Below are 92,286 nucleotides of genomic sequence, written 5' to 3'. Positions count from 1 at the left end.
CGGCACCAGCCCACACCCCCACCCGGCCAACCCCTGGGATTATCCTGTCGGGTTGGCCGGGTGGGGGTGTGGGCTGGTGCCGCGCGAGCCGACAGCTTAGCTGTCGGCGGATAACGCACTAATGTCTCTCGCCCCACGCCTAGACCTGCGCCAGTCGCAATCGCTGGTGATGACGCCGCAGCTGCAGCAGGCGATCAAGCTGCTGACGCTGTCCAACCTCGAGATCGAGGCGTTCATCGGCGATGCACTGGAATCCAACCCGCTGCTCGAACTGGGGGAGGGTGCGCGCACCGAAGCGCGCGACGATGGCGATGCGCCCGATACCCCGCGCGAGGAACGCGATACCGATGCGCTGATCGCCGAGGGCGGGGCGGAAAGCGACGCGCCGACCGACCTTGCCAATGCCGAGTTGGAGATCGACCGCGATACGGGCGATGGCAGCTGGGGTGCCGCCGAAAGCTTTGGCGACCCGGACAGCGACATGTTTGGGATCGAACAGCGCGAGGCAGGCTCCGTCTCTCTGTCCGACCACCTACACGCGCAGGTCGGGGCGGCGGCGCGCGACGAGCGCGAAGCCTTCATCGCCCGTGCGCTGATCGACCGGCTGGACGACGCGGGCTACCTCGCCGAACCGCTGCTCGAAGTTGCAGACGCGCTGGGCATCCCGCTGGCAGAGGCGGAGCGTGGGCTCGTGCTGGTCCAGTCGCTCGATCCTGCCGGTGTGGGTGCCCGCGATCTGGCCGAATGCCTTGCAATCCAGGCACGCGAAGCGGACCGCTACGATCCGTGCATGGCGCGGCTGATCGACAATCTGGAGCTGGTTGCGCGCGGCGAAGTCGCCCGGTTGCAAAAGCTGTGCGATGTCGATGCAGAGGACCTGGCGGACATGCTGGGTGAGTTGCGCGCCTATAATCCACGCCCGGGGCTGGCCTTCGGCACGCGGGACGACGGCGCAATCGCGCCAGACATCCTGATCGATCGCGGCTCCGACAATAGCTGGCGGATTTCCCTCAACGAAGCCACTCTGCCCCGGCTGGTGGTAAACCGGCCCTACCTCTTGGAATTGCGCGATGGCTGCCGCGACCAGACCAGCCGCGCATGGCTGAAGGACAAGCTGGAGGATGCGCGCTGGCTGATCCGCGCGCTCGACCAGCGGCAGAAGACGATCCTGGCAGTGGCAAGCGAAATCCTGACCCAGCAGGAAGGTTTCTTCCTGCACGGGGTCAGCCACCTGCGCCCGCTGACGCTGAAGCAGGTGGCGGAGAAGATCGAGATGCACGAGAGCACGGTCAGCCGCGTGACCAGCAACAAGTTCCTCCACTGTCCGCGCGGCACCTTCGACCTCAAGTACTTCTTCACCAGCGGGGTGGGCGGCGGCGAAGAGGGCGAAGGCGCGAGCGCGGAATCGGTCAAGGCGCGGATCAAGGCGCTGACCGACGCGGAGGAGCCCAAGGCGATCCTCTCCGACGACAAGCTGGTCGAACTGCTGAAGGCCGAAGGATTCGACATCGCGCGGCGCACCGTTGCCAAATACCGCGAGGCCATGGGGATCGGTTCCAGCGTGCAGCGCCGCCGGGCCAAGAAGCTCGCCGCAATCGGCTAAGGCTCAGTCGCGCCGGAGCACCGCGAACAGCGTGTGGTTGTCGGCGGTGTCCTGCACGTCGGCTTCGAGCACTTCGAGGCCGTAGAGTTCTGCTGCACGTGTCGATGCCAGCGCAGCACGTGTACGCAAGCCTGCCTCGGCCACCTCGCTTGCTGCACCGGCTGTATCGCCAGCCTCTTCGACTTGTGCCCCGATCCGGGCGAGGAAATGGCGGCATTCGGCAATCGCCATGGGATGGCTCGCGACCGTTTCGATCTCATGCAGTTGCACGCCGGGCAGGCCGAGGCAGTGAAACACCACCGGCTGTGCGTGCACATCCACCCTGGTAACGGGCAGCGATCCGATCATGTCGAGCACACCGGGCACCTTGCCTGCGACCGAATTTTCGAACGGGATCATGGCAAGGTCGCAATCGGCGCGTAGCAGCGCCGCACATGCCGTTTCGAAATCGGGGTGACCGATGGCGGCCGCACCCGGAAAGCGGGCGAGGCATGCAAGCTCACCGAAGGCACCGGGGTGCCCCCCGTAGGCAATCCGCATTTCTGGTTATCCTGCTTGGGCGTTGCGGTCAGGCGGCGCGGCGCGCCAGCGGGGCCACGCGTTCGATCACGCACAGGTTGAGCGCACCCGAAACCGCAATCGGCAACACGGCTTCGCCCCGGCCAAGCCGCGCGGCCAGCTCGCCCTGTTCGAGCACGGCAAAGCTCCGTTCCTCGCCCAATCGGTCCGCGGAAAGACGACCGATCGCCAGCGCGGACCCGCGCCCGCCTTCGGCCAGCAGTCCGTCGACGATCACCAGTTCGGGATCCTCGGCCAGCGCGGTCCACCAGTCGCCCTCCCCGATCTCGATCAGGGCAATCGCCTTGCCCGCGCGGGCCTTGTCGAGCGCGGCCTGCGGGCTGGCGGTTTCGCGGATCGGGATGATCGTGCCGAAGCGCGCGCGCGCCATCAGCTGCATGCGCGCCGGGTGGCGCGTAGCGCTCAGCGCGATCTCGATCGGGCGCTGTGCCTGCAGGTTGATTGCCATCAGCTCGCGCCAGATCGCGGCGATGCTGGCCGCAGGGATCCGGCGGGTCAGGCTGGCAAGCCGCGCGATCACGCTGGCTTCGCGCGCGGGGCGCAGCAGCAGCTCGTTCGGATCCTCATGCTCGAGATCTTCCGACTTGGCAGCGGCGATGGCGGCCGCGAGGTCGAGCCGCTTCTCCATCAGGGACAGCATTTGTTCGTCGAGCGCGTCGATTTCTTCGCGCAGGGTGTCGATGGTTCGCGGATTGGAATTGGCAGTGGTCATGGCACGATTTCGCTTTCGGTTCGCAGCCGGCACGCATGTCTTCCTGCGGCCTGGCTCAGTCGTTTCGAGGTCTGGATGGTGGCCGCTTGTCTGCGCGCGACCTCGCGCTGGTCCCGATACGCCGTCAGGCGTACCGGCCGCTAAACGAACCGAAATAATAGAAATAATAGCCGAAGCGCGCGCTGTTCAGCGCGGAAATCGAAGCTGGGGCCGAAGCGGGGATAGGATTATCCCGAAGCCTGGTCATGATGATTCGCTCCTGAGGCACACAGAGTAACGAAAGCGTTGCCTCGACCGCTCTCTAAGCAATGAAATATCTTGTGCGGCGCAATACCGCAAGCGGTGCGATTCACGATGTGCCATCCTGTGGCATGATGGTGACAGGGCGCGCATCGCAACAGCTCGACTCAAATAGGCACCGCTTCGTCGCGCAGGCTGCGGCCGGCGAGCGTTTTACACGATGTTAACCTTTTCCGTTCAGACCTTGTGTGGTTAATGAAACGCAACGCCTCGCACATGGGGCGTGGCAGCACATCCACTGGGGCAAAGGGGGCGACCCATGCGCGTATTGCTGATCGAGGACGAGCCGACCACGGCGAAAGCCATCGAGCTCATGCTCACGACCGAAGGGTTCAATGTCTACAGTACCGATCTGGGCGAAGAAGGCCTCGATCTGGGCAAGCTGTACGATTACGATATCATCCTGCTCGATCTCAACCTGCCGGACATGCACGGTTACGACGTGCTCAAGAAGCTGCGCGTCGCCAAGGTGCAGACGCCGGTCCTGATCCTGTCGGGCATTTCCGAGATGGACAGCAAGATCCGCAGCTTCGGCTTCGGCGCAGACGATTACGTGACCAAGCCGTTCCATCGCGAGGAGCTGGTCGCGCGCATCCATGCCGTGGTGCGCCGTTCGAAGGGCCACAGCCAGTCGATCATCCGTACCGGCAAGCTGGCGGTGAACCTCGATGCCAAGACTGTCGAGGTCGACAATGCCCGCGTCCACCTGACCGGCAAGGAATACGCGATGCTCGAGCTGCTTTCACTACGCAAGGGCACCACGCTGACCAAGGAAATGTTCCTCAACCACCTCTATGGCGGGATGGACGAACCCGAGCTCAAGATCATCGACGTATTCATCTGCAAGCTGCGCAAGAAACTGAGCCATGCCTGCGATGGAGAGAACTACATCGAAACCGTGTGGGGCCGCGGTTACGTGCTGCGCGACCCGAGCGAGGAAAGCGCTGCCGCCTGACATTTTCGGGCAATTGGCAAGCTGGCGAATTATTGGGGGTGTCGAAGTTTTTCTTCGGCACCCTTTTTGCTGTTTCGTGCGTAAAGGTGGGCGATCAACCTTCTAAGGTCACCCGTACGTGTACATATTCGGCTTCGATCTTGCGCAGATCCTCCCTTTCATCCTCGTCGGGTTCTTCGCCCAGCTGATCGACGGCGCTTTGGGCATGGCCTTCGGCGTCATCACCAACACCCTGCTCGTCGGCCTGCTGGGCGTGCCCCCGGCGCTCGCTTCGCAGCGAGTGCACATCGTCGAGTGTTTCACCACCGCGAGTTCCGCGATCAGCCACCTGATAAACCGCAATATCGACAAGCGCCTGTTCCTGCGCCTGCTGGTACCCGGCGTGATCGGCGGGGTCGCGGGGGCCACCCTGCTTGCTTCGGTCGATGGCGAGGTCATCAAGCCCTTCGTGCTCGTCTACCTGTCGGGTATCGGCATCTACCTGCTGGTGCGCGGCGTACTCTATCCGCCGACCCTGCGCGAAGCGAAGCATGTGACGCCGCTGGGCCTGATCGGCGGGTTCCTGGATGCCTCGGGCGGCGGTGGCTGGGGGCCGATGGTCACATCCAACCTGCTGATCCAGGGCGCCGAGCCGCGCAAGGTGATCGGCACGGTCAACTCGGTCGAGTTCTTCCTCACCGTGAGCATCTCGATCGCCTTCATCTTCCACCTCGGGATCGACGATTTCGCGATCGCAACCGTCGGCCTGATCCTGGGCGGGGTCGCCGCCGCACCTTTCGGCGCGCTCGCAGCACGGCACTTCTCGCCCAAGTTCATGCTGATCCTCGTCGGAATCGTCCTGACGGCGACCAGCGCTTACGGCATCTGGACCGCACTGACCTGAACCGGCTAGGGCGCGCGCCTATGACGGCACATAAGGAAGGCGACCCCACCACGCTCAGCAGGCTGTATGGTCGCAGTATCGGCAAGCCCCTGCGCGCGCGGCAACAGGCACTGGTGGACGAGTTCCTGCCGAAAATCGCCGTGCCCGCAGAAGGTCCGGTCACCGCAAAAGACCTGTTCGGCGAAGATTGCCCGCTCCATTTCGAAATCGGCTTCGGCGGCGGCGAACATCTCGCCTATCGTGCTGACCTGCTGCCCAATCACGGTTTTATCGGTGCCGAACCATTCCTCAATGGCGTGGCACAAGCGCTGGTCCACGTGGAAGAACAGCGCCTCGCCAATATCCGGTTGTACAATGGCGACGCGCTGGAAGTGCTGTCGCGCATCCCGGACGGATCGCTGACGATGGTCTACCTGCTCCATCCCGACCCGTGGCCCAAGAACAAGCATGCCAAGCGCCGGATGATGAACGACGGACCGGTGCGGATGATTGCGGACAAGCTGAAGCCGGGCGGCGAATTCCGCTTCGGTACGGATCACCCGGTCTACCTGCGCCACGCGCTGATGGTAATGCAGCGCTTTACCGACGAATTCGAATGGCAGGTCAAAGGCCCCGCCAGCTTCCAGCAGCGCCCGTCGGGCTGGTGCGAGACTCGCTACGAGAAAAAGGCGCGCGAGCAGATGGGCCACGAAGTCTTGTACTTCCGCTATCGCCGCACATAGCAAGAAGGCCGCCCGGTCACCCGGACGGCCTCCTGCAACGCGGGCCAGACCCGGCTTACGTCAGAAGCGCACGCCGATCCCGGCGATAACTTGGTCCGTGGTCGCATCGTCAACATCGGTACCGACATTGCTGTAGCGCGAGCGGCGATATTCGATCCGCCCTTCGAGCGGCCCGGGCAGTTGCACCTGCAATCCGCCGCCGAAGCGGAAACCGCTGGCGTTCTCTTCCACGTCGGACAGGGTACCGGCGCTGGTGAAAGTCTTGGTGTCGAGCGCGGTGTAGCCCGCCTTGCCATAGGCCGCGATGCCGGGGGTCAGCGCGAAACCGGCGCGGGCACCGACATAATACTGGCCATTCGCTTCCAGCCCGTCGCGCGCACCCGCAAACGTGGACGGGAACTGGGTCGATCCGTCGCTGGCGGAATATTCGCCCTCGACGCCGACGAAGGCACCGCCCAGCGAGAGGTCGTAGCCCGCGCTGATGCCGTAAACCGCCGCATCGGCATCGGCGGAAACCGTACCGTCCGCCGAGTCGACCGAAATACCCTCGTAGCCGCCAATGGCGCCAATATGCAGGCCGCCGGGTGCCCTGTTCTGGTCCTGCGCCATTGCCGGCGCCGCAGCGGTGGCCACAGCAATCGCAGGGAGTGCGAAAATGCGTTTCATCGGGGGGTCCTTTCGTTGGGGAAACCAAGCGAAAGTTCCATCGGCGCAGCCCGCTTGCCCTGCGATGAATCAACCACGCGGGCGAATAGGGTTTACGACCGGCTGCAGCCTTGCAGCGGTTATTCCACCACCCCCGCGGCAGCGAGCACGGCCAGCGTCAGCACGTCGGGTACGTTGGCGGTGACAGGCACGATCTGCACCGGCTTTTCCATCCCCACCATCATCGGGCCGATCGTGGCGTCGCCGCCCAGCTCGCGCAGCAGCTTGGCCGAAAGGTTGGCCGATTGCAGGCCCGGCATGATCAGCACGTTGGCCGGACCCGACAGGCGGCTGAACGGATAGAGCGCCATCACCTTCGGGTTGAGCGCGGCATCGGGCGCCATCTCGCCCTCGTATTCGAAGCCGGGCTGCTTATCGTCGAGGATGTGTACCGCGTCGCGGATGTTCTCCAGCCACTTGCCCGGCGGGTTGCCGAAGGTGGAGTAAGAAAGGAAGGCGACGCGCGGCTCGTGCCCCATGCGGCGAGCGACTTCCGCCGTTTCGCAGGCAATATGCGCGAGGTCGGCCGAAGTCGGACGTTCATTAATCGTGGTATCGGCGAGGAACGTGGTGTGGTTCTTGCCGATCATCATATGAATGCCGAAAGACAGGCCGCCCGGCTTGGGATCGAGCACGCGGCCGATCTCGCGCGCGGTCTGCGCGTAGGTTCGGGTGAGTCCTGAAATAAGCGCATCGCCGTGCCCCAGCGCGACCAACAGCGAGGCGAACACGTTGCGATCCTGGTTGACCATCCGGCGCACGTCGCGCTCGGTATACCCGCGCCGCTGGAGGCGCTCGTACAGGAATTCGACCATCTCGGGCACGTAATGGCTGTCCGCCGAGTTCTGGATCTCGAAGCTGTCGATATCGTCGACCTGCAGCTCCTCCAGCTTCTGGCGCACACCTGCGGTCCGCCCGACGAGGATCGGCGTGCCATAGCCGAAATCGCGGAACTGGATTGCGGCGCGCAGCGCGACATCCTCTTCCGCCTCGGCGAAGACCACCCGCTTGGGGTTGGCCTTGGCATCCTCGTACACGCGGGTGAGGACCGAGGTCGTCGGGTTAAGGCGCGATTTGAGCGCCAGCCGGTAGGCATCGAGATCGTCGATATTCGCCTGGGCCACGCCCGATTTCATCGCCGCTTCGGCCACTGCGGAGGACACCACCTCCATCAGGCGCGGATCGAACGGCGCGGGGATGATGTAATCCTCGCCGAACTGGTGCGCCACGCCATAGGCGGCCTGCACCTCTTCGGGCACACGTTCGCGTGCGAGTGCCGCGATGGCCTCTGCCGCGGCGATCTTCATCTCTTCGTTGATCGCGGTCGCCCGCACGTCCAGTGCCCCGCGGAAAATAAACGGGAAGCCCAGCACGTTGTTGCCCTGGTTGGGATAATCGCTGCGCCCGGTCGCGATGATCGCGTCGGGGCGCACCGCCTTCGCCTCTTCGGGCATGATTTCGGGCACCGGGTTCGCCATCGCGAAGATGATCGGCTTGTCGGCCATCTTCTTCACCCATTCGGGCTTGAGCGCACCGGCGGCGGACAGCCCAAGGAAGATATCCGCGCCTTCCAGCGCCTCTTCCAGGCTGCGCGCCTCGGTCTCTACCGCGTGCGCACTCTTCCACTGGTCGACATCGTCGCGCCCCTTGTGGATCGGGCCGGACCGGTCGCACACGATCACCGACCCATGCGGAATGCCCAGCGCCTTGATCAGCGCGGTACAGGCCAGCGCGGAGGCGCCCGCCCCGTTCACGACCATCTTGCAATCCTTCAGGTCGCGTCCGGTCAGGTGGCACGCGTTGATCAGCCCCGCCGCCGCGATGATCGCGGTGCCGTGCTGGTCGTCGTGCATTACCGGGATGTTCATGCGTTCACGCAGCGCCTGCTCGATGATGAAGCATTCCGGGGCGGCAATGTCTTCCAGGTTGATCCCGCCGAAGCTGGGTTCGAGCAGCGCGACCGCTTCGATGAACTTCTCCGGGTCTTCGGTATCGACTTCGAGGTCGATCGAATCGACATCGGCGAAGCGCTTGAACAGCACCGCCTTGCCTTCCATCACCGGCTTTGAGGCAAGCGCACCCAGGTTGCCCATGCCGAGGATCGCGGTGCCGTTGGAAATGACCGCGACGATGTTGGAGCGCGCGGTATACTTGGCGGCATTGGCGGGATCGTCGGCAATCGCCTGCACCGGCACTGCGACACCCGGCGAATAGGCAAGGCTGAGGTCGCGCTGGGTCGCCATCGGCTTGGAGGCGATGATCTCGATTTTCCCGGGCCGCCCGGTCTCATGGTAAAGCAGCGCTTCGCGTGCCTCGAAACCGGTATTGGGGCCAGTGGTCGTGTCGTCAGCCATGCGTGCCTCAGGGGGTCGGAGGAAAAAGTCGTATCGGGGTGCTGGCCCGCCCTAACGGGGGCGCGCCCGATGGCAAAGGGCCAAAAGGAGAGCGCATGCAAACTTCTTGACGTAACGTCATCGGCGAATAGCACTCAACGAAGATGACCAGCCCGCCACCCGAATCGTCCGGTTCCGAAAGCCGCCTTGCGGCACTGGAGCGGCGTATGGAGGCGTTGGAGGACGCGGGACCACGCGGCGGGTCATTCCTGGATCGCGTATTGCGATACCTCCCCTACATGGCGCTGGGAAACCTGTTCGTGGCTGCACCGGCAATGATCATCTCCATTGTCGTGGCCTATTTCGCGTTCGAGCAGGCCGATGCGACGAAGAAAATGCAGGTCAGCAGCGTCTGGCCGATCCTCAGCTACGATACCGGCAACCTGTCCGAGGATGGCGAGCCCGAGATTACCTTCAACCTGTCCAACCGGGGGGTCGGTCCTGCGAGGGTCGGCGGCATGCAGGTCAGTTACGACGGCACGGCCTACCGATCGATCCAGGACCTGATGCGCGATTGCTGCGCACCTCGCGGCGAGCGGGTCGGCGCCATCGTGTCGGCAGTCAACGGAGAGGTCATCCCGGCAGGTGCCCGGCTCGCGTTTGCGCGCATCGATCCGGTCGACCTGTCACCGCGTTCATACGCGCGGATGGAAGCTGCACGCCTGAAAGTCAGGACGCAGATCTGCTACTGTTCCGTGTTCGACGATTGCTGGATCGAGGATTCCCAGATGACCGGTACGGAACCGGTGAACCAGTGCCCGGCTGACTGGGTGCAGTTCGGCTTCCCCATCGGCGTCAAACCTGGCGGGTGACGCGCGACCCGGTGGCCGCTAGCACACCAGCAATGACCGCCAGGCTCACCCCGATGATGGAACAGTACCACGCGCTCAAGCGTGAAGCGGGCGAATGCCTGCTGTTCTACCGCATGGGCGATTTCTTCGAGCTGTTCTTCGACGATGCGAAGGTGGCGGCGGGCGTGCTCGATATCGCGCTGACCAGCAGGGGCGAGAGTGGCGGCGAAGCCGTGCCTATGTGCGGCGTGCCGGTGCATTCCGCCGACGGGTACCTCGCTCGCCTGATTCGTGCGGGGCACCGGGTAGCCATCGCCGAGCAGGTCGAAACGCCCGACGAGGCCAAGGCGCGCGCCAAGGCGGAGGGCAAGCCTTCCTCCAAGGTGCTCGTCGCGCGACAGATCATCCGTTTCGTCACCGCCGGTACGCTGACCGAAGACGCGCTGCTCGAACCGCGCAGCGCCAATCGGCTCGCGGCAGTATGCGAGGTGCGCGGGACCGTCGGGATCGCGGCCTGCGATATCTCGACCGGGCGGATGGAGCTGGAGGAATGCGCGCCCGACGGCATGGCTGCGGCGCTTTCACGGATCGGTGCGCGAGAGATCGTGGTGCCCGAAGGATGGGAGCAGGCTCCCGCCGATGCGACAGAGCGTCCGGCCAGCGACTTCGCGAGCGAACGCGGGCGACAGCGTTTGCAGGAGCTGCACGGGGTCGCGACGCTCGACGCTTTCGGCAATTTCGAGCGCGCGATGCTGTCTGCTGCCGGGGGACTGCTCGCCTATATCGACCATGCGGGGCGCGGCACGATGCCGTTTCTCCTGCCACCCACGGTCACCGCCAGCGATGCGGTGATGGCGATCGACGAAGCGAGCCGCTCCAGCCTCGAGATCGTCTCCACACAGGCGGGGGCGCGAAGCGGCAGCCTGCTCGGCACGGTGGATCGCTGCGTGACAAGCGCCGGAGCGCGCCTGCTGGCGGAAGACCTGTCTGCGCCGCTTGCGCGCAAACCCGATATCGAGGCGCGGCTGCACCTCGTCCGTTTCTTCCACGAGGACCCGATCCTGCGCAGCGACACGCGCGAGGCACTACGCGCGATACCCGATGTGGCGCGGGCGCTGGCCCGCCTTGTCGCAGACCGGGGTAGCCCGCGCGATCTGGGCCAGGTGCGCGATGGGTTGGCGCAGGCGCGCGAATTGCACGCGGCCCTGTCCCGCCTGCCCGACCGCCCGGCCCTGCTCGTTTCCCTGCTGCCCGCGCTGACCGGCCATGCCGCGCTGGTGAGCGAATTGTCGCAGGCGCTCGTCCCGTCGCCGCCGACCGAACGCAGCAATGGCGGCTTCATTGCCTCAGGCTACGACGCGGCGCTCGATGCCCTGCGCGAAACCAGCGGCGATGCGCGCAAGGCGATTGCCGCGATGGAAGCGCGCTATCGCAGCGAGACGGGCATCTCCTCGCTCAAGATCAAGCATAACGGTGTGCTCGGCTATTTCATCGAGGTGCCCGCGCGCCACGGCGATGCGCTGATGGGGCCGGACAGCGGCTTCACCCACCGCCAGACCATGGCCAATGCGGTCCGCTTCAATTCGGTCCACCTGCACGAAGAAGCCAGCCGTATCTCGGAAGCCGCTGGCCGCGCGCTAGCTGCCGAGGAAGCGCATTTCGAGGCGCTGGTGGCAGCAGTGGTCGACGCTCGCGAGGCAGTTGCCCCCACCGCCGATGCGCTGGCGCGGATCGACGTCGCAGCGGGGCTAGCGGAGCGTGCGGCTGAAGGCGACTGGTGTGCGCCGCAGATCGACGAGGCTCCGTGCCTCGATATCGTCGGTGGACGGCACCCGGTGGTCGAAGCCGCGCTCGCCAAGGCAGGCGAACGTTTCGTGCCGAATGATTGCAAGTTGAGCGATACCGACCACCTCTGGCTGATCGGCGGGCCCAACATGGGCGGCAAATCCACCTTCCTGCGCGCCAATGCGCTGATCGTCCTGCTGGCGCAGGCGGGCAGCTATGTGCCTGCGAAGTCTGCTCAGATTGGGCTGGTAGACCGGCTGTTCAGCAGGGTCGGCGCGAGTGACAATCTGGCGCGCGGGCGCTCCACCTTCATGGTCGAGATGGTCGAAACTGCGGCGATCCTCGCGCAGGCGACCGAGCGAAGCTTCGTGATCCTGGACGAGGTGGGGCGCGGCACCTCCACCTACGACGGGCTGGCGCTGGCATGGGCGGTGGCCGAGGCGATCCACGAGACCAACCGCTGCCGCTGCCTGTTCGCAACGCATTACCACGAGCTCGCCCGGCTGGCGGACACGTGCGATGCCCTATCGCTCCACCATGTCCGCGCGCGCGAGTGGCAAGGCGACCTGGTGCTGCTGCACGAGGTCACCGAAGGTCCTGCCGACCGCAGCTACGGGCTAGCAGTCGCAAAACTGGCGGGGGTACCCAAGGGCGTGGTCGACCGCGCCAGCGCCGTGCTCAAGAAACTGGAAAAAGGGCGCGAGGAAACGGGCGGGCTCGCCGCAGGGCTTGGCGACCTGCCGCTGTTCTCCGCTGCAATGGAAGCCGAGCAGGAAGAGTGCGATACCTTGCGCGATCGCCTGTCGGCGCTCGATCTCGACGCGCTTAGCCCGCGAGAGGCGCTGGAAATCCTTTACGACCTGAAGCGCGAGGCGAGCGAAAGCTAACCTTCGCTACATTTGCCATCGCCTTCCGCTGCGCTAGGTTCCTGCATCATGGCGCAGGACGATCCACCCGAAGACCCGGATACCAGCACGAAGTGGGCCGAGTTCCGCACGGATTTGGCGGAAGACCGCAACATCATGGCGATGGAGCGGACCTTTGCAGGCTGGATGCGCACTGCCTTTGCCGCCATCGGCATCGGGCTAGGCTTCCGCGCGCTGTTCGGATCGTGGGACCCGTCGTGGATGCCAAAGCTGATCGCCAGCTTCTTTATCCTGTCGGGCGGATGGCTGGCAATTACCGCGCAAAGGCGGGCGTGCCACACGCTCGACCGACTGAACACGCACGAATTTGACCCGATCCCGACCCCGAATTTCCGCGTCATGGCTTACGGGGTCGCGATCGGGGCAGTGGTTGTCACGATCGGGTTGTGGGTGATGGTCGAGGCCTGAACCCGGCTGCGAGCAGGATCAGGTGCCGTCGCCGCGCAGGCCATCGAGCTTCGAAGGCTCGCCGAACTTGTCGACATTGTCGTCATGATTGGGTTCGCCGCGATAGGCCGACATGTCGACCGTGTTGCCGCGATCCATTTGGTTCATGTGATCGACCAGATCCTGCGCATCGGGTGCGGTCAGCCCGCTCTGCACATGCGTGCTGTCGGTGCCGAGGATCGAGGTCGTGTGGCCTTGCGCCTGGTCGGCAACGGTCTGCGCCTGGTCATAGGCCGCGACCTGTTCCGAATTCTCGTTCTCGGGCGCCAGGTCGTCGGTCTGCCGGCGCTCGCCATCGAATTTGCTGCTGTTGTCGCTCATCAGGAAATCTCCTTTCCGAATGAACGTGTTTGTTCGGGAAGCAGTTCCAGTGAGTCTTTGTCGCGGTGCCAGCCCGCACCCCCTCCCGGCCAACAGGTCTTTCCATCGGTCCCAGCCCTCTCCCCCGCCCAGCCACCCGATATGGTGACCATCAGGCTATCGGGTGGCTGGGCGGGGGAGAGGGCTGGAGCCGGGCGCAGCGAACGCAGTGAGCGAATCGACGCCGACTACCTTGTCGGCACCGGCGCATCGCCGGAATAATCGTAGAAGCCGCGGCCCGTCTTGCGGCCCAGCCACCCGGCCTCGACATATTTTACCAGCAGCGGGGCGGGACGATACTTGCTGTCACGCGTGGTGCGATAGATGACCCGCAGAATATCGAGGCAGGTGTCCAGCCCCACGAAATCGGCCAGTTGCAGCGGCCCCATCGGGTGGTTGAGGCCCAGCCGGCAGCCGAGGTCGATATCCTCCATGCTCGCAGTCGACTGGCCAAGCACGAACACCGCCTCGTTGATCATCGGCAGCAGGATGCGGTTAACGACGAAACCGGGCTCGTCCTGCGAAAGGACCACTTCCTTGCCGAGGAGCTTGGCGAAGGCGATCGTCCGGTCGGTCACGTCCTGCGCGGTCGCGAGGCCGGGGATCACCTCGATCAGGCCCATCACCGGCACGGGGTTGAAGAAGTGCAGCCCGATAAACCGGCCCGGATCGGGCGACCAGTTGGCCATGCGGGTGATCGGGATCGAGCTGGTATTGCTGGCAAGGATCGCATCCTCGGCCAGCACCTTGCCTGCATTCTCGAAGATCGCCTGCTTGATCTCTTCCTTCTCGGTCGCGGCTTCGATGATCATCGCAGCACCGGCCATCGGTGCCAGCTCCCCGGTCGGGGTAATCCGCGCCAGCGACGCTTCCGCATCGGCCGCCTCGATCTTGTCTTTCGCCACGAGCTTGCCCAGCGCGCGTTCGATCCGGTCGCGGGCGCCCTGCGCAATCGAAAGATCGCGGTCGCTCAGCAAAACCTTGAGCCCGTTTTGCGCAATCGTCTGCGCAATGCCCGTTCCCATCTGGCCTGCGCCGATGACACCGATTGTCTGCATGAAAATTTCCGTCCTTCGCAAGTGCAGCAAAGGCGGTGGGCTAGCGGGGATCGGCGCCGCTGGCTAGCGGCCAATTGCCGATTGGCGAGCTAGCGGTTCGCGCCGGGCGTCCACGTCACATCGGCCCTGCCCTGGTCGTTGGCGGCTCGCGCGAGCACGAAGAGCAGGTCGGATAGACGGTTGATATAGTGCAGTGCAGCGGGGTTCACTGCTTCGGTGCCCGCCAGCGCTGTCATTGCCCGTTCCGCACGGCGTACACTCGCCCGTGCCACATGCAGGCGCGCCGCCGCTTCGCTTCCGCCGGGCAGCACAAAACTGGTCAGCGGTTCGAGGCTCTCGTTCGCGGCATCGATGGCCCGTTCCAGCCATTCGACCTGCCCCGCCACGATGCGCAGCACCATCTCGCCCGGTTCGAATCCTTCCCCGTCCAGCGCACCTTTCGGCGTCGCGAGATCAGCGCCGAGGTCGAACATGTCGTTCTGCACTTTCAGCAGGATGCTGGCGGCAGGGCTGTGGCCCGGCTGCGCCACCAGCGCGAGGCCGATTGCGCTGTTCGCTTCGTCGACCGCGCCGACTGCCTCGATCCGCGCGGCGTGCTTCGGGCTGCGGCTGCCATCGACCAGCCCGGTCGTGCCATCGTCGCCCGTGCGGGTGTAAATCTTGTTCAATTTGACCATTGCGGTGCGCCCGGGCCGGTCAGTTCGCCACCGCAAGCAGGATTGCGACCACGAGGATCGCCAGCCCCTGGTACTTGATCCGGTCGAACATCGCCTTGTTCTGCATCAGTTGCATCTCGGTCACCGTTTCCCCGGTATTGTTTTCCAGATCGACCTTGGTCGTCTTCAGGAAGGCGATGATCCCGCGCACCAGCGAAACCACGACCATGATCGCGAGCAGGATGATGGCGATGATGAGGATTGTCTTCATGGACCCGATATGGGCTCAGGCGCGCGAGATTCCAACCGGCCATTCGCCTTGTCGCAGCCGCTGCGCCCATGCGCGCCCGTCTTCCCCCGTCTTGCGATAGTCCGAGATCGCGGGCGACCCCCGTCGTTTCGCGAGCTTGCGCCCTTCGCAGTCGAGCAACAGCGCATGGTGATGCCATTGCGGCGCCGGCAGGCCGAGCAATGCCTGCAGCAAGCGGTGGACGTGGCTGGCATGGAACAGGTCCTTGCCCCGCGTCACCAGTGTAACGCCATCGGCCGCATCGTCGAGCGTGGCGGCGAGGTGATAGCTCGCCGGCAGATCCTTGCGCACCAGCACCACATCGCCGAATTCCTGTGGCGCCACTGCCTGTTCGCCAGCGATGGTATCCGTCCACGTTAGCTCGCCTGCCTCGGCCAGTGCACGGTCGAGATCGAGACGTAGCGCGGCGGGTTTCGACGGATCGAGCAGCCTGCCCTTGCAGGTACCGGGATAGATCGCGCCATCGGGGCCAATCCTTGGCGAAAGCTTCTCGATCTCCTTGCGCGTGCAGGTGCAGGGATAGAGCAGGCCACGGTCCAGCAGGTCACGCGCGACTGCCTCGTATCGGCCGATGCGGGTCGATTGCGCGGGCACTTCCTCCCATTCCAGCCCCAGCCATTCGAGGTCGCGGCGAAACTCGTCGGCCAGCTCGGGCTTGCTGCGCGGCCCGTCGATATCCTCGATCCGCAGCAGGAAACGCCCGCCCGCCTCTTTCGCCAGGTCGTGCGCGACGATGGCCGAATATGCATGGCCCCAATGCAAGGGCCCGTTCGGGCTAGGGGCAAAGCGGGTAACGATCATCTCTTGACTCGCTTAGTGCACAAAAGCCGCGACTCGCCCAAAAGCCCTGTGGATACCTGCTTTGTCACAGACTTGACGCTTTTGGAGGCAAGTGGTCCTTTCATCGCATCAGGGGAGGACACAAGAGCCCGTGTTCAAAGCCGATCTGATCGACCGCGCGGCCCAGTTCCGCAGCGCTGACGAAGACCCGACACGCAACCTGTCGGCCTGCCCGACGCTTGTGCTGAACGCGGACTATACTCCGCTCTCCTATTACCCGCTGTCGATCTGGCCGTGGCAGACGGCGATCAAGGCGATCTTCCTCGACCGGGTAGATGTCGTCGCGAGCTACGAGCGGGAGATTCACTCGCCCTCGCTCGACATGAAGCTGCCCAGCGTCATCGCGCTCAAGCAGTATGTGAAGACCAGCGAATTCCCCGCCTTCACGCGTTTCAACCTGTTCCTGCGCGATCGCTTCACCTGCCAATATTGTGGCAGCCCGAGCCACCTGACCTTCGACCATGTCGTCCCGCGCCGCCTCGGCGGGAAGACGACGTGGGAGAACATCATTACCGCCTGCGCGCCGTGCAACATGAAGAAGGGCGGGCGCACGCCCAAGCAAGCGGGGATGCGGCTGATGCTGGAGCCGATCCGGCCGACCAGCTGGCAGCTGCAGCAGCACGGGAAGAGCTTCCCGCCCAACTACCTGCACGAGACCTGGCGCGACTGGCTCTACTGGGACATCGAGCTGGAGGAGTGAGGCGGTTCGTCCTGCTATCTGCGCTCATGCTGGCCGCGTGCGCGGCAGACGTCCCTGATGATCGTCACTTGTCGGTTCAAGACGTGCAACCCCCGCCAGAAACGCGTTTCATGGACACAATCGAATCGACGATCGAGCTCCCGACGGGCGCGTATGCTCTGGACCGGTACACCCGCACTTACATGTTCGGCGAACGCAAGGTTCTAGCGATCTATACGACGCACGGCCAACCGGGCCGGGTATGGGTGAGCCGTCCGGCGGATTTCCCTGTGGTGTTCGACGGTGGCTGTTCGGTCGTGAATGTGGCGTGGGACCTCGAAACGCGATCCTTCCTGAGGGTTACGTGCAATGGGGATGCATGAGCGGCAACGAGCTTCTCTGAGGCATAAAGGTGCCTGGGTGAGGATGTTCGGCTGGATCATTGGGGCGGGTGCCGCATTACTGCTGGGCGCTTGTCAGGCACAGTGGGACCAACCTCGGCAAATGGACTTCCACGCCGACGCTTCTTTCAAAGGAATGGTCACCTGCCTATCGCAAGATTACGATTCGGCTTTCCCACGCTGGTTTCCAGCAAGGGCAGACAAAGATTCGAAGTCTTTTCAGACATATAACAATATGCTGATGACGGTGAGCAAAGCTGCTGACGGCTCGAGAGTTGAAATTTTCTCTTCTGACGAACTGACTAAAAGTCAACGAGCCTATATCGAGAAGTGCGAACGGATGGTTGCAGCGAGCTAGGTAACCGCCGCGCGTTCCTGAAAGCGCGGCTCCTGCCATTCGCCGTTGTCGAGCACTTCAGCGAGGTGGCGCGCCGACTCGGCAATATCTACGAACCTGAGATACGCGGGCGCGAAGCCCAGCCGCAGGATATCGGGATCGCGGAAGTCGCCGATCACGCCGCGCGCGATGAGCGCTTGCGATAGTGCATAGGCGTTTTCATGTTGGAAGCTCAGCTGGCTACCGCGTGCAACCGGGTCGCGCGGGCTGACGAGGTTCAAATCCCAGCCGTTCGTCCTGAGCTTGTCGAAGGACGAGCCTTGCGCGTCCGTTCGCGGTTCGACAGCCTCACCACGAACGGATGAGACCAAACAATCCAAGAAAAACCCGCTCAGTGCGCGCGACTTCGCGACCAGCGCGTCCACCCCGATCTCTGCGATCAGCTCTACACCGCTCTCAAGCGCCGCCATCGCCAGCACCGGCGGCGTTCCCGCTAGCAGGCGTTTAACGCCCTGCGCAGGCTCGTACTCGTCGGAGAAGGCGAAGGGTTGCGCGTGGCCCATCCACCCGGTCAGCGGTTGGGAGAAATTGTCGTGATGCCGTTCGGCGACGAAGGCATAGGCGGGCGCGCCGGGGCCACCGTTGAGGTACTTGTAGCCACAGCCGACCGCGAGATCGGCACCTGCGCCATTGAGGTTTACCGGCACCGCGCCACCCGAATGCGACAGGTCCCACAGCACGATCGCACCGACATCATGCGCGGCCTTGGTCAGCGCCGTCATGTCGAACATTTCGCCGGTCTTGTAATGGACATGCGTCAGCAACAGCAGGGCGACGGACTCGTCCAGCGCGTCGATCATCGCTTCGCGGTTGGCCAGCCGCTGCGCGACGCGCGCGTCGCCCTGGATCATGTAGAGGTCGGTCGGGAAATTGCCCGGCTCGCTCAGCACCACGTTCCGCCCCGGGTTCAGCGACAGCGCGGCACCGATCAGCTTGGCGAGGTTCACCGAGACCGAATCGCACGCGATCACCTCATGCGCCTGCGCACCGATCAGCGGCGCGATCTTCGCACCCACGCGCTGCGGCATCCCGATCCAGTCTGCATCGTTCCACGAACGGATCAGCCCCTCGCCCCATTCGCCGTCGACCACCCGGTGCAGGCGTTCGCGCGTCGCCTTGGGCAGCGGCCCCAACGAATTGCCATCGAGATAGATCACCCCATCGGGCAGGTCGAACCGGTCGCGGAAATGCGCGATGGCATCGGCAGCATCGAGTTCGCGCGCGCGGTCCATCATGGCATCAGTCACGCGGCAGTTCCCGCAGCACCGCGCGGCACAGGCCCGCATCGCCTCCGCCGACTTTCAGTGGCAGCGCGATCAGCTCGTAATGCCCTGCGGGTACATCATCGAGAACCAACCCTTCGAGGATGCGCATGTCGTGTTTCAGCACCGCCTTGTGCGCGTCCATCGTCTTCGATTCCTGCGGGTCGACCGATGGCGCATCGGTGCCGATCAGCTTCACGCCGTGCGCGGAAAGCCATTCGATCGTCTCGGGCGCGATCGGCAGCCAATCGCTGCGCCATTCGTCGTGCGGGAAGGCATCCCAGGTGCGGAACAGCACGCGGTTGGCATAGTCGAGCGTGGGCAGGTCCCCGATGTCGATACTGCCTTCGACCTCGCGCGCATCAACCACCACGCACTCGCCAAGGTAAGGCTGCAGGCTCATGTTCGCCGCATCGAGGCCATCGGTAGCATAATGCAACGGCGCATCGGCATGCGTGCCCGAATGCGTGCTCATCGTCATCCGCCCGACATTGACGGGCGAGCCTTCGTCCATCCGCCACGTCCGCTCCAACGCAAACCCGGTGTCGCCGGGCCAGACCGGCAATTCGGGTCGCAATACCTGCGAGATATCCCAGATGCGGCGCGCCATTACAGGACTGTCCGCACCGAAAGCAGTTCGGGGAAGAAGACTTCCTTCAGCACGCCTTCGAGGTAGCCGACCCCGGCGGTGCCGCCGGTGCCACGCTTGAAGCCGATGATCCGCTCAACCGTCTTCAGGTGGCCGAACCGCCAGCGCTGGAAATGGTATTCCAGATCGACCAGCTTTTCGGCCAGCTCGTACAGATCCCAGTGTTCGTGCGGGTTACGATAGATTTCGACCCACGCGGCTTCCACCGCCTCGGACTTGTCCCAGGGCTCCCCATGCTCGCGGTCCAGCACTGTTCCGGGTATTGCGAAGCCGCGCGCGGCAAGCAGCCGCACGGTTTCGTCATACAGGCTTGGCCGCGCCAGTTCGGCGCGAACTTCGGGCACGGCCTCATGCATCGTCACCATGTCGGGCTTTCGCCCGCCGAGGATGAATTCCATCAACCGGTACTGCGCCGACTGGAAGCCGCTGGAGGTGCCCAGATGCGGGCGGACCAGCGAATAATCGTGCGGCGTCATCGTGCTCAGCACGTTCCAGCTCTGGATCAGCTGTTCCTGCGCGCGCGCCACCCGGGCGAGCATCTTGAACGCAGGCCGCAGCCGGTCGTCCCTGATGGCCTCGCGCGCGGCGTCCAGCTCATGCAGGCACAGCTTGAGCCACAGCTCGCTCGCCTGGTGGACAATGATGAACAGCATCTCGTCATGCGCATCAGAACAGGGATGCTGCGCGGCAAGAATGCGGTCGAGATCGAGATATGATGCGTAGGTTACATCGCCAGCCATGAAGGCGCTCTAGCGCCCTGCACGGCTGACGCAAAGCGCACTAGCAATCGACCACCGCCACTTCGGGGTGGTGCTTGCACAGATAGTTCTTCACGATCTTGAGGTTGCGCGAGTTCGAACGGAAGGCGAAGTCGAATGCATCGCCGACTACGGGCACGAAGCCGATCACCCCGTCGAAGGCGACATTCCCGACCATCCGCATCATGTGCCAGGTCGGCATGTTGAGGTTGCGCGCTTCCCACACGATGTAGGTGCCCATCGCCACGCCGAAAATATCGCCGATCACCGGCACCAGGCCGATCACGGCATCCATCCCGATGGGATAATTGATCCCCGGAATGGTCATGCTGCGTTCGGTCAGTTGCTCCATCATCTGGATCCGCCGATAGACCGATGCGGGGTCCTTCCCGCTCGGAACTTCGACGCCCATCATGTTCATCGTACCGGAATCGCCCATTGGTTCAGTCCCCGTTTCACCATGCCTCTACCCCAGCCAACGCATAAAGCGGGTGACGGGCCCACGGATTTTCGGAAAATCCTTCCAGCCCGCTGCGCACCAGCGACCAGCGAACCGGCGCGCCAAGGGGAATATAAACCTCTTGTGCCAGCAGCGCACCCTCTGCCTCGACCAGCAGGTTGGCCGCCTCTTCCGCGCCGCCTGCCCGCAACGATTCGGTCACCAGCGCATCCGCATCGGGCGCGCATGGCCCCGGCACGAGAGCGCAGTTGAACTGGTTGAGGAACCAGCGCGCGCTGGGATAGCGGGCCATCCTGTCGATCATGACCAGGTCCGCGCCCTGCCGGAAGCGAACCCGCCGCAGCTCGACGCCAATCGTCGCGAAATCGAGCGACAGCGCGCTGACAAGACGATCGGACCCGGGCCCGGCGGGCAACCATATCCTCACCCTCGCGTTCTGCCCCGTCGAACGGCTCCAGGAGGTTACGCGGGCCCGCGCCTGTGCCCGCCGGTCATTCAGCGACAGGCTCGGCCAGCGTTCCCCGCGCTGTCCGTTGTCGCCGGGGAGGTCCGAGGGAACGATGCGCGCCGATGGCTGCCAGCCGGACAGCCTGAATTGTTCGACGAGGGCGATACGATCAATCGCCATCGACAGCGCTTCGCGGTTCTCTGTCTCCGCCAGGAAACCCTGTTCGTTGGTTACGATCATGCCGAACAGGCCAATCGCGGGATCGACCCGGATCGTGCCGCGCGATAGCGGGCCGGTGTCGGCCAGCGGCAGGGTGAAGATCGATCCGTCGAGCAGCGCCGCCGCTTCGCCGGCGGAGAAGGCTGCATTGGCCTCCTCCCCGGGAAGCGCACGCAGGCGAAGCCGCTGGTCACCGCGGTCGCCCTGAATTTCGGGCAGGCCGATCGTTTCGGGTGCGACGGGCTGCAGGATTGCCGTATCCCCGTCGCGCTCCAGCACCATCGGCCCGATCGATTCACCATCGCGCGTGATCGCCAGTTCGGGCTGCGCGAGCAGGTGAAGGAATTCGGGCATCGCGCCCGTCAGCCGGATCTCGATGACCCGGTTCGTCATCGCCCTGATCTCTTCCACCTTGCGCAGATCGAGGCCCAGCGATGTACCCCTGAGAGCGGCGATGGACTGGACGAGGCTGGCTCGCGCATCTTCGGCGGTCAGCGGTTCGCCATCGGGCCAGTTGAGCTGGCGCAGTCGAAAGATGAAGCTGCGCCCATCCTCTGTGACGATCCAGCTTTCGCCCAAGGCAGGAACGACCTCCCCTTCGGCGTTCAGCGCGACAATGCCCGAGCTTGTCGCGTCCCGAACCAGCTGTGCACCGGCGGAGAGCCGCAGGCCGTCCTCGAAAATCGAATCGGGTTCGCCGATGATGACCACCGCAAGGCCATCATCGTCATTGCCGCCGCTGCACGACCCGAGCACGGGGGCGAGTGCGATCGCGAGCAACGCGGCAAGGAAGCGATGGGCCTTCACAGGGACAGGCCCTAGCAGGCAAGCGCGCGCTGGTCAGCGCGGTAATGATCAGATTTTGCGAAGCGAGCTGTCGCGGGTCTGGAAAGCGGAACTGGGCGCGATGGTCGACGGGCGCACGTAGCGCGGCGTCTTTTCGCCCGGTGCAGTCGGTTCACGCACTTTCTTCGAATCGATTTCGTTGTCGAACACGATGCCGAAGCGATCGTCCTGCGTCCACGCGACCGAACCCTTGATCCGGCCAATATTGCGCAGCTCGATACCCACGCGCGTACCGCGCTCTACCGCCAGCGGCGCCTCTGCCATCATGCCGCCGTCCGACAGGTTGCGGACTTTCACGCGAACGGGCTCGCCACCTTCGGCAAGGGTCAGGTCAGCGGACAGGAAAAGGCTGTCGCGCTTCAGCGATCGGGTGTCGATGGCATTCATGAAGCGTAGGTAACCTTCAGCTCTCTAGCGGTTGAACTCGATTGAACCTTCATACGGTTCGCAGGGGTTCTAACCCGCAACAGGCTAAAGAAGTTTAAACGCCGCTTTACCGCGTTTCCCCCAAGCGGCTTGGGGACTTAGTCGTTGCGCGACACTTTTTCGCGGCGTTCGTGCGCTTCCTGCGCTTCCACCGTCATCGTCGCAACCGGGCGCGCGATCAGGCGCTGCAGGCCGATCGGATCGCCGCTGACCTCGCAATAGCCGTATTCGCCTTCGTCGATTCGCCGCAGGGCCGACTCGATTTTGGAGATTAGCTTGCGCTGGCGATCGCGCGTGCGCAGTTCGATCCCCCAGTCGGTCTCGCTCGATGCGCGGTCGGTCAGGTCGGGCTCGCGCAAGGGGGCATCGGCCAGGTTTTGCAGCGTGCCGCCCGCTTCGGTATGGAGCGAACGCTTCCATTCGATCAACAGCTTGCGGAAGAACTGCTGCTGCCGGTCGTTCATGTACTCTTCGTCGTCGTGCGGCGTATAGTCCGCCGGCAAGGCCTTGTCCGCCCGGGCAAGAATTTCACTGTCGCTGAGCGCCTTGGCGGCCATCGCGTCCTCTACCTCTTCGGTCCCACCCTGCAAGCGCGTCCCCCATGTCGTAAGGTTACGCAACTCGCGGCGGCTCTTAGCAGGCATAACAATGCGAACAAGCGCTTATCCCCGCTTGTGCCGCGATCTGGGGAGAAATGAATGAATACACGCCGAACGAACGGTGCTTCGGGGGCAGCAGGGCGCCACCGCGCGCAAAGAAATCGCCGCCGCCTTTAACGGCCTGTTTACCATAAGCGGCAAGAACCGGGTTTGCGGGCAGCGACCCGCTTGAAAGGGGACGAAGACTTAAGGGGGTTTATCATGCGACTGACTGCAATCGAGACGACCAATGCCCAACCGGCGGCCAATGACAGTGCCGACCTTGCTATTGCCCACCTGATCGGCGCCGCGTCGGAAGGCGATGCCCAGGCATGCTACGAACTGGGCGTAATCTGGTCGACCGGCAGCCACGGGGTCGATTGCGACCTGATCGAAGCACACCAGTGGTTCAACCTCGCCGCCGCGCAGGGCCACCAGGAAGCCGCCTGGTGCCGCACCGACATTTCCGATGAAATGACCGCGCGCGAAATCGCCGAAGCGCAGCGCCGTGCGCGCCAGTGGCTCGGCGAACAGCGCAAGAGCGCCTGATCTCTCTCTAACCCGATTTCCTGAACGGCGTGCGCGCCTGAAGGAAGTTCTGTTCGGCCGCGATGCCCTGGCGCTCGCGTTCGAGAAACTCGGCGACCGCCTCTCGCAGGCCCGGATCGGCGATATAGTGCGCCGAGTATGTCTGCACCGGCGCATATCCCCTCGCGAGCTTGTGCCCGCCCTGCGCCCCTGCCTCCACCCGTGCGAGGCCGCGCTCGATCGCCGCGTCGATCGCCTGGTAATAGCATAGCTCGAAATGCAGGAAGGGGATGTCGACCAGGCAGCCCCAATAGCGTCCGAATAGCGTCGTCTCCCCGATCACGTTCATGGCGCCTGCCACTGGCTGGCCATCCTGGTAGGCGAAGATCAGCAGGATGTGCTCGCCCATCCGCTCGCCGAGCAGCGAGAAAGCTTCCCGCGTCAGGTAGGGCGTACCCCACTTGCGCGCGCCGGTGTCCTGATAGAAGTCCCAGAAGGTGTCCCATACATCCTCGGTCAGGTCTGAGCCGCTGAGGTGGCGAATTTCGACGGTCTCCTGTGCCTTGTCGCGCTCCTTGCGCAGGTTCTTGCGCTTGCGGCTGGCCAGCGTGCCGAGGAAGGCATCGAAATCGGCGTAGCCGTCATTCTCCCAGTGGAATTGTAGATCGCTGCGGATCAGCCACCCGGCACGCTCGAACATCGGGACCTGTGCCGACTCGACGAAGGTCGCGTGAGCGCCCGACAGCGCGTGTTCGTGGCACACCTGCTCGGCAGCGCGCAGCAGCGGTGCGGCGAAAGCCTCGTCCTCGAACAGCAGTCGCGGACCGCTTGCCGGGGTGAAAGGCGCGGCGATCTGCAGCTTGGGGTAATAGCGCCCGCCTGCGCGTTCGTAAGCTTCGGCCCAGCCTTGGTCGAACACGTATTCGCCGCGCGAATGCATCTTCAGGTAGCTCGGCATGGCCGCGTGGATCGCTCCGCCATCATCGGCAATCGTAATCGGCGCAGCCTGCCAACCGGTACCGGGGCCGACGCTGCCCGAATCCTCCATCGCAGAGAGAAACGCATGGCTGACGAAGGGATTATCGCCACCTGAAAGCCGATCCCAATCGGCCGCGTCGATCCCGGCGACTCCGCCGTGAATTCGCGCCGTCAGTTCGATATCAGCCATGCTCGCCCATATAGGGAGGCTCTTGCTGCCGCCGAAGCCTAGTGATGGGGACGAAGCGCGATCACCGCGTCAATCTCTACCGCCGCGCCGAGCGGCAGCGACGGCACGCCGACCGCTGCACGCGCATGGCGCCCGGCCTCGCCGAACACGTCGAACATCAGTTCCGAAGCGCCGTTCGCCACCTTGGGCTGGTCGGTAAAATCGCCCGTACAGTTGATGAAGGCGCCGAGTTTGACGATGCGCTCAACCCGGTCGAGCGGGATGCGCTTGGCCTCCAGCTGGGCGAGGATCATCAGCCCGCAGGCGCGCGCGGCAGCAATCCCTTCGTCCAGCGAGACGTCTTCACCCAGCCGTCCGGTGACTAGTTCGCCATCGATAAAGGGCAGCTGGCCAGAGACGTGGGCGACATCGCCATGCACCGCGACGGGCACATAGCTGGCAACCGGGGCCGCAGCTTCGGGAAGCTGGATCCCCATTTCATCGAGGCGGGCTCTTATCGTCATGCAGGTTCCTCCAGGCGTTGCAGTATCCACGGGAGTGCGTCGTCCCACCGGTCGATCCGGGCGTGCGCATCGCCAGCCTTCTCCCCGCAGGCGATATGCGGGGCAAGACCGGGCTCGCCACACAGGTGCAGACGCACTGTATCGGGCGCATGTTCGCGCGCCGAATTGTGATGCTGCGAGAGGTCGTCGATGAACAGCGAGCGGCTGGGCGAATATTCCTCGATAATTCGCGCGATGGCGGCGCCCTTCGGCCCCTGGTTGGTGTAGACCTTCGCATCGATCCCATAACGGGCAAGCTGGTCCGCACGATCCTGCTGCCGGTGGTCGAGCAGGTTGGTCAGGATCACCACATCGGCCTTTTCGGCCAGCTGGCCATAGGCCTCGACCGCGCCTTCGACCGGGTCCTGCCGGTCCATCTCGGTATCGAAGAAGGCGTTGAGCAGCCGCCAGATATCCTTCTGGTCGACCGCCTCGCCATCTTCACGCCGGGTAAGGGCGCGGGCGAAATCCGACTGGAAAGCGAAGTCTATCTCGTGCTCTTCGCCCAGCCAGTCGCGGAAATGCGAAACCATGCGCAGCAGCACTTCGTCGCAATCGGAGATGACCAATGGCCGCGCACTCATCGGGACAGCTCCCCATGGGCAGCGACGATCTTTTCCGGCGCGACGTTCAGCGCATCGGCTGCCAGCACGAGATCGGGCTCGTGTCCGGCCAGGAATTCGAGCACGGCAGCCTGCACGGCGCGCTCCTCGATCCCGTGCCGCAAGCGCTCCGGCGTCAGCCCGGTCAGCGACAGCAAGCGGTCGGCACGCTGCTCGTCCGTCAGGATCCATCCCAGCGCGCCCAGCGCCAGCGCCTCGGCATCCGAATGCCCCCCGGTCGAGGGCTCTGTTGAGTTGGTGGGCTCGGGCGTTGTCATACCGGGGGCTGCTGGCCTATTCGTAAGGGAGGTCAAATCTGGGGCGGGGCGTGGCAAAACGTATCCTTGTTGTCGAGGACAACGATCTCAACCGCAAATTGTTCTGCGACGTGCTGCGCGCAAAGGGGTACGAAGTACTCGGCTGCGCGGACGGCAATTCGATGATCGAATCCGCACATCGGTTCCGTCCCGACCTGGCGATCATGGACATCCAGCTGCCGCATGTTTCCGGGCTGGACCTGATTGCGCAGATGAAGGCGGATGCGCAGCTCGCCTCGGTTCCGGTGCTCGCCGTCACCGCCTACGCCGGGAAGGGGGACGAGGATCGTATCCGCGCCGCGGGGGCGGAAGATTACCTTGCCAAGCCCGTTTCCATCGGCCCGTTTTCGGCCAAGGTCATCGCGCTGCTCGGCGAATGAGGCTGCGCCCGAAAGCTTGACAAATACGGGGCGAACGCGCTTTGCCCCGCCGACTTCCAAGAGGATGTGAGAAAAGGATGCCCGCGATGGACCGTGCCGAGATCGACCGGCGAATCCGCGACCTGATCGCGCCGTTCAACAAGAACGGTGTCGAGATTACCGACGCGACCACCTTCCAGGGCGACCTCGAGTTCGATAGCCTGACCGTAATGGATTTCGTCGCCGCGATCGAGGACGAGTTCGACATCATCATCTCGATGAACCAGCAGGCCGAGATCGAGACCTACGGCCAGCTGGTCGACGCAGTGAAGAAGCTGGTCGAAGCCGCATGAGCGAAGGGATCGACCAGCCGGACGCGCCGGTAGTCCAGGAAGGCCGCGGCAAGGGCGATCTGTTCGCCAAGTTCGACGAACTGATCCAGATGCGCGAGGGCCTGCTCGCCAGCGGGGTGGAAGATCCGTTCAACCTCGTCATGGAAAAGGTGCTCTCCCCCACCCGTGCGATCTGCAACGGGCGCGAGACGATCCTGCTGGGCACCTACAACTACATGGGGATGACCTTCGACGACGATGTGATCGCCGCAGGCAAGGATGCGCTCGGCAATTTCGGCAGCGGCACCACCGGAAGCCGCGTGCTGAACGGGACGTATCAGGGCCACAAGGAATGCGAGGACGCGCTCAAGGAATTCTACGGAATGGACCACGCGATGGTCTTTTCCACCGGGTACCAGGCCAATCTCGGCATCATCTCCACCATCGCCGGCAAGGGCGATTATGTGGTGCTGGATATCGATAGCCACGCCTCGATCTACGATGGCTGCGCGATGGGTCGGGCCGAGATCGTCCCCTTCCGCCACAACGACATCGAAGCGCTCGAAAAGCGGTTGAAGCGCATTCCCGCCGATGCGGGCAAGCTGGTGGTGCTCGAAGGCGTCTATTCGATGCTCGGCGACATTGCGCCGCTCAAGGACATGGTTCGCATCTCCAAGGAAGCGGGCGCGATGGTGCTGGTCGACGAAGCGCATTCGATGGGCTTCATCGGCGAGAACGGTCGCGGAGTCGCAGAAGACCAGGGCGTGCTCGACGATGTCGATTTCGTGATCGGCACCTTTTCCAAGAGCGTCGGCACCGTCGGCGGCTTCTGCGTTTCCAACCATCCAGATTTCGAGATCCTGCGGCTGGTCTGCCGCCCCTACGTGTTCACCGCCAGCCTGCCGCCCAGCGTAGTCGCCACTGCCGCGACTTCGATCCGCAAGCTGATGCATGGCTCCAACAAGCGGGCGCATTTGTGGGAGAATTCGCGGCGGCTGCATGGTGGATTGAAGGATCTGGGCTTCCAGCTCGGGACCGACGAGCCGCAAAGTGCAATCATCGCGGTGATCATGCCCGACCTGACCAAGGGCGCGCAGATGTGGGAAGCGCTGCTGAAGGAAGGGCTTTACGTGAACCTCGCCCGCCCGCCCGCAACGCCGGCCAATATGACGCTGCTGCGCTGCTCGCTGTGCGCCGAACATAGCGACGAGGAGGTCGGCACGATCCTGCGAATGTTCGAACGCGCGGGCAAGGCGACCGGGATCATCTGATGCGAGTGGCGCCCGGTATTGCCTTCGCGCTTTGTACCGGGCTGATCGCCGCACCCGCCCACTCGGTGGTCGTCCGCCACGATGCCGACCCGGCACTGTACCGCGCTACCTCTGCCGACATTCCCGCCCTGGTCGACATGCCCGAGAGCGGACAGGGCGTCCTGATCGCTCCCGAATGGGTGCTCACCGTCGCGCACACCGTTGTCTGGCGCACCGACGATCTTGCAAGCGTGACCATCGGCGGGCGCGAAAGAGCGGTAGCGCAAGTCATCGTCCACCCAGACTACGCCGAGCCGCCTGGCCCCGCTCCCGACGGATCGATCAAGCCGATCATGGACGGGTCCTTCGCCATGCGCGACATCGCGCTGGTCCGGCTGCGCGAGCCGGTTACCGATATTGCGCCCGTCCAGCTGTTCGAGGGGCCGATAGAGGAAGGCGACATCCTCACGCTGTTCGGCAAGGGCCAGGGCGGCACGGGGCTGACCGGTGCGCTCTCCATCTATCCGCAACGCGGAATCCTGCGGCGGGCGCGCAACGAGGTTGCCGAAGTCCTGCCAAACTGGATCGGCATCCGGTTCGATCGCGGGGCTGACGCGCTGCCCGACGAGGGATCGATCGGGCGCGGCGACAGTGGTGGCCCCTGGATGATCGATCAGGCGGGCGAGATGCGTGTCGTGGCGCTCGGCTCATGGAGCTACTGGGATGGTGCACCGGAAGATTTTCGTGCCGGTGCCTATGGCCTGACCACGTATCACACGCGAGTGGCCGCCTATCGGGACTGGATCGAGGCCACCATCGCCGGGGCCTGACCGTCGGAACGCACATCCTCCTGCACCGTCTGATGAGGTGAAGGAGAATATCGCAATGACGACCACCAACAGTGCAAGTGCAAGGTACGATGGCTTCGGCAAGGACGGCAAAGGCCATGTCTCGACCGAATCCGGCGCGCTCGACAACCAGCCTTATGGTTTCAACACCAGGTTCGAGGATGCGCCCGGGACCAATCCCGAAGAGCTGATCGGTGCTGCGCACGCCAGTTGCTTTACCATGGCGCTTGCCTTCCAGTTGGCCGACAAGGGCCATTTGGACGGTACTATCGAAACGACCTGCGTCGTCTCGCTGGACAAGGACGGAGACGGCTTCAAGGTCAGCAAGTCCGCGCTTTCGGTGACGGGCGGTGGCGGCGGACTGGACAAGGCGACATTCGAAGAATGTGCGCAGACCGCGAAAGAGAACTGCCCGCTCTCCAAGCTGCTCGACACCGAGATCACGCTGGAGACCGAGTTCACCGGATAACGGCGCGCGGCGGCTTTCCGGCTACAGGTCTTCCAATGTGGCGTTGGCGCAGGGGTCGTTCGCATCGCTTGCGTCATCGCCGTGGCCCAGCTGCGTGATGACCAGGAAACCGCCCACCACCAGCACCACGAACAGCGTGGTCAGCGGCACCAGGTACTTGTCGATGAAGGTCTTGATCGGCGCACCAAACAGGCGGAACAGGATGCCTACCGTCATGAAGATTAGCCCACGTCCCGCAATGCTGGCAATCAGGAAGGTGGCAAGGTTCATGCTGACGAAGCCTGCCGTGATGGTCATCAGCTTGTAGGGAATCGGCGTGCTCGCGGTGGTGAACACCGCCCAGCCGCCATTCGCGTTCACGGTGCAGGCGGCCCACGGGAAGATCTCCGCATATCCCAGGGTCGAGACCAGCCAAAGGCCGATGCTTTCATACAGCAGCGCGCCGATCGCGTAGCCGAGCATCCCGCCCAGCACCGAAGCGGCGGTGGCGATCAGGGCGAAGCGGACCGCCTTCTTCGGTTCGGCCAGGCACATAAGGCCCAGCAAGGGGTGCGGCGGGATCGGGAAGAAGCTCGATTCGACGAAGGCAAACAGCGCCAGCCACCACTGCGCGTGCGGGTGCGCCGCCTTCTGCATGGTCCATTCGTACAATCCGCGCAGCATGGCGACCCTTCGATCCGTTGAGTTTGCGCGGCTTAGGCGAGCAATCGAACCCGTGCAAGCAGATCGCGCCTACCCTATTTTACCTATCTGGTTATTTTATGGTTGACATCGCGACGCTCTTTGGTTAGACAACAGGAACATCGCGATGGTGCGAACGGCCCGCAGCGGCCTCGCTCTCGCAGCCCACGCCAAACTTCGGGGCGCTTCCTGCATGACCAGTACCACACGCACTTCGCCCCCGAAGCGGGCGAAGCGCAAGAACGTGCGCTTTACCGAGGCGCAGAAGGCAGCCGAGGGCGAAGGCCCGGTCAACAAGCACTGGCGGACCTATTTCCTCCAGGAACTCGCCGCGACGTCCAACGTCACCGCGTCGGCCAAAAAAGCAGGTGTCTCGGCCAGCCGCGCCTACAAGACGCGGCGCGAGCATGAGGACTTTGCGCTCGCTTGGCGGACCGCGCTTTACGAAGGCTACGAGCATCTCGAAATGGAAGTGCTCGCCAGCCTGCGCGGACACGACCCGGACCGCAAGCTGGACATTGCCAACGCCATCCGGCTGCTGGGCGCGCATCGCGAGACAATCGCGGCAGAGCGGGCGCGTCGCGAAGGGCAGGACGAAGCGGCAGTCTTCGCCGCGCTCGACCGCAAGCTCGCGACGATCCGTTCGCGGCTTGCAAAGGCCGAGAGCCAGCATGACAGCTGAGCTGCTGGGCGATCTCCTGCAGCTCGAACCCGACGCTCTGTTCGACTGGCATAAATCGCTCACTCGTAGAGAGTCGCTTGCGCTTGCCTATCACTGGCCCCGCTGGGCGCGGGTGGAACAGCTCGCCCCGCCGGGCGACTGGCACACATGGCTGATCTGCGCGGGGCGCGGTTTCGGCAAGACCCGCGCGGGCGCAGAATGGGTGCGCGCGGTGGCACAGGCAGACCGCGAGGCGCGGATCGCGCTGGTCGGGGCCTCCCTGGCCGAGGTTCGCGCCGTGATGATCGAGGGCGAGAGCGGCGTCCTGTCGGTGTGCTCGCCATCGTTGCGCCCTTTGTGGGAGCCGAGCCTGCGACGACTGACCTGGGGGAATGGGGCGCAGGCGTTCTGTTACTCCGCCGCCGAACCGGAGAATCTCCGGGGCCCGGAACATGGTTACGCATGGTGCGACGAGATCGCCAAATGGGATAGCGCAGGCGAACGGGCGGTCACCGCGTGGGACAACCTGCTGATGGGCCTGCGGCTGGGCGAGTGCCCGCGCGCGCTGGCCACCACTACGCCGCGTGCCGTCCCGCTGGTCAAGCGCCTTCTGGCAGAGGGGCAGGCCGGGGAAGCCGTGGTCACGCATGGGACGACGTGGGATAATCTGGGAAACCTCCCCACCCGCTTCGTCAACCGGATGCGCCGCCAGTTCGCCCGCACCACACTAGGTCGGCAGGAGCTGGAGGGCGAATTGCTGAGCGATATCGAGGGCGCGCTATGGAGCCGCGCCAGACTGGAGGCGTGCCGTGTGTCGAAACCTGCGGGCGAGCCTGTCCGGGTTGTCGTGGGCGTCGATCCACCCGCCAGCGCACAGGGGGATGCCTGCGGGATCGTGGTGTGCGGGGTCGACGAGGAGGGTGTGGCGAGGGTGCTTGCCGATGCGTCAATCGAACGCGCCTCGCCCGAGGCATGGGCCCGCGCCGTCGCCCGCGCTGCCGGGCAATGGAAAGCGGACCGGGTTGTGGCCGAAGCTAACCAGGGCGGCGCGATGGTCGAAAGCGTGCTGCGCGCAGGCGAAGTGTCGCTGCCGGTCAAGCTGGTCCATGCCAGCCGCGGCAAGGTCGCCCGCGCCGAGCCGGTCGCGGCTCTGTACGAGGCAGGCCGCGTGCGCCACGCCGGGCTGTTCGCGAAGCTGGAGGACCAGCTGTGCGGGCTAATCGTCGGCGGCGGTTACGAAGGACCGGGCCGCTCGCCCGACCGGGCAGATGCGCTGGTCTGGGCACTGACCGAACTGATGCTTGGAAAGAGCGGGAGGCCCGGTATCAAAGCTCTTTAGAACCTATCATACGCATTTTGCGAGCAGGCTGCGCTGGAGATCTGTCAAGGGTCCATGCGCACGAACTGCAACGATTGTCGGTTTCAAATATCCTTGGATGACCGCAACGTTTGTCCCATCGTCCGCACGATAACCGCCAGCGTCGGGGCCGCCTACTCGCCCTGAGGCGATGGCATAAAATCTTACACCTGGAAAATAGCTCTCAATTCCGGTCCGCTCGAAGCAACTCATGATCCGGCTCGCACTCCGGGGAGAGCTTTCCCGGTACACGACCGGCAGAGTGGAAACCGGCTCGCCGACTGAGTCGCATGAAGCCAGCCCGGCCAATGCAAACAAGACCATAGCAAACGAGCGATCCATTTCCGAACGCTACCCAGTCCAACTCGCTGCCTCAATCCCGAAGATCTGAAAGGCATTCCATGTCCTTCCTCAATACCATAACCTCCGCCTTCAAGGGCGGGGGGGGCGCCCGTGTGCCTATTGCGCGCGGGTTTGCCTCGCCCTGGGCGCATGCCTTCGAGATGCGCGGGGCATCTGCGCCGCCCTTCGATTATGCGACCAGCCTGCAGGCCGGCTACGCCTCCAACCCCGTTGCCCAGCGCGCGGTGCGGATCGTGGCCGAGGGGGTGGGTGCTGCGCCCATCCAGACGGACGCGGAGGACCTTCTCGCGCTCGTAACCGCACCTTCCGCAGGACAGTCGCTCGTCGAGACCATCGCCGCGCATCTGCTGCTGCACGGCAACGCCTTCGTGCAGGTGCTGAAAGACGGCAGCGGCAGGCCGGTCGAGCTGTTCGCACTGCGGCCCGAACGGGTGACGATCCGGCCCGGACCGATCGGTTGGCCCGAAGCCTTCGCCTATCACCTCGGCGCGCAGACCCACGTCATTCCGCTGGAGGACGAGGACGGCTGGCCCGAACTGATCCACCTCAAATGCCTCAACCCCGGCGACGATCACTATGGCGCGGGGGCCTTGAGCGCCGCCGCGCAGGCCATCGCGATCCACAACGCGGCGAGCCGGTGGAACCACGCGCTGTTGGAAAACGCCGCGCGGCCTTCGGGCGCGCTGGTCTATGCTCCGGGCGACGGGCAGGGGCTGACCACCGACCAGTTCGAGCGGTTGAAGGCAGAGCTTGCCAACGCCTTCCAGGGCAACGGCAATGCAGGGCGGCCCATGCTGCTCGAAGGGGGCTTAAGCTGGCAGAGCATGGCCCTGAGCCCTGCCGACATGGACTTCGCGACGCTGAAAGCGGCGGCGGCGCGCGACATCGCGCTCGCCTTCGGTGTACCGCCGATGCTGCTCGGCCTGCCGGGCGACAACACCTACTCCAATTACCGCGAGGCGAACCGCGCGCTGTGGCGGCTCACGCTGCTGCCGCTGGCGGACAAGATCTTCGCCGGGATCGCAGCGGGCCTCGCTCCGTGGTTCGCGGAAGCGCGGATCGCGGTCGATCTCGACCGTGTGCCCGCGCTGTCCGAAGATCGCGAGCGGCTGTGGAAGCAGGTCAGCGAGGCCGACTTCCTGACCGACGAGGAACGCCGCGCGATGCTGGGGCTAGAACGGCCATAAGGGGGGCGGTTCGCCTCGCCCCTTCACGAGGTCGGACCGGCATCGATCTTCGACGAAGTCGTAGACCTTCCCTGCATCGAGGCAGCTGTCTGCAGCGAACCAGCGCTCCAGACGAGATAGACAAAATACGAGGCGAACAACGCCACAACGATGAGGATCGTGAGCCAGCATCCCCTCGGCACACAGCCACGCTTTTTCTCATCCCGATCCGACATTTCCGATCCTTAGCAAGGTTTCCGCCATGACCAATGAAGACATGCTTGCCGCGCTGCTCGCACAGGCGCGGACCGAGGGTGCCGAACTCGTCACTCTGCGCGCCATCGCGGAGGAGGCGGGCGAGCTGGGTGCCAACCGTGCGCTGGTCCGCATCGGGCTTTCGGACGAGGCCGCCTCGGGCGATATCGACGAGCTGCGCGAGCTGCTGCAGGCCTGGCGCGATGCCAAGGCGAGCGCGTGGAAGGCCGCGATCGAGTGGCTGGCGCGCGGAGCCTGCGCGCTGCTGCTGCTCGGCATCGCGGTACGGCTGGGCGTGCCGGGACTGTTCAAGTGAGTGCGAACCCAACCGTTCGTCCTGAGCCTGTCGAAGGGCGAACGGATCAGCCAGTGCTGAGGATCGCAGGATATGCCGCCCTTTTCGGCATTCCGGACGCCGCCCGCGACACCATCCGACCCGGCGCCTTCACCGCCACGCTCGCGCGAAACAGCGACCCGCTCCCGCTCTACTGGCAGCACGATCCGCGCCAGCGGATCGGCACGGTCGAGCAGATTGGCGAGGATGCACGCGGCCTCCGCGTCGTCGCCCGGATCGATCGGCCCGCCAGCCGCGCCGCCGCATTGCTCGCGGCGCACGCCGTCAGCGGGCTCAGCTTCGGTTACCGAGCGCGGACCGCCGAGCACCGTCCCGAAGGGCGCGCGCTGATCGCCGTCGACCTGCTCGAAATCAGCCTCGTCACCCATCCCCTGCAACAGGGCGCACGGGTGCATCTGATCTCCCCCTGAATCCCTGCGAAAGCAGGGATCTCGTGCCTACAGCACCACGCCCTACCGGCCTGAGGCTCCTGCTTTCGCAGGAGCTCACGCTTTCCCTCCCCCAAGCAAGAAAGAGATGCCCCATGGATATTCAGACCCCCATTACCGAAACCCCTACCGCCGATCCGCTGGACGCCAGCTTCGATATCGTCGCCCGGCAGGACGCGCTGGAAGAAGATGTGGCGACGATCCGCACCGATCTCAACGAGGTGAAGGCCCGCGTCGACAAGATCGGCCGCGCGGCGCAGCGCCCCGCGCTGGGCTCGGGCGATAGCGCACCCGCCGAAGTGAAGGGCTTAGTCGACGGCTATCTGCGGCGTGGCGCGACACATGAGATCAAGTCGATCTCCGGCACCCAGCCGGGCGATGGTGGCTATGCGGTACCCCGCCAGATCGACGCGATGATCGCCCGCGAAGTGACCGCCATCAGCCCGATCCGCGCCATCGCGCAGGTCGTCCAGACCGGCAGCGCGGGCTATCGCAAGCTCATCACGACCGGCGGCACGGCGAGCGGCTGGGCGAGCGAGATCGGCGAGCGCGACGCAACCGACACGCCCACCTTCGCCGAGATCGCGCCGCCGAGCGGCGATCTCTATGCCAATCCCGCGGCCAGCCAGTCGATGCTCGACGATGCAGCCTTCGATCTCGAGAGCTGGCTCGCGAGCGAGATTGCGATGGAATTCGCCCGGGCAGAGGGCGCGGCCTTCGTCAATGGCAGCGGTACCAATCAGCCCAAGGGCTTCCTTCAGGCGACCACCTCCACGCTCGGCGATGGATCGCGCGCCTTCGGCTCGCTGCAATATATCGGTACCGGCAGCGCGACCGGCCTGGGCAGCGACCCCGACCTGACGCTGATCGATCTCGTCCATACGCTAAAGGCCGGGCACCGCCAGGGCGCGAGCTTCGTGATGAACTCCGCGACGCTGGCCGAGGTGCGCAAGCTCAAGACCAGCGACGGCGCCTTCCTGTGGCAGCCGGGTCTTGTCGAGGGGCAGCCCGATCGCCTGCTCGGCTACCCGGTGGTCGAGGCCGAGGACATGCCCGATATCGCGGCGGACGAATATCCGATCGCCTTCGGCAATTTCCGCCACGGCTACCTGATCGCCGAACGCAGCGCGACGCAGGTGCTGCGCGATCCCTTCAGCAACAAGCCCTTCGTCCACTTCTACGCTACCAAACGGATCGGCGGGCAGGTGCTCGACAGCGCAGCGATCAAGCTGCTGCGGATCGAAGCCTGACGCCGACGGGGTGCGGAGCCTTGGCTCCCGCGCCCCGCGCGCCCGCGCCGCCCCGCCATCTCCGGCTTTCCCCCTTGGCCGTTCGAGAACCCGGCGGCGCGGGCGCCTTCCCTTTGACCCATCAAGGAGACCGCCTCGATGCGCACCATCCTGGCCGGCGGCGATCTCTCGCCAGCGCTGGCAGAACTCAAGCACTGGCTCGGCATCACGCGAAGCGCAGACGATGCGCAGCTGACCGCGCTGATCGGCGCCGGGGTCGAGGCGTGCGAGCGCTTCACCGGCCTCACTCCGCTGGCCTCGACCATCGAGGAAGTCCGCGATGCGAGCCATGAATGGACGCGGCTGACGACCCGGTCCATCGCGCAGGTGGCAAACGTGGAATCGCTCGACAGCGAAGGTGCGCGATCCGCATTGGACGAGGACGAATACGACCTCCACCTGTCTGGCGACGGTTCGGCGCAGTTGCGCTTGCGGCGCGGGCCTTTCATCATTCGTGTCGTGCTGACGCTGGAGGCGGGGCTCGCACCCGATTGGGCCTCGCTCCCCGACGGCCTGCGCCACGGCATCCTGCGCTTCGCCGCCTTTCTCCATCGCGAGGGCGAGCAGGGCGCAGGCGAACCGCCCGCCGCCATTGCGGCACTGTGGCGACCCTGGCGTCAGGTGCGCCTCGCATGATCCGCGTCAAGATGCCCGCGCTCGACCGGCTTGCCCTCCTCCTGGAAAAGCGGGCGTTACGGCGCCTCGATCACCGCTCGATCACCGGACGAAGCGGCAGCGATCATTGGCGCTCGCCCGCGAAGCTCTGGCCGCATTTCGGAGATGACTGATGGAAACGCTGCTGCGCACCGCACTGCTCGATCATCTGCGGGCCGATGCCGAGTTGATGGCCGCCATCAATCTGGTCGACGAGGCCGAGATCGAGCGTGCTTCCACGCCGTGGCTGGCACTGGTCGCGTCCGCATCGATCGACTGGAGCACCAAAACGCATGCGGGCCGAGAGGTCCGCGTCGCGTTCGAACTGCGCCTGCACGGGGACGATCCGGCGACCGGCGGCGACATCGCCCACCAGGTCGATGCGCGGGTGCTCTCGCTACCGGCCCAGCAAGACGGTTTTCGCGTCGTCAACGCTACCTTCCTGCGCGGACGGGCCGAGCGCCGCGAGCGCAATGCCCGCGCGATCCTGCGCGAATACCGCTTTCGGATTCTACAAGCGCCCACCCTCTAACCCGTTCGGGCTGAGCCTGTCGAAGCCCCGTACTTCCTTCTTCCGCCGTCACAAAAGCAGGGCGACCCTTCGACAAGCTCAGGGTGAGCGGATGTTTTTGCAAAGGTATCGCTATGACAGCCCAAAAAGGCTCCGCCTTCCTTCTCAAGATCGGCGACGGTGCAACGCCGCCCGCCTACGAAACCGTCGCCGGCCTTCGCACCACGCAAATGTCGATCAATGGCGATAGCGTGGTGGTGACGCACAAGGGCTCCGGTGGATGGCGCGAGCTTCTCTCGGGCGCGGGCACCCGCTCCGTATCGGTCAGCGCAGGCGGGATATTTCTTGGTTCGGACGCCGAGGCACGGGTGCAGGCGCATGCGCTCGCCGGGACGATCGACGATTACGAATTGTCGTTCGAGGATGGCGCACGGCTGCGCGGGCGCTTCCTCGTCCAGCGGCTCGACTATTCGGGGGATTTCAACGGCGAGCGCAATTACACGATCCAGCTCGAAAGCTCGGGCGCGGTCGCTGCCGTATGAGTAACGCAAATGTCCTGAGAGGCGAGGCGTGCATCCGCATCGCGGGCGAGGTGCGCACGCTGCGCCCCAGCTTCACCGCGCTGGTTGCAGCAGAGGAAGAGCTCGGCCCGCTGTTCGCACTGGTCGAGCGGGCAGGCGGCGGCGAGCTGCGGCTGGCCGAAATCGCCACGCTGTTCTGGCACTGCCTCGATAGCCGTGAGGGCCTGACCCGCGATGCTGTCGGCGAAGCGGTGCTAGCCAACGGACTGGCTGCCAGCACCAAGCCGCTGCGCGCGCTGCTCGCGGCGATCCTGCAGGGTCGCTGAGGAGCCGATGAAAGACCTTGCCAGCGGCGTTCCTCCGCTCGCAGCCCTCGCCGCGCAGGCGCTCGGCTGGACGCCGGAGGCCTTCTGGCGCGCCACTCCCGCCGAACTCGCGACCGCACTGGGGCCGATCGCACCCGCCGCCGAGGGCATGGCCCGCAGCGACCTCGAAGCCCTGATGGAGCATGATCCCGATGCCTGATTTCGAAGCCGACCGGGTCGATCAACTGACGATCGACATACGGGCAAGCACGCAGGGTTTTTCCGATGATATCGCGCGCATGCGTCGCGACCTTGATGGTGAGCTTGTCTCGGGCTTTGCGCGGGCGGGAGACGTGCTGGAACGCGGGCTGCTCCGCGCCATCCGGCGCGGAAGCCTCGGCTTCGAAGACCTACAGGCTGCCGCGAGCAAGGCGATAGACCGGATCGCTGCGCAGGCGCTGAAACTCGGCCTTGGCCAGTTATTCGGGTCGAACAATCCGCTGGGCGGTATTGTCGGCACGCTGCTGGGCGGCGCCCTCGGCCTTCCCGGTCGAGCCACGGGCGGGTCGGTAAGTGCGCAACGCGGATACCTCGTCGGCGAGCGCGGGCCAGAGGTTTTCGTACCACCCGGCGACGGACGCATTCTGCCGCTTGGGCAGGGTGACACCGCGAAGCGCGTCGATGTCTCGATCCAGCTTGCCGCGCCCGCAGGCACATCCGCACCAGTCGCGCTCGAACGATCCAGCCGCCAGATCGCCGCCGCCGTCCATCGCGCCATGGAGAATTCGTGATGTCCTTCTGGCTCGCTTCGCGCCGTAACGGGCAGGAGTGCGATCATATCCAGCGGTTCGATCCGCGCTTCTGGACGGTCAATTTCCCGCGCCCGATGATGGCAAGCGTGGTGACCACCGCGCCGGACGCATTGCGGGTGGACTGCGAATTTCATCATGCGGGCGAACTGGCCGGGCTGATCTGGGATAGCGAGGACACGCTCGACCACCCGCTCCATGCCTACAAGACAGACCGCGACTATGCGCACACCGTGTTGTCGTTTCGCTGGCGTAGCGGCGGGGTCATCACGCTCGATGCGGTGAACGGGCCGACGCTCACCATCGAAGGGCGCGACGCCAGTGGCAATGCGCGCAGCTGGTATGTGAGGCTGTGGAACTATGCGGTCGGATCGCCCGAGGATGCGATCATCACGCTGCCGTTCTCCGCACTCGAAGGCGGCTTCACCCTGCCCGGAGAGGCAATCCATCCTTCGGCCATCGACCGGATGTTCATTTCGCTCGCCCCGCCCGGATACGTGCCGGGCAGCTTCGCCAAGCTGCCTGCTCGCGCCGACGGCTGGGTCGAGCTGAGCGATATGGCCTGCGACGGCGCGCGCGCGATGCTGACAATCGGCGACTGTATGCTGCCCGAGCATGGCGAGCATATCGCGACAGCCTATGACGATGCCTTCAACCAGACACCCGAGCGCATCCTGCGGCAGATCCGCCATCTCGGCTATCGCGGGCGGGTGATCCACTATGTCGGGATGAGCCACTTCTTCCGGCTCGTGACCGGCCAGGGCACCGATGCAGGCCGTCTTCTTGCCGATCCGGCGGGTACGCTGTGCGAACCGGCACGGGCCTGGCACGCAAGCTGGTTCGCGCACCTCGCCGCGGCCGGGTTCGAACCGATCGTGTCGCTGTCGTACGAATTGCTCGCGGATCATTGCCCGACCTCGTGGCAACAGCGTGCGCTCGACGGCAGCTACGCACGTACCGGCTGGGTTCCGCCTTCGGCACTGCTGACCCCCGCACGGCCCCAAGCCATGGCGTGGTTGCGCGCGGTCGCGGCGAATTTCGTTACGCTGGTGGAGGATGAGGACCTGCCCGTGCTGTTCCAAGACGGCGAGCCCTGGTGGTGGGTGCGCGCCGACGGGCATATTTGCATCTACGATCCAGCCGCCGTGCAGCTGTTCAACAGCGAAGGGATCATGACCGCGCTCCCCTCGCTAACCGCTACGCTCTACCCGCCGCATCACACCCTGCTCGACCGGGCAGGCCAATTGTTAGCGGATTCCACCGCAGCCCTCGCGCAATCCGTCCGCGATGCGGCGAACGGCCCTGCCGAAGTAATGCTGCTGGTGTTCACGCCCAGCGTGCTCGATCCTTCGATGCCCCACCAGAAGCGCGCCAACATGCCGGTCGGCTGGGCCTACCCCGCCTTCGATCGGTTGCAGGTCGAAGATTACGACTGGCTGGTGGCAGGCGCGACCTCCAATCGGCGGAGCGCCTACGCCACCGTCGATTCGCGGCTCGGCTATCCGGTCGATCGACAGGATTACCTCTCCGGCTTCGTGCTCTCGGCAGAGGATGCTGCGGACTTCTGGCCCCGGATCGATTCGGCCCTCGATGAAGCGAAGGAGCGCGGTGTGACCCGCCGCTTCGTGTGGGCGCTGCCTCAGGTTACGCGCGATGGATACACGCGCCTTGCGCCACCCACAGATAGCCAGACGGGAACCGATATGCAGGCTTTCGACGATCTCTCCTTCCCGCTTGCGCTCGGCCGCGATGCCAGCGCGAGCCCCGAATTCTCAACCTCGGTGCTGGTGACCGCATCGGGGCACGAGCGGCGCACGGCACAATGGACCGACGCCCGCCTGCGCTTCGATGTCGGCCCGGGCATCCGTTCCGAAACCGAACTCGCGACGCTGATCTCCTTTTTCCGCGCGCGGCACGGCCCCGCACGCGGCTTTCGCCTGGCCGATCCGTTCGACGAATCGTCCAATGGCGCGGCAGGCACGCCGGGCCCGCTCGACCAGCTGCTGGGAACGGGAGATGGCGAAGCCACCCGCTTTGCGCTGGTGAAACGCTATGGCGAAGAGCCGGAACCGCAGATCCGGCGGATCACCCGCCCGCGCGCTGGATCGGTCAGGGTCGCGGTGGATGGGGTGGAAACGGGTGCCTTCACACTCGATCCGCTGGGTGAGATCGTGCTCGACAATCCGCCTGCGCAAGGTGTCGAAGTGCATGCAGGCTTCCTGTTCGATGTGCCGGTCCGTTTCGCTGAAGACCGGCTTGCCATCAGCGCGGCGGGCTTCGCCGCAGGCCAGGCGCCAAGCGTACCGCTGGTCGAAATCCGGGAGGCGGCATGAGCGCGGACGTCCTCTCCACCGAGGCCTTTTTCTGGCGGATCGAGCGCCGCGACGGTGTAACGCTGGGCTTTACCAGCCACGACCGCGATCTGGCGCATGATGGGCTTCGCCTCCGGGCCGCGCCCGGCATTCGGCCTGCCGCACTGCGCCTAACTGCCGATATTACCGGCGACGACGCGCAGATGGATGGTGCGCTCACGCATGATGCGATTTCCGCGGGAGATCTGGAAGCGGGCCGGTTCGATGGCGCGGGTGTGATGGTCGGCACGATCGACTGGCAAACGGGGACGACGAAGGAGCTCTATTACGGCACGATCGGGGAGACGGAAGCTGTTGTCGACGGATTTGCGGCCCAGTTACGCTCGGTCAAAGCGGCGCTCGATTACGATCCCGTCCCACGCACGAGCCCCGGCTGTCGCGCACGGTTCTGCGCGCCGGGATGCAATCTTTCGCCATCGCGGTTCACACACGATCTGCCCGTCACTGCAATCGAACATCAGGCCAACGCGGTTACCTTTTCCGGTATTGCGCCAGCCGACTTCCTGTTCGGCGAACTTCGCTGGCTTGAAGGCGCGGCGGTCGGTTTACGACATTCGATTATCGGAGAGGACGGTGGCGATCTGGTGCTCGACGGGCCAATACCGGCCGGGGTGGAACCGGGCACGCGGGCGCTGCTGCGCGAAGGCTGCGACCGGACCATCGCGACCTGCGCCAGCCGCTTCGGAAATGTGCTGAACTTTCGCGGCGAGCCCTTCCTCCCGGGCAATGATCTCGTCGCGGGATATCCCTCGCGCAGCTGATGGCTCTCTCTCACGCGCTTGCCTGCGCAGCGCAACGGTTGGTGGGGACGCCCTTTCGCCTGCAGGGTCGCGACCCTGCGACCGGGCTCGATTGCATAGGTCTGGTCATCGCTAGCCTGCATTCGGTTGGCGTCGAGCTGGAACTTCCCGCCGATTACCGACCCCGCCGTCGCAGTTTCACCATCCCGACCTTGTCTCTGCATGCAGCCGGATTGATCCAATGCACCGGAATGCGCGCAGCTGGCGATATCCTGCTCGTCCGGAGCGGCCCTGTCCAAGTCCATCTCGCCATCGCGCTTCCCGATAATCGTATCGTCCACGCGCACGCCGGCCTTGGCCGGGTCGTGAGCAGCACCTTCCCTGCCGAGTGGGCAATCATACACGCCTGGCGTCTCGCCCCTGATGGAGAACCATAATGGCTACGCTAATTCTCTCTGCAGTAGGCACGGCAGTGGCGGGACCCATCGGTGGCGCAATTGGCGCGCTTGCCGGACGCGCAATCGACACATCGGTTATCGGCAAGCCGGAGCGCGAAGGACCGCGGCTGACTGAGCTGGCGGTAACCACGTCCAGCTATGGCCAGCCGGTCCCGCGAATCTACGGCACGGTGCGCGCGCCCGGGACAATTATCTGGGCAACCGAACTCGCCGAGAGCAGCCAGACGACCAGCGGCAAGGGCCAGCCGACCACCACCAGCTACAGCTATTCCAGCTCCTTCGCGGTGGCACTGTCGAGCCGCCCGGTTTCAGCGCTGGGTCGCATATGGGCCGACGGCGCCCTGCTGCGCGGAACCGCGGGCGATCTCAAGGTCGGCGGCACCATGCGCCTGCATCATGGGTTTGGCGACGAGGTGGCCGATCCGTTGATCGAGGCAGACAAGGGAGCCCATGCCTGCGCCTTTCGCTCGCTCGCCTATGTCGTGTTCGAAGACCTCCAGCTCGCCAGTTTCGGCAATCGCATCCCCGCGCTCAGTTTTGAGGTGATCGCATCCGACGGCGCGCTGGACCTGGTCGACCTGCTGGATGAAACCGATTTCACACCGGTCGCCTCCGTGCCCCTGCCCGGGCTGGCTGGCTATGCCGATCATGGCGGCTCCCGCGCCGATCTGGTCGCATCGGTGGCGCGCGTTTATCCGCTGGTCGTCACTTCGGATGCCGATGGCCTGTCGGTGCAAACGGTAGAGGTCACGTCGACCAGCCTGCTTCCCGCACCGGTTACCGGACGTTCGGATGGCGACGCGAGTGCGCAACCGCTGGTGCGCCGGGGTGCGACTGATCTCAGGGCTCCCTCGGCCCTGCGTTATTACGATGCGGCGCGCGATTTCCTTCCATCGGTCCAGCAGGCACCCGGCGCCGGCGGCAGCGAGAGCGAAGTGGTGGAATTCGCAGGCGTCTTCGATGCCGCGGCGGCGCAAGCGCGCATAGCCGCCATGCGCCACCGCGCGCTCACCACTCGCGAAACTCTGGCCTATCGTATCGCGGAGCCGACCGCCCATACGGCGCCGGGGCGCTGCGTGACGCGCGAGGGCGATCTGCGGCAATGGCTGGTCCGCAGTTCGGAATGGCATTCCGACGGGGTCGATCTGCATCTTGAGCGGATCGTCGACAATGCTGCCAGCGCCGCGATTGCCGATCCCGGCGTAGTGGTGCCGCCGATCGACGAACGACCGGGCGAACTTCGGCTGCGTTATTTCGAGCTTCCGTGGGACGGCCTTGGGGCGAGCAATGTGCCACAACGCTTTGCCGCCGCCAGTCTCGCAGGGGCGCGAACCGCCATCCCCCTGCTGCGGATCGAGAATGAGTCGCTGTTGCCGACCGGCGTTTCGGCGCGCGGCAATGCCATCCAGGGTGAAAGCCTGACTGCATTGCCCGGCTCCCCGGCAATGCTGTTCGAGGCTCTCGCCACCCTCGATGTCGCCCTCAGCTCGTCCAGCGAGCAGTTGCAATCGGTTGAGGGACTGGCTCTGCTCAATGGCGCAAACCGCCTGCTGCTGGGCGAGGAAATCCTGCAGTTTCGCCATGCCACGCCTTTGGGAGGGGGCCAGTGGCGGCTGGCGGGCCTGCTCCGGGGGCGTGGCGGGACCGAGCATCATGCGGCCGCCGGGCATCCCGCCGGCACGGCGGCGGTGATCCTCGATGAGCACCTCACACCGCTCGGAGCGACGAGCTACCTCGAGATCGGCGCCGATAGCGGCCTTGGTGACAGCGACCCTGTGTACGCTACGCTGGCTTCGGCAGGCTCCACCTTGCAGCCTCTCGCGCCGGTGCACCCCCGCCTTACCCGGACTGCGTCCGGTGACCCGGAGTGGCGATGGATTCGGCGGGCACGCGGTGCGTGGCACTGGTTCGACGGAATCGATGCGCCGCTGGTCGAAGAACGCGAAATCTATCGCGTTGGCTTCGGCCCGGTCGATGCGCCTGTCTCACATTGGGACGTGAACGAGCCCTGTTTCACGCTTCCACAGGCCGACTGGGCCTCCCTCTCCGCCGGGCATCCGACCGCCCAATTATGGGTGCGCCAGGTGGGTAGTCATTCCGTCTCGTGCGCGACCGCGCTTCCACACTGACCCTCACCGTTGGAGAACAGCTTATGAGCACCCCGCTCGTCTTCACCGCGCGCTCGCCGCGCGTTGCCTTGCCTTACCTGTTTGCTGCACAGGCGCAGAAGGAAGCGACCGTAAACGAAGGCCTCGCGCGGATCGACGCCCTGCTCACCCCTGCGGTAGAGGAAATCGCATCGAGCCCTCCCGCCAGTCCATCCGAGGGGCAGTGCTGGATTATCAGCGCAAACCCGCAAGGAGACTGGGCCGGACGGGAGAACGACATGGCGGTTTTCACTGCCGGCACCTGGTTGTTCGTCAACCCGCAGGTCGGCATGGCCGTGTTCGACAAGGCCGCCGGTGTCACTCGCAGGTGGGACGGCGGATGGAACGCGCCAGCCATTCCCGCATCGCCTTCCGGTGGCTCCACCATTGATGCAGAGGCGCGCGCCGCCATTGATGGATTGATCGACACCTTGCGAGATGCTGGCGTCGGCGTGTAAGACCGAGTGGGAACCGCTCGAATGCTAAGACGTTGGCTGCACGGGAGGAACAGGGTTACGGCCCGGCTTCCGGTAAAACTCGCACCTGCTTATGAGGCAATCGTGCAACAGTGCTGTCGCTTTGCTTGATCGAGAGCCTGTCTGCTTGCCTCTGAACTGGGGAAAAGTTAAGTGGGGGCCTCCTGGTGGCTCCCAATCATTACAAAGGGGATTTTCAGTAATGCGCAATATCGTCATCGGAATGGCGATGGCTTCGACGGTGCTTGCATCGCCGGCGCTTGCACGTGACAACTCTTGGTACGTGCAAGTCGAAGGCGGTCCGATGCTGGTCGAGGACATCGAGTTCTCAGTGAACGGCGTCGACAATCAGCTGATTGCCGACTACGACACCGGCTACGACTTCGGCGGCCTCATCGGCTACGATTTCGGCCCCGTCCGCATCGAAGCCGAAGGTAGCTATCGTTCTGCCGACCTCAACACGCTCACCTTCGGTGCGCAGGGCTTCCCGCTGACCGCAACCACGCTGGCTCCTTCGGGTCAGTATTCGGCTGCCGGCAGCGCCAGCTCGCTCAGCTTCATGGTCAACGGCCTCGCCGACTTCGGCGATGACGACGGCCTGCAGGGCTTCGTCGGCGGCGGTGTGGGCGTTGCCCGTACCAAGGTCTCGGGTCAGCTGAGCCTCAGCAACCCCGCCGGTCTCGACGATTCGGACACCGGGTTCGCATGGCAGGCTGTTGCCGGCGTTCGTGCACCGCTGACCGATCGCATCGACGCGGGCCTGAAGTATCGCTTCTACAACGCTCCGAAGCTCGACTTCGTCGATCTGTTCGGTGACGACATTAGTGGCAAGTTCCGGTCGCACTCGCTGCTCGGCACGCTGACCTACAACTTCGGCGAACCGCCGGCACCGCCGGCACCGCCGCCGCCGCCGCCGCCGCCGCCGCCGCCGCCTCCCCCGCCGCCCCCGCCGCCGCCTCCGCCGGCGTGCAACTCGGGCCCGTACATCGTGTTCTTCAACTGGGACCGCTCGGACATCACTCCGGAAGCAGCCTCGGTTCTGAACAACGCGATCTCGGCTTACCAGAACTGCGGCAATGCTTCGGTGATGCTTGCCGGTTACACCGACCGTTCGGGTACCGTGCAGTATAACCTGGGCCTCGCGGCACGTCGTAACGCTTCGGTTCGGTCGTACATGACCGGTCGCGGCATCCCCGACGCGCGCATCAGCAGCGAAGCCTTCGGTGAAGCGAACCCGCGGGTTCCGACTGCCGATGGTGTCCGCGAACTGCAGAACCGTCGTGTGGAAATCACCTACGGTCCGGGTTCGGGCATGTAATCGAGCGGCTAACCGCTACGAAACACGAGAAGGGGCCGGAGCAATCCGGCCCCTTTTTCGTTGGGTGGGTATCTGGAGGAGATAACCGCACATGACCCACCCATCCAAGATCGCTCTCGCTCTCGCCACAGCTGTAACACTCGCGTCCTGCGCCAGCGTGCCCCGCCCCGATGACAATATTATCGGCATTGCTGCATTGAACGACTCCAGCGGCACGCCCACGGGCGAAGCACGGCTGATTTCAGTTGGCGACAGCATCGAAGTCGCGGTGACTGCCTATGGGCTTACACCCGGCGAACATGGTTTCCATATCCACACGACGGGCCGATGCATTGCTCCCGATTATGCTTCGGCCGGGGGGCATTTGAATCCCGGAGGCCACCCGCATGGCGATCCGTCTAGCGCGCGGAGCCATCTGGGCGCGATGCCCAATCTCACGGTGAGCGCAAGCGGCACCGCCAGCGACAGGTTCACGCTTGGGACCGGCGCGGAGCAAATCGTGGACGCGATATTCGATACAGACGGTGCCGCTGTCATCATCCACGCAGACCCGGATGACTACGTCAGCCAACCCTCTGGCAATGCGGGCGCCCGTGTTGCGTGCGGAGTGCTGCGACGCCTCTGAACCTACAGACCTCCGAAGGCGGAATGGGCCGGGTCAGAGACCTGCCTCTTCCGCCTTGCCCGCCGCAAGGACGCGCTCCTGCGCTGCCGGCACCAGCTTGAGTGCCGCGATCAGCAGGATCAGCCCGATTGGCGCCACCCACAAGGTGCTAAGCATACCAAGGCCGAGGTCCTCGCCGGCCTTGGCCGAAACCAGGCCCGCGAGATATGGGCCGAGCGCCAGGCCGACCAGCGTCGTCGCGAGGAAGAACGTTGCCGTGGCAACCCCGCGCATGCGTGGCAGAACCAGCGACTGGCTGGTTGCAGCGGCAGCGCCCAATGCGCTCGAGGCGAACAGCTGTGCAATGGCGGCGAGGATGAGGAACAGCGTCTTGCTGTCGGTGGTGAACATCACCCACACCACGGGAATTGGGGCGAGCAAGCCGAACAGCACCACGTAGAGGCGCCCTGCAGGAACGCGCGCAAAAAGCCAGTCTGCTACACGGCCGCCGATGATGACGCCCAAGAAACCGGTCACCGCTGCCGGCGCGCCCAGCAGCAGGCCCAGCTCGCTCTTCGATATTTCGAAGACCCGTTCGCCATAAGGCGCTCCCCAGTAGGATGTGGCATAGGAGATGAAAGCCACCGTGCCGTAGCCGAGTATCGTGCTCAGGAAGGCGGGCGACCCCCAGGTCAAGGCGAAGGTTGCAGGGTCGCGGGATCTGAGCGCGCTCGCCCAGCTGAAAATCGCGTAATATCCGATCGCAAGCAGGAACCACTGGTCGGATATTGTTGCGCCGAGAACCGGCGCGATCGATACGATACCGCCCATGATAAAGCCCTGTCCGGTATTCGCGAGCAAGGTGATCAGCCACGCGGCGACAAAGAAGCCCACCAGGCCTGCGAGGTTACCGGCGAGGGCGGCGGCGCCACGCCGCGCCGCGCCGAGAATGGTGAACGGCGGGATGATCTGCAGCAGCTCTTCGAAAAACCCGCGGAAGGGCCGCTCAACAGGCTTGCTCGGCATGCCGTCGATCAGTCCGCGAACCGGTTCCTTTAGCGTGAACACCCACACCGCGAGCAGCAGGCCGGGCAGCCCGACCGCAATGAAGGCGGCCTGCCAGCCCGCCAGCCCCAAGGGGCCGCCATCGGGATACGTTGCGTTCCAGTTCTCGACGATCAGGCCGCCGATAAGCAGGGAGATACCGCCACCAACGTAAAGGCCAGAGGAATAGATCGCCAAGGCGGTGGCGCGCAGACGCGCGGGAAACCAGTCCGAAATCAGCGAATAGGCCGAAGGGCTGGCGGTCGCCTCGCCAATCCCGACGCCGACACGGGCACCCGAGAGCGCTGCAGCATTCTTTGCAAACCCCGAAAGGGCCGTCATCATCGACCATAGCGCGAGGCCGATCGTCATCAGGCGAACGCGATGCCAACTGTCGGCAAGTTTGCCGAGCGGGATGCCGAACAACGCGTAGAAGATGGCAAAGGCCGTGCCGTAGAGAAAGCCGAGAAACGCGTCGTCCACACCAAGGTCGGCCTTGATGTCATTGGCCAGGATCGAAAGAATCTGCCGGTCGACAAAATTGAGAACGTAGATCAGCACCAGGACGCTCAAAGCGTACCAGCTGTAGGCTGGCACCCGCGCCTTTTCCGCAGTCGCGGGCGTGTTATCTTCGTTCATGGGACCCCTCACCGAAAGATTATGTATTCGTAGGATAGACTAGGCCGTCGACGAGTCCAGCCGCTGCAAACCCGGCCCGTCGCAATCGGCAGGAATCGCACAGGCCGCATGGCAGGCCGTCGGGGCGCGGATCGTAGCACGACCAGCTCAGCCCCGTATCCAGGCCCAGCCGGTCCGCTTCCTGCGCAATCTCTGCCTTGCTCAGGAATTGCAGCGGAGCATCGATGGCGAAACCGCCGCCCTCGATCCCTGCCTTGGTGCCGAGCCGCGCGGCCTCCGCAAAGGCAGCTATGAACTCGGGTCGGCAGTCCGGATAGCCGGAATAGTCGAGCGCGTTGACGCCGATCACGATACGCCCCGCGCCGATGCTCTCGGCAAAGGCCGTAGTGAGCGAAAGGAAAACGAGATTGCGCGCCGGCACGTAGGTGATCGGGATATCCTCCCCCACGCCGGTCTTGGGAACGTCGATATCCGCCGTCAGCGCCGAACCGCCGAACTGTCGCAAATCGAGCGCAATCTCAGCGTGGCTCGCAAGGCCGAGAGCGCAGGCAATGTCGCGCGCTGCCTCGATTTCGCGCCTGTGGCGCTGCCCGTAATCGATCGTCAGGGCATGGACCCGGTGGCCGCGTTCCACCGCGAGACCGGCGGCCACCATCGAATCGAGACCGCCCGATAGCAGAACGGCGGCGATGGAGGTGCGATCGGTGGCGGGCATTGAGCGGCGCTAGCGCCTCTCGCGTATCGCCTGCAAGCCCGCGTCGTCAGGAAATCAGCGGCAATCGCCAACCCTGCGGGCTTCGGCCTCGAACGAAAACGGTGCGCCGCGATCGATCCCGTCGCTGCGCAACTGCACCAGCACTGGCGTCTCCCGGCGGATGAGCGTGCGCCCATAACCCGATGCGCCACAGCTATACTGCACGGTCGCGTTGGGCCCCTTCTCGTCGATGGCGATGCGGCGACACGACATTCCGCGATGCCGCAACTGCACCAGATCGCGTTCCGTACGCACGCAGACCCGCTCGACCCGGTCATCGCCTCTTTCGCGAATCTCCCACAGGCCCAGCCGCAGAGTGTCGAAGACCGACGTTGTGGCAGCGCTGGCGGCAAGCGGCGCGACGAGCATTGCACCTGCTGTCAGGGCAAGCGCGGCGGCAGCCTTGATATTCAGATGGTACATGAACCGTTGACCTCTGTTTGCGACGCACAGCATATGGCCATGCCGAAGTGTCTTACACTGTCAGCACACCACCAAACCTGAACAAATCACGTCACAATTGTGAAAACCTTCGAACAGAACGCGCAATCGACCAGAATGGCCCCGTTCTCGTCGCGCATTTCGGCACGTTCCTGCTCTGGAAAACGGCCGAGAACCGATTCGTAGTGTTCGAGGCTGCACCGACATCCACGGGTAAGCGAGGCCCCGGGAAACACGCGGACCTCGTCTTCTTCGTGAAAGAGGCGCCAAACGAGTGCCTCCAACGGCACCTCTTGGTCCAGCAGTTCTTCGTGCCGGATCGATGACGTCATCACCTCGACATGCTGCCAGTGCGGGTGCGACAGGCGAACATGCAGCCGCTCGCGCCCGACTTCGCCATCGGGGAAATGCTGGGCCAGGATTCCGCCCGCAATCGTGTGGTCGCCCTGGGCCTGCACTGCCACGCGCACGAGCGTTGGCACCTGCTCCGATTGCATGAAATAGGTCTCGCACGCCTCGGACAGGCTCTTGCCCTCAAGCGGGACGATACCCTGATAGCGGCCGCCGCGTTCGGGCACGTCGAATGTAATCGCGAGGAAGCCGCTGCCGAAAAGCGCCTCCAGCGTTGCGTTTGCGCCCAGCTCGGCCAGCCGATCCCCATCGAAATCGACATAGCCGCGGATCGCACCCGCCCGATAATCGCACACCAGCAGTTTGACGACACCGGCAGTGGTTTGCGCCTGCATCGTCATCTGGCCCTCTGCCTCGTCGATCAGGCCGCCAACCAGCGCACCGATCACCAGCGCTTCGGCCAGCAGGTGGCGGATCGGTGGCGGATAGTCGTGCGCGGCAAGAATTTCGCCGAGCGTACGGTCCAGCCTGACCAGCCGTAGCCGGGTGTCGCGCGCAGGGATCGACGCGCCAAGCAGGCGGTCGGAGAAGGTTTCAGGTGGCGGAAGCGTGTCGGTCACGGCGCGCTATATGGGGATGCGCGCCCCGTCCCCAACCCCTGCGGCGATCAGAGCTTGTCGAAAGCCCACAGCAGCACGGATTTCTGCGCGTGGATGCGGTTTTCCGCTTCATCGAATACGCGCGAGCGCGGGCCTTCGATCACGCTCTCGGTCACCTCGTCGCCGACATGCGCGGGCAGGCAGTGGAGGAAGTCCGCGTCGGGCTTCGCCAGCGCCATCAGCGCATCGTCGACCCGGTAGGGCTGCATCGCCCCCAGCTTGTTCTCGACATTCTCCTGCCCCATCGAAACCCATGTATCGGTCACGATCACATCGGCATCGCGCGCGGCAGCCTGCGCATCCTGCGTCAGAGTGACGGTCGCGCCTTCGGCACGCGCCGTTTCGACAAACGCCATGTCGGGCTCAAACCCCGCAGGCGTTGCGATGCGGACGTTGAACTTGAAGATACCGGCAGCTTCCAGAATCGAGTGCAGCACGTTGTTGCCATCGCCGAACCACGCCAGTTCCATCCCCGGCAGCGCCTTGCCCTGCTCGATAATTGTCAGCAGGTCGGCAACGATCTGGCAGGGGTGCGAACGGTCGGTCAGCCCGTTGATCACCGGCACGCTGGCGTGGTGCGCCATTTCCTCGATCTTCGCATGATCGTCGGTGCGGATCATGATCGCATCGACCATCCGGCTGAGCACGCGCGCGGTGTCGGCGATGCTTTCGCCGCGCCCCAACTGCATCGAGCCGCCGTCCATCACCATCGCACTCCCACCCAGCTGGCGGATCGCGATATCGAAACTGGCGCGTGTGCGGGTGGAGCTTTTCTCGAAGATCATCGCGAGCACATGATCTTTCAGCGGCGCATCGGGATCGGTGCGCCCCTTCGGCCATCCGGCGCGCGCGGCCTTGCGATCCTGCGCATCGTTCAGCATCGCGGCCAGTGCATCGCCGCCTGCATCAGACAGGTCGAGGAAGTGCCGCACGTTGCTCATGCGGGTTCGGGCACGGAGTAGTCCGCCGCACCGGCGGAGAGCTTGTCGAAAAACTCGTCGATTTCGGCATCGCCGATCACCAGCGGCGGGAGGACCCGCAGCGTATTGTCGCCCGCCGCCACGGTCAGCAGCTGGTGGTTATCGCGCAGGTGCTGGAAGAAGGGGCGGCTCTCCACCTTCATTTTGATCCCCAGCATCAGGCCTTCGCCGCGCACCAGCTCGAACAGTTCCGGATAATTGCCGATGAACTGCTCGAGACGTGCTTTGAGGCGCGCGCCCGTGTCGCGCACGTGCTGGAGGAATTCGTCGTTCGCGACCGCTTCCATCACCGCGACACCTGCCGCCATCGCCAGCGGATTGCCGCCATAGGTCGATCCATGCGTACCGAACGTCATGCCGCGTGCGGCATGCTCGGTCGCAAGGCATGCACCCAGCGGAAAGCCGCCGCCGATTCCCTTGGCGCTGGCGACGATATCCGGTGTGATGCCGTAGAGTTCGTGGGCGTAGAGTTTGCCCGTGCGCGCGACGCCGCACTGCACTTCGTCCAGCACCAGCATCAGGCCATGCTCATCCGCAAGATCGCGAAGGCCCTGCATGAACTCCTGGCTGGCAGGACGAATTCCGCCCTCGCCCTGGATCGGCTCGACCAGGAAACCGGCGGTCTTGGGGCCGATCATCGCGCGCGCAGCATCTAGGTCATCGAACTCGCAATAGGCGAAACCTTCTAGCAGCGGGAGGAAGCCGTGGTGCATCTTCGCCTGATTGGAGGCGCTGATGGTTGCCATCGTTCGCCCGTGGAACGCGCTGGTGAAGGTGATCAGCTCGGTGCGTGCAGGGTCGCCGCCCTCATGCTGGTGGAAGGCGCGCGCGGTCTTGATCGCGCATTCGACCGCCTCGGCCCCCGAATTGGTGAAGAACACCGTATCGGCAAAGGTCGTGTCGACCAACATCTGCGCCAGCTTTTCGCCCTGCGGGCTGCCGTAGAGGTTGGAGACGTGCATCAGCGTTTCGGCCTGGCGCTGGATCGCACCGATCAGGCCCTTGTGACTATGCCCCAGCAGGTTGACCGCGATCCCGCTCGCGAAGTCGAGATAGCGCGTCCCGTCCTCGTCGATCAGGTGGCAATGCTCGCCCTTTACCGGGCGTACGCCGCAACGGGGATAAACGGGCATGAGGGGCGTGATCGACATGGGAACTCCGAAAAACCGAACAGGGGAACGACAAATGGCGGCCCCGCGAGGGAACCGCCATTCGCGAATGATCAGCGATCTATTGGCTCACCCGTGGCGGGTCAAATCCCGCCGGAGTGGCCTGCTCATTCCTGTACGGGAACAAGGTTGACCGCCGAGTATTTCCCGCGTCGGTCGACTTCGAGATCGAACTCGTAGCGTTCGCCTTCGTTGATCTGCGAAAGACCAGAGCGTTCCACTGCACTGATGTGCACGAAAGCATCGGGCTGTCCGTCATCGCGCACGAGGAAGCCGAACCCCTTCATCGCGTTGAAGAACTTGACCGTGCCGGTCGCCTTCTCGCCGGTCAGCTCGCGGCGGGGCGGGCCGCCTGCGCCACCCGGGCCCGCATCGCGAGCGCCGCCGCCACCGGAGACAGGGATCACGTCGCCGACGACCTGCAGGTCCTGCGCCGAAATCTTGCCGCCCCGATCGACGAGGTTGAATTCCAGCTCCTGCCCTTCGGCAAGCCCTTCGAGGCCCGCACGCTCAACGGCGCTGATGTGCACGAACACATCGTCTCCGCCGCCTTCCTGCGCAATGAAACCGAAGCCTTTCTGGCCGTTGAAGAACTTCACCTGGCCCTTGCCGGTGCCCACGACCTGCGCCGGCATGCGGTTGAAACCGCCGCCACCACCGCCGCCGCGCGGTCCACCACCGCCCGGGCCACGATCCTGGAATCCGCCGCGGTCGTTGAAACCGCCCCGGTCCTGGAAACCGCCGCCACGATCGTCGAATCCGCCGCGATCCTGAAATCCGCCGCCGAAATCGCCCCCGGGGAACGGCTCGAAACCTTCTTCGCCGATGCTGTCCCGCTTGTCGCGCCCGCGCCGACGCCCTTTATCGTAACCCATAACTCGCCAAAAACCTTGTTACTTCCATCCGTCCTACCATCGAAATCCCGGCAGGCGCGGACGGCCACTCACCGGAATTACTCGTCAGGCAAAAGCACGACGTGAGCCGCATATCCCCCACCAAACTCACCGGACCCTTACCGCAGAAAGTGCCCGCGCGCGAACCAAATCGCATATTGCCCCTGATTCCGCACGAATGTGACAATTTCGATGAGCGATCGAACTGGCATCTTGCGCGGCGATCACGCGCGAGGCATGGCCTAGCATCATGGATATTCTCGCACTTTTGACCGATCCGGCCGCCTGGGCCGCACTCCTCACGCTAATCGTGCTGGAGGTCATATTGGGGGTCGACAACCTCATCTTCATCGCGATCCTTTCGAACAAGCTGCCCGAGCACCAGCAACAGCGTGCGCGGCGAATCGGGCTGGCACTGGCGCTGATCATGCGGATCGCCCTGCTGTTCCTGATCGGCTGGCTGGTCACCCTGCAGACCCCGCTGTTCGATCTCGGCCTCGTCGGACCGCCGACCGAGCATGGCGGCCCCTCCTTCGAAACCGCCTTTTCGGGCCGTGACCTGATCCTGCTGGCGGGTGGCCTGTTCCTGCTGTGGAAGGCGACCAAGGAAATCCACCATAACGTGGAGCCCGAAGAAACGAACGACATGTTCGACAAGACCAAGAAGGTTGCCACGCTCACCTTCGGCGCGGCGATCGCGCAGATCATCGCGCTCGACATGGTGTTCTCGGTCGATTCGATCCTGACCGCGGTGGGGATGACCGACGAACTGCCGATCATGATCACGGCGGTGGTCATCACCGTAGGCGTGATGATGGTCGCCGCCGATCCGCTCGCCAACTTCATCGAGAACAACCCGACGCTGGTGATGCTGGCGCTCGCCTTCCTCGTGATGATCGGGCTGGTCCTGATCGCCGACGGTTTGGGCTTCCACGTGCCCAAGGGTTATATCTACGCGGCGATGGGGTTCTCCGTTGCGGTCGAAATGCTCAACATGTGGCGCCGCAACAGCCGGAGGGCCGAGGCGGCTGGCGCAGCCACCAAGGGGCACTGACCCCTTGTGGAACCGCAACTGCTCCAGCTGATCGGATCGCTCGTTGCGATCCTGGTGCTCGCGGCGATAGCATGGGGCCTCGGGCTCGGCCGGACGGCCGGTATCGCAGACGAAGCCCGCGCACTGGAGCTGGCGCGCGAGGCGGATAGCGGGTTCGAGCCCGCTTCCGCCGCGATATCGTCCGATGGCGCTGCCGCACTCATCACCGATGATGCGGGGCGAATCATGGTGCTGCGCCGTCACGGAGCGCAATTTGCCGCGCGCATCCTGGTGCGCGGCGCCGCTGCGTCGCGCAATGGGGGTGTACTCACCCTCGATCCGGCAGACCGGCGCTTCGGCAAAGTCACCCTCGACCTTGGCGACGAAGCACAGGCTTGGGTATCGCGCATCAACGCGCTAGATTATCACACAGATGCCTGACTTTTCGCCCGTAGATTATGCCGTCCCGGCCTTCGTCCTGCTTGTGCTGGCGGAGATGCTGTGGGCGCGCTGGAAGCGACCGGAAGCCTACGAACCCAAGGATACGCTGGTCAGCCTTGCCTTCGGGCTCGGCAGTACGGTGGCCGGGCTCCTGTTCGGCGGGTTCGCGCTGGTTGTGTTCCTTGCCGCCTACGAAGTGCGCCTGTTCACCATCGGCTGGGAATGGTGGGCATGGCCGCTGTGCTTCGTGCTGGACGACCTCAAATACTACTGGGTCCACCGTTTCGGCCACCGCAGCCGCTGGTTCTGGGCGAGCCACGTGAACCATCATTCGAGCCAGCACTACAACCTCAGCACCGCGCTGCGCCAGACATGGACCGGCTACTTCACCCTCGGATTCGTATTCGCGCTGCCGCTGGTCCTGCTCGGCTTCCATCCCGGCATGATCGCGATCTGCGGCGGGTTCAACCTGATCTACCAATTCTGGATCCATACCGAAGCGATCGACCGGATGCCGCGCTGGTTCGAGGCGGTGATGAACACGCCCAGCCACCACCGCGTGCACCATGCGACCAACCCGCGCTATCTCGACCGCAACTACGCAGGCGTCTTCATCGTGTGGGACAAGATGTTCGGCACTTTCGAGGCCGAACGCCCGAGCACGGAAGAGCCGATCCGCTATGGCATCGTGAAACAGCTGGGCAGCTTCAACCTGCTGTGGTCGGTGTTCCACGAATGGGTGGGCATGCTGTCCGACATGTGGCGCGCGCCTTGGAAGCACAAGCTTTCCTACCTGCTGCGCGAGCCCGGCTGGAGCCACGATAACAGCCGCGAAACCTCCGACATGATCCGCGCGCGGTGGGAAGCGCAGCAGGGCGCGGGCAAGGCGACTGAGCGCGTTCCCGAAGAACCGCCGAAAAACGCAATTGCGACACCCCGCCACGCCGCCTAACCTTTCCGTAGACGGAGAGGATCGGCATGAACCAGTATGACTACATCGTAATCGGGGGCGGAAGCGCAGGCTGCGCGGTGACCGGGCGGCTGTCCGTCGGCGGGCAGCGCAGTATCTGCCTGGTCGAGGCGGGCGGGCGCAACAACAATTTCCGCATCAAGACCCCTGGAATGATGCCCTTCCTCGGCAATGCGCCCAACTACCGCTACGAAACCGTGCCGCAGAAGGGCCTGAACGGACGCGTCGGTTTTCAGCCGCGCGGCAAGGGGCTGGGTGGATCCTCCGCGATCAACGCGATGATCTATATTCGCGGGAATGCGTGGGACTACGACAATTGGGCCGCGATGGGCTGCGATGGCTGGGCCTACGAAGATGTGCTGCCGTGGTTCAAGAAATGCGAGGCGAACGAGCGCGGAGCGGACGAATACCACGGCGAAGGCGGGCCTCTGTTCGTATCCGACCAGCACTGGCCCAATGATGCCAGTCGCGCTTTCGTGCAGAGCGCCGCCGCGCTGCAAATGCCCGAGACGCAAGATTTCAACGGAGAGAAACAGGCGGGCTTCGGGCTCTACCAGGTGACGCAGCGCACGGGAGAGCGCTGGTCTGCCAGCCGCGCCTATGTCGAGCCGATCCGCAACCAGCCCAACCTCGATATCCGCACCGGCACCCTGGTCGAGAAGCTGGTGATCGAGGGTGGCCGGGTAACGGGCGTCGCGATCCGCAAGGGCCGCAGCCGCGAGACGATTTTCGCGCGGCGCGGCGTCATCCTCTCGGCAGGCGCGTTCAATTCCCCGCAGATCCTGATGCTCTCGGGCATCGGGCCGGGCCGCCATCTCAATGCGCTGGATATCCCGGTGCTGGTCGATCGCCCCGCCGTCGGCAGCAACCTGCAGGATCATATCGACTATGTCTCCAGCTGGGAGACGGTCAGCCGCGTACCGATCGGCAATAGTCGCGAAGGGACGATACGCATGCTCAGCGCCATGGTGGAGCATCGCCGCAAGCGGACCGGCGCGATGACCACGCCCTACGCCGAGGCGGGCGGGTTCTGGCAGGTTGCGCCCGACGCACCCTGCCCCGATGTCCAGTGGCACTTCGTACCCGCGATGCTGGAAGATCACGGGCGCGAGAAGGTCAACGGCCACGGGGTATCGCTGCACGCCTGCGTGTTGCGGCCGGAAAGCCGGGGCACCGTGCGGCTCGCCTCGCAGGATGCGGCGGACTCGCCCGCAATCGATCCCAATTTCCTCGACGATGAGCGCGACATCACCGTGCTGCGCGAAGGCGTGCGCCTGTCGCACCGTATCGCCGAGGCACCGCCGCTATCCGATTACGAGCTGACCGATCGCCACCCGGTCGACCTGGCAGACGATGCCGCGCTCGACGCGCTGATCCGCAACCGGGCGGACACGGTCTACCACCCGGTCGGCACCTGCCGCATGGGATCGGATGAGGATGCAGTGGTCGACCCGAAACTAAAAGCGCGCGGCGTAGACGGGCTATGGGTGGCCGATGCCTCGATCATGCCGAAGATCGTCTCCGGAAACACGAACGCCCCCTCGATCATGATCGGGGAGCGTTGCGCGGACTTCGTGATGGAGGCCGAGCGGGCGGCGTAATTGCGCGCCGCCCCTTGCCAATAAGTCAGAGATCCTTGGGCCCACCGGTGGCTTGGCCAAGCCACGCGAAGAAATCGTCGGCAGGCTCGATCACCGGCGGATTGGGATCGATTACCTTGCAATAACCGGGCTCTACCGAAGTTTCGAGGCACACGAAGCGGTCATATTCGAACCGTGCGCGCGCCCACGCGGACGCACCGTCATAGCGCACATAATCGCCATAGACCGAGTAGATCGGGCTGTTCTTCTTGTCGCTCTGCCGCTCGACATTGCGCAGCGTACCCGGGCGGTATGCCAACCCCTCGTCGAGGAAATAGTTGTTCAGCAGCAGGATCGATTCGAGCCGCGATTCTCCGGCACCGTCGCCGAACACAATGCCGCCGTAACGATCGTAAGCCGCGATCAGCTCGCGCTTCCAGCGGATCTGTTCCAGATCGACCGTGTTCACGCCGACCGTCTCGAAAGCCACCTCGATCTGTTCGGGAGCATTGGGGACGCTGCGCACGGTTCCGATAAAGGCTTCGCCATCGCAGCGGCCGCTCCACACCGAACCGTCAGCCGTGTCGAACAGGCGGCAATTGGCGCCATTGCGGCGACCGATCAGGGAGGATGGGCGCATTCCCCCGGTTCCCTGGTAGGTCCCGCGTACAATGTCGCCATCGAATTCCAGCTCGGCCTGGAAGCTCCCGCCGATCTGTTCGGGGCAGCCACCTTCGCGCTTCGGGCACTTGGCGTCGGTGCGCCTGGGCGTGCCGGGCACAGTCGCGCGCACTTCGCCACTATGGTTGCCGAAATACTGGACCTTGCCGTGGAAGTCTTCCGGCAAGCCACCCGATGCAGGCTGGGTGGCGAGTTGTGCCGCTGCGGGTGAAACACCCAGAACGGCCAGCGAAAGTGCAAGAATTAGCGAACGCATACGGGTTCACTCCCCATCATTGCTTATGGCGTTAACCATATCATGGCGCGGCTCCATTCAGAAGCACTGCTTTGCTGAAGGGGGGATTTACGGCGACGAGTGTGGCATCAACCGGCGTTGTCGCCGGCGATGTAGCGGTCCGTCGCGCGCGTTGGCAGGCCGTCGATGCTGGACATGCGCTTCGCCATCTTGGCTTCCCACTCGCCCGGATCGGACTGGGAATGCGCTTTCTTGAGCGTCGGGCGCTCTGCCTTGTAGTCCATGAAGGGCACGCCCCAGCCGCAGGATGTCTGCACGCTTTCGACCGCGATATCGAAAATCTGCCGCGTGCCGGGAAGCAGGGTGAAGTTGCTTGCCAGCGCATCCCACCCTTTGTCCTGCGGCAGCACCGGGCGGCCCCGGCCATAGATGCGCAGGATTAGCGCAGGCCGGTCGAAATTGCAGAACATGACCGTGATGCGCCCATCCGCCGCAAGGTGCGCGTGCGTTTCGTTGCCCGACCCGCCCAGGTCCAGATAGGCCACCCGCGTTGGCGAAAGGATGCGAAACGCATCGTACCCCTTGGGGCTCAGGTTGATCCGTGCATCCTGCGCCGCCGTGGCGACGAAGAACACGGGCTGCGCCTCGATCATTGCGATGTGTTTGTCGCTCAGCGCATCGAAGAAATCGGCCATGAACCGAGAATATGCCAGCGCTGCGCAAGCGGCAAGCCAGCGCCGATTTGATTCACGCAGAGGTCACAGAGGGAAGAGAGGCGCAGAGGCCCTGTGCCTGCCGAAGGCATGTTCGATTCCTTCGCCATCGCCCTAAGCGCACGGCTGGAAATGGAGGAGGACTGCGCCGCGAGCGCCACCTCTTCACGTCTCTGCGAAATCTCTGTGCTCTCTGTGTGAAACCCAAAATTTCCCGGAGATGTCAGGAGAAGCGCTACCGCTCCTTGGTGGCCGAAAACGTCAGGTCGGGGTTCTTCTCGGCCTGGTAGTTCACGTCCCACGGGCTCTTGGCGAGGAATACCATGTCCCCGTCGCGGTCCTTGGCCAGGTTCGCCCGGTTGAAACTCTCGAACTGGTCGAGCGCTTTCGCATCGCCGCGCACCCAGCGCGCGGTGGCGAAGGGCGCGGGCTCCAGCGCGGCCTCGACCTTGTACTCCGCCGCGAGCCGCGAAATCAGCACCTCCAGCTGCAGCTGGCCGACCACGCCGACGATGTGGTTCGCGCCTAGCTCCGGGTAGAACACCTGGATCACGCCCTCTTCGGAGAGATCGTCGAGCGCTTTCCTCAGCTGCTTTGTCTTGGTCGGATCCTTCAGCTGGACGCGGCGCAGTATTTCGGGTGCGAAGTTGGGTAGGCCGGTAAAGCGGACCTCGTTCTTCTCGCTCAGCGTGTCGCCCACGCGCAGCGTGCCGTGGTTGGGGATGCCGATAATGTCGCCGGGGTAGGCATTGTCGGCAATCTCGCGGTCCTGCGCGAAGAACAGGATCGGCGAATGCACAGCGATCGGCTTACCGAGGCCGGATGGCGTCAGCTTCATGCCGCGTTTGAAGGTGCCCGAAACCTGCCGCATGAAGGCGATCCGGTCACGGTGGTTGGGGTCCATGTTCGCCTGCACCTTGAAGATGAAGCCGGTGACTTCATCGCGGTCCGGCGCAATCTCGCCGTCATCAGTGGGCTGCGGGCGCGGCGGCGGCGCGAATTTCGCAATCGCGTCGATAATCGCAGTGACGCCGAATTCCTTGAGCGCCGACCCGAAATAAACAGGCGTCAGGTCGCCATTGCGATAGGCCTCGAAATCGAACGGGGCATAGCCTTCGCGCGCCAGCAGGCCCTCTTCGGCCACCCGCGCGACCCCATCGGCGGAGAGGTGCTCGCCCAGTTTCTCGTCCTCCGGCCCGCTGACCTTCACGGTCTTGCCCTTGAACTCCTTCCCGTCGCCTTCGGGCAGGTAGAGTTCGTTCTCCTCGAAATCGTAGACTCCTTCGAACAGCCCGCCCATGCCGACCGGCCAGCTCATCGGCGCGGTATCGAGCGCGAGCTTTTCGGCAATCTCGTCGAGCAGTTCGAAAGGCTCGCGCCCCTCGCGGTCGATCTTGTTGATGAAGGTGATGATCGGCACGCTGCGCAGCCGGCACACCTCGAACAGCTTCAACGTCTGCGCCTCGATACCGGCGGCGGCATCGAGCACCATGATCGCCGAATCGACCGCGGTCAGCGTGCGATAGGTGTCTTCGGAGAAATCCTCGTGCCCCGGCGGATCGAGCAGGTTGAAGGTGATCCCGTTCCGCTCGAAGGTCATGACCGACGACGTGACCGAGATGCCGCGCTGCTGCTCGATCTTCATCCAGTCGGATCGCGCGCGCCGCGCAGCCCCGCGCGCCTTCACCTCGCCCGCAAGGTGGATCGCGCCGCCGGTCAGCAGAAGCTGTTCGGTCAGCGTAGTCTTACCCGCGTCGGGGTGCGAAATGATCGCGAAGGTACGGCGTTCGGAAGTCATTGCGGTGATCTAATCAGTCCCGCGCCACGCGGAAGCCCGCGAAATCCTGCGTCACCGGCATCAATTCCAGCCGGTTGATGTTTAGGTGCGGGGGCAGTTCGGAGACCCAGCGGATCGTCTCGGCAATATCCTCGCCCGTCATCGGGTGCGCACCCGAATAGAACTCGTCCGACCGCTCCTGGCTGCCGGTGCGCACGGTGGTGAACTCGGTCTCGACCATGCCCGGCTCGATGCTGGTCACGCGCACGCCCGTGCCGTGCAGGTCCGCCCGGATCGCCAGCGTGAAATGGTTCACGAAAGCCTTGGAGCCTGCGTACACATTGCCGCCGGGATAGACGTAGGACCCTGCGACCGAGCCGATGTTGATCATCGCGCCCTTGCGTTCGATCAGGCCGGGCAGCAGCTTGCGCGTCAGCCCCAGCAGCGCGGTGATATTGGTGTCGACCATCACCTGCCAGTCGTCGAGATCGGCCTCCTGCGCAGGAGCGAGGCCCTTCGCAAGGCCGGCATTGTTCACCAGCAGGTCGATAGCGCGCCAGTCTTCGGGCAAGCCGTCGATCGCGGCATTGCGCACAGCTTCGTCGGTCACGTCGAAGGCGAGGCCGAGGAAGCGGTCTGCGCCCAGCTCTTGCGCCAGGGCATCGAGCCGCTCCTGCCGCCGCCCGGTGCCGATCACGCGCCAGCCGTTGGCCGCGAGCAGCCGCGCAGTCGCCTGACCGATCCCTGCGGTCGCGCCGGTAATCAGTGCGGTTTTCATGCTCTCAACTCCGCTCCGATTTTCTCGGCAGCTTTGACGACACGCTCGGAAATCGCCTTGAGCTCCTCGTCGGTGAAGCTCTTCTCTCCCGGCTGGAGCGTGACTTCGAGCGCGAGCGAGGTCTTGCCCTCGGGCACGCCCTGCCCGTCGAACCGGTCGAAAATGCGCGCGTCGACGATGGCCTGCTTGTCCGCCCCGCGCACGGCCTTGACCAGATCGCCTGCAGGCAAGCCGCTGTCGACCAGGAACGCGAAGTCACGGGTGACCGGCTGCAAGGCAGGCGGGCTGTAGGTTGCGCGCGCGAACTCGGAATTCTTCTTCGCCGGAATCGCGTCGAGGAAAATCTCCACCGCCACGACAGGCCCGTCGACATCGAAGGCCTTGAGCGTGGCGGGGTGCAGCGTACCAAAGCGCGCGAGCACTTTTTTCGGCCCCAGCCGCAAAGTAGCCGACTGGCCGGGATGGAACTGCGGCCCTGCTTCGCCGAAAACCATCAGGTTGTCGACCGGCGCACCGGCGGCTTCGAGCAGCGCGAGCGCTTCGGCCTTGGCGTCGTAGGCATCGAAAGTCGTCGGCTTGCCAGTGGACCAGCCGCGCGGCGTCTTCTCACCCGAAAGCACGACGCCCAGCGTCGAACGCTCATCGCTATGGCCGCCTTTCCCGCGGAAATAGCGCCGCCCGATCTCGAACAGCCGCGCACCCGCGCTCCCTCGATCCGATGCGCGTTTGGCAGCGGTGAGCAGTCCGGGCAGCAGCGAGGGGCGCATGGCCTTCAGGTCTTCGCTGATCGGGTTGTCGAGGACCCAGAGGGCCCCTTCATCCATGAAATGCTCAGCATCGGGCACCGGCAGGAAGCTCCACGTCACCGCCTCGTGCAGGCCCCGCGCGGCGGCCGCACGGCGAAGTTTCCGCTGCAGCTTCTGTTCGGGCGTGGCCGTGGGCCTGGCGACACCGGGCGCGCGGGTCAGCGGAACGCTGGCGACCTTGTCCAACCCTTCGATCCGGACGACTTCCTCGACCAGGTCGGCAGGCCCTTCGATATCGTGGCGGCGCGGCGGGCAGCTAACCTGCCAATCGGAAGCGACCTCGAAATCGAGCGCGGTGAGAATCTCCCGCTGGCGATCTTCCGCCACCTTGACCCCACCCAGCTTCGCGGTACGCGCCGGGTCGAACTGCACAACCTTGCGCTCCGCCGGCGGCGAACCCGCGCGCACAACCTCGCTCGGCTCACCACCGCAGGTCTTCAGGATCAAGTCGGTCAGGATCGCAAGCCCTTCGTCAAGGAATTCGGGGTCCACCCCGCGCTCGAACCGGGTGCGCGCATCGCTGGTCAGGCCCAGTTTGCGGCCCGTCACACCGATCCGCGCAGGGTCGAAATACGCGATTTCCAGCAGCACTTCGGTGGTCGCATCGGTGGCGCCCGAGTGTTCGCCGCCCATGATCCCGGCAACATCGTGAACGCCATTATCGTCCGCGATCACGGTCATCGTATCGTCGAGCGTGTAGGTCTTCTCGTTCAGCGCCTCGATCTGCTCGCCGGTCTTCGCGCGGCGGGCGACCACCGGGCCGTCGAGCTTCGCCAGATCATAGACGTGCGCGGGCCGCCCGAACGCGAGCATCAGGTAGTTCGTGCAATCGACCAGCGCGGAGATAGGCCGCTGGCCCGCCGCCTTGAGCCGCCGCTGCATCCAGTCGGGCGATGTGCCGTTGCTCACGCCGCGAATGACGCGCCCATAGAAGGCCGGGCAACCTTCTGCATCGTCGGTGCGGATCTCGACGGGGCAGGTACCTTTGCCTGCAATCTCGTCAGCTGCAAAGGGCTTAAACGTGCCGAGGCCCGCCGCCGCCAGATCGCGCGCAATACCCATCACGCCCATGCAATCGGGCCGGTTGGGAGTGATCGCCACGTCGATGATCGGCGAAGCAGAATGGTACTCGGCGAAATCGGCGCCCGTCGGCGCATCGCCCGGCAGCTCGATGATGCCATCGTGCTCCTCGCCCAGCTCCAGCTCGCGCACCGAACACATCATGCCGTTCGATTCGACACCGCGAATCTTGGACTTGCGCAGCTCCATGCCATTCGACGGCACGACGGCACCCGGCAGGCCAAGCACGCCCTTCATCCCGGCGCGCGCATTGGGCGCACCGCACACGACCTGCAGCGGCTCGCCCGCGCCGGTCGAGACGGAGAGCACCTGCAGCTTGTCCGCATCGGGATGCGGCCCTGCAGTGAGCACTTCGGCGACGGTGAACCCGGCAAGCTTTTCTGCCGGATCCTCTATCCCCTCGACCTCGTGGCCGATGGCATTAAGCGTATCCGCGATCTCCTGCACCGAGGCATCGGTTTCGAGGAAATACTGCAGCCATTCGATGCTGAACTTCATGCGCGCGCTCCCACACCGCCCGAAAGCGTCGGTTGGTCGAAGGGCGAGAAGCCGTAGTGCGACAGCCAGCGGCCATCGCCATCGAAGAAGGCGCGCAAGTCGTTCATTCCGTACTTGAGCATGGTCAGCCGGTCGATCCCGAGGCCGAAAGCAAAGCCCTGCCATTCATTCGGATCGAACCCTGCGAATTCGAGCACGCGCGGATTGACCATCCCGCTGCCGCCCAGCTCCATCCAGTCGTGCCCCTCGGCATCGCCGTGGCCGCCGACCACGCGCCTGCCGCCCTCGTTCGAATAGCCGACATCGAACTCCACCGAAGGCTCGGTGAAGGGGAAGTAGGACGGGCGCAGGCGGAGCACGATATCGTCGCGCTCGAACAGCGCCTTGAAGAAGGTTTCCAGTGTCCACTTGAGATGGCCGAGGTGGATGTCCCGGTCGATCGCGAGCCCTTCTACCTGGTGGAACATCGGCGTGTGCGTTGCGTCGCTGTCGCTGCGATAGACGCGGCCCGGCGCGATGATCCGCACCGGCTCACCGCCGTTCGCAGAAGCCGCCTTCATCGTGCGGATCTGCACCGGCGAGGTATGCGTGCGCAGCAGCATGCGGTGATCCTCGGCATCGCGATCCGGGAAATAGAACGTGTCCATCTCCGCGCGCGCGGGGTGCGTTTCCGACATGTTGAGAGCGGTGAAATTGTGCCAGTCGTCCTCGATTTCGGGCCCCGTGGCGACCGCGAAGCCGAGGTCCGCGAAGATTTCCGCGATCTCGTCCATCACCTGGCTGACCGGGTGGACCGAGCCTTGCGGCGCCTGCGGTGCGGGCAGCGTCAGGTCGAGCACTTCGGTCGCCAGCTTGGCTTCGAGCGCGGCGGATTCGAGCACGGCCTTGCGATCCTCGATCGCCTCGGCAACGCGGGCGCGCATCCCTTGCAGGCGCGGGCCTTCGGTCTGGCGCTCTTCGGGCGACATCTTGCCCAGCGTCTTCATCAGCGCGTTGAGCCAGCCCTGCTTGCCCAGCGCCTCCACCCGGATTGCTTCGACCGCGTCGATATCCTGCGCGGCGTGCAACCGCTCCAGCGTTTCGGTGACTTGTGCTTCGTGTTCGGTGCTCATGACGCGGGCTCGCTAGACGAATGGGAGGCAAAGAAAAAGCGCCAACCCGGGTGGGTGGCGCTTCCTCTTTTCAAACGGCTTCGATCAATCAGGCGGGAAGCGCATCCTTCGCCTGCTTGATGATCGACTTGAAGGCCGCTTCCTCGTTCATGGCGAGGTCGGCCATCACCTTGCGGTCCAGCTCGATGCCGGCCAGCTTGGTGCCGTGGATGAACTGCGAATAGGTCAGGCCTTCGGCACGAACCGCAGCGTTGATGCGCTGGATCCAGAGCGCGCGGAAGTTGCGCTTCTTAACCTTGCGATCGCGATAGGCGTACTGGCCGGCCTTTTCGACCGCCTGGCGCGCGACGCGAATCGTGTTCTTGCGGCGGCCGCGATAGCCCTTGGCCTGGTCTAGGAGCCGCTTGTGCTTCTGGCGCGTAGTGACGCCGCGTTTGATGCGAGGCATTTCGTATATCCTTCTAGAAAATAGCGTGTCGCGAGGGGATCCCCCTCAAGCGATCACTTCAGCCCGTAAGGGGCCCACTTCTTCACGTGGTCGACGTCTGCTTTCGCGAGAACATCGGTGCCACGGTTCTGGCGGATATACTTCGCATTGTGGCTGATCAGGCGGTGGCGCTTGCCGGCGACACCATGCTTGACCTTGCCGGTCGCGGTGAACTTGAAGCGCTTCTTCACACCGCTCTTGGTCTTCATCTTGGGCATTTTCATCTCCTTGACAGAGACACGTCCGAACCAGCCCTGGCAGCCCTTTCAGCCAGGCCGGTGGTGAAATACGTGTCGGTGAAGCGGGCCACATAGCGTTTTCGCGCGCGTTTGCAAGCGATTCGGGCGCGCTCAGAAGTGCGCGAGGTAGCCGCCGTCGATCGCCAGCACCTGCCCAGTGATGTAGCTCGCATCATCCGAGGCGAGGAAGGCGACCGCACCCGCGATTTCCTCCGGCTGGCCCCAGCGACCCAGCGAGGTGCGGCGCTGCAGGTGTGCGGCAATCTCTTCATCCGCCACCATTTGCGCATTAGTCTCGGTCGCGAAATAGCCCGGGGCGACCGCGTTGACCGTGATCCCGTGCGGGCCCAGTTCCGCTGCGAGCGCGCGGGTCAGCGCGTCGAGCCCGCCCTTGCTGGCGGTATAGGCCGCATCGCCGCGCGCGATCTGACCGGCGATCGAAGTGACGTTGACGATCCGCCCCCAGCCGCGCTCGATCATGTGCGGCGCCACCCGGCGCGCAAGGTCGAAGGGCGCGGTCAGGTTGGTTTCGAGCATCGCGGAAAAGGCCTCGCGCGGCAGGTCTGCCAGAGCGCGCCGATCACGCATGCCCGCGTTATTGACGAGGATATCGACGCCGCCGACCTGCTCCAGCGCGCCTGAACACGCGGCTTCGTCGTCGAGGTTGAACACGAGCGGCTGCGTCCCGCCGCCCACGTCGCGCAGCGCCGCCGCGTCGCGACCCGCCACAAACACCCGCGCGCCGTTTTCCGCCAGCCGCAAGGCAATCGCCTTGCCCAGCCCGCGCGCCGCGCCGGTCACCAGTGCGGTCTTGCCGGTCAGATCGAGATGTCCCGCCCCATTCATGGCTAGTGCTCGTAGATCATCTTGACCGTCATGCCACCATCGACATTGATCGCCTGCCCAGTGACGAAGTCCGAATCGAGCAACCAGTCGACCGTCTGCGCGATGTCCTCCGGCCTGCCGACGCGGCCCGCGGGATGCTGCGCCTTGTCTTTCTCACGATGGGAAACCTCTTCGCACTCGGATCGCTTCTGCCAGTCGCGCGTCTCGATCCAGCCGGGGCGGATCGCATTCACCCGGATCTGCGGCCCCAGAGAGACCGCCATCGCGTGCGTCAACGCGTCGAGCCCGCCCTTGGCGGCAGCATAGCCGAAGCATTCGGGCTCGCTCATCACAGCGCGGGTGGAGGAGATGTTTACGATGCAGCCTGAGTCACCGCGCCTGAGGAACGGCAGCAGGGTGCGGCTGCACAGGAAGGCGGCCGTCAGGCTGGCATCGATCCAGCCCTGGAAGTCGGCGAGGGAGAGGTCTTCGAGCGGCCCGGCATAGGGGTCTGCAATCCCCGCATTATTGACGAGGCAGGTGAGCGGCGCGTCGTCGAGCCATTCGGACAGGCGATCCGCGGTGTCGATCACGTGCGCCTCTCTGCCCGCATCGCCTTCGACCAGCAGCGGGTTGCCTCCCAGGGCACCGCGCAATTCGGCCAGCGCTTCGCCATCGGGATCGAGCCCCGCGATGCGCCAGCCCTTATCCGCATAATGCTGCGCGAGCGCCCGCCCGATGCCATTGCCGATGCCGGTGATGAAGATCCTGTTGTCGTTCATGGCGCACCAACGCGCCGATCCGGTCACGGTGCCGCGTCGATTTCGGCCATGATCTTGTCACCAAGCTCCCTAGCGGGTGCCAGCGCATCGCCACACAGCTCTGCATTGCCCATGCTGCGGCAATAGGTGCCCGCGCGCCAATCCATCGCGAAATAGGCAGCGGTGCGCGCAAAGGGTTCGGTGAAACCGGGGGGCAGTCCCTCTTCGGTGCCCGTCGCGAGGAGCCACACCCTGCGCCCTGCCAAGGCGCGGCCCAGCGGGCGATTCGCCTCTACCAGCAGCAAGTCGGTCAGCCGGTCGAAAAAGGTCTTCATGAGGCCGCTCATCGCGTACCAGTAGACCGGGGTTGCAAAGACGATGTGCTCGCTGCCAGCCATCTTTTGCACGACTGGCAGGAAATCGTCGCGCGCAGCCAACTGGTCGTAAGCGAACGGTTCGATCCGCAGACGCGCCAGATCGATCTCTTCCGCCAGGGCACCGCAGTGCCCGAAGAAGGCATCGACCATCGCCCGCGTATTGCCATCGCTGCGTGCGGATGCGGTGAGGACCGTGATCCGCGCCACCGGACTAGCCCAGCGCTTCCAGCACGTCTTCCAGCCGCGCCGGATCGCCCAGCGCAAGTACCGTCCCGTCGCTCTGCGCGTCGAGCGGATTGCCCTGCCAGTCGCTCATCGTGCCACCCGCGCCTTCAACCACGGGGACGAGCGCGGCGTAATCGTGCAGCTTCATCCCCGATTCGCACACGATATCGAGGTGTCCGTTGGCCAGCAGGCCGTAGTTGTAGCAGTCGCCGCCATAGACGATCATGCCCTGCCGCTTGTTACCGCCGACCGCATGGGCCAGCCGCATGTAGGCATCGGCCCCCTGCGCATCGAAATAGTGCGGGCTGCTGGTGGCGAGCATGGCCTCGTCGAGGCTCTTGCAGGTCCGCGTGCGTACTTCACGATCATTGAGCGTGGTCGGCGCGCCGATCCGGCCGACCCAGCGTTCGCCGATAATCGGCTGGTCGATAATGCCGAGCACGGGCCAGCCGTCTGCCATCAGCGCAATCAGCGTGCCGAAAATCGGGCGCCCGGCGAGGAAGCTTATCGTCCCGTCGATGGGGTCGAGCACCCATTGCCGCCCGGATCGCCCTTCGTGCGCGGGATATTCCTCTCCCACGATGCCATCCTGCGGGAAGTCCGCCATCAGGATCGCGCGCATCGCGTCTTCCGCCTCGCGGTCGGCCACGGTGACGGGCGAGGCATCGCCCTTGAACTCCGCGGTCGCCTTGCGGAAATGCGGGCGGATCGCCTCGCGCGCGGCATCGGCCAGCCGGTGCGCGACCGCCAGTTCGTCGTCGAGTTTCATCGCCGCGACCCGCGCCCGATCAGTCGAACAGGCTCGAGACCGAGCTTTCGTCGGCGATCCTCCGCACCGCCTCGCCGATCAACGGGGCGATAGTGAGGTAGCGGATGCGCATGGCATCCTTGGCGGCTTCCGCTGCGGGAATCGTGTCGGTCACCACCAGTTCGGTCAGCTGCGATCCGTCGACCCGCGCCACCGCGCCGCCCGAAAGCACGCCGTGCGTGATATAGGCGGCGACCGAGGCCGCACCCTGTTCGAGCAGGGCATCGGCAGCGTTGCACAAGGTGCCCCCCGAATCGACAATATCGTCGATCAGCACGCAGTGGCGGCCTTTCACATCGCCGATGATGTTCATCACTTCCGATTCGCCGGGGCGGTCGCGCCGCGTGTCGACGATGGCGAGCGGCGCATTGTCGAGCCGCTTGGCCAGCGCCCGCGCGCGGACCACGCCGCCCACGTCGGGCGACACCACCATCAGGTCCTTGTCGCCGTACCGCGCCTGGATATCGGCGGCCATCACGGGCGCGGCGAACAGGTTGTCGGTCGGGATGTCGAAGAAGCCCTGGATTTGCCCTGCGTGCAGGTCCACCGCCAGCACGCGGTCGGCCCCGGCCTGCGTGATCAGGTTGGCGACCAGCTTGGCCGAAATCGGTGTGCGCGGGCCGGGTTTCCGGTCCTGCCGGGCATAGCCGAAATAGGGCACAACCGCCGTGATCCGCCGGGCCGAAGCGCGTTTCAGCGCATCGATCGCGATCAGCAGTTCCATCAGGTTGTCGTTCGCCGGGAAACTGGTGGACTGGAGCACGAACACATCTTCGCCGCGCACGTTTTCGTGAATCTCGATGAAGACTTCCTCGTCCGCGAAGCGCCGCACGCTCGCGTCGGTCAGCGGGATTTCGAGATAGCCTGCGATCGCGCGGGCGAGCGGCAGGTTCGAATTGCCGGCCATCAGTTTCATAAGGGGGCGGTCCTTTGTCGGCGAGGAGTGCAAGCGCGCGGCTAACCCTCCGGTCATACAAATGCAATGTATGGATCGCGTTCGCGCGGCGGCTCCCCACACCGAAAACACTTTCCTACTGGCCCCCATTCGTGGCTCATACTGGTGGATGGGCAAGCCTTGCGCACATCGCCTCCGCCGCCGCCCCGGCTGGTTCCGCCCCGTGCCGCTGCGCGCACGGAGGGACGGCTGGAGCGTGGCGCGCCAGTGCGCCTTTCTCGCAAGTCTCTTTGTCACCGGGTCGGTGGCTGCTGCCGCCCGCCATGTCGGCATGAGCCGGGCCAGCGCCTATCGGCTGCGCGAGAGCGAAGGCGCGCAATCTTTCGCCCATGCGTGGGACCGCGTTCTGACGCCGCCCGGGTCGGGCCATGTGGAGCCCCTGCGGGAGGATTTCCGGAAAGTGACAGATGCCGCGCTGCTGTCTCGGCTGGAGACGCCGCTCGCGCAGCCGGTGCTCTATCGCGGACGGATGGTGGGGATACGCCGCAAGCCCGACAGGGCGGCGCTTGTGCGGCTGCTCCGCCGCACCGCCTCGCGACCGGGCCATGGCGGAACCGGCGCAACATGACCGGCGCGGCGCAATTGCGAAAAATATCCCTGTCGGTGTGTCACCGAACCGAGCACCATGCACTAGCTAGGGGCAAGGCGGGGGCGGAGTGTTTCCGCTGTCTACCGCGCTTCGTGTTCGCTCCTGATCCAGCGCGAGTCCCTGACAGGCGTGCGAGGACCGTCGAGCGAAAGGGAAGGTCAGCGCATTTCCGCTGCCTATCGTGCGCTGTGTTCGCTCCTGATCCAGCGCACGGTGCCGCTGGACGAGCGCATCACGACGCTTTCGGTCGTCATCCGTCCGCCACGCTTGCGCTTCACCCCATCGAGGAGGGAGCCCGAGGTCACGCCCGTCGCCGCGAAGATGCAGTCGCCCTTGGCGAGGTCTTCCAGCTTGTAGATACGGTCGAGATCGTCGATCCCCCACTTGGCGGCACGCGCTCGCTCGTCATCGTTGCGGAACACCAGCCGCCCGTTGAACTGCCCACCTACGCAGCGCAGCGCCGCTGCGGCGAGCACGCCTTCGGGCGCACCGCCCTGGCCCATATACATGTCGATCGTGGTGTTCTCGTCGGTCACCGCGATCACGCCCGCGACATCGCCATCGCCGATCAGCGCGACTCCGCAGCCGAGCGATCGCAGTTCGGCGATCAGATCGGCGTGCCGGTCTCGGTCGAGCACGCACACGATGATCTCCGAGGGATCGACGCCCTTGGCTTCGGCCACCGCGCGCACGTTGTCGCTCGGGCTCTTGGCGAGGTCGATGATGCCTTCCGGGTAACCCGGGCCAACCGCCAGCTTGTCCATGTAGACATCGGGCGCGTTCAGCAGGTTGCCCTCTTCCGCCGCCGCCAGCACCGCAAGCGCATTGGGGCCCGCCTTGGCCGTGATGGTCGTGCCTTCCAGCGGATCGAGCGCGATGTCGATCTTCGGGCCCTTGCCGGGAGCGCCGCCAACCTTCTCCCCGATATAGAGCATCGGCGCTTCGTCGCGCTCGCCCTCCCCGATCACGACCGTGCCATCGATATAGAGCTTGTCGAAAGCACGCCGCATCGCTTCGACGGCGGCGGCATCGGCCGCCTTCTCGTCGCCCCGGCCGACCAGCTTCGAAGCGGCGATGGCCGCTTTCTCGGTCACACGGACCATTTCGAGCACCAGCACGCGATCGAGTTCATTGGCGAGTTCGTTGGACGTGCCTGCGGTGTTCATAAGCGATTCAGTCCCTCTGGAGTGGTTGGCCTTCGGGGAGTGCGCCTAGTCCGGGAGGAAGGCCGTGTCGACATCGACGCTTCGAATGGTGGTGGTTGGTCTGCTCGTTTCGGGAGGTCTCGCGCCCCCTTCCTGGGCACAGACAGAACAGGCGGAAACAGCGGAAGAGGACAAGATCGGCCCGATGCTGGAGCGCGCGAAAGAGGCCTATCGGCTCGAGGATCCGCCCGCACCGCCGCCCGCCGATTGCGTCGAATCGGGCGATGAGAACATCATCATCGTATGCGCGCCGATCGAATCGGACCCCGATCGCTATCGCGTGTCGTCGCGACTGGAGCGCGGCGACGACAGCCACCTGGAATGGACCGGGCAGGCGCCCGATGTCTCCGGGCCCGGCATCTTCAAGGGCCCGGCCACCGTCAGCGGCCTGTGCATCATCCCACCGTGCCCGAAGCCGCCGGTTTACATGATCGACTTTTCCACCCTGCCCGAAGCGCCGCCCGGCTCCGACGCAGACCGGATCGCGCGCGGGCTCGCGCCGCGGGGGAGCCAGTACGACGATGGGGAGCCGCAGAGCGAAAAGGCGGCACCTGCGGCGGCTCCTGAAGCGGAGCCGGAGGACGAATCGCCGGACAATCCGGACGGATGATCGGTCAGTCCATCAGGATTGGCATGGCGAGCGGTGGCTCGACGATGCTGGGCGATCCCTTCAGCCGTTCGCGCGCATCGCGGATGTTGCGCGCAGGCGCCTTGTGCGTGACCAACGCGATGGTGATCCCCGCCTCTTCCGGGCCGACACTCTCGCCTTCCTGGATCAGGCTCTGGATGCTCACCCGTGCATCGCGCATCGCGGCGGCAAGTTCGGCCAGCACGCCCGGGCGGTCTGCCACGACGAAACGCAGGTAATAGCGTGCCTCGCGCTCACCCGAATCGGCACACGCGGTCTGCACGAGCGACGAAGTCGGCACGCCGAACGCAGGGCGGGCGTCACCGCGAGCCAGCGCCACCACGTCGGCTACGATCGCGCTGGCGGTCGATTCGCTGCCTGCGCCCGCGCCCTGGATCAGGATCGGCCCTGCATAGTCGCTTTGGGCGAGGACCGCGTTGGTCGGTCCGTCGATTGCGGCCAGTGGATGATCGGCAGGCAGCAGACATGGGCGGACGCGCTGGAGCAGGCGCGCAGGCACACCGTCTTCGCGTTCCAGATCGGCCATCGCAACGAGCCGCACCGAATAGCCAAGCCGTTCGGCCTGCACGATATCGGCGGCGCGGATATCCTGGATGCCCTCAACCTCGACCTCGCCGAAATGCGGGCGCACACCGAATCCCAGCGCTGCCAGGATCGCGAGCTTGTGCGCCGCATCGCCGCCGCCCACGTCCAGCGTCGGGTCAGCTTCGGCGTACCCCAGCCGCTGCGCCTCGCTCAGGACGGCATCGAAGTCTTCTCCCTGCCGCTCCATCGCGGAAAGGATGTAGTTGCTGGTTCCGTTGAGGATGCCTTCAATCCGGTCGATCCGGTTCCCGACCAGCCCTTCGCGCAGGGTCTGCAGGATCGGCGTACCGGCGCACACCGCTGCTTCGAACAGGAGTGCAGCGCCTTTCGCTTCGGCCGTCTGCGCAAGGGCGAAGCCGTGTTCGGCAATCATCGCCTTGTTTGCGGTGACGACAGATCGGCCCCGGCCAAGCGCGCGTTCGGCGAGCGTGAGTGCAGGTCCTTCGCTCCCGCCGATCACCTCGACCACCGCATCGAGGCCATCAAGATCCGCCAGCGCGACCGGATCGTCGCACCATGTATACGAAGCAAGGTCGATGCCGCGGTCTCGTGACCTGTCGCGCGCGCTCACCGCAGCGACCTCTATCGGACGTCCGGCGCGCATGTGCAGCAGGTCGGCATTGTCGGCCAGCAGGCGCAGCACGCCCGTGCCCACAGTGCCCAGCCCTGCGATTCCCAGTCTGAAAGCTTCGCTCATGCTGCAGTGCGATGCGATGCGGCCTGCCCGAACGCAAGCCCTCGCGGCACAATCAGCGGGGGAGGATCAATATTGCAGGGTCGGCGGCTCGCGCAGGCGCACGCACGATCCCAGCTGCGCGATCACGAAGCGGTAGTCGTCGCTTGCCCGGGCCCGGTCTGCGGGTTCGCGAGCCAGATTGGCTTCGCTGGGCAGGGAGAGCGGAAGCGCACAGGTCAGGCGATAATAGGCCAGCGAGCCGGGTTCGGGCACGCGCACGGCCTGGTCGACGATCTCCGAGAACGACACGCCCCATACGGGCGCCATGCCGGGGCGACGCACCACACTGATCGCGGCCGGATCATTATTGACCGTATCGAGGAAGATCTGGGTCTCCGATTCGCCAACCAGAGTGCCGGCGACCGACAGCGCATCGCGCACACCCGTGATTCGCGGCGCTGCGTTGGGCGCGACCAGCTGTTCCAAAATGAGACGAGTGCGGGCTTCCAGCGCCTCGCTCCACAGCAGCTGCGCATCGGGTGCGACCAGTTGCAGCTCGCTCGGGCGGCCGGGGACGGCGCGTGCAAACAGCAGGACTTCCTTCTTGCGCAGCTTCGCTTTGCGGCCTGTTGCGTCGAGCGGGAGATCGACCAGGTAACGCACCCGCTCGCCCAGCGGTGTGTTGCCCGCAATCAGGTTCTGCGTGTCCGCCTCAATGTAGTAGCGTGCATAGCCCGGACGCAGGCCGGGCGCGCGCTCTGGCGCTACATCGCTCTGCCGCCGCACTTTTGCACGCACGACGAGATCGGCATAATCCGCCAGATCGATCAGGTCTGCGTCGCTGGCGCGCTGGGTCGAGGCGGAGGCCTGAGCAGGAGCCTGAGCCGAGAGCGTGGCGGGAATCGCCGCGCAGACAGCTAAAGCGCAAGCGGGGATGAAAGAGGCGAGGAACTTCACGGCGCTCTCCGGGGTTGTGTTTGTCGGGACCCTACCTGGGTTTCTACGACAGAATTTTCAGGTTGGAGACACATTATCTTGTGAATCCTGACTGAACCGACAAAGGGTTTGCAGAGGGTAAGCATCCTGTTTAAGACCCGGCCGGTCTGGGTCGACGGTATGAAATTACCCGGACACGGCCCCATCGGCTATAATGATTACGGCTTCGGCTTGCCCGGAGACGCAATCGGATTGGCAGTTGGAGTCGGAAAAAATCGCCGTCCGGTGCAGCCGCCGGACATGATCGCCGGGCCGCGCCCGGTGCTTGATGGAGTGATGCGACTGCATGGCTTATTCAGACCAACAGATGAGTGGCAGCAAGCTTGTCTCGATCATCATCGTTGCTCTCATTCATGTTGCCATCGGCTACGTCCTGATTACCGGCCTGGCTTATTCAGCCGTCAAGAAGGCCGTTGAGCGGGTGACGACAGTCGATATTGAGGACGAACCACCACCCGAGCCGGAGGAGCCCCCGCCCCCGCCGCCAGATCAGCCGGTGCCGGAAACGTCGCCACCGATCGTGGTGCCCAGGCCGCCGGTTAATCTGAACCAGCGCCCGCCGGATATGCGGAGCACGGATCAGATCGTGCAGCGCGATGTGGTGCAGCGCGAGGTGTTCGATCCGGGCCCCCCAAGCCCGCCGCCCCCGCCGCCCCCGCCGCCCCCACCTCCTCCGCCGCCACCGCTGCGCCCGACGAACAACCAGAGTTCGTGGATCACGCAATCGGACTACCGGTCGAGCTGGATCAGCCGCGATTACAACGGCACCGTGTCCTACTCCCTGACGATCGGCAGCAATGGCCGCGTGACAGGATGTTCGATCACCGGGGGCAGCGCTCCCAGCGAACTGAAGGATGCAACCTGCCGTCTCGTAAGCCGGCGCGCGCGCTTCAGCCGCGACGGCACGTTCTCGGGCCAGGTGCTCTGGCAGATCCCGAACTGAGCGGTTGGGCAGTTTTCGATTGGGCGCGCGATTGCGAGACGCTTAGACAAGGAAGCGCGCCGGGTTTTTGTAAGTAGACATTTGTTTTTGAAGAGGACTTCGTGATGATGATCAATCTTTTGGCGGCCGCCACCGGCGAAGGTCCGCAGACCGAATTCGGGTTTATGGAAGCGATGGAACAAGGCGGCCCGATCGCCTGGTCCATCCTGGGCGTTCTGGTGATTATGTCGGTCGGCTCGTTCTACATCCTGATTACCAAGCTGCTCGAGCAGAACCGGGTTCTTGGCCAGTACAAGAAGGTGCGTAACCAGTTCTGGCGCACCAACTCGCTGGAAGAGGGTGCGACCAAGCTCGACAAGAACAGCGCATGGCGCCAGATGGTCGACGATAGCATCGCCGCACAGGCGTCGCACGGCAAGATGACCGACAGCCTCGAAGCGCATGACTGGATGCATGGTTCGCTGGAACGTTCGCAGGATGCGATCATGTCGCGCCTCAACGGCGGCCTCGCCTTCCTCGCCACGGTCGGTGCAACGGCACCGTTCGTCGGTCTGCTCGGTACGGTTATCGGTATCTACCGCGCGCTGATCAACATCGGTCTCGCCGGTTCGGCCTCGATCGACAAGGTCGCCGGCCCGGTCGGTGAAGCGCTGATCATGACCGCCATCGGTCTGCTCGTCGCTGTTCCCGCGGTGTTCGCCTACAACTGGCTGCAGTCGCGCAACAAGAAGATTGCCGAACTGCTGACCGGTTTCTCGACCGACCTGCTGGCATACATCAATTCGAACGGTGGTGTTCGCCCGATGACTGCCGCTTCGGCGCAGCAGGCCGCCAAGACCGCCAAGAAGTAAGCCGATCCGGGGCCGCGTGGCGCGTTTGCCGCTCTCGCGGTCCCGATCAGCTCTCTCATTGGCCAATTAACGGATAGGACGCAGACCATGGCGATTTCCACGGGAGGCGACGGCTCAACGCCGATGGCAGACATCAACACCACTCCGCTGGTGGACGTCATGCTGGTGCTTCTCATCATCTTCCTGATTGCGGTTCCGGTCGCGATTCAGACGATCGAGAAGCTCGAAATTCCGATCTTTGCATCGGTCGAATCGGAGGACAAGGTCGAGAACCTGCTGATTACGGTCAGCACGACCGACGCCGAAGGGCGCACTGCCGGGCCGATCCAGTCGGGCTTTACCGGCGCGATCCGCGATGGCGAGTGCCGCGTGTACATCAACGGCACGACCGCAGTGTCGTCCGAGGAACTCTACGATCAGGCCTTCGAGCGTCTGGACAACATCGTCCAGCGTGCTGGTGGCCCCGAAGCGATCATGGAAGACCCGGAACTGATCCCGCAGGTGCACATTCGTGGCGACGTCAACGCCCCTTGGCGCTGCGTGGCCGGTACGATCTACAACGTCCAGGCCGCCGGTTATCCGACCGTCGGGTTCATCTCGAACCCGGTCGATCCGAACGGCTGATCTGGCCCGGCCAAGAATTTAGGAGACCACAACCATGGCTATGTCAGGCGGCAGCGATGATGGCGCGCCGATGATGGAAATGAACATGACGCCGTTGATCGACGTCCTGCTCGTTCTCCTCATCATGTTCATCATCACGATTCCCGTGGCCACCCACGCGGTTAATATCGACCTGCCCACGCCCAACCCCGATCCGCCGCCGGAAAATCAGATCGACCCGATCAAGAACAAGATCGTGCTGACCCAGCAGGGCGAAATCCTGTGGAACGGCGACTCCATCGACCAGAGCGAACTGGTGCGTAACCTGGAGATCACCAAGGGCATCGATCCGGAGCCCGAACTGCAGTTCGAGCCGGAACCGCTGGCCAGCTACGATCTCTCGGCGCGCACGCTGAACGTCATCAAGGCGTCGGGCGTCACCCGCTTCGGCTTTGTCGGCAACGAGCAGTATCGCGAGTTCGGCAAGTAAGGTCGGGCACAGACAAGGGTCGCATCGCGGTGCAGCCAGCGATCAGGGGGCGGAGTAATCCGCCCCCTTTTTCGTGCCTGCTGGAGATTGACGTTCTGTTGCGCTAATCTCTTCCATGCAGGCCGAACGGTCGGCCTCGTGATGGGAGAGTGACAATGGCCTTTGCTCAGTCAGAGCGCCCCGCATCCACCCACATGGGCGACATGAACATGACGCCGCTCATCGATGTGCTGCTGGTGCTCCTCATCATGTTCATCATCACCATTCCGCTCACCACGCATACGACTGATGTCGATGTAGGCGCCGGAGAGGCCGGCCCGATCGTGGATCGCGTGATCAACAAGGTCGTGGTGACCGAAGGCGGCGCCGTACTCTGGAACGGCGATCCGGTTTCGCAGGCCGAACTCGACACCAATTTGCTGATCGCCAGCCGCCTGAGCCCCGAACCCGAGCTGCAGTACGAACCCGAAGCCAACGCAAGCTATGCGCTTTCGGCACGCACCATGCAGACCATCCACGCCTCCCCGGTCACGCGGTTCGGCTTCGTCGGGAACGAGAAATACCGCAAATTCGCGGCCGATTGAAACGCGTAGAGGGCCAATGGCGGCGCCAACGTGTCGCGGAAAACAAAGCTGGCTGACGGCGAGAATTGCCGTATGGGCAATACCATGTCGATCGCTGACGGCTACGCCCTCACCTACCGGATCCCGTCAATGGCGGACTATTTGCGCCTGCGCGAAGAGGCTGGCCTCACCCCGCGAGACGAAGCCGCTGCAAGCGCCGGTCTGCCCAATAGCTTCATCGCCGTCGTGATTGAGCACGAAGGCGAAGCCATCGGCATGGGCCGCATAGTTGGCGACGGGGCGCTGTTCTTCCAGATTGTCGACATCGCGGTCCTGCCTGCACACCAGGGCAAGGGGCTCGGCAAGGCGATCATGCAGGCATTGATGGAAAGGCTGGCAGAGCGAGCTCCGGGCCGCGCCTATGTGAGCCTGATTGCTGACGGGGATGCGAGCCATCTCTATGCCGGATATGGTTTCGAGCCAGTCGCACCCAAGTCGCAGGGCATGGCCATGTGGCTCGATCCCGCGGACGGCTGAACGGGGGTTAGTCCCCGCGCATGGCATCGCCTGCCAGCGTCTCTGCCTCCAGCAACAGCTCATCGTCGACCGATCCCTGCGGCACCGATTCGCGTCCGATCATAACCATGACCGGTACGGCCAATGGGCTGACCCGGTCCAACTGGACATGGACCAGGTCCGCTTGCGCCCGGTCGAGTAGGTCGCCGAGCCGCCCGACATCGGTCAGCCGCTCACGGGCATCGGCCCAGGCGGCTTCCAGCAGCACATGCTCCGGCTCATACTTGCGCAGCACGTCGTAGATCAGATCGGTCGAGAAGGTGACCTGCTTGCCGCTCTTGCGCTTGCCCGGATGCTGCCGCTCCACCAGTCCGCCGATCACCGCCACTTCGCGGAAGCTGCGCCGCAGCAGGTGCGAATCCTGTACCCAGTCGACGAATTCGTGCGCTAGGATATCCGGCGACAGAAGCGGGGTCGGATCCTCTACCGGCTTCAGGCCCCACACCGCGAGAGAATAATCGTTGGCGACGAAGCCGCCGGGCATCAGCCCGCGTTCCTCCATCCGCTTGGTAATCAGCATGCCGAGCGACTGGTTCGCGTTCCAGCCCACGAACGTATAATAGACGCTGTAATGCCGCTCGGCGCGGGGAAAGCTCTCGACCAGCAGGTTGTCCGGCCCCGGCATTTCGCTGCGCCAGTCCTGCATTTCCAGCCATTCGCGCACATCGTCGGGAAAGCGCGCCCAGCCTGCCCGATCGACCAGCATGGTGCGCACCCGGTCCGCCAGATGCGTGGTCAGCGGCATGCGCGCACCGCCATAGCTCGGGATCATCGCCGCCTTCGCCGATGCGCGCACGATCACTTCCATATCGCGCAGCTGCTCCACTTCCACTGTGGTACCCGCGAACTGGAACGTATCGCCAGCGGAGAGCTGCGCGGCAAACCGCTCCTCCACCCGGCCGAGCGAACGCCCGTTGCGAAAGCGCACTTCCAGCATCTCGGCATCCATGATGATGCCCGCGTTGAGTCGGTGCCGTGCAGCGTGCTGCGGGTGGGTGAGGCGCCATTCACCACTCCTGTCGCGCACAATGCGCTGGAACCGGTCATAGGCTTTGAGGGCATAGCCGCCGGTCGCGACGAAGTTCAGCACCCGCGCGAAGACTTCTTCATCCACCCAGGCGAACGGCAGGCAGCTCCGGACCTGTGCGAGCAAATCCGCCTCCTCGAATGGCGCGGCGCACACGCACGCCATCACGTGCTGGGCGAGCACGTCCAGCCCGCCGGGGCGGAAATCCTCCCCGTCGCGCTGGCCTTCATCGACCGCATCCTTGGCGGCCTGCGCTTCGAGGAATTCGAACCGGTTGCCCGGCACCAGCAGCGCGCGGCTGGGCTGGTCGAGCCGGTGATTCGCACGCCCCACACGTTGCAGAAGACGCGAGGAACCCTTGGGCGCACCCATCTGCACCACGCAATCGATATCGCCCCAGTCGACGCCCAGGTCGAGGCTGGCTGTGGCGACCAGCGCGCGCAGCTCGCCTGCCGCCATTGCACCGTCAAACTTCTCGCGCGCCTCGCGGCTCAGCGAGCCGTGGTGGATGCCGATCGGCAGCTTGTCCTCGTTCACATCCCACAGGTGCTGGAAGATATATTCGGCGAGGAAGCGGGTATTGGTGAAGACCAGCGTGGTGCGGTTCTGGCGCAGGATGTCGTAAAGCTGCGGGATCGCCCAGGTCGCCGCATGGCCGCCCCACGGCACACGGTTCTCGTCCGGCAGGAGGATTTCGACATCCGGCGGCGCACCCGGCTCGCCCTGCACCAGCGCAACCCGGTCTATCTCCCCCCACGGGGCCAGCCACGCGCGAAACCCCTCCTGGTTAGCCACCGTGGCGGACAGCGCGGCGCGCTGCATATCGGGCGCAATCGCCTGCAAACGCGACAGGCTCAGCGCGAGCAGGTCACCGCGTTTGCCCGTCGCGAAGGCATGAATCTCGTCCACGACGATCCGCCGAACGCCGGCGAACATCTCGAAACTTTCGGGATAGGACAGGAGGAGCGAAAGGCTTTCGGGCGTAGTCAGCAGCACATGGGGCGGCTTGTCCCGCTGCCTCCGTTTGCGATCGGACGAGGTATCGCCGCTGCGCGTTTCGACGCTGATGGGCAGTCCCATCTCCTCGATCGGAGCGAGCAGGTTGCGCGCCACGTCCTGCGCAAGGGCTTTCAGCGGCGAGACGTAAATCGTGTGCAGACCTTCCGGCGGTTTTGCGCCGCCCAGCCGAGACGGAGTGAAAGTCGCCAGGGTGGGCAGGAAACCTGCCAGCGTCTTGCCCGCGCCCGTATCGGCGACCAGCAGCGCATGATCGCCCCGGTCGCTGGCCTCCAGCATGGCACGCTGGTGCTCGCGGACGCGCCAACCACGCCCGGCGAACCAGTTTTCGATTTCAGGCGGTACGCCGGTGCCCGTCATGCAGTTCCAACGCACAACAGGCGCGTTGGAGCCGAGCCTCTATTCGGCGGCAGCATCCTCCATCGCATCGGCTGCATCATCGGCCGCCGAATCGATCGCGTCGTCATCTTCATCGATTGTCGGCTCCCAAGCGTCTTCGATCATAACCTCTTCTTCCATTGCTTCGGCCATCGCCATGCTTTCGCGCAGCATGGTCTGCTCGACACCAAGCAGCGCGGCGGCACGGCGCTGCTCGGAAGGCGTCAGGTCGTCGTAGCGGCGCGGCTCTGGCAGGCCATTACCCTCATTGCTCTCAATAGCCTCGACCACTTGCGGCAATCGTTCGAGCAATGTCGGAACCGACTGCATCATTCCCGCGATGACATGCTTGTCGGCCTGCACGGGCAGGCTTTGCGCAGCATATTTCGCTCCGGTCGGGGTGGCGAAAAACGCGTTCAGTTCGGCCAGCTCGGCGTCCGTAAAGCGCGCGGCGTAAGCTTTCGAGAGGCCTTCGCGCATGCCCGGTTCGATGATCTCGAACACTTCGCCCACCAGAGCGGTGACCTTGGACATGTCCGCAGTTGCGCGCTCTTCGTGCACGGGATCGAAAATGGCGGTCAACTCACTACGCTCTTCGCTGCTCAGGCTACCGGTCTGGTCGGTCGACAGGCCTGTATAGATCGCCAGATCGTCGGCACTCATCCCACCGCCCATTTTCGCCATTTCGAAGATGGGGCTGGTGAACGAATCCAGCATCTCGGTCATCATCGCGCCATAGACGCCCTCGGGCACGAGCGACCCGGCGACCTGTTGGGCCTGAGGAAGCCGCGCTTCGGCATCGGCAGTCAGGGGGTCCGCCTGAAACATGGTAGAGATCAGCGCCCCGATGATGGCCATCGCGAAGGGGTTGTCCTCGTCAGCGCCCATGCCGAAGAAATCGTCCTCGCCCTCGTCACCCTCGTCCGCCTCATGGACCTCGATCGTGACCTTGGGCGGGTCTTCCGCCGTATCCTGAGCCAGACCCGGTTGCGAAATGGCCAGCGATCCGATCGCTGCGGCGGCGATTGCGTATTTCTTCATGACGGTCCCCCTTCGTCTTCAAGATATCGAGAATTCAGTGCCCAGCCTGCGGCCCGCGTTCGAGGCCGGACAGCGCAAGTTGCTGGTCGATCTGCTCCATCAGGCGTGCGAGCCCATCCTCGCTGTCGCTCTCGGCGCGCGCGACCAGCACATCCTGCGTGTTCGAGGCGCGCAACAGCCACCAGCCATCCTCGGTAGAGACTCGCACGCCATCGGTACCATCGACTTGCGCAGGGCTATCCGCAAGCCGCGCCTTGACCTCTTCGATCGCAGCGAACTTGCGGGCTTCGTCGACCTGGAAGCGCATTTCGGGCGTGTTGACCATGGCGGGCATTGTGCCGCGCAGCTGCGTAACCGACTGGCCCAGCCGGGCTGCCGCAGCGATCAGGCGCACGCCCGCGTAAAGCGCGTCGTCGTAGCCGTAATAGGTATCCGCAAAGAACACGTGGCCGCTCATTTCGCCCGCCAGCGGAGAGCCTGTTTCCTTCATTTTGGACTTAATCAGCGAGTGGCCGGTCTTCCACATCAGCGGCTTGCCGCCGTGGCTTTCGACATGATCGAACAGCGCGCGGCTGGCCTTCACATCCGCAATAATCGTCGCGCCTGCGCGGCGTTGCAGCAGATCCTGCGCATAGATCATCAGCAGCTGGTCGCCCCAGATCACGCGGCCTTCACCGTCGATCGCGCCGATCCGGTCTCCGTCACCATCGAAAGCGACGCCGAAATCGAGATTCTTCTTGGCGACCAGTGTGCGCAGATCGGCCAGATTCTCCTCGACGGTGGGATCGGGATGATGATTGGGGAAGGTACCATCGACCTCCGAATACAAAACGTGATGTTCGCCGGGCAGCTTCTCGACGAGTTGTTCGAGCGCAGGGCCGGCAGCGCCATTACCCGCATCCCAGCCGATCTTCAGGTCCGCGAGCGCGGCCCGGTCGATCCCGTCGAGCCCTTCGAGCAGTCGCTCGACATAGGTATCGAGCAGGGGGCGCTCGCTCACCGAACCATTGCCATCCTCCCAATCGCCCGCTGCGGCGATCTCTCCCAGCCGCTGGATATCCGCGCCGAAGAACGGTCGGCCCTGAAACACCATTTTGAAGCCGTTGTAATTGGGGGGATTATGGCTGCCGGTTATCTGTATCCCGCCATCCACTTCCTCCGCTGACGCTTCTGCGAAGTACAGCATCGGCGTGGCGCCCAGCCCGATCCGCACCACGTCGCATCCGCTTGCTGTCAGGCCTTCGACCAGCGCATGTTCGAGCATGGGCGAACTTTGCCGCCCATCATATCCAACCGCGACAGTGCTGCCGCCCGCACGCCGCAGCAACGTGCCGAAGCTTCGCCCGATTGCCCGCGCATCGTCGGCTTCCAGCGTTTCGCCGATGATGCCGCGAATATCGTATTCGCGCAGGATGGTCGGGTCGAACGTGTGGCTCATGGTTGTCTCGCAGTGTCGGGAAGGTTGTCGATCAAGGTATCGCGCGCAGCGTTGGCTTCATGCACCTGGGCGTTGGTGCCGCCCATGTCGGGATGGACCTGCCGCACGAGCCGCTTGTGCGCTTCGATGATCTGCGCGTGGCTCGCCTCCGCCGAAACGCCGAGCAGCTTGCGCGCACGAAAGACCTGCTGCGCGCGCGTCGGCTTGGGGGCGAGGAAATCCCACGGCCATTTCCCGAACGCCCAGCGGCACACCACGCTGAGCAGGGCTGCGAGGATCAGGAACTTGATCATGCGGCCTCCAGCGCCCGATTAGCCCCTTCGGGGATCGGTAGGCGCAGGTTGTGCACCAGCTCGCGCAGTTCCTGCCGCGCGACGAGGTGGCTGGTACCCAGATCGCCGAGATAGCCCTTGTCGAGCAGCGTGAGCCCTGAGGGGAACAGTTCGCGGTAGATCACACGCTCGGACAGCCCGGAAGAAATGCGAAAACCCACGCGCTTGCTCAACTCGGTCAGCGCACGCTCGATCCGCACCATGTTGCGCGCTTCGGTGTGGCCGGTGCGGTTGCGCACGACGACCCAGTCCATTTGCGGCCGGTCCTGCTCGATCGCGGTCTTGCTGCGCGCCAGCCGCGCTTCCCAGATCAGCTCGGCATAGAAGCTGAGGCGACGCACCTTGAAGCTTTCCGCATCGACCTGGCCGATCAGGTCGAAATCTACGAAGCTGTCGTTCAGCGGTGTGACCAGCGTGTCGGCTTCCTTGGCGACATGGCGCGCGAGCGGGTCGTCGCGCCCGGGAGTGTCGAAGATCAGGAAGTCGACGTCTTGCGAAATCTCCTTCGTCTTTGCTTCCAGCGCTGCTTCATCGCCATCGGAGAAAACGGTGCAGGCCGCGGTTGGCAGCGAAATCTTGCGCCGTCGCGCCGTTTCGTCGCGATTTTCGAAATAGCGGTCCATGGTGCGCTGGCGATGGTCGAGGTCGATCGCCGCCACACGCGCACCCTGGTATGCCAGCGCCACGGCCACGTGCACTGCTGTGGTCGACTTGCCGGTCCCGCCCTTTTCGTTGGCGAAGACGATGCGGTGGGGGCGGCGGGCAGTCACTTGAGGTGCGATCCTTCTTCAAATTCGGTACGGGGCCGATTGCGAGGCGGGCACCCACGCGGCTAGGCCGACACCTGAATCGTCTATCGGAGGGCCCCGGGCCATGCAATCGACCATGCGAACCATTCACCGGCTCGACCAGCTTCGCAACGAAATCGCCAGCTTGCGGGCCGAGGGAGAGAGCGTTGCGCTGGTGCCGACGATGGGCGCACTGCACGAAGGACACCTGACGCTCGTCCGCGCGGCCCTGAAGCAGGCAAACCGCGTGGTCGTGTCGATCTTCGTCAATCCCACGCAATTCGGACCGAACGAGGATCTGGATGCCTATCCGCGCACGCTGGAGGCGGATTCGGCCTTGTTGGAGCAGGAAGGTGTGGACCTGTTGTGGGCGCCCTCGGCCGACGAGATGTACCCCGATGGCTTCGCGACCAGCATTGGCGTGGACGGGGTCAGCGCCGATTTCTGCGGTGCCAGCCGGCCGGGTCATTTTGCGGGTGTCGCGACGGTGGTCTGCAAGCTGTTCAACCAGGTGCGGCCCGACGTGGCGCTGTTCGGAGAGAAGGACTGGCAGCAGCTGGCGGTGATCCGCCGGATGGGGCGCGATCTCGACCTGACGCTGCCACATGTCGATGCCATTATCGGCGTGCCGACGGTGCGCGAGGAAGACGGGCTCGCGCTCTCCAGCCGCAACCGGTACCTCGACGCCGAACATCGCACCAAGGCGGCCGCGCTACCTGCCGCAATGCGCGAGGCGATAGCGAAGATCGAGGGTGGCGAGCCCGTCGCACAGGCTCTCGCAAAGCTCGAGCAGGCGCTGCTTTCCGGTGGCTTTTCCAAAGTCGACTACGCTGCGCTCGCCGATGCGCAAACACTCAAACGGATCGATGCACTGGGTGACCGCCCTGCACGTCTGCTCGTCGCCGCGCATATCCAGAACACGCGGCTGATCGACAATATGGCGGTTCGTTCGGGATAGAGGCTTGGAGTTTGACCCTTGGTCGCGGCAGCCAAAGCGCGACTGCGCGTCGGCCGGTTAGGCCGTAAGCCAAGCGGGCCGGATGGCCCGCGCCCGGCGTTTGAGGGGCCAAACAAACACCCAAACCGCCCTGCGGCGGTTTGGAGCGGGTAAGGGGAATCGAACCCCTCTAGCCAGCTTGGAAGGCTGGAGCATTACCACTATGCTATACCCGCCCGCTGCGGCCAGCCTTTGCCACCAGCGCCCCTCCCCCGTCAATCGCTTCTGGACGCCTGCGCCATTCCTTCTTGGCCCGCGTGCACGAAATCGCCATGGAGGACGGCCATGGCGCGACTGACGCATCTTGACCGGCTGGAAGCCGAGGCGATCCACATCCTGCGTGAAGTGGTGGCCGAGCTGCGCAATCCTGTGATGCTCTATTCCGCGGGCAAAGACTCAGCAGTAATGCTGCACCTGGCGCGCAAGGCCTTCCACCCTTCCACACCTCCCTTCCCGCTCCTGCATGTCGATACGACATGGAAGTTTGCCGAGATGTACGCCCTGCGCGACCGCGCAGCGCATGCAGCGGGGATGGAACTGATCGTCTGGCAGAACCCCGAGGCGAAAGAACGCGGAATCAACCCGTTCGATCATGGCGCGCTGCATACCGACCTGTGGAAGACGCAAGGGTTGAAGCAGGCGCTGGACCACCACGGGTTCGACGCGGCCTTTGGAGGCGCGCGCCGCGACGAAGAGAAAAGCCGCGCGAAGGAGCGGGTGCTCTCGTTCCGTTCGGCCACGCATGCATGGGACCCGAAGAGCCAGCGACCCGAGGTCTGGAACCTCTATAACACGCGGTTGCATGCGGGCGAAAGCCTGCGCGCGTTCCCGCTATCCAACTGGACCGAGCTCGACATCTGGCAATATATCATGGCGGAGAGGATCGAGATCGCCTCGCTCTATTTCGCTGCACCGCGCCCGGTGGTGGAGCGCGATGGCCTGTTGTTGATGGTTGATGACAACCGCTTCCCGCTGACGAAGGGTGAGCAGGCGCAGACCCGTTCCGTCCGTTTTCGCACGCTCGGCTGCTACCCCCTCACCGGCGCAATCGAAAGCGAGGCCAGTTCTATCGAGGCGGTGGTGCAGGAGACGCTGCTGACCTCCAGCAGCGAACGGCAGGGCCGTGCGATCGACCGCGACGAGGGTGGCGCCGGAATGGAGAAGAAGAAGGCGGAGGGCTATTTCTGATGGCCGACGCCGCTGACCGCTCCTACCGCCCCGATGCTCTTATCGCACAGGATATTGGCGCGTATCTGGCACGCCATCGCGACAAGGACCTGCTGCGCTTCATCACATGCGGCAGCGTGGACGATGGCAAATCGACGCTGATCGGGCGGCTGCTTTACGACACGCAGCAGGTGTTCGAGGACCAGCTGGGCCAGCTCGCCAGCGACAGCGCTAAGGTCGGAACGCAGGGGCAGGCGCTCGATTTCGCACTGCTGGTCGACGGCCTCTCAGCCGAACGCGAGCAAGGCATCACGATCGATGTCGCTTACCGGTTCTTCGCGACCGAAAACCGCAAGTTCATCGTCGCCGACACGCCGGGGCACGAGCAATATACGCGCAACATGGTCACCGGCGCCTCCACCGCCGATGCCGCCGTGTTGTTGGTCGACGCGCGCAAGGGCGTGCTGAAACAAACGCGCCGCCACGCCTTCATCGCGCACCTGCTGGGAATCCGCCATGTGATTCTGGCAGTGAACAAGATGGACCTGGTCGATTACGATGCGGCCGTATTCGAGGCTGTGCGTGACGATTTCGTAGACTTCGCCAAAGCCCTCAACTTCAGCAATATCGCCGCCATTCCCCTCTCGGGTTTCAAGGGCGACAATGTTGTCAGCAGGTCCGAGCCGATGGGCTGGCACGATGGCCCGACCCTGATCGAACAGCTGGAAGCGATACCCTGCGGTCAGGCGGATGAGCGCGCTTTCCGCATGCCCGTGCAGTGGGTCAATCGGCCTTCGCAGGACTTTCGCGGGTTTTCGGGACTGGTCGGCGATGGCGCGATCCGGCCCGGCGATGCGGTGCGTATCCTGCCTTCAGGTGCGCAAAGCACGATCGATCGGATCGAGACATTCGAGGGGCCGCTGGACGAAGCGACCGCAGGGCAGGCGGTCACGCTCGTCCTGAAGGACGACGTCGATTGCAGCCGTGGCGACATCATCGCCTCGGCAGACGATCCCCCGCAGGTCGCGGACCAGTTCCGCGCGCACCTGGTGTGGATGGACCGCAAGGCGATGAAACCGGGGCGCGGCTACTGGCTGAAGCTCGGTACGCAGACGGTCACCGCGACGCTCCAGCCCCCCAAATATGCGATCGACGTAAACGACCCGACCGGATCGGGCGCGCATCTTGCAGCCAAGACGCTGGAATTGAACGATATCGGCGTTGTCGAACTGCGGACCGAACGCCCGGTTGTTTTCGAACCCTACGAAAGCAGCAAGGCGGTGGGCGGATTCATCCTGATCGACAAGGAAAGCAACGCGACCGCCGCCTGCGGAATGCTAGATTTCGCGCTGCGCCGCGCACAGAACGTCCATTGGCAACCAACCGATATCGGGCGCGAGCACCATGCGGCAATCAAGAACCAGAAGCCGCTGGTGCTCTGGTTCACCGGGCTTTCGGGTTCGGGCAAGTCGACCATCGCCAATGCCGTCGAGACCCGGCTCGCTGCGATGAACCGCCACACCTACCTGCTCGATGGCGACAATATCCGCCATGGGTTGAACAATGACCTGGGCTTTACCGAGGCCGACCGGATCGAGAATATCCGGCGCATCGGCGAGGTCGCAAAGCTGATGGCGGACGCCGGACTGATCGTTCTCACCGCCTTCATTAGCCCGTTCCGCGCCGAACGGCAAATGGTGCGCGAAATGCTGCCCGAAGGTGAGTTTATCGAGATTTTCGTCGATACACCGCTCGATGTCGCGGAATCGCGCGATGTGAAGGGCCTCTACAAGAAGGCACGCGCAGGCGAGATCAAGAACTTCACCGGGATCGACAGCCCGTACGAACCGCCCGAGCAGCCCGAGATCCGGGTCAACACGCTCGACATGACAGCTGATGAGGCAGCCGAACTGATTCTTTCGCGGATCATGCCACTTTGACGCGCGAAGTGTCGGACACGCAACTGGCAGCGCAGCTGGCGCACAAGGCGGGTGAAATTGCGCTCGCCCTGCGTGCGGAGGGCCTCCTGCAAGGTCGCGCGCTGGGCGATGCGGGAGACAAGGCGGCCAATGTCTTCCTGATGGCTGCCATTCGCCAGCACCGGCCCGCCGACGCCATCCTGAGCGAGGAGAGCGAAGACAGCGAAGCTCGTCTTGGTCATTCGCGCGTGTGGATCATCGATCCGGTCGACGGGACGCGCGAGTTTGCGGAAGGGCGGGATGACTGGGCGGTCCATGTCGGGCTCGCCGTGGACGGGATAGCGCAGATCGGCGCGGTCGGCTTGCCCGCATTGGGCAAGGTATTGAGCAGCGATGTGGACACGCGCACTCAACCGCATCCCGTAACGGGCAAGATCGCCGTCAGCCGCAGCCGACCGCCGGCCGAGGCCCGGAAAGTAGTCGACCAGCTCGGGATGGAGCTCCTGCCGATGGGTTCGGCGGGCGCGAAGGCAATGGCTGTGGTCCGCGGCGAGGCAGACGCATACCTGCACAGCGGCGGGCAGCATGAGTGGGATAATTGCGCGCCGGTCGCGGTCGCCGCAGCGCACGGATTGCATTGCTCGCGGATCGACGGGTCGCCGCTACGCTACAACCAACAACACCCTTCGCTTCCGGACCTTCTGATCTGTCGACCGGAGCTGGCGGATCCGATGCTGAAGGCAATCGCGCGCTAGGACGCAGGCCTTTTCGCAGCGCCGCCATTGCTGCCGGATTTGGCAGCGCCCTTCTCCGGAGCCGATCCCGGCGGGCCCGCAGGCGCAGGCTCGGCAACAGGGCCCGGATCGGGGATGGTCGCGCCCTCTGGCACCAGGATAGTGACTTCGACCCGGCGATTGGCTGCGCGGCCACGCTCGTTCGGCTCACCATTGGGCAACAGATTGGGCTGGATCGGGTTCTGCCCGCCGAAGGGGATGATTCGGATCGCATCCTCGTCCAGCCCGCGCTTTTCCAGCCAGTCGGCGACCGCCTGAGCACGCTCCTCCGAAATGCGCATGTTCACGGCGTCAGAGCCCCCGGCATCGCTGTGGCCGCGCAGGATTACGCGCTCGACCTGCTTCCACTGATCGGTCTCGAGCATGGCCCTAAGCTCGGCGAGCGCTTCGTCGCTCAGTTCAGAACCACCCTCGCCGAAGGGGATTGTCGCCCGCAATGGCTCGAGCGGGATCGGTGGCCGTTCGACCTCGATCTCGGGCCGAATGATCGAAGCCGTCTCGGTTTCCTCTCCATCGATGGCTTCGTCCATGGTCGGCACAGGCTCGGGCACCGGTGCCGGTTCGTCCGAATCGCAGGCCGCCAAGACGGCTGCCAGAGCTAGAATTGTCATCCGGCCACGCATGGCCACCTCTCCCTTGATTGCTTCCTTCATGCCGGCTTCGCCTGTCCGGCCTTGGCCTCACGCTTGGCCGATTCCGCCTCGGCCCTTTTAAGCTGTTGCGGTGAATAGGTTATAACGATGTCGCCCGCGCGCGGCTCCGGCTTTGCCGCATGGGTGAAGAACCGCATCGTCCCGTTTTCCCGTAGCAGCAGGAGCATATGCGCCTGGTCGCCCAGCTTTTCACGCGCATCGGCAATCGTGAATTCGTCGGTCAGCTTGGTGCGGCGGAATGTCCAGCCTTCCTGCTGCCTTTGCTCGACTTCACCCACGCCGAAGCCCGATTCGAACAGCGCACGCCCACGCAGGGAGCCGGGCAGCGCGCGGCGATCGTCGTCCACCGCTTCGCCCAGCTGGTACACGCTATCGCGCCCGATCTCGTGCGCGAACTCGTTGCACACCAGCGCATTATAGGCCTCGTTCTCGGTCGCGGCGACCAGTACCTGATAGGGGTTGAGATCGAGGTTGTGCTCGGTTGCCTCGTTGAGGATTTCGCCGTGGTAGAAGGGCAGGCCCTCACGCCGGGCCGCGGCCAGCCGCTGCCAGCTGGAATCGACGATCATCACCGGCGTTTTCAGTTCGTGCATCTGTTTCGCGAGGGCAATGGTCCACGAGGTGCTGCCTGCGATCAGGAGACCCGGCCTGCTGGTGCCCCGAACCTTGAGCGCCTTGGCCACGATATCGACGGTAAACCCGTGCGCCACGATCGTGGCCACGACGACCGCGAAGCTGAGGCCGATGAGCACGTTTCCGTCGCCATAGCCCAATTCGTTCAGGCGCAGCGCGAACAGGCCGGAGATCGCGACCAGCACGATCCCGCGCGGCGCGATCCAGGCGACGAACAGCCGCTCGTTCCAAGGGATCGGGCTGCCAAGCAGGCTGATCAGCACGGTCGCGGGGCGGACGAAGAACAGCAGGACCAGCAGGAAGGCGCCGAAACGCCAGTTGAGATATTGCAGGTCCTCGTAATTGAGCGATGACGACAGCAGGATGAAGATGCCCGAGACGAGCAGGACCGCGATATTCTCCTTGAACGGGTGAATGCTGCGCAGGCTCGACACATCCATGTTGGCCAGCGCCACACCCATCACGGTCACTGCGACGAGGCCGGCCTCGTGCTCGATCATGTTGCTGACCACGAAAACCGCGATCACCATCGAGAAGAGGACCGGCACCTTGAGATATTCGGGTACCGCGCCGCGCGGGAAAAGATACGCGATCAGCCACGCAGCCGCGTAGCCGATCAGGCCGGAGATCACCGCGGCCACAATCAACGGCGGCACGACTTCGAACAGCGATGCGCCCGGAGCCTCCGCCACCTTGCGGAAATATTCGTAGGCAATCACCGCACACAGCGCGCCGGTGGGATCGTTGACGATGGCTTCCCACTTGAGGATCGATGCAGGCCGCGTCTGCACGTTGGATTGGCGCAACAGGGGCAGCACCACGGTTGGCCCGGTCACCACCAGGATCCCGCCAAACAGGATCGCGACGGGCCAGACGATACCCGCGACATAATAGCCGGTAACCGCGCCCAGCGCCCAGCCCACGATCACGCCGAGGGTCGCCAGCCGCCAGACCGCGCTGCCCGAATGTCGC

Annotated in this window: 103 protein-coding genes and 1 tRNA gene; 52 read left to right on the top strand and 52 right to left on the bottom strand. The window is 64.5% G+C overall.

Going from position 1 to position 92,286, the window contains the following annotated elements:
* Nucleotides 1-121 precede the first annotated feature (121 nt).
* The gene (gene rpoN / locus ACEQXE_RS02735; protein WP_370177361.1) at nucleotides 122-1,603 is read left to right on the top strand and encodes an RNA polymerase factor sigma-54; all 1,482 of its coding nucleotides are present in this window, start codon (nucleotides 122-124) and stop codon (nucleotides 1,601-1,603) included.
* A 3-nt stretch (nucleotides 1,604-1,606) separates the two neighbouring features.
* Here the strand turns inward: rpoN and ACEQXE_RS02730 are convergent, their stop codons facing one another.
* Both ACEQXE_RS02730 and ACEQXE_RS02725 read right to left on the bottom strand, forming a co-directional pair.
* Nucleotides 1,607-2,143 carry a prephenate dehydratase domain-containing protein gene (locus ACEQXE_RS02730; RefSeq protein ID WP_370177359.1) on the bottom strand — a complete coding sequence of 179 codons (537 nt, stop codon included), beginning with the start codon at nucleotides 2,141-2,143 and terminating at the stop codon, nucleotides 1,607-1,609.
* A 28-nt stretch (nucleotides 2,144-2,171) separates the two neighbouring features.
* The gene (locus tag ACEQXE_RS02725) at nucleotides 2,172-2,894 is read right to left on the bottom strand and encodes a chorismate mutase (RefSeq protein ID WP_370177358.1); all 723 of its coding nucleotides are present in this window, start codon (nucleotides 2,892-2,894) and stop codon (nucleotides 2,172-2,174) included.
* Nucleotides 2,895-3,453: 559 nt separating this feature from the next.
* Here ACEQXE_RS02725 and ctrA point away from each other — a divergent pair.
* The 3 genes from ctrA to ACEQXE_RS02710 all read left to right on the top strand — a co-directional run bounded on the left by ctrA (nucleotide 3,454) and on the right by ACEQXE_RS02710 (nucleotide 5,754).
* Entirely contained in the window at nucleotides 3,454-4,149 is a 696-nt protein-coding gene (ctrA, locus tag ACEQXE_RS02720; protein ID WP_370177357.1) for a response regulator transcription factor CtrA, read from the top strand.
* 118 nt (nucleotides 4,150-4,267) lie between these two features.
* The gene (locus ACEQXE_RS02715) at nucleotides 4,268-5,032 is read left to right on the top strand and encodes a sulfite exporter TauE/SafE family protein (RefSeq protein WP_370177356.1); all 765 of its coding nucleotides are present in this window, start codon (nucleotides 4,268-4,270) and stop codon (nucleotides 5,030-5,032) included.
* 20 nt (nucleotides 5,033-5,052) lie between these two features.
* Entirely contained in the window at nucleotides 5,053-5,754 is a 702-nt protein-coding gene (locus tag ACEQXE_RS02710) for a tRNA (guanosine(46)-N(7))-methyltransferase TrmB (protein WP_370177354.1), read from the top strand.
* Between the two features lie 60 nt (nucleotides 5,755-5,814).
* Here the strand turns inward: ACEQXE_RS02710 and ACEQXE_RS02705 are convergent, their stop codons facing one another.
* Together ACEQXE_RS02705 and ACEQXE_RS02700 are read right to left on the bottom strand one after the other, a co-directional pair.
* Entirely contained in the window at nucleotides 5,815-6,420 is a 606-nt protein-coding gene (locus ACEQXE_RS02705; protein ID WP_370177352.1) for an outer membrane protein, read from the bottom strand.
* A 119-nt stretch (nucleotides 6,421-6,539) separates the two neighbouring features.
* Nucleotides 6,540-8,813 (bottom strand): NADP-dependent malic enzyme, encoded by a 2,274-nt coding sequence (locus tag ACEQXE_RS02700; RefSeq protein ID WP_370177350.1) that lies wholly within the window; start codon nucleotides 8,811-8,813, stop codon nucleotides 6,540-6,542.
* A gap of 143 nt (nucleotides 8,814-8,956) precedes the next feature.
* On the opposite strand from ACEQXE_RS02700, the gene ACEQXE_RS02695 reads away from it, so the two are divergent.
* The 3 genes from ACEQXE_RS02695 to ACEQXE_RS02685 are packed head-to-tail and all read left to right on the top strand — an operon-like array spanning nucleotide 8,957 to nucleotide 12,762.
* Nucleotides 8,957-9,664 carry a hypothetical protein gene (locus ACEQXE_RS02695; RefSeq protein ID WP_370177348.1) on the top strand — a complete coding sequence of 236 codons (708 nt, stop codon included), beginning with the start codon at nucleotides 8,957-8,959 and terminating at the stop codon, nucleotides 9,662-9,664.
* Nucleotides 9,665-9,696: 32 nt separating this feature from the next.
* Nucleotides 9,697-12,315 (top strand): DNA mismatch repair protein MutS, encoded by a 2,619-nt coding sequence (gene mutS / locus ACEQXE_RS02690; protein WP_370177347.1) that lies wholly within the window; start codon nucleotides 9,697-9,699, stop codon nucleotides 12,313-12,315.
* Nucleotides 12,316-12,363: 48 nt separating this feature from the next.
* Nucleotides 12,364-12,762: a YidH family protein gene (locus ACEQXE_RS02685; RefSeq protein WP_370177346.1), complete on the top strand. Its 399-nt coding sequence runs from the start codon at nucleotides 12,364-12,366 to the stop codon at nucleotides 12,760-12,762.
* An 18-nt stretch (nucleotides 12,763-12,780) separates the two neighbouring features.
* On the opposite strand, the gene ACEQXE_RS02680 is transcribed toward ACEQXE_RS02685, so the two are convergent.
* The 5 genes from ACEQXE_RS02680 to gluQRS form a co-directional block, all read right to left on the bottom strand.
* Nucleotides 12,781-13,122, bottom strand: coding sequence for a hypothetical protein (locus ACEQXE_RS02680; protein ID WP_370177345.1), 342 nt, complete (start codon nucleotides 13,120-13,122; stop codon nucleotides 12,781-12,783).
* A 227-nt stretch (nucleotides 13,123-13,349) separates the two neighbouring features.
* Nucleotides 13,350-14,219 carry a 3-hydroxyacyl-CoA dehydrogenase family protein gene (locus ACEQXE_RS02675; RefSeq protein ID WP_370177344.1) on the bottom strand — a complete coding sequence of 290 codons (870 nt, stop codon included), beginning with the start codon at nucleotides 14,217-14,219 and terminating at the stop codon, nucleotides 13,350-13,352.
* Nucleotides 14,220-14,308: 89 nt separating this feature from the next.
* Entirely contained in the window at nucleotides 14,309-14,896 is a 588-nt protein-coding gene (locus ACEQXE_RS02670; RefSeq protein WP_370177343.1) for a cob(I)yrinic acid a,c-diamide adenosyltransferase, read from the bottom strand.
* A gap of 19 nt (nucleotides 14,897-14,915) precedes the next feature.
* The gene (locus ACEQXE_RS02665) at nucleotides 14,916-15,146 is read right to left on the bottom strand and encodes a hypothetical protein (protein ID WP_370177342.1); all 231 of its coding nucleotides are present in this window, start codon (nucleotides 15,144-15,146) and stop codon (nucleotides 14,916-14,918) included.
* 15 nt (nucleotides 15,147-15,161) lie between these two features.
* Complete coding sequence (gene gluQRS / locus ACEQXE_RS02660; RefSeq protein ID WP_370177341.1) at nucleotides 15,162-15,986, bottom strand: tRNA glutamyl-Q(34) synthetase GluQRS; 825 nt, start codon at nucleotides 15,984-15,986, stop codon at nucleotides 15,162-15,164.
* A 130-nt stretch (nucleotides 15,987-16,116) separates the two neighbouring features.
* Here gluQRS and ACEQXE_RS02655 point away from each other — a divergent pair, with 130 nt between their 5' ends.
* From ACEQXE_RS02655 to ACEQXE_RS02645, 3 genes are all read left to right on the top strand, one after another.
* Entirely contained in the window at nucleotides 16,117-16,725 is a 609-nt protein-coding gene (locus ACEQXE_RS02655; protein WP_370177340.1) for an HNH endonuclease, read from the top strand.
* Nucleotides 16,726-16,835: 110 nt separating this feature from the next.
* Entirely contained in the window at nucleotides 16,836-17,087 is a 252-nt protein-coding gene (locus ACEQXE_RS02650; RefSeq protein WP_370177339.1) for a hypothetical protein, read from the top strand.
* 43 nt (nucleotides 17,088-17,130) lie between these two features.
* Nucleotides 17,131-17,463 carry a hypothetical protein gene (locus ACEQXE_RS02645; protein ID WP_370177338.1) on the top strand — a complete coding sequence of 111 codons (333 nt, stop codon included), beginning with the start codon at nucleotides 17,131-17,133 and terminating at the stop codon, nucleotides 17,461-17,463.
* On the opposite strand, the gene kynU is transcribed toward ACEQXE_RS02645, so the two are convergent.
* From kynU to dksA, 7 genes are all read right to left on the bottom strand, one after another.
* Entirely contained in the window at nucleotides 17,460-18,737 is a 1,278-nt protein-coding gene (gene kynU, locus ACEQXE_RS02640; RefSeq protein ID WP_370177366.1) for a kynureninase, read from the bottom strand. The two genes, ACEQXE_RS02645 and kynU, sit on opposite strands and share 4 nt — an antisense overlap.
* A 4-nt stretch (nucleotides 18,738-18,741) precedes the next feature.
* Nucleotides 18,742-19,374 (bottom strand): arylformamidase, encoded by a 633-nt coding sequence (kynB, locus tag ACEQXE_RS02635; RefSeq protein ID WP_370177337.1) that lies wholly within the window; start codon nucleotides 19,372-19,374, stop codon nucleotides 18,742-18,744.
* A complete protein-coding gene (locus ACEQXE_RS02630; protein ID WP_370177336.1) occupies nucleotides 19,374-20,153 on the bottom strand; it encodes a tryptophan 2,3-dioxygenase in 780 nt (259 codons plus the stop codon). The genes kynB and ACEQXE_RS02630 overlap by 1 nt, the downstream gene beginning before the upstream one ends.
* A 40-nt stretch (nucleotides 20,154-20,193) precedes the next feature.
* Nucleotides 20,194-20,610 (bottom strand): DUF4112 domain-containing protein, encoded by a 417-nt coding sequence (locus ACEQXE_RS02625; protein ID WP_370177335.1) that lies wholly within the window; start codon nucleotides 20,608-20,610, stop codon nucleotides 20,194-20,196.
* A gap of 16 nt (nucleotides 20,611-20,626) precedes the next feature.
* Nucleotides 20,627-22,105 (bottom strand): ABC transporter substrate-binding protein, encoded by a 1,479-nt coding sequence (locus tag ACEQXE_RS02620; protein ID WP_370177334.1) that lies wholly within the window; start codon nucleotides 22,103-22,105, stop codon nucleotides 20,627-20,629.
* A 48-nt stretch (nucleotides 22,106-22,153) separates the two neighbouring features.
* Nucleotides 22,154-22,531, bottom strand: a complete 378-nt coding sequence (locus ACEQXE_RS02615; RefSeq protein ID WP_370177333.1) for a PilZ domain-containing protein — start codon at nucleotides 22,529-22,531, stop codon at nucleotides 22,154-22,156.
* Nucleotides 22,532-22,668: 137 nt separating this feature from the next.
* Entirely contained in the window at nucleotides 22,669-23,127 is a 459-nt protein-coding gene (gene dksA / locus ACEQXE_RS02610) for an RNA polymerase-binding protein DksA (RefSeq protein ID WP_370177365.1), read from the bottom strand.
* 303 nt (nucleotides 23,128-23,430) lie between these two features.
* On the opposite strand from dksA, the gene ACEQXE_RS02605 reads away from it, so the two are divergent.
* Entirely contained in the window at nucleotides 23,431-23,757 is a 327-nt protein-coding gene (locus ACEQXE_RS02605) for an SEL1-like repeat protein (RefSeq protein ID WP_370177332.1), read from the top strand.
* Between the two features lie 7 nt (nucleotides 23,758-23,764).
* Here the strand turns inward: ACEQXE_RS02605 and ACEQXE_RS02600 are convergent, their stop codons facing one another.
* Genes ACEQXE_RS02600 through ACEQXE_RS02585 form a run of 4 tightly spaced genes read right to left on the bottom strand, consistent with a single transcriptional unit; the run spans nucleotide 23,765 to nucleotide 26,326 of the window.
* The gene (locus tag ACEQXE_RS02600) at nucleotides 23,765-24,904 is read right to left on the bottom strand and encodes a GNAT family N-acetyltransferase (RefSeq protein ID WP_370177331.1); all 1,140 of its coding nucleotides are present in this window, start codon (nucleotides 24,902-24,904) and stop codon (nucleotides 23,765-23,767) included.
* A 38-nt stretch (nucleotides 24,905-24,942) separates the two neighbouring features.
* A complete protein-coding gene (locus tag ACEQXE_RS02595) occupies nucleotides 24,943-25,407 on the bottom strand; it encodes a RidA family protein (RefSeq protein WP_370177330.1) in 465 nt (154 codons plus the stop codon).
* Nucleotides 25,404-26,030: an HAD family hydrolase gene (locus ACEQXE_RS02590; protein WP_370177329.1), complete on the bottom strand. Its 627-nt coding sequence runs from the start codon at nucleotides 26,028-26,030 to the stop codon at nucleotides 25,404-25,406. The genes ACEQXE_RS02595 and ACEQXE_RS02590 overlap by 4 nt, the downstream gene beginning before the upstream one ends.
* Nucleotides 26,027-26,326 carry a DUF3572 domain-containing protein gene (locus tag ACEQXE_RS02585; protein ID WP_370177328.1) on the bottom strand — a complete coding sequence of 100 codons (300 nt, stop codon included), beginning with the start codon at nucleotides 26,324-26,326 and terminating at the stop codon, nucleotides 26,027-26,029. Before ACEQXE_RS02585 ends, ACEQXE_RS02590 begins: the two co-directional genes overlap by 4 nt.
* Nucleotides 26,327-26,376: 50 nt before the next feature.
* Here ACEQXE_RS02585 and ACEQXE_RS02580 point away from each other — a divergent pair, with 50 nt between their 5' ends.
* From ACEQXE_RS02580 to ACEQXE_RS02560, 5 genes are all read left to right on the top strand, one after another.
* Nucleotides 26,377-26,745, top strand: coding sequence for a response regulator (locus ACEQXE_RS02580; protein ID WP_370177327.1), 369 nt, complete (start codon nucleotides 26,377-26,379; stop codon nucleotides 26,743-26,745).
* 86 nt (nucleotides 26,746-26,831) lie between these two features.
* Nucleotides 26,832-27,077, top strand: coding sequence for an acyl carrier protein (locus tag ACEQXE_RS02575; RefSeq protein WP_370177325.1), 246 nt, complete (start codon nucleotides 26,832-26,834; stop codon nucleotides 27,075-27,077).
* On the top strand, nucleotides 27,074-28,327 hold the full coding sequence (locus ACEQXE_RS02570) for an aminotransferase class I/II-fold pyridoxal phosphate-dependent enzyme (protein ID WP_370177323.1): 1,254 nt from the start codon (nucleotides 27,074-27,076) through the stop codon (nucleotides 28,325-28,327). Before ACEQXE_RS02575 ends, ACEQXE_RS02570 begins: the two co-directional genes overlap by 4 nt.
* The gene (locus ACEQXE_RS02565; RefSeq protein ID WP_370177322.1) at nucleotides 28,327-29,136 is read left to right on the top strand and encodes a trypsin-like serine protease; all 810 of its coding nucleotides are present in this window, start codon (nucleotides 28,327-28,329) and stop codon (nucleotides 29,134-29,136) included. Before ACEQXE_RS02570 ends, ACEQXE_RS02565 begins: the two co-directional genes overlap by 1 nt.
* A gap of 55 nt (nucleotides 29,137-29,191) precedes the next feature.
* Nucleotides 29,192-29,623, top strand: a complete 432-nt coding sequence (locus tag ACEQXE_RS02560) for an OsmC family protein (RefSeq protein WP_370177321.1) — start codon at nucleotides 29,192-29,194, stop codon at nucleotides 29,621-29,623.
* A 21-nt stretch (nucleotides 29,624-29,644) separates the two neighbouring features.
* Here the strand turns inward: ACEQXE_RS02560 and ACEQXE_RS02555 are convergent, their stop codons facing one another.
* On the bottom strand, nucleotides 29,645-30,286 hold the full coding sequence (locus tag ACEQXE_RS02555) for a YqaA family protein (protein WP_370177320.1): 642 nt from the start codon (nucleotides 30,284-30,286) through the stop codon (nucleotides 29,645-29,647).
* A 211-nt stretch (nucleotides 30,287-30,497) separates the two neighbouring features.
* Here ACEQXE_RS02555 and ACEQXE_RS02550 point away from each other — a divergent pair, with 211 nt between their 5' ends.
* The 20 genes from ACEQXE_RS02550 to ACEQXE_RS02455 all read left to right on the top strand — a co-directional run bounded on the left by ACEQXE_RS02550 (nucleotide 30,498) and on the right by ACEQXE_RS02455 (nucleotide 47,114).
* Nucleotides 30,498-30,986, top strand: a complete 489-nt coding sequence (locus ACEQXE_RS02550; RefSeq protein WP_370177318.1) for a hypothetical protein — start codon at nucleotides 30,498-30,500, stop codon at nucleotides 30,984-30,986.
* Entirely contained in the window at nucleotides 30,976-32,304 is a 1,329-nt protein-coding gene (locus ACEQXE_RS02545; RefSeq protein ID WP_370177317.1) for a DNA-packaging protein, read from the top strand. Before ACEQXE_RS02550 ends, ACEQXE_RS02545 begins: the two co-directional genes overlap by 11 nt.
* Nucleotides 32,305-32,723: 419 nt before the next feature.
* Complete coding sequence (locus tag ACEQXE_RS02540; RefSeq protein WP_370177316.1) at nucleotides 32,724-33,872, top strand: phage portal protein; 1,149 nt, start codon at nucleotides 32,724-32,726, stop codon at nucleotides 33,870-33,872.
* A 241-nt stretch (nucleotides 33,873-34,113) separates the two neighbouring features.
* Nucleotides 34,114-34,422: a DUF6127 family protein gene (locus ACEQXE_RS02535; protein ID WP_370177315.1), complete on the top strand. Its 309-nt coding sequence runs from the start codon at nucleotides 34,114-34,116 to the stop codon at nucleotides 34,420-34,422.
* Between the two features lie 56 nt (nucleotides 34,423-34,478).
* Nucleotides 34,479-34,871 (top strand): HK97 family phage prohead protease, encoded by a 393-nt coding sequence (locus ACEQXE_RS02530; protein ID WP_370177364.1) that lies wholly within the window; start codon nucleotides 34,479-34,481, stop codon nucleotides 34,869-34,871.
* A gap of 113 nt (nucleotides 34,872-34,984) precedes the next feature.
* A complete protein-coding gene (locus ACEQXE_RS02525; RefSeq protein ID WP_370177314.1) occupies nucleotides 34,985-36,139 on the top strand; it encodes a phage major capsid protein in 1,155 nt (384 codons plus the stop codon).
* A 138-nt stretch (nucleotides 36,140-36,277) separates the two neighbouring features.
* A complete protein-coding gene (locus tag ACEQXE_RS02520) occupies nucleotides 36,278-36,814 on the top strand; it encodes a phage head-tail connector protein (RefSeq protein WP_370177313.1) in 537 nt (178 codons plus the stop codon).
* Complete coding sequence (locus ACEQXE_RS02515; protein ID WP_370177312.1) at nucleotides 36,811-36,966, top strand: hypothetical protein; 156 nt, start codon at nucleotides 36,811-36,813, stop codon at nucleotides 36,964-36,966. The genes ACEQXE_RS02520 and ACEQXE_RS02515 overlap by 4 nt, the downstream gene beginning before the upstream one ends.
* Nucleotides 36,966-37,364 (top strand): DUF3168 domain-containing protein, encoded by a 399-nt coding sequence (locus ACEQXE_RS02510; RefSeq protein WP_370177311.1) that lies wholly within the window; start codon nucleotides 36,966-36,968, stop codon nucleotides 37,362-37,364. The genes ACEQXE_RS02515 and ACEQXE_RS02510 overlap by 1 nt, the downstream gene beginning before the upstream one ends.
* Nucleotides 37,365-37,477: 113 nt before the next feature.
* Nucleotides 37,478-37,885 carry a phage major tail protein, TP901-1 family gene (locus ACEQXE_RS02505; protein ID WP_370177310.1) on the top strand — a complete coding sequence of 136 codons (408 nt, stop codon included), beginning with the start codon at nucleotides 37,478-37,480 and terminating at the stop codon, nucleotides 37,883-37,885.
* The gene (locus ACEQXE_RS02500) at nucleotides 37,882-38,190 is read left to right on the top strand and encodes a gene transfer agent family protein (protein WP_370177309.1); all 309 of its coding nucleotides are present in this window, start codon (nucleotides 37,882-37,884) and stop codon (nucleotides 38,188-38,190) included. The genes ACEQXE_RS02505 and ACEQXE_RS02500 overlap by 4 nt, the downstream gene beginning before the upstream one ends.
* A 7-nt stretch (nucleotides 38,191-38,197) precedes the next feature.
* Nucleotides 38,198-38,389, top strand: a complete 192-nt coding sequence (locus ACEQXE_RS02495) for a phage tail assembly chaperone (protein ID WP_370177308.1) — start codon at nucleotides 38,198-38,200, stop codon at nucleotides 38,387-38,389.
* The gene (locus ACEQXE_RS02490) at nucleotides 38,382-38,960 is read left to right on the top strand and encodes a tail tape measure protein (RefSeq protein ID WP_370177307.1); all 579 of its coding nucleotides are present in this window, start codon (nucleotides 38,382-38,384) and stop codon (nucleotides 38,958-38,960) included. Before ACEQXE_RS02495 ends, ACEQXE_RS02490 begins: the two co-directional genes overlap by 8 nt.
* Nucleotides 38,960-41,311 (top strand): DUF2460 domain-containing protein, encoded by a 2,352-nt coding sequence (locus ACEQXE_RS02485; RefSeq protein WP_370177306.1) that lies wholly within the window; start codon nucleotides 38,960-38,962, stop codon nucleotides 41,309-41,311. Before ACEQXE_RS02490 ends, ACEQXE_RS02485 begins: the two co-directional genes overlap by 1 nt.
* Nucleotides 41,308-42,111 carry a DUF2163 domain-containing protein gene (locus tag ACEQXE_RS02480; RefSeq protein ID WP_370177305.1) on the top strand — a complete coding sequence of 268 codons (804 nt, stop codon included), beginning with the start codon at nucleotides 41,308-41,310 and terminating at the stop codon, nucleotides 42,109-42,111. Before ACEQXE_RS02485 ends, ACEQXE_RS02480 begins: the two co-directional genes overlap by 4 nt.
* Entirely contained in the window at nucleotides 42,111-42,527 is a 417-nt protein-coding gene (locus ACEQXE_RS02475) for an NlpC/P60 family protein (RefSeq protein WP_370177304.1), read from the top strand. Before ACEQXE_RS02480 ends, ACEQXE_RS02475 begins: the two co-directional genes overlap by 1 nt.
* On the top strand, nucleotides 42,527-44,677 hold the full coding sequence (locus tag ACEQXE_RS02470) for a phage tail protein (protein ID WP_370177303.1): 2,151 nt from the start codon (nucleotides 42,527-42,529) through the stop codon (nucleotides 44,675-44,677). Before ACEQXE_RS02475 ends, ACEQXE_RS02470 begins: the two co-directional genes overlap by 1 nt.
* Nucleotides 44,678-44,700: 23 nt before the next feature.
* Nucleotides 44,701-45,153, top strand: a complete 453-nt coding sequence (locus ACEQXE_RS02465; protein ID WP_370177302.1) for a DUF2793 domain-containing protein — start codon at nucleotides 44,701-44,703, stop codon at nucleotides 45,151-45,153.
* Between the two features lie 220 nt (nucleotides 45,154-45,373).
* Nucleotides 45,374-46,489 carry an OmpA family protein gene (locus tag ACEQXE_RS02460; protein WP_370177301.1) on the top strand — a complete coding sequence of 372 codons (1,116 nt, stop codon included), beginning with the start codon at nucleotides 45,374-45,376 and terminating at the stop codon, nucleotides 46,487-46,489.
* A 91-nt stretch (nucleotides 46,490-46,580) separates the two neighbouring features.
* Complete coding sequence (locus tag ACEQXE_RS02455; RefSeq protein ID WP_370177300.1) at nucleotides 46,581-47,114, top strand: superoxide dismutase family protein; 534 nt, start codon at nucleotides 46,581-46,583, stop codon at nucleotides 47,112-47,114.
* A gap of 33 nt (nucleotides 47,115-47,147) precedes the next feature.
* Here ACEQXE_RS02455 and ACEQXE_RS02450 read toward each other — a convergent pair whose 3' ends face one another.
* The 7 genes from ACEQXE_RS02450 to ACEQXE_RS02420 form a co-directional block, all read right to left on the bottom strand.
* A complete protein-coding gene (locus ACEQXE_RS02450; protein WP_370177299.1) occupies nucleotides 47,148-48,776 on the bottom strand; it encodes an MFS transporter in 1,629 nt (542 codons plus the stop codon).
* Between the two features lie 19 nt (nucleotides 48,777-48,795).
* Nucleotides 48,796-49,491 (bottom strand): 7-cyano-7-deazaguanine synthase QueC, encoded by a 696-nt coding sequence (gene queC, locus ACEQXE_RS02445; RefSeq protein ID WP_370177298.1) that lies wholly within the window; start codon nucleotides 49,489-49,491, stop codon nucleotides 48,796-48,798.
* Nucleotides 49,492-49,545: 54 nt separating this feature from the next.
* Complete coding sequence (locus ACEQXE_RS02440; protein WP_370177297.1) at nucleotides 49,546-49,953, bottom strand: DUF3617 domain-containing protein; 408 nt, start codon at nucleotides 49,951-49,953, stop codon at nucleotides 49,546-49,548.
* Between the two features lie 86 nt (nucleotides 49,954-50,039).
* Complete coding sequence (locus ACEQXE_RS02435; protein ID WP_370177296.1) at nucleotides 50,040-50,942, bottom strand: Hsp33 family molecular chaperone HslO; 903 nt, start codon at nucleotides 50,940-50,942, stop codon at nucleotides 50,040-50,042.
* Nucleotides 50,943-50,989: 47 nt separating this feature from the next.
* Nucleotides 50,990-51,922: an ornithine carbamoyltransferase gene (gene argF / locus ACEQXE_RS02430; protein ID WP_370177295.1), complete on the bottom strand. Its 933-nt coding sequence runs from the start codon at nucleotides 51,920-51,922 to the stop codon at nucleotides 50,990-50,992.
* Entirely contained in the window at nucleotides 51,919-53,112 is a 1,194-nt protein-coding gene (locus tag ACEQXE_RS02425; protein ID WP_370177294.1) for an aspartate aminotransferase family protein, read from the bottom strand. Before ACEQXE_RS02425 ends, argF begins: the two co-directional genes overlap by 4 nt.
* A gap of 125 nt (nucleotides 53,113-53,237) precedes the next feature.
* Entirely contained in the window at nucleotides 53,238-54,005 is a 768-nt protein-coding gene (locus tag ACEQXE_RS02420) for a cold-shock protein (RefSeq protein WP_370177293.1), read from the bottom strand.
* A 268-nt stretch (nucleotides 54,006-54,273) separates the two neighbouring features.
* Here ACEQXE_RS02420 and ACEQXE_RS02415 point away from each other — a divergent pair, with 268 nt between their 5' ends.
* From ACEQXE_RS02415 to ACEQXE_RS02400, 4 genes are read left to right on the top strand one after another with little or no spacing between them, the layout of a single operon-like run.
* The gene (locus tag ACEQXE_RS02415) at nucleotides 54,274-55,077 is read left to right on the top strand and encodes a TerC family protein (protein ID WP_370177292.1); all 804 of its coding nucleotides are present in this window, start codon (nucleotides 54,274-54,276) and stop codon (nucleotides 55,075-55,077) included.
* Nucleotides 55,078-55,083: 6 nt separating this feature from the next.
* Nucleotides 55,084-55,497, top strand: coding sequence for a hypothetical protein (locus ACEQXE_RS02410; RefSeq protein WP_370177291.1), 414 nt, complete (start codon nucleotides 55,084-55,086; stop codon nucleotides 55,495-55,497).
* Nucleotides 55,490-56,449, top strand: a complete 960-nt coding sequence (locus ACEQXE_RS02405) for a sterol desaturase family protein (protein WP_370177290.1) — start codon at nucleotides 55,490-55,492, stop codon at nucleotides 56,447-56,449. The genes ACEQXE_RS02410 and ACEQXE_RS02405 overlap by 8 nt, the downstream gene beginning before the upstream one ends.
* Nucleotides 56,450-56,475: 26 nt before the next feature.
* A complete protein-coding gene (locus ACEQXE_RS02400) occupies nucleotides 56,476-58,068 on the top strand; it encodes a GMC family oxidoreductase (RefSeq protein ID WP_370177289.1) in 1,593 nt (530 codons plus the stop codon).
* Nucleotides 58,069-58,093: 25 nt separating this feature from the next.
* Here ACEQXE_RS02400 and ACEQXE_RS02395 read toward each other — a convergent pair whose 3' ends face one another.
* The 13 genes from ACEQXE_RS02395 to ACEQXE_RS02335 form a co-directional block, all read right to left on the bottom strand.
* On the bottom strand, nucleotides 58,094-58,984 hold the full coding sequence (locus ACEQXE_RS02395; RefSeq protein WP_370177288.1) for a hypothetical protein: 891 nt from the start codon (nucleotides 58,982-58,984) through the stop codon (nucleotides 58,094-58,096).
* Nucleotides 58,985-59,091: 107 nt separating this feature from the next.
* Complete coding sequence (locus ACEQXE_RS02390; RefSeq protein ID WP_370177287.1) at nucleotides 59,092-59,658, bottom strand: pyridoxamine 5'-phosphate oxidase family protein; 567 nt, start codon at nucleotides 59,656-59,658, stop codon at nucleotides 59,092-59,094.
* A gap of 253 nt (nucleotides 59,659-59,911) precedes the next feature.
* A complete protein-coding gene (locus ACEQXE_RS02385; RefSeq protein WP_370177286.1) occupies nucleotides 59,912-61,474 on the bottom strand; it encodes a peptide chain release factor 3 in 1,563 nt (520 codons plus the stop codon).
* Nucleotides 61,475-61,487: 13 nt separating this feature from the next.
* Nucleotides 61,488-62,231, bottom strand: a complete 744-nt coding sequence (locus tag ACEQXE_RS02380) for an SDR family NAD(P)-dependent oxidoreductase (RefSeq protein WP_370177285.1) — start codon at nucleotides 62,229-62,231, stop codon at nucleotides 61,488-61,490.
* A complete protein-coding gene (gene pheT / locus ACEQXE_RS02375) occupies nucleotides 62,228-64,615 on the bottom strand; it encodes a phenylalanine--tRNA ligase subunit beta (protein WP_370177284.1) in 2,388 nt (795 codons plus the stop codon). The genes ACEQXE_RS02380 and pheT overlap by 4 nt, the downstream gene beginning before the upstream one ends.
* Nucleotides 64,612-65,727, bottom strand: a complete 1,116-nt coding sequence (pheS, locus tag ACEQXE_RS02370; RefSeq protein ID WP_370177283.1) for a phenylalanine--tRNA ligase subunit alpha — start codon at nucleotides 65,725-65,727, stop codon at nucleotides 64,612-64,614. The genes pheT and pheS overlap by 4 nt, the downstream gene beginning before the upstream one ends.
* A gap of 88 nt (nucleotides 65,728-65,815) precedes the next feature.
* A complete protein-coding gene (gene rplT / locus ACEQXE_RS02365; protein WP_370177282.1) occupies nucleotides 65,816-66,175 on the bottom strand; it encodes a 50S ribosomal protein L20 in 360 nt (119 codons plus the stop codon).
* Between the two features lie 53 nt (nucleotides 66,176-66,228).
* Complete coding sequence (rpmI, locus tag ACEQXE_RS02360; RefSeq protein WP_370177281.1) at nucleotides 66,229-66,432, bottom strand: 50S ribosomal protein L35; 204 nt, start codon at nucleotides 66,430-66,432, stop codon at nucleotides 66,229-66,231.
* Between the two features lie 132 nt (nucleotides 66,433-66,564).
* The gene (locus ACEQXE_RS02355) at nucleotides 66,565-67,299 is read right to left on the bottom strand and encodes an SDR family oxidoreductase (protein ID WP_370177280.1); all 735 of its coding nucleotides are present in this window, start codon (nucleotides 67,297-67,299) and stop codon (nucleotides 66,565-66,567) included.
* A 2-nt stretch (nucleotides 67,300-67,301) separates the two neighbouring features.
* Nucleotides 67,302-68,060, bottom strand: a complete 759-nt coding sequence (locus ACEQXE_RS02350) for an SDR family NAD(P)-dependent oxidoreductase (RefSeq protein ID WP_370177279.1) — start codon at nucleotides 68,058-68,060, stop codon at nucleotides 67,302-67,304.
* Nucleotides 68,061-68,083: 23 nt separating this feature from the next.
* Nucleotides 68,084-68,623, bottom strand: a complete 540-nt coding sequence (locus tag ACEQXE_RS02345; protein ID WP_370177278.1) for a flavodoxin family protein — start codon at nucleotides 68,621-68,623, stop codon at nucleotides 68,084-68,086.
* Nucleotides 68,624-68,627: 4 nt separating this feature from the next.
* Nucleotides 68,628-69,410, bottom strand: coding sequence for an inositol monophosphatase family protein (locus ACEQXE_RS02340; RefSeq protein WP_370177277.1), 783 nt, complete (start codon nucleotides 69,408-69,410; stop codon nucleotides 68,628-68,630).
* Between the two features lie 19 nt (nucleotides 69,411-69,429).
* Nucleotides 69,430-70,365 (bottom strand): ribose-phosphate pyrophosphokinase, encoded by a 936-nt coding sequence (locus tag ACEQXE_RS02335; RefSeq protein ID WP_370177276.1) that lies wholly within the window; start codon nucleotides 70,363-70,365, stop codon nucleotides 69,430-69,432.
* A gap of 235 nt (nucleotides 70,366-70,600) precedes the next feature.
* Here ACEQXE_RS02335 and ACEQXE_RS02330 point away from each other — a divergent pair, with 235 nt between their 5' ends.
* Nucleotides 70,601-70,972, top strand: coding sequence for a hypothetical protein (locus ACEQXE_RS02330; RefSeq protein ID WP_370177275.1), 372 nt, complete (start codon nucleotides 70,601-70,603; stop codon nucleotides 70,970-70,972).
* Between the two features lie 197 nt (nucleotides 70,973-71,169).
* Here ACEQXE_RS02330 and glpX read toward each other — a convergent pair whose 3' ends face one another.
* Nucleotides 71,170-72,159: a class II fructose-bisphosphatase gene (gene glpX, locus ACEQXE_RS02325; RefSeq protein WP_370177274.1), complete on the bottom strand. Its 990-nt coding sequence runs from the start codon at nucleotides 72,157-72,159 to the stop codon at nucleotides 71,170-71,172.
* 64 nt (nucleotides 72,160-72,223) lie between these two features.
* Between glpX and ACEQXE_RS02320 the strand changes: the two genes are divergently transcribed.
* Nucleotides 72,224-72,808: a hypothetical protein gene (locus tag ACEQXE_RS02320; RefSeq protein ID WP_372520215.1), complete on the top strand. Its 585-nt coding sequence runs from the start codon at nucleotides 72,224-72,226 to the stop codon at nucleotides 72,806-72,808.
* A gap of 4 nt (nucleotides 72,809-72,812) precedes the next feature.
* Here the strand turns inward: ACEQXE_RS02320 and ACEQXE_RS02315 are convergent, their stop codons facing one another.
* Entirely contained in the window at nucleotides 72,813-74,129 is a 1,317-nt protein-coding gene (locus ACEQXE_RS02315) for a homoserine dehydrogenase (RefSeq protein WP_370177272.1), read from the bottom strand.
* A 66-nt stretch (nucleotides 74,130-74,195) separates the two neighbouring features.
* Complete coding sequence (locus tag ACEQXE_RS02310; RefSeq protein WP_370177271.1) at nucleotides 74,196-75,065, bottom strand: hypothetical protein; 870 nt, start codon at nucleotides 75,063-75,065, stop codon at nucleotides 74,196-74,198.
* Between the two features lie 325 nt (nucleotides 75,066-75,390).
* On the opposite strand from ACEQXE_RS02310, the gene ACEQXE_RS02305 reads away from it, so the two are divergent.
* The 6 genes from ACEQXE_RS02305 to ACEQXE_RS02280 all read left to right on the top strand — a co-directional run bounded on the left by ACEQXE_RS02305 (nucleotide 75,391) and on the right by ACEQXE_RS02280 (nucleotide 79,091).
* Nucleotides 75,391-76,047 carry an energy transducer TonB gene (locus ACEQXE_RS02305; RefSeq protein ID WP_370177270.1) on the top strand — a complete coding sequence of 219 codons (657 nt, stop codon included), beginning with the start codon at nucleotides 75,391-75,393 and terminating at the stop codon, nucleotides 76,045-76,047.
* Nucleotides 76,048-76,151: 104 nt separating this feature from the next.
* Nucleotides 76,152-76,898 (top strand): MotA/TolQ/ExbB proton channel family protein, encoded by a 747-nt coding sequence (locus tag ACEQXE_RS02300; protein ID WP_370177269.1) that lies wholly within the window; start codon nucleotides 76,152-76,154, stop codon nucleotides 76,896-76,898.
* Between the two features lie 87 nt (nucleotides 76,899-76,985).
* On the top strand, nucleotides 76,986-77,522 hold the full coding sequence (locus ACEQXE_RS02295) for an ExbD/TolR family protein (RefSeq protein ID WP_370177268.1): 537 nt from the start codon (nucleotides 76,986-76,988) through the stop codon (nucleotides 77,520-77,522).
* A gap of 34 nt (nucleotides 77,523-77,556) precedes the next feature.
* Entirely contained in the window at nucleotides 77,557-77,991 is a 435-nt protein-coding gene (locus ACEQXE_RS02290) for an ExbD/TolR family protein (RefSeq protein ID WP_370177267.1), read from the top strand.
* 155 nt (nucleotides 77,992-78,146) lie between these two features.
* A complete protein-coding gene (locus ACEQXE_RS02285) occupies nucleotides 78,147-78,575 on the top strand; it encodes an ExbD/TolR family protein (RefSeq protein ID WP_370177266.1) in 429 nt (142 codons plus the stop codon).
* Nucleotides 78,576-78,605: 30 nt separating this feature from the next.
* Nucleotides 78,606-79,091, top strand: a complete 486-nt coding sequence (locus tag ACEQXE_RS02280) for a GNAT family N-acetyltransferase (RefSeq protein ID WP_370177265.1) — start codon at nucleotides 78,606-78,608, stop codon at nucleotides 79,089-79,091.
* Between the two features lie 7 nt (nucleotides 79,092-79,098).
* Here the strand turns inward: ACEQXE_RS02280 and ACEQXE_RS02275 are convergent, their stop codons facing one another.
* The 5 genes from ACEQXE_RS02275 to ACEQXE_RS02255 are packed head-to-tail and all read right to left on the bottom strand — an operon-like array spanning nucleotide 79,099 to nucleotide 85,133.
* Nucleotides 79,099-81,534, bottom strand: a complete 2,436-nt coding sequence (locus tag ACEQXE_RS02275) for a ligase-associated DNA damage response DEXH box helicase (RefSeq protein WP_370177363.1) — start codon at nucleotides 81,532-81,534, stop codon at nucleotides 79,099-79,101.
* 39 nt (nucleotides 81,535-81,573) lie between these two features.
* Nucleotides 81,574-82,593 (bottom strand): DUF2059 domain-containing protein, encoded by a 1,020-nt coding sequence (locus ACEQXE_RS02270; RefSeq protein ID WP_370177264.1) that lies wholly within the window; start codon nucleotides 82,591-82,593, stop codon nucleotides 81,574-81,576.
* 34 nt (nucleotides 82,594-82,627) lie between these two features.
* A complete protein-coding gene (pgmG, locus tag ACEQXE_RS02265) occupies nucleotides 82,628-84,031 on the bottom strand; it encodes a phosphoglucomutase/phosphomannomutase PgmG (RefSeq protein WP_370177263.1) in 1,404 nt (467 codons plus the stop codon).
* Nucleotides 84,028-84,324, bottom strand: coding sequence for a DnaJ domain-containing protein (locus ACEQXE_RS02260; protein WP_370177262.1), 297 nt, complete (start codon nucleotides 84,322-84,324; stop codon nucleotides 84,028-84,030). Before ACEQXE_RS02260 ends, pgmG begins: the two co-directional genes overlap by 4 nt.
* On the bottom strand, nucleotides 84,321-85,133 hold the full coding sequence (locus tag ACEQXE_RS02255) for a division plane positioning ATPase MipZ (RefSeq protein ID WP_370177261.1): 813 nt from the start codon (nucleotides 85,131-85,133) through the stop codon (nucleotides 84,321-84,323). Before ACEQXE_RS02255 ends, ACEQXE_RS02260 begins: the two co-directional genes overlap by 4 nt.
* Before the next feature lie 115 nt (nucleotides 85,134-85,248).
* On the opposite strand from ACEQXE_RS02255, the gene panC reads away from it, so the two are divergent.
* Entirely contained in the window at nucleotides 85,249-86,109 is an 861-nt protein-coding gene (gene panC, locus ACEQXE_RS02250) for a pantoate--beta-alanine ligase (RefSeq protein ID WP_370177260.1), read from the top strand.
* A gap of 141 nt (nucleotides 86,110-86,250) precedes the next feature.
* Here panC and ACEQXE_RS02245 read toward each other — a convergent pair.
* Nucleotides 86,251-86,324, bottom strand: a tRNA-Gly gene (locus ACEQXE_RS02245).
* A 109-nt stretch (nucleotides 86,325-86,433) separates the two neighbouring features.
* Between ACEQXE_RS02245 and cysD the strand changes: the two genes are divergently transcribed.
* From cysD to ACEQXE_RS02230, 3 genes are read left to right on the top strand one after another with little or no spacing between them, the layout of a single operon-like run.
* Nucleotides 86,434-87,336: a sulfate adenylyltransferase subunit CysD gene (cysD, locus tag ACEQXE_RS02240; protein ID WP_370177259.1), complete on the top strand. Its 903-nt coding sequence runs from the start codon at nucleotides 86,434-86,436 to the stop codon at nucleotides 87,334-87,336.
* Nucleotides 87,336-89,255 carry a sulfate adenylyltransferase subunit CysN gene (gene cysN, locus ACEQXE_RS02235; RefSeq protein WP_370177258.1) on the top strand — a complete coding sequence of 640 codons (1,920 nt, stop codon included), beginning with the start codon at nucleotides 87,336-87,338 and terminating at the stop codon, nucleotides 89,253-89,255. The genes cysD and cysN overlap by 1 nt, the downstream gene beginning before the upstream one ends.
* 8 nt (nucleotides 89,256-89,263) lie before the next feature.
* Nucleotides 89,264-89,989: a 3'(2'),5'-bisphosphate nucleotidase CysQ gene (locus tag ACEQXE_RS02230; protein WP_372520216.1), complete on the top strand. Its 726-nt coding sequence runs from the start codon at nucleotides 89,264-89,266 to the stop codon at nucleotides 89,987-89,989.
* Here the strand turns inward: ACEQXE_RS02230 and ACEQXE_RS02225 are convergent.
* Nucleotides 89,986-90,681 (bottom strand): OmpA family protein, encoded by a 696-nt coding sequence (locus ACEQXE_RS02225; RefSeq protein WP_370177256.1) that lies wholly within the window; start codon nucleotides 90,679-90,681, stop codon nucleotides 89,986-89,988. The two genes, ACEQXE_RS02230 and ACEQXE_RS02225, sit on opposite strands and share 4 nt — an antisense overlap.
* Nucleotides 90,678-92,286: cation:proton antiporter (locus tag ACEQXE_RS02220; RefSeq protein WP_370177255.1), on the bottom strand; the 1,609-nt coding region annotated here is incomplete at its 5' end. The genes ACEQXE_RS02220 and ACEQXE_RS02225, both read right to left, overlap by 4 nt.

Source organism: Alteriqipengyuania sp., assembly GCF_964222115.1.
Taxonomy (GTDB): Bacteria; Pseudomonadota; Alphaproteobacteria; order Sphingomonadales; family Sphingomonadaceae; genus Alteriqipengyuania.
Note: the sequence above shows the minus strand (reverse complement) of the source record. Positions and strands in the feature narration are given on the sequence as shown.

Bases quoted from the DNA above. Each gene is read 5' to 3' on its own strand.
- ACEQXE_RS02415 (WP_370177292.1), top strand. From the start codon at position 54,274: ATGGATATTCTCGCACTTTTGACCGATCCGGCCGCCTGGGCCGCACTC.
- ACEQXE_RS02520 (WP_370177313.1), top strand. From the start codon at position 36,278: ATGCGCACCATCCTGGCCGGCGGCGATCTCTCGCCAGCGCTGGCAGAA.
- ACEQXE_RS02260 (WP_370177262.1), bottom strand. From the start codon at position 84,324: ATGATCAAGTTCCTGATCCTCGCAGCCCTGCTCAGCGTGGTGTGCCGC.
- ACEQXE_RS02305 (WP_370177270.1), top strand. From the start codon at position 75,391: ATGGCTTATTCAGACCAACAGATGAGTGGCAGCAAGCTTGTCTCGATC.
- ACEQXE_RS02400 (WP_370177289.1), top strand. From the start codon at position 56,476: ATGAACCAGTATGACTACATCGTAATCGGGGGCGGAAGCGCAGGCTGC.
- ACEQXE_RS02545 (WP_370177317.1), top strand. From the start codon at position 30,976: ATGACAGCTGAGCTGCTGGGCGATCTCCTGCAGCTCGAACCCGACGCT.
- ACEQXE_RS02380 (WP_370177285.1), bottom strand. From the start codon at position 62,231: ATGAAAACCGCACTGATTACCGGCGCGACCGCAGGGATCGGTCAGGCG.
- ACEQXE_RS02350 (WP_370177279.1), bottom strand. From the start codon at position 68,060: ATGAACGACAACAGGATCTTCATCACCGGCATCGGCAATGGCATCGGG.
- rpoN (WP_370177361.1), top strand. From the start codon at position 122: ATGTCTCTCGCCCCACGCCTAGACCTGCGCCAGTCGCAATCGCTGGTG.
- ACEQXE_RS02560 (WP_370177321.1), top strand. From the start codon at position 29,192: ATGACGACCACCAACAGTGCAAGTGCAAGGTACGATGGCTTCGGCAAG.
- ACEQXE_RS02710 (WP_370177354.1), top strand. From the start codon at position 5,053: ATGACGGCACATAAGGAAGGCGACCCCACCACGCTCAGCAGGCTGTAT.
- ACEQXE_RS02575 (WP_370177325.1), top strand. From the start codon at position 26,832: ATGGACCGTGCCGAGATCGACCGGCGAATCCGCGACCTGATCGCGCCG.
- ACEQXE_RS02605 (WP_370177332.1), top strand. From the start codon at position 23,431: ATGCGACTGACTGCAATCGAGACGACCAATGCCCAACCGGCGGCCAAT.
- ACEQXE_RS02285 (WP_370177266.1), top strand. From the start codon at position 78,147: ATGGCCTTTGCTCAGTCAGAGCGCCCCGCATCCACCCACATGGGCGAC.
- ACEQXE_RS02465 (WP_370177302.1), top strand. From the start codon at position 44,701: ATGAGCACCCCGCTCGTCTTCACCGCGCGCTCGCCGCGCGTTGCCTTG.
- ACEQXE_RS02625 (WP_370177335.1), bottom strand. From the start codon at position 20,610: ATGGGCGATTCCGGTACGATGAACATGATGGGCGTCGAAGTTCCGAGC.
- ACEQXE_RS02300 (WP_370177269.1), top strand. From the start codon at position 76,152: ATGATGATCAATCTTTTGGCGGCCGCCACCGGCGAAGGTCCGCAGACC.
- pheT (WP_370177284.1), bottom strand. From the start codon at position 64,615: ATGAAGTTCAGCATCGAATGGCTGCAGTATTTCCTCGAAACCGATGCC.
- ACEQXE_RS02505 (WP_370177310.1), top strand. From the start codon at position 37,478: ATGACAGCCCAAAAAGGCTCCGCCTTCCTTCTCAAGATCGGCGACGGT.
- ACEQXE_RS02555 (WP_370177320.1), bottom strand. From the start codon at position 30,286: ATGCTGCGCGGATTGTACGAATGGACCATGCAGAAGGCGGCGCACCCG.
- ACEQXE_RS02340 (WP_370177277.1), bottom strand. From the start codon at position 69,410: ATGAAACTCGACGACGAACTGGCGGTCGCGCACCGGCTGGCCGATGCC.
- kynB (WP_370177337.1), bottom strand. From the start codon at position 19,374: ATGGCGCGCCGCATCTGGGATATCTCGCAGGTATTGCGACCCGAATTG.
- ACEQXE_RS02425 (WP_370177294.1), bottom strand. From the start codon at position 53,112: ATGTCGATCACGCCCCTCATGCCCGTTTATCCCCGTTGCGGCGTACGC.
- ACEQXE_RS02700 (WP_370177350.1), bottom strand. From the start codon at position 8,813: ATGGCTGACGACACGACCACTGGCCCCAATACCGGTTTCGAGGCACGC.
- ACEQXE_RS02500 (WP_370177309.1), top strand. From the start codon at position 37,882: ATGAGTAACGCAAATGTCCTGAGAGGCGAGGCGTGCATCCGCATCGCG.
- ACEQXE_RS02225 (WP_370177256.1), bottom strand. From the start codon at position 90,681: ATGAAGGAAGCAATCAAGGGAGAGGTGGCCATGCGTGGCCGGATGACA.
- ACEQXE_RS02525 (WP_370177314.1), top strand. From the start codon at position 34,985: ATGGATATTCAGACCCCCATTACCGAAACCCCTACCGCCGATCCGCTG.
- pheS (WP_370177283.1), bottom strand. From the start codon at position 65,727: ATGAGCACCGAACACGAAGCACAAGTCACCGAAACGCTGGAGCGGTTG.
- ACEQXE_RS02730 (WP_370177359.1), bottom strand. From the start codon at position 2,143: ATGCGGATTGCCTACGGGGGGCACCCCGGTGCCTTCGGTGAGCTTGCA.
- ACEQXE_RS02675 (WP_370177344.1), bottom strand. From the start codon at position 14,219: ATGCAGACAATCGGTGTCATCGGCGCAGGCCAGATGGGAACGGGCATT.
- ACEQXE_RS02395 (WP_370177288.1), bottom strand. From the start codon at position 58,984: ATGCGTTCGCTAATTCTTGCACTTTCGCTGGCCGTTCTGGGTGTTTCA.
- ACEQXE_RS02420 (WP_370177293.1), bottom strand. From the start codon at position 54,005: ATGGGTTACGATAAAGGGCGTCGGCGCGGGCGCGACAAGCGGGACAGC.
- ACEQXE_RS02540 (WP_370177316.1), top strand. From the start codon at position 32,724: ATGTCCTTCCTCAATACCATAACCTCCGCCTTCAAGGGCGGGGGGGGC.
- rpmI (WP_370177281.1), bottom strand. From the start codon at position 66,432: ATGCCCAAGATGAAGACCAAGAGCGGTGTGAAGAAGCGCTTCAAGTTC.
- ACEQXE_RS02570 (WP_370177323.1), top strand. From the start codon at position 27,074: ATGAGCGAAGGGATCGACCAGCCGGACGCGCCGGTAGTCCAGGAAGGC.
- ctrA (WP_370177357.1), top strand. From the start codon at position 3,454: ATGCGCGTATTGCTGATCGAGGACGAGCCGACCACGGCGAAAGCCATC.
- ACEQXE_RS02450 (WP_370177299.1), bottom strand. From the start codon at position 48,776: ATGAACGAAGATAACACGCCCGCGACTGCGGAAAAGGCGCGGGTGCCA.
- ACEQXE_RS02470 (WP_370177303.1), top strand. From the start codon at position 42,527: ATGGCTACGCTAATTCTCTCTGCAGTAGGCACGGCAGTGGCGGGACCC.
- ACEQXE_RS02385 (WP_370177286.1), bottom strand. From the start codon at position 61,474: ATGACTTCCGAACGCCGTACCTTCGCGATCATTTCGCACCCCGACGCG.
- ACEQXE_RS02475 (WP_370177304.1), top strand. From the start codon at position 42,111: ATGGCTCTCTCTCACGCGCTTGCCTGCGCAGCGCAACGGTTGGTGGGG.
- rplT (WP_370177282.1), bottom strand. From the start codon at position 66,175: ATGCCTCGCATCAAACGCGGCGTCACTACGCGCCAGAAGCACAAGCGG.
- ACEQXE_RS02645 (WP_370177338.1), top strand. From the start codon at position 17,131: ATGTTCGGCTGGATCATTGGGGCGGGTGCCGCATTACTGCTGGGCGCT.
- gluQRS (WP_370177341.1), bottom strand. From the start codon at position 15,986: ATGATCGTTACCCGCTTTGCCCCTAGCCCGAACGGGCCCTTGCATTGG.
- ACEQXE_RS02480 (WP_370177305.1), top strand. From the start codon at position 41,308: ATGAGCGCGGACGTCCTCTCCACCGAGGCCTTTTTCTGGCGGATCGAG.
- ACEQXE_RS02275 (WP_370177363.1), bottom strand. From the start codon at position 81,534: ATGACGGGCACCGGCGTACCGCCTGAAATCGAAAACTGGTTCGCCGGG.
- ACEQXE_RS02615 (WP_370177333.1), bottom strand. From the start codon at position 22,531: ATGAATGCCATCGACACCCGATCGCTGAAGCGCGACAGCCTTTTCCTG.
- ACEQXE_RS02455 (WP_370177300.1), top strand. From the start codon at position 46,581: ATGACCCACCCATCCAAGATCGCTCTCGCTCTCGCCACAGCTGTAACA.
- cysN (WP_370177258.1), top strand. From the start codon at position 87,336: ATGGCCGACGCCGCTGACCGCTCCTACCGCCCCGATGCTCTTATCGCA.
- argF (WP_370177295.1), bottom strand. From the start codon at position 51,922: ATGAGCAACGTGCGGCACTTCCTCGACCTGTCTGATGCAGGCGGCGAT.
- ACEQXE_RS02270 (WP_370177264.1), bottom strand. From the start codon at position 82,593: ATGAAGAAATACGCAATCGCCGCCGCAGCGATCGGATCGCTGGCCATT.
- ACEQXE_RS02685 (WP_370177346.1), top strand. From the start codon at position 12,364: ATGGCGCAGGACGATCCACCCGAAGACCCGGATACCAGCACGAAGTGG.
- ACEQXE_RS02390 (WP_370177287.1), bottom strand. From the start codon at position 59,658: ATGGCCGATTTCTTCGATGCGCTGAGCGACAAACACATCGCAATGATC.
- ACEQXE_RS02405 (WP_370177290.1), top strand. From the start codon at position 55,490: ATGCCTGACTTTTCGCCCGTAGATTATGCCGTCCCGGCCTTCGTCCTG.
- pgmG (WP_370177263.1), bottom strand. From the start codon at position 84,031: ATGAGCCACACGTTCGACCCGACCATCCTGCGCGAATACGATATTCGC.
- ACEQXE_RS02705 (WP_370177352.1), bottom strand. From the start codon at position 6,420: ATGAAACGCATTTTCGCACTCCCTGCGATTGCTGTGGCCACCGCTGCG.
- ACEQXE_RS02290 (WP_370177267.1), top strand. From the start codon at position 77,557: ATGGCTATGTCAGGCGGCAGCGATGATGGCGCGCCGATGATGGAAATG.
- ACEQXE_RS02600 (WP_370177331.1), bottom strand. From the start codon at position 24,904: ATGGCTGATATCGAACTGACGGCGCGAATTCACGGCGGAGTCGCCGGG.
- glpX (WP_370177274.1), bottom strand. From the start codon at position 72,159: ATGAACACCGCAGGCACGTCCAACGAACTCGCCAATGAACTCGATCGC.
- ACEQXE_RS02515 (WP_370177312.1), top strand. From the start codon at position 36,811: ATGATCCGCGTCAAGATGCCCGCGCTCGACCGGCTTGCCCTCCTCCTG.
- ACEQXE_RS02695 (WP_370177348.1), top strand. From the start codon at position 8,957: ATGACCAGCCCGCCACCCGAATCGTCCGGTTCCGAAAGCCGCCTTGCG.
- ACEQXE_RS02595 (WP_370177330.1), bottom strand. From the start codon at position 25,407: ATGACGATAAGAGCCCGCCTCGATGAAATGGGGATCCAGCTTCCCGAA.
- ACEQXE_RS02335 (WP_370177276.1), bottom strand. From the start codon at position 70,365: ATGAAACTGATGGCCGGCAATTCGAACCTGCCGCTCGCCCGCGCGATC.
- ACEQXE_RS02315 (WP_370177272.1), bottom strand. From the start codon at position 74,129: ATGAGCGAAGCTTTCAGACTGGGAATCGCAGGGCTGGGCACTGTGGGC.
- ACEQXE_RS02630 (WP_370177336.1), bottom strand. From the start codon at position 20,153: ATGGCTGGCGATGTAACCTACGCATCATATCTCGATCTCGACCGCATT.
- ACEQXE_RS02535 (WP_370177315.1), top strand. From the start codon at position 34,114: ATGACCAATGAAGACATGCTTGCCGCGCTGCTCGCACAGGCGCGGACC.
- ACEQXE_RS02485 (WP_370177306.1), top strand. From the start codon at position 38,960: ATGTCCTTCTGGCTCGCTTCGCGCCGTAACGGGCAGGAGTGCGATCAT.
- panC (WP_370177260.1), top strand. From the start codon at position 85,249: ATGCGAACCATTCACCGGCTCGACCAGCTTCGCAACGAAATCGCCAGC.
- ACEQXE_RS02725 (WP_370177358.1), bottom strand. From the start codon at position 2,894: ATGACCACTGCCAATTCCAATCCGCGAACCATCGACACCCTGCGCGAA.
- ACEQXE_RS02510 (WP_370177311.1), top strand. From the start codon at position 36,966: ATGGAAACGCTGCTGCGCACCGCACTGCTCGATCATCTGCGGGCCGAT.
- cysD (WP_370177259.1), top strand. From the start codon at position 86,434: ATGGCGCGACTGACGCATCTTGACCGGCTGGAAGCCGAGGCGATCCAC.
- dksA (WP_370177365.1), bottom strand. From the start codon at position 23,127: ATGGCCGCCAAGGCGCTCAGCGACAGTGAAATTCTTGCCCGGGCGGAC.
- ACEQXE_RS02585 (WP_370177328.1), bottom strand. From the start codon at position 26,326: ATGACAACGCCCGAGCCCACCAACTCAACAGAGCCCTCGACCGGGGGG.
- mutS (WP_370177347.1), top strand. From the start codon at position 9,697: ATGACCGCCAGGCTCACCCCGATGATGGAACAGTACCACGCGCTCAAG.
- ACEQXE_RS02665 (WP_370177342.1), bottom strand. From the start codon at position 15,146: ATGAAGACAATCCTCATCATCGCCATCATCCTGCTCGCGATCATGGTC.
- ACEQXE_RS02295 (WP_370177268.1), top strand. From the start codon at position 76,986: ATGGCGATTTCCACGGGAGGCGACGGCTCAACGCCGATGGCAGACATC.
- ACEQXE_RS02680 (WP_370177345.1), bottom strand. From the start codon at position 13,122: ATGAGCGACAACAGCAGCAAATTCGATGGCGAGCGCCGGCAGACCGAC.
- ACEQXE_RS02495 (WP_370177308.1), top strand. From the start codon at position 38,198: ATGAAAGACCTTGCCAGCGGCGTTCCTCCGCTCGCAGCCCTCGCCGCG.
- ACEQXE_RS02460 (WP_370177301.1), top strand. From the start codon at position 45,374: ATGCGCAATATCGTCATCGGAATGGCGATGGCTTCGACGGTGCTTGCA.
- queC (WP_370177298.1), bottom strand. From the start codon at position 49,491: ATGCCCGCCACCGATCGCACCTCCATCGCCGCCGTTCTGCTATCGGGC.
- ACEQXE_RS02440 (WP_370177297.1), bottom strand. From the start codon at position 49,953: ATGTACCATCTGAATATCAAGGCTGCCGCCGCGCTTGCCCTGACAGCA.
- ACEQXE_RS02550 (WP_370177318.1), top strand. From the start codon at position 30,498: ATGACCAGTACCACACGCACTTCGCCCCCGAAGCGGGCGAAGCGCAAG.
- ACEQXE_RS02490 (WP_370177307.1), top strand. From the start codon at position 38,382: ATGCCTGATTTCGAAGCCGACCGGGTCGATCAACTGACGATCGACATA.
- ACEQXE_RS02650 (WP_370177339.1), top strand. From the start codon at position 16,836: ATGGACACAATCGAATCGACGATCGAGCTCCCGACGGGCGCGTATGCT.
- ACEQXE_RS02565 (WP_370177322.1), top strand. From the start codon at position 28,327: ATGCGAGTGGCGCCCGGTATTGCCTTCGCGCTTTGTACCGGGCTGATC.
- kynU (WP_370177366.1), bottom strand. From the start codon at position 18,737: ATGATGGACCGCGCGCGCGAACTCGATGCTGCCGATGCCATCGCGCAT.
- ACEQXE_RS02355 (WP_370177280.1), bottom strand. From the start codon at position 67,299: ATGAATGGGGCGGGACATCTCGATCTGACCGGCAAGACCGCACTGGTG.
- ACEQXE_RS02670 (WP_370177343.1), bottom strand. From the start codon at position 14,896: ATGGTCAAATTGAACAAGATTTACACCCGCACGGGCGACGATGGCACG.
- ACEQXE_RS02590 (WP_370177329.1), bottom strand. From the start codon at position 26,030: ATGAGTGCGCGGCCATTGGTCATCTCCGATTGCGACGAAGTGCTGCTG.